The organism is Citrobacter sp. CRE-46, assembly GCF_059615875.1.
In genome coordinates this window covers 172,736-288,078 of the sequence record NZ_CM184341.1, presented here as the reverse complement: position 1 = coordinate 288,078, position 115,343 = coordinate 172,736, and the positions used below count along the sequence as shown (strand labels likewise).

101 protein-coding genes, 1 tRNA gene, 1 other RNA gene and 2 pseudogenes (2 of these 105 running past the window's edge) are annotated in these 115,343 nt (G+C 52.6%); 48 read left to right on the top strand and 57 right to left on the bottom strand.

The features are described from left to right. The 10 genes from rbbA to AC534G_RS01295 all read right to left on the bottom strand — a co-directional run. Positions 1 to 2,320: the 5' portion of a ribosome-associated ATPase/putative transporter RbbA gene (rbbA, locus tag AC534G_RS01340; protein ID WP_110496593.1), read on the bottom strand. It extends 428 nt beyond the left edge of the window; 2,320 of the gene's 2,748 nt are visible here — the first part of the coding sequence; the start codon lies at positions 2,318 to 2,320; its stop codon lies beyond the left edge, outside the window. Beyond that, a complete protein-coding gene (locus AC534G_RS01335; RefSeq protein ID WP_110496591.1) occupies positions 2,317 to 3,384 on the bottom strand; it encodes an HlyD family secretion protein in 1,068 nt (355 codons plus the stop codon). Before AC534G_RS01335 ends, rbbA begins: the two co-directional genes overlap by 4 nt. Before the next feature lie 351 nt (positions 3,385 to 3,735). After that, complete coding sequence (locus AC534G_RS01330) at positions 3,736 to 4,902, bottom strand: iron-containing alcohol dehydrogenase (RefSeq protein WP_110496589.1); 1,167 nt, start codon at positions 4,900 to 4,902, stop codon at positions 3,736 to 3,738. 33 nt (positions 4,903 to 4,935) lie between these two features. Continuing rightward, complete coding sequence (locus tag AC534G_RS01325; RefSeq protein ID WP_038635050.1) at positions 4,936 to 5,250, bottom strand: putative quinol monooxygenase; 315 nt, start codon at positions 5,248 to 5,250, stop codon at positions 4,936 to 4,938. A 17-nt stretch (positions 5,251 to 5,267) separates the two neighbouring features. Further along, the gene (locus AC534G_RS01320) at positions 5,268 to 5,843 is read right to left on the bottom strand and encodes a glycerol-3-phosphate responsive antiterminator (protein ID WP_042311797.1); all 576 of its coding nucleotides are present in this window, start codon (positions 5,841 to 5,843) and stop codon (positions 5,268 to 5,270) included. Then, complete coding sequence (locus AC534G_RS01315; RefSeq protein ID WP_110496587.1) at positions 5,840 to 7,399, bottom strand: FAD-binding oxidoreductase; 1,560 nt, start codon at positions 7,397 to 7,399, stop codon at positions 5,840 to 5,842. The genes AC534G_RS01320 and AC534G_RS01315 overlap by 4 nt, the downstream gene beginning before the upstream one ends. Further along, positions 7,396 to 9,075 (bottom strand): glycerol-3-phosphate dehydrogenase/oxidase, encoded by a 1,680-nt coding sequence (locus AC534G_RS01310; protein ID WP_069323764.1) that lies wholly within the window; start codon positions 9,073 to 9,075, stop codon positions 7,396 to 7,398. Before AC534G_RS01310 ends, AC534G_RS01315 begins: the two co-directional genes overlap by 4 nt. After that, positions 9,072 to 10,013: an FGGY-family carbohydrate kinase gene (locus AC534G_RS01305; RefSeq protein ID WP_233593726.1), complete on the bottom strand. Its 942-nt coding sequence runs from the start codon at positions 10,011 to 10,013 to the stop codon at positions 9,072 to 9,074. The genes AC534G_RS01310 and AC534G_RS01305 overlap by 4 nt, the downstream gene beginning before the upstream one ends. Continuing rightward, a complete protein-coding gene (locus tag AC534G_RS01300; protein WP_233593728.1) occupies positions 9,992 to 10,615 on the bottom strand; it encodes an FGGY family carbohydrate kinase in 624 nt (207 codons plus the stop codon). The genes AC534G_RS01305 and AC534G_RS01300 overlap by 22 nt, the downstream gene beginning before the upstream one ends. Continuing rightward, positions 10,612 to 12,087: an MFS transporter gene (locus AC534G_RS01295; protein WP_110496583.1), complete on the bottom strand. Its 1,476-nt coding sequence runs from the start codon at positions 12,085 to 12,087 to the stop codon at positions 10,612 to 10,614. The genes AC534G_RS01300 and AC534G_RS01295 overlap by 4 nt, the downstream gene beginning before the upstream one ends. A 562-nt stretch (positions 12,088 to 12,649) precedes the next feature. On the opposite strand from AC534G_RS01295, the gene AC534G_RS01290 reads away from it, so the two are divergent. The 4 genes from AC534G_RS01290 (at position 12,650) to AC534G_RS01275 (ending at position 17,718) form a co-directional block, all read left to right on the top strand. Further along, positions 12,650 to 13,939, top strand: a complete 1,290-nt coding sequence (locus AC534G_RS01290; RefSeq protein WP_038635066.1) for an MFS transporter — start codon at positions 12,650 to 12,652, stop codon at positions 13,937 to 13,939. After that, a complete protein-coding gene (locus AC534G_RS01285; protein ID WP_038635069.1) occupies positions 13,911 to 14,936 on the top strand; it encodes a zinc-binding dehydrogenase in 1,026 nt (341 codons plus the stop codon). The genes AC534G_RS01290 and AC534G_RS01285 overlap by 29 nt, the downstream gene beginning before the upstream one ends. 20 nt (positions 14,937 to 14,956) lie before the next feature. Beyond that, positions 14,957 to 16,141 (top strand): mannonate dehydratase, encoded by a 1,185-nt coding sequence (gene uxuA, locus AC534G_RS01280; protein ID WP_038635071.1) that lies wholly within the window; start codon positions 14,957 to 14,959, stop codon positions 16,139 to 16,141. A 104-nt stretch (positions 16,142 to 16,245) separates the two neighbouring features. Beyond that, positions 16,246 to 17,718: a fructuronate reductase gene (locus AC534G_RS01275; protein ID WP_038635074.1), complete on the top strand. Its 1,473-nt coding sequence runs from the start codon at positions 16,246 to 16,248 to the stop codon at positions 17,716 to 17,718. Between the two features lie 10 nt (positions 17,719 to 17,728). Here the strand turns inward: AC534G_RS01275 and AC534G_RS01270 are convergent, their stop codons facing one another. Continuing rightward, a complete protein-coding gene (locus AC534G_RS01270; RefSeq protein WP_069323761.1) occupies positions 17,729 to 18,400 on the bottom strand; it encodes a FadR/GntR family transcriptional regulator in 672 nt (223 codons plus the stop codon). Between the two features lie 107 nt (positions 18,401 to 18,507). After that, positions 18,508 to 19,704: a BaiN/RdsA family NAD(P)/FAD-dependent oxidoreductase gene (locus AC534G_RS01265; protein WP_069323760.1), complete on the bottom strand. Its 1,197-nt coding sequence runs from the start codon at positions 19,702 to 19,704 to the stop codon at positions 18,508 to 18,510. A 229-nt stretch (positions 19,705 to 19,933) separates the two neighbouring features. Here AC534G_RS01265 and pitA point away from each other — a divergent pair, with 229 nt between their 5' ends. After that, positions 19,934 to 21,433 (top strand): inorganic phosphate transporter PitA, encoded by a 1,500-nt coding sequence (pitA, locus tag AC534G_RS01260; RefSeq protein ID WP_038635082.1) that lies wholly within the window; start codon positions 19,934 to 19,936, stop codon positions 21,431 to 21,433. A 65-nt stretch (positions 21,434 to 21,498) separates the two neighbouring features. On the opposite strand, the gene uspB is transcribed toward pitA, so the two are convergent. After that, positions 21,499 to 21,834, bottom strand: a complete 336-nt coding sequence (gene uspB, locus AC534G_RS01255) for a universal stress protein UspB (RefSeq protein ID WP_003023371.1) — start codon at positions 21,832 to 21,834, stop codon at positions 21,499 to 21,501. Between the two features lie 392 nt (positions 21,835 to 22,226). On the opposite strand from uspB, the gene uspA reads away from it, so the two are divergent. The 4 genes from uspA to nadS all read left to right on the top strand — a co-directional run bounded on the left by uspA (position 22,227) and on the right by nadS (position 25,153). Then, a complete protein-coding gene (gene uspA, locus AC534G_RS01250) occupies positions 22,227 to 22,664 on the top strand; it encodes a universal stress protein UspA (protein WP_003023368.1) in 438 nt (145 codons plus the stop codon). Between the two features lie 280 nt (positions 22,665 to 22,944). Continuing rightward, the gene (gene dtpB, locus AC534G_RS01245; RefSeq protein WP_087857169.1) at positions 22,945 to 24,417 is read left to right on the top strand and encodes a dipeptide/tripeptide permease DtpB; all 1,473 of its coding nucleotides are present in this window, start codon (positions 22,945 to 22,947) and stop codon (positions 24,415 to 24,417) included. A 110-nt stretch (positions 24,418 to 24,527) separates the two neighbouring features. Then, positions 24,528 to 24,869 (top strand): type II toxin-antitoxin system RelE/ParE family toxin, encoded by a 342-nt coding sequence (locus AC534G_RS01240; RefSeq protein WP_239509318.1) that lies wholly within the window; start codon positions 24,528 to 24,530, stop codon positions 24,867 to 24,869. Then, the gene (gene nadS, locus AC534G_RS01235; RefSeq protein ID WP_087050783.1) at positions 24,866 to 25,153 is read left to right on the top strand and encodes a NadS family protein; all 288 of its coding nucleotides are present in this window, start codon (positions 24,866 to 24,868) and stop codon (positions 25,151 to 25,153) included. The genes AC534G_RS01240 and nadS overlap by 4 nt, the downstream gene beginning before the upstream one ends. Before the next feature lie 42 nt (positions 25,154 to 25,195). On the opposite strand, the gene AC534G_RS01230 is transcribed toward nadS, so the two are convergent. Continuing rightward, complete coding sequence (locus AC534G_RS01230; RefSeq protein ID WP_087857171.1) at positions 25,196 to 25,699, bottom strand: RrF2 family transcriptional regulator; 504 nt, start codon at positions 25,697 to 25,699, stop codon at positions 25,196 to 25,198. Between the two features lie 232 nt (positions 25,700 to 25,931). Here AC534G_RS01230 and AC534G_RS01225 point away from each other — a divergent pair, with 232 nt between their 5' ends. Next, entirely contained in the window at positions 25,932 to 27,131 is a 1,200-nt protein-coding gene (locus tag AC534G_RS01225) for an NAD(P)/FAD-dependent oxidoreductase (protein ID WP_110496581.1), read from the top strand. A gap of 91 nt (positions 27,132 to 27,222) precedes the next feature. Here AC534G_RS01225 and rsmJ read toward each other — a convergent pair whose 3' ends face one another. Both rsmJ and prlC read right to left on the bottom strand, forming a co-directional pair. Continuing rightward, positions 27,223 to 27,981, bottom strand: a complete 759-nt coding sequence (gene rsmJ, locus AC534G_RS01220; RefSeq protein ID WP_110496579.1) for a 16S rRNA (guanine(1516)-N(2))-methyltransferase RsmJ — start codon at positions 27,979 to 27,981, stop codon at positions 27,223 to 27,225. Positions 27,982 to 27,989: 8 nt separating this feature from the next. Beyond that, positions 27,990 to 30,032 (bottom strand): oligopeptidase A, encoded by a 2,043-nt coding sequence (gene prlC / locus AC534G_RS01215; RefSeq protein WP_110496577.1) that lies wholly within the window; start codon positions 30,030 to 30,032, stop codon positions 27,990 to 27,992. A gap of 208 nt (positions 30,033 to 30,240) precedes the next feature. On the opposite strand from prlC, the gene AC534G_RS01210 reads away from it, so the two are divergent. Together AC534G_RS01210 and gorA are read left to right on the top strand one after the other, a co-directional pair. Further along, on the top strand, positions 30,241 to 31,083 hold the full coding sequence (locus AC534G_RS01210; protein WP_038635089.1) for a 23S rRNA (adenine(2030)-N(6))-methyltransferase RlmJ: 843 nt from the start codon (positions 30,241 to 30,243) through the stop codon (positions 31,081 to 31,083). A 104-nt stretch (positions 31,084 to 31,187) separates the two neighbouring features. Beyond that, entirely contained in the window at positions 31,188 to 32,540 is a 1,353-nt protein-coding gene (gorA, locus tag AC534G_RS01205) for a glutathione-disulfide reductase (RefSeq protein WP_110496575.1), read from the top strand. Positions 32,541 to 32,625: 85 nt separating this feature from the next. Here the strand turns inward: gorA and AC534G_RS01200 are convergent, their stop codons facing one another. Next, a complete protein-coding gene (locus AC534G_RS01200; RefSeq protein ID WP_085049058.1) occupies positions 32,626 to 33,789 on the bottom strand; it encodes a mandelate racemase/muconate lactonizing enzyme family protein in 1,164 nt (387 codons plus the stop codon). 183 nt (positions 33,790 to 33,972) lie between these two features. Between AC534G_RS01200 and AC534G_RS01195 the strand changes: the two genes are divergently transcribed. Continuing rightward, positions 33,973 to 34,899, top strand: a complete 927-nt coding sequence (locus tag AC534G_RS01195) for a LysR family transcriptional regulator (RefSeq protein ID WP_087857175.1) — start codon at positions 33,973 to 33,975, stop codon at positions 34,897 to 34,899. Positions 34,900 to 34,965: 66 nt separating this feature from the next. On the opposite strand, the gene fraE is transcribed toward AC534G_RS01195, so the two are convergent. The 6 genes and pseudogenes from fraE to AC534G_RS01165 all read right to left on the bottom strand — a co-directional run bounded on the left by fraE (position 34,966) and on the right by AC534G_RS01165 (position 41,731). Then, complete coding sequence (gene fraE / locus AC534G_RS01190; RefSeq protein ID WP_110496573.1) at positions 34,966 to 36,009, bottom strand: fructose-asparagine asparaginase; 1,044 nt, start codon at positions 36,007 to 36,009, stop codon at positions 34,966 to 34,968. A 52-nt stretch (positions 36,010 to 36,061) separates the two neighbouring features. Then, a complete protein-coding gene (locus AC534G_RS01185) occupies positions 36,062 to 37,381 on the bottom strand; it encodes an anaerobic C4-dicarboxylate transporter family protein (RefSeq protein WP_038635104.1) in 1,320 nt (439 codons plus the stop codon). 62 nt (positions 37,382 to 37,443) lie between these two features. Beyond that, entirely contained in the window at positions 37,444 to 38,283 is an 840-nt protein-coding gene (locus AC534G_RS01180; protein WP_038635106.1) for a fructoselysine 6-kinase, read from the bottom strand. Positions 38,284 to 38,346: 63 nt separating this feature from the next. After that, on the bottom strand, positions 38,347 to 39,324 hold the full coding sequence (fraB, locus tag AC534G_RS01175; protein WP_087857266.1) for a 6-phosphofructose-aspartate deglycase: 978 nt from the start codon (positions 39,322 to 39,324) through the stop codon (positions 38,347 to 38,349). A gap of 176 nt (positions 39,325 to 39,500) precedes the next feature. Continuing rightward, positions 39,501 to 40,220 carry a GntR family transcriptional regulator gene (locus tag AC534G_RS01170; RefSeq protein WP_087857176.1) on the bottom strand — a complete coding sequence of 240 codons (720 nt, stop codon included), beginning with the start codon at positions 40,218 to 40,220 and terminating at the stop codon, positions 39,501 to 39,503. Positions 40,221 to 40,344: 124 nt separating this feature from the next. Beyond that, positions 40,345 to 41,731, bottom strand: a pseudogene (locus AC534G_RS01165) (cytochrome-c peroxidase). 427 nt (positions 41,732 to 42,158) lie between these two features. Here AC534G_RS01165 and AC534G_RS01160 point away from each other — a divergent pair. Further along, positions 42,159 to 43,808, top strand: coding sequence for an alpha,alpha-trehalase (locus tag AC534G_RS01160; protein WP_069323756.1), 1,650 nt, complete (start codon positions 42,159 to 42,161; stop codon positions 43,806 to 43,808). A 27-nt stretch (positions 43,809 to 43,835) separates the two neighbouring features. On the opposite strand, the gene AC534G_RS01155 is transcribed toward AC534G_RS01160, so the two are convergent. After that, positions 43,836 to 45,425 (bottom strand): STY4199 family HEPN domain-containing protein, encoded by a 1,590-nt coding sequence (locus AC534G_RS01155; RefSeq protein WP_110496569.1) that lies wholly within the window; start codon positions 45,423 to 45,425, stop codon positions 43,836 to 43,838. 167 nt (positions 45,426 to 45,592) lie between these two features. Between AC534G_RS01155 and AC534G_RS01150 the strand changes: the two genes are divergently transcribed. Further along, entirely contained in the window at positions 45,593 to 46,132 is a 540-nt protein-coding gene (locus AC534G_RS01150; RefSeq protein ID WP_110498774.1) for a GNAT family N-acetyltransferase, read from the top strand. An 86-nt stretch (positions 46,133 to 46,218) separates the two neighbouring features. Continuing rightward, the gene (locus tag AC534G_RS01145; protein WP_038635112.1) at positions 46,219 to 46,542 is read left to right on the top strand and encodes a glycoside hydrolase family protein; all 324 of its coding nucleotides are present in this window, start codon (positions 46,219 to 46,221) and stop codon (positions 46,540 to 46,542) included. A gap of 45 nt (positions 46,543 to 46,587) precedes the next feature. On the opposite strand, the gene AC534G_RS01140 is transcribed toward AC534G_RS01145, so the two are convergent. Together AC534G_RS01140 and AC534G_RS01135 are read right to left on the bottom strand one after the other, a co-directional pair. Continuing rightward, positions 46,588 to 47,190, bottom strand: coding sequence for a response regulator transcription factor (locus tag AC534G_RS01140; RefSeq protein WP_038635114.1), 603 nt, complete (start codon positions 47,188 to 47,190; stop codon positions 46,588 to 46,590). A gap of 364 nt (positions 47,191 to 47,554) precedes the next feature. Continuing rightward, complete coding sequence (locus AC534G_RS01135; protein WP_110496567.1) at positions 47,555 to 48,313, bottom strand: SDR family NAD(P)-dependent oxidoreductase; 759 nt, start codon at positions 48,311 to 48,313, stop codon at positions 47,555 to 47,557. Between the two features lie 119 nt (positions 48,314 to 48,432). On the opposite strand from AC534G_RS01135, the gene AC534G_RS01130 reads away from it, so the two are divergent. The 3 genes from AC534G_RS01130 (at position 48,433) to AC534G_RS01120 (ending at position 52,077) form a co-directional block, all read left to right on the top strand. Further along, on the top strand, positions 48,433 to 49,332 hold the full coding sequence (locus tag AC534G_RS01130) for a LysR family transcriptional regulator (protein ID WP_110496565.1): 900 nt from the start codon (positions 48,433 to 48,435) through the stop codon (positions 49,330 to 49,332). A gap of 47 nt (positions 49,333 to 49,379) precedes the next feature. Further along, entirely contained in the window at positions 49,380 to 50,405 is a 1,026-nt protein-coding gene (gene yhjD, locus AC534G_RS01125) for an inner membrane protein YhjD (protein ID WP_110496563.1), read from the top strand. A 349-nt stretch (positions 50,406 to 50,754) separates the two neighbouring features. Continuing rightward, the gene (locus tag AC534G_RS01120) at positions 50,755 to 52,077 is read left to right on the top strand and encodes an MFS transporter (RefSeq protein WP_069323751.1); all 1,323 of its coding nucleotides are present in this window, start codon (positions 50,755 to 50,757) and stop codon (positions 52,075 to 52,077) included. Positions 52,078 to 52,120: 43 nt separating this feature from the next. Here AC534G_RS01120 and AC534G_RS01115 read toward each other — a convergent pair whose 3' ends face one another. After that, positions 52,121 to 54,181 carry an AsmA family protein gene (locus AC534G_RS01115; protein WP_038635124.1) on the bottom strand — a complete coding sequence of 687 codons (2,061 nt, stop codon included), beginning with the start codon at positions 54,179 to 54,181 and terminating at the stop codon, positions 52,121 to 52,123. A 77-nt stretch (positions 54,182 to 54,258) separates the two neighbouring features. After that, positions 54,259 to 55,026 (bottom strand): cyclic-guanylate-specific phosphodiesterase, encoded by a 768-nt coding sequence (pdeH, locus tag AC534G_RS01110; RefSeq protein ID WP_038635128.1) that lies wholly within the window; start codon positions 55,024 to 55,026, stop codon positions 54,259 to 54,261. 230 nt (positions 55,027 to 55,256) lie between these two features. Between pdeH and kdgK the strand changes: the two genes are divergently transcribed. Continuing rightward, a complete protein-coding gene (kdgK, locus tag AC534G_RS01105; protein WP_038635130.1) occupies positions 55,257 to 56,186 on the top strand; it encodes a 2-dehydro-3-deoxygluconokinase in 930 nt (309 codons plus the stop codon). Positions 56,187 to 56,278: 92 nt separating this feature from the next. On the opposite strand, the gene AC534G_RS01100 is transcribed toward kdgK, so the two are convergent. The 4 genes from AC534G_RS01100 to AC534G_RS01085 all read right to left on the bottom strand — a co-directional run bounded on the left by AC534G_RS01100 (position 56,279) and on the right by AC534G_RS01085 (position 61,778). After that, positions 56,279 to 57,772, bottom strand: coding sequence for a M16 family metallopeptidase (locus AC534G_RS01100; RefSeq protein ID WP_038635132.1), 1,494 nt, complete (start codon positions 57,770 to 57,772; stop codon positions 56,279 to 56,281). 222 nt (positions 57,773 to 57,994) lie between these two features. Then, positions 57,995 to 59,281: a C4-dicarboxylate transporter DctC gene (gene dctA / locus AC534G_RS01095; RefSeq protein WP_006687518.1), complete on the bottom strand. Its 1,287-nt coding sequence runs from the start codon at positions 59,279 to 59,281 to the stop codon at positions 57,995 to 57,997. Between the two features lie 157 nt (positions 59,282 to 59,438). After that, a complete protein-coding gene (gene hmsP, locus AC534G_RS01090) occupies positions 59,439 to 61,445 on the bottom strand; it encodes a biofilm formation regulator HmsP (RefSeq protein ID WP_038635134.1) in 2,007 nt (668 codons plus the stop codon). Positions 61,446 to 61,670: 225 nt separating this feature from the next. Continuing rightward, positions 61,671 to 61,778, bottom strand: a complete 108-nt coding sequence (locus AC534G_RS01085; RefSeq protein ID WP_085049070.1) for a type I toxin-antitoxin system toxin Ldr family protein — start codon at positions 61,776 to 61,778, stop codon at positions 61,671 to 61,673. 424 nt (positions 61,779 to 62,202) lie between these two features. Between AC534G_RS01085 and megL the strand changes: the two genes are divergently transcribed. Continuing rightward, a complete protein-coding gene (gene megL, locus AC534G_RS01080; protein WP_061380953.1) occupies positions 62,203 to 63,399 on the top strand; it encodes a methionine gamma-lyase in 1,197 nt (398 codons plus the stop codon). A 117-nt stretch (positions 63,400 to 63,516) separates the two neighbouring features. Continuing rightward, positions 63,517 to 64,815, top strand: a complete 1,299-nt coding sequence (locus tag AC534G_RS01075; protein WP_038635139.1) for an aromatic amino acid transport family protein — start codon at positions 63,517 to 63,519, stop codon at positions 64,813 to 64,815. Positions 64,816 to 64,848: 33 nt separating this feature from the next. Here the strand turns inward: AC534G_RS01075 and AC534G_RS01070 are convergent, their stop codons facing one another. From AC534G_RS01070 to AC534G_RS01020, 11 genes are all read right to left on the bottom strand, one after another. Beyond that, positions 64,849 to 66,051, bottom strand: coding sequence for a sigma-54 interaction domain-containing protein (locus AC534G_RS01070; RefSeq protein ID WP_038635141.1), 1,203 nt, complete (start codon positions 66,049 to 66,051; stop codon positions 64,849 to 64,851). A gap of 176 nt (positions 66,052 to 66,227) precedes the next feature. Beyond that, positions 66,228 to 67,232 carry a dipeptide ABC transporter ATP-binding subunit DppF gene (dppF, locus tag AC534G_RS01065; protein ID WP_038635143.1) on the bottom strand — a complete coding sequence of 335 codons (1,005 nt, stop codon included), beginning with the start codon at positions 67,230 to 67,232 and terminating at the stop codon, positions 66,228 to 66,230. Then, positions 67,229 to 68,212 carry a dipeptide ABC transporter ATP-binding protein gene (dppD, locus tag AC534G_RS01060; protein ID WP_110496558.1) on the bottom strand — a complete coding sequence of 328 codons (984 nt, stop codon included), beginning with the start codon at positions 68,210 to 68,212 and terminating at the stop codon, positions 67,229 to 67,231. Before dppD ends, dppF begins: the two co-directional genes overlap by 4 nt. 10 nt (positions 68,213 to 68,222) lie before the next feature. Then, on the bottom strand, positions 68,223 to 69,125 hold the full coding sequence (gene dppC, locus AC534G_RS01055; RefSeq protein ID WP_038635146.1) for a dipeptide ABC transporter permease DppC: 903 nt from the start codon (positions 69,123 to 69,125) through the stop codon (positions 68,223 to 68,225). Positions 69,126 to 69,134: 9 nt separating this feature from the next. After that, on the bottom strand, positions 69,135 to 70,154 hold the full coding sequence (gene dppB, locus AC534G_RS01050; RefSeq protein ID WP_032940634.1) for a dipeptide ABC transporter permease DppB: 1,020 nt from the start codon (positions 70,152 to 70,154) through the stop codon (positions 69,135 to 69,137). Positions 70,155 to 70,320: 166 nt separating this feature from the next. Then, positions 70,321 to 71,928, bottom strand: a complete 1,608-nt coding sequence (gene dppA / locus AC534G_RS01045) for a dipeptide ABC transporter periplasmic-binding protein DppA (RefSeq protein WP_038635147.1) — start codon at positions 71,926 to 71,928, stop codon at positions 70,321 to 70,323. Further along, positions 71,843 to 72,079, bottom strand: a complete 237-nt coding sequence (locus AC534G_RS01040) for a hypothetical protein (protein WP_162267364.1) — start codon at positions 72,077 to 72,079, stop codon at positions 71,843 to 71,845. Before AC534G_RS01040 ends, dppA begins: the two co-directional genes overlap by 86 nt. Before the next feature lie 579 nt (positions 72,080 to 72,658). Beyond that, positions 72,659 to 72,791, bottom strand: a non-coding RNA gene (locus AC534G_RS01035) — RtT sRNA. A 31-nt stretch (positions 72,792 to 72,822) separates the two neighbouring features. Then, positions 72,823 to 72,899: transfer RNA gene (locus tag AC534G_RS01030), tRNA-Pro, on the bottom strand. A 92-nt stretch (positions 72,900 to 72,991) separates the two neighbouring features. Continuing rightward, positions 72,992 to 74,686: a kdo(2)-lipid A phosphoethanolamine 7''-transferase gene (gene eptB, locus AC534G_RS01025; RefSeq protein WP_110496554.1), complete on the bottom strand. Its 1,695-nt coding sequence runs from the start codon at positions 74,684 to 74,686 to the stop codon at positions 72,992 to 72,994. Between the two features lie 209 nt (positions 74,687 to 74,895). Beyond that, entirely contained in the window at positions 74,896 to 76,098 is a 1,203-nt protein-coding gene (locus tag AC534G_RS01020) for an L-lactate MFS transporter (RefSeq protein WP_038635150.1), read from the bottom strand. Here AC534G_RS01020 and AC534G_RS01015 point away from each other — a divergent pair. Then, positions 76,097 to 76,273, top strand: coding sequence for a hypothetical protein (locus AC534G_RS01015; RefSeq protein WP_159121630.1), 177 nt, complete (start codon positions 76,097 to 76,099; stop codon positions 76,271 to 76,273). The genes AC534G_RS01020 and AC534G_RS01015 overlap by 2 nt on opposite strands. 76 nt (positions 76,274 to 76,349) lie before the next feature. Here the strand turns inward: AC534G_RS01015 and AC534G_RS01010 are convergent, their stop codons facing one another. Continuing rightward, complete coding sequence (locus AC534G_RS01010; protein WP_038635151.1) at positions 76,350 to 77,051, bottom strand: autotransporter outer membrane beta-barrel domain-containing protein; 702 nt, start codon at positions 77,049 to 77,051, stop codon at positions 76,350 to 76,352. Positions 77,052 to 77,210: 159 nt separating this feature from the next. On the opposite strand from AC534G_RS01010, the gene tag reads away from it, so the two are divergent. Together tag and AC534G_RS01000 are read left to right on the top strand one after the other, a co-directional pair. Continuing rightward, on the top strand, positions 77,211 to 77,780 hold the full coding sequence (gene tag, locus AC534G_RS01005; RefSeq protein WP_038635153.1) for a DNA-3-methyladenine glycosylase I: 570 nt from the start codon (positions 77,211 to 77,213) through the stop codon (positions 77,778 to 77,780). Continuing rightward, positions 77,770 to 78,210 (top strand): N-acetyltransferase, encoded by a 441-nt coding sequence (locus tag AC534G_RS01000; protein ID WP_069323746.1) that lies wholly within the window; start codon positions 77,770 to 77,772, stop codon positions 78,208 to 78,210. The genes tag and AC534G_RS01000 overlap by 11 nt, the downstream gene beginning before the upstream one ends. On the opposite strand, the gene AC534G_RS00995 is transcribed toward AC534G_RS01000, so the two are convergent. Beyond that, positions 78,179 to 80,512 carry a molybdopterin guanine dinucleotide-containing S/N-oxide reductase gene (locus tag AC534G_RS00995; protein WP_110496552.1) on the bottom strand — a complete coding sequence of 778 codons (2,334 nt, stop codon included), beginning with the start codon at positions 80,510 to 80,512 and terminating at the stop codon, positions 78,179 to 78,181. The two genes, AC534G_RS01000 and AC534G_RS00995, sit on opposite strands and share 32 nt — an antisense overlap. 159 nt (positions 80,513 to 80,671) lie before the next feature. Here AC534G_RS00995 and AC534G_RS00990 point away from each other — a divergent pair, with 159 nt between their 5' ends. The 6 genes from AC534G_RS00990 to ghrB all read left to right on the top strand — a co-directional run bounded on the left by AC534G_RS00990 (position 80,672) and on the right by ghrB (position 86,583). Continuing rightward, complete coding sequence (locus AC534G_RS00990; RefSeq protein ID WP_003827397.1) at positions 80,672 to 81,334, top strand: OmpA family lipoprotein; 663 nt, start codon at positions 80,672 to 80,674, stop codon at positions 81,332 to 81,334. Positions 81,335 to 81,435: 101 nt separating this feature from the next. Beyond that, the gene (locus AC534G_RS00985; protein ID WP_061380947.1) at positions 81,436 to 82,452 is read left to right on the top strand and encodes a LacI family DNA-binding transcriptional regulator; all 1,017 of its coding nucleotides are present in this window, start codon (positions 81,436 to 81,438) and stop codon (positions 82,450 to 82,452) included. A 100-nt stretch (positions 82,453 to 82,552) separates the two neighbouring features. Continuing rightward, complete coding sequence (locus AC534G_RS00980) at positions 82,553 to 83,302, top strand: sugar phosphate isomerase/epimerase family protein (protein WP_110496550.1); 750 nt, start codon at positions 82,553 to 82,555, stop codon at positions 83,300 to 83,302. A 3-nt stretch (positions 83,303 to 83,305) separates the two neighbouring features. Beyond that, positions 83,306 to 84,244: a sugar kinase gene (locus AC534G_RS00975; RefSeq protein ID WP_110496548.1), complete on the top strand. Its 939-nt coding sequence runs from the start codon at positions 83,306 to 83,308 to the stop codon at positions 84,242 to 84,244. 64 nt (positions 84,245 to 84,308) lie between these two features. Further along, positions 84,309 to 85,589 (top strand): MFS transporter, encoded by a 1,281-nt coding sequence (locus AC534G_RS00970; RefSeq protein WP_038635177.1) that lies wholly within the window; start codon positions 84,309 to 84,311, stop codon positions 85,587 to 85,589. 22 nt (positions 85,590 to 85,611) lie between these two features. Continuing rightward, positions 85,612 to 86,583 (top strand): glyoxylate/hydroxypyruvate reductase GhrB, encoded by a 972-nt coding sequence (gene ghrB, locus AC534G_RS00965; RefSeq protein ID WP_110496546.1) that lies wholly within the window; start codon positions 85,612 to 85,614, stop codon positions 86,581 to 86,583. A gap of 60 nt (positions 86,584 to 86,643) precedes the next feature. Here ghrB and AC534G_RS00960 read toward each other — a convergent pair whose 3' ends face one another. After that, entirely contained in the window at positions 86,644 to 87,354 is a 711-nt protein-coding gene (locus AC534G_RS00960) for a DUF3053 domain-containing protein (RefSeq protein ID WP_038635187.1), read from the bottom strand. Between the two features lie 380 nt (positions 87,355 to 87,734). On the opposite strand from AC534G_RS00960, the gene AC534G_RS00955 reads away from it, so the two are divergent. From AC534G_RS00955 to cueP, 3 genes are all read left to right on the top strand, one after another. Continuing rightward, a complete protein-coding gene (locus AC534G_RS00955) occupies positions 87,735 to 88,025 on the top strand; it encodes an HTH-type transcriptional regulator (protein WP_003024273.1) in 291 nt (96 codons plus the stop codon). 280 nt (positions 88,026 to 88,305) lie between these two features. After that, a complete protein-coding gene (gene cspE, locus AC534G_RS00950) occupies positions 88,306 to 88,518 on the top strand; it encodes a transcription antiterminator/RNA stability regulator CspE (protein ID WP_000014594.1) in 213 nt (70 codons plus the stop codon). A gap of 187 nt (positions 88,519 to 88,705) precedes the next feature. Continuing rightward, entirely contained in the window at positions 88,706 to 89,245 is a 540-nt protein-coding gene (cueP, locus tag AC534G_RS00945; RefSeq protein ID WP_001620860.1) for a copper-binding periplasmic metallochaperone CueP, read from the top strand. A gap of 65 nt (positions 89,246 to 89,310) precedes the next feature. On the opposite strand, the gene glyS is transcribed toward cueP, so the two are convergent. The 3 genes from glyS to AC534G_RS00930 form a co-directional block, all read right to left on the bottom strand. Further along, a complete protein-coding gene (gene glyS / locus AC534G_RS00940; protein ID WP_110496544.1) occupies positions 89,311 to 91,380 on the bottom strand; it encodes a glycine--tRNA ligase subunit beta in 2,070 nt (689 codons plus the stop codon). A 9-nt stretch (positions 91,381 to 91,389) separates the two neighbouring features. Next, on the bottom strand, positions 91,390 to 92,301 hold the full coding sequence (gene glyQ / locus AC534G_RS00935; protein ID WP_001168552.1) for a glycine--tRNA ligase subunit alpha: 912 nt from the start codon (positions 92,299 to 92,301) through the stop codon (positions 91,390 to 91,392). Positions 92,302 to 92,396: 95 nt separating this feature from the next. Next, the gene (locus AC534G_RS00930; RefSeq protein WP_038635204.1) at positions 92,397 to 92,699 is read right to left on the bottom strand and encodes a YsaB family lipoprotein; all 303 of its coding nucleotides are present in this window, start codon (positions 92,697 to 92,699) and stop codon (positions 92,397 to 92,399) included. Between the two features lie 172 nt (positions 92,700 to 92,871). On the opposite strand from AC534G_RS00930, the gene AC534G_RS00925 reads away from it, so the two are divergent. Beyond that, positions 92,872 to 93,867, top strand: coding sequence for an acyltransferase (locus AC534G_RS00925; protein ID WP_110498773.1), 996 nt, complete (start codon positions 92,872 to 92,874; stop codon positions 93,865 to 93,867). Here AC534G_RS00925 and yiaB read toward each other — a convergent pair. The 3 genes from yiaB to xylA all read right to left on the bottom strand — a co-directional run bounded on the left by yiaB (position 93,864) and on the right by xylA (position 97,245). Next, positions 93,864 to 94,229: an inner membrane protein YiaB gene (yiaB, locus tag AC534G_RS00920; RefSeq protein ID WP_038635205.1), complete on the bottom strand. Its 366-nt coding sequence runs from the start codon at positions 94,227 to 94,229 to the stop codon at positions 93,864 to 93,866. The genes AC534G_RS00925 and yiaB overlap by 4 nt on opposite strands. A gap of 166 nt (positions 94,230 to 94,395) precedes the next feature. Continuing rightward, positions 94,396 to 95,850: a xylulokinase gene (gene xylB / locus AC534G_RS00915; RefSeq protein ID WP_110496542.1), complete on the bottom strand. Its 1,455-nt coding sequence runs from the start codon at positions 95,848 to 95,850 to the stop codon at positions 94,396 to 94,398. A 72-nt stretch (positions 95,851 to 95,922) separates the two neighbouring features. Then, the gene (gene xylA, locus AC534G_RS00910; RefSeq protein ID WP_038635208.1) at positions 95,923 to 97,245 is read right to left on the bottom strand and encodes a xylose isomerase; all 1,323 of its coding nucleotides are present in this window, start codon (positions 97,243 to 97,245) and stop codon (positions 95,923 to 95,925) included. 358 nt (positions 97,246 to 97,603) lie between these two features. On the opposite strand from xylA, the gene xylR reads away from it, so the two are divergent. Then, positions 97,604 to 98,782: a D-xylose utilization transcriptional activator XylR gene (gene xylR / locus AC534G_RS00905; protein WP_038635210.1), complete on the top strand. Its 1,179-nt coding sequence runs from the start codon at positions 97,604 to 97,606 to the stop codon at positions 98,780 to 98,782. 70 nt (positions 98,783 to 98,852) lie between these two features. Here the strand turns inward: xylR and AC534G_RS00900 are convergent, their stop codons facing one another. Then, positions 98,853 to 99,677, bottom strand: coding sequence for a protein bax (locus AC534G_RS00900; RefSeq protein ID WP_038635213.1), 825 nt, complete (start codon positions 99,675 to 99,677; stop codon positions 98,853 to 98,855). Positions 99,678 to 99,993: 316 nt separating this feature from the next. On the opposite strand from AC534G_RS00900, the gene malS reads away from it, so the two are divergent. After that, complete coding sequence (malS, locus tag AC534G_RS00895; protein WP_110496540.1) at positions 99,994 to 102,024, top strand: alpha-amylase; 2,031 nt, start codon at positions 99,994 to 99,996, stop codon at positions 102,022 to 102,024. A 176-nt stretch (positions 102,025 to 102,200) separates the two neighbouring features. Further along, positions 102,201 to 103,451, top strand: coding sequence for a valine--pyruvate transaminase (avtA, locus tag AC534G_RS00890; RefSeq protein WP_110496538.1), 1,251 nt, complete (start codon positions 102,201 to 102,203; stop codon positions 103,449 to 103,451). Positions 103,452 to 103,485: 34 nt separating this feature from the next. Here avtA and AC534G_RS00885 read toward each other — a convergent pair whose 3' ends face one another. Next, positions 103,486 to 103,959 (bottom strand): 4Fe-4S dicluster domain-containing protein, encoded by a 474-nt coding sequence (locus tag AC534G_RS00885; protein ID WP_069323734.1) that lies wholly within the window; start codon positions 103,957 to 103,959, stop codon positions 103,486 to 103,488. Positions 103,960 to 104,076: 117 nt separating this feature from the next. Then, positions 104,077 to 104,892 (bottom strand): IclR family transcriptional regulator YiaJ, encoded by an 816-nt coding sequence (gene yiaJ, locus AC534G_RS00880; RefSeq protein WP_110496536.1) that lies wholly within the window; start codon positions 104,890 to 104,892, stop codon positions 104,077 to 104,079. 217 nt (positions 104,893 to 105,109) lie between these two features. On the opposite strand from yiaJ, the gene yiaK reads away from it, so the two are divergent. The 9 genes and pseudogenes from yiaK to AC534G_RS00835 form a co-directional block, all read left to right on the top strand. Further along, complete coding sequence (yiaK, locus tag AC534G_RS00875) at positions 105,110 to 106,108, top strand: 3-dehydro-L-gulonate 2-dehydrogenase (RefSeq protein ID WP_038635224.1); 999 nt, start codon at positions 105,110 to 105,112, stop codon at positions 106,106 to 106,108. A gap of 11 nt (positions 106,109 to 106,119) precedes the next feature. Then, positions 106,120 to 106,584, top strand: a complete 465-nt coding sequence (locus AC534G_RS00870; protein WP_087857199.1) for a YhcH/YjgK/YiaL family protein — start codon at positions 106,120 to 106,122, stop codon at positions 106,582 to 106,584. Between the two features lie 13 nt (positions 106,585 to 106,597). Then, a complete protein-coding gene (locus AC534G_RS00865; RefSeq protein ID WP_110496532.1) occupies positions 106,598 to 107,530 on the top strand; it encodes a DUF4862 family protein in 933 nt (310 codons plus the stop codon). A gap of 31 nt (positions 107,531 to 107,561) precedes the next feature. Beyond that, the gene (locus tag AC534G_RS00860) at positions 107,562 to 108,881 is read left to right on the top strand and encodes an MFS transporter (protein ID WP_496594476.1); all 1,320 of its coding nucleotides are present in this window, start codon (positions 107,562 to 107,564) and stop codon (positions 108,879 to 108,881) included. Between the two features lie 100 nt (positions 108,882 to 108,981). Beyond that, a complete protein-coding gene (locus AC534G_RS00855; RefSeq protein ID WP_085049086.1) occupies positions 108,982 to 110,484 on the top strand; it encodes an FGGY-family carbohydrate kinase in 1,503 nt (500 codons plus the stop codon). Further along, positions 110,484 to 111,146 carry a 3-keto-L-gulonate-6-phosphate decarboxylase UlaD gene (gene ulaD / locus AC534G_RS00850; RefSeq protein WP_069323730.1) on the top strand — a complete coding sequence of 221 codons (663 nt, stop codon included), beginning with the start codon at positions 110,484 to 110,486 and terminating at the stop codon, positions 111,144 to 111,146. The genes AC534G_RS00855 and ulaD overlap by 1 nt, the downstream gene beginning before the upstream one ends. Further along, the gene (locus AC534G_RS00845) at positions 111,139 to 111,999 is read left to right on the top strand and encodes an L-ribulose-5-phosphate 3-epimerase (protein WP_069323729.1); all 861 of its coding nucleotides are present in this window, start codon (positions 111,139 to 111,141) and stop codon (positions 111,997 to 111,999) included. The genes ulaD and AC534G_RS00845 overlap by 8 nt, the downstream gene beginning before the upstream one ends. Next, a complete protein-coding gene (araD, locus tag AC534G_RS00840; RefSeq protein WP_110496530.1) occupies positions 111,993 to 112,688 on the top strand; it encodes an L-ribulose-5-phosphate 4-epimerase in 696 nt (231 codons plus the stop codon). The genes AC534G_RS00845 and araD overlap by 7 nt, the downstream gene beginning before the upstream one ends. 55 nt (positions 112,689 to 112,743) lie before the next feature. Beyond that, positions 112,744 to 112,833 (top strand): annotated as a pseudogene (locus AC534G_RS00835) (hypothetical protein); the annotation flags it as partial. Positions 112,834 to 112,920: 87 nt separating this feature from the next. Here AC534G_RS00835 and AC534G_RS00830 read toward each other — a convergent pair. Next, positions 112,921 to 113,661 (bottom strand): MipA/OmpV family protein, encoded by a 741-nt coding sequence (locus AC534G_RS00830; protein ID WP_038635252.1) that lies wholly within the window; start codon positions 113,659 to 113,661, stop codon positions 112,921 to 112,923. Between the two features lie 121 nt (positions 113,662 to 113,782). Here AC534G_RS00830 and AC534G_RS00825 point away from each other — a divergent pair, with 121 nt between their 5' ends. Then, positions 113,783 to 114,733, top strand: coding sequence for a LysR family transcriptional regulator (locus AC534G_RS00825; protein WP_110496528.1), 951 nt, complete (start codon positions 113,783 to 113,785; stop codon positions 114,731 to 114,733). A 16-nt stretch (positions 114,734 to 114,749) separates the two neighbouring features. Here the strand turns inward: AC534G_RS00825 and AC534G_RS00820 are convergent, their stop codons facing one another. Further along, positions 114,750 to 115,343: the 3' portion of an HlyD family secretion protein gene (locus tag AC534G_RS00820; RefSeq protein ID WP_038635258.1), read on the bottom strand. 543 nt of this gene lie beyond the right edge of the window; only the last 594 of its 1,137 coding nucleotides appear in the window; its start codon lies beyond the right edge, outside the window; its stop codon occupies positions 114,750 to 114,752.

The following is a 115,343-nucleotide window of genomic DNA, read 5'->3' as shown; positions in this document are numbered from 1 at the left end:
CGATGTAAGGCAACTGTTTGCCGAGCAAAAACTCGCTGCGGGTGGTGGGCGTAACGTACAGGTTGATAATCGAACCCAGCTCTTTTTCGCGCACCACACTGAGTGCGCTGAGCATGGAAGGAATCATCATCAACAGCAGCGGGATCACCGCCGGAACAATCGCCGGCAGGCTCTTCACATCCGGGTTGTAACGATAGCGCGTCTCGATGGTCATCAGCCCGTTTTGCCCGCTGGCATTGGGCTGACGGGCCATCACATCCTGCAGCCAGGTCTGGTGCATCGCCTGTACATAGCCTCTGACCGTTTCTGCGCGGCTCGGCATCGCCCCATCAACCCAGACGCCAATCTTCACCGGCGTTCCACGCGCGATGTCGCGGCCAAAATTGGGCGGTATTTCAATGGCTACCGCCACCTCGCCCGAACGCATCCGTTTGTCCAGTTCGTCATAACTGGTGAGCGGCGGCTGCTCGATAAAATAGCGCGACCCCGCCAGATTCAACGTCCACGCCTGGCTACTGACGGTCTGGTCACGATCGAGCACCGAAAAACGCAGGTTTTCCACATCCATACTGATGCCGTAGCCCATAATCAGCATCAGGATCACCGTCCCCATCAGCGCCAGCGTGGAGCGCACCGGATCGCGTCGCAGCTCCAGCGCTTCACGCCGGCTGTAGCTGAACAAACGCCGCAGGCTAAAGCCCTGGCGTGGCGGCTGATTATTTTCATGCACCACCGGCGCATCCGCTTGCGAAAGCGTCGTCTCCGGCGCCGGGCCTGCGGCCTCCTGTAACCAGGAGATAAACGCCTCTTCCAGACTGGCGGCACCGCGCTGCTTCACCAGTTCCTGCGGCATGCCGCTGGCCAGCACTTTTCCGGCGTGCATCAGCGACATGCGATCGCAGCGCTCCGCTTCGTTCATAAAGTGGGTGGAGATAAAAATGGTCACTTTATCCTGCCGCGACAAATCGACCATCAATTGCCAGAACATGTCCCTCGCCACCGGATCGACCCCGGAGGTCGGCTCATCAAGAATGAGCATTTCCGGGCGATGAATCACCGCCACCGCCAGCGACAGGCGTTGCCGGATCCCCAACGGCAGCGCGCCGGGCAACGCGTCTTCGACATCGGTCAGGCTAAAGCGCTCGCTCATCTCTTGTACGCGCTCAGGGATTTCTGCCTCAGGGATATGGAACAGCCGCGCGTGTAGTTCGAGGTTTTGCCGCACGGTCAGCTCGCTGTAGAGCGAGAACGCCTGTGACATATAGCCTACCCGGCGGCGGGTATCGATATTCTTCGGATCAACCGCTTGCCCAAACAGCCATGCCTCGCCTTCGCTTGCGGGCAGCAATCCGGTGAGCATCTTCATGGTGGTAGATTTGCCGCAGCCATTGGAGCCGAGAAAACCGAAGATTTCCCCGCGCGGAATGCGAAAGTTAACGTGGTCAACGGCGACGAACTTGCCGAAGCGCATGGTCAAATCTTTCGCCTCAATGGCAATCTCTTCCCGCTCAGCGTGATACGGCGGGATCACCACCGGTTTGTGCGCCTGACGCTGGGCTTCGGGTAACAGCGCGATAAACGCCTGCTCCAGCGTGTCGCTGGCGGTTTTTTCGCGTAGCTGCTGCGCGCTCCCGGTGGCTAACACTTCCCCGGCGTTCATCGCCACCAGCCAGTCGAAGCGCTCGGCTTCTTCCATGTAGGCGGTCGCAACCAGCACGCTCATGTTGGTCTGGCGCTGGCGAATACTGTCAATCAGATCCCAGAATTGAGCGCGGGACAGGGGATCGACCCCGGTGGTGGGTTCATCGAGAATCAATAGCTCCGGGTCGTGGATCAACGCGCAGCACAACCCCAGTTTTTGTTTCATCCCCCCCGAGAGTTTCCCGGCAGGACGATCGCGAAACGGCGCCAGACCCGTACTGTTCAGCAGCTCGGTAATCCGCGCTTCGCGCTCCGCTTTATCATGACCAAACAGGCGGGCAAAGAAATCGACGTTCTCATATACCGACAGCGTGTGGTACAGGTTTTTCCCCAGCCCCTGCGGCATCCAGGCAATGCGCGGGCAGACATCCCGGCGGTGCTGCGGGTCGCGCATATCGCCGCCAAGCACCATCACGTTACCGTGTTCAATAACCCGCGCGCCGGAGATGAGCGACAACAAGCTCGATTTCCCCACGCCATCCGGGCCAATCAACCCCACCATGCAACGGGCGGGAATATCCAGCGTGATATTGTTCAGCGCGACCGTTTTCCCGTAATGCTGACTCACGCCGTCAAGGTGCGCCACGGGAGGAACAGGAACCAGCGCCAGATGCGTCATTGCGGCAACCTCACCATCAGGTCGTCAGGCCAGGCGCGCTTTTCATCGACACGCACCCACGCCATGCCCGGCAGACCGGTTTTCACGTACTCGAGATGCTGCTGCAATAGCTCTGGCGGGATACGCGCTTTGACGCGGAACATCAGCTTCAGTCGTTCATCGCTGGTTTCCACCGTTTTCGGCGTGAACTGCGCGACGCTGGCCACAAAGCTGATGGTCGCCGGAATGCGCAGATCCGGCGCGGCATCCAGCACCAGTCGCGCTTCGCCGCCAATCTTCAGTAAGCCAGCCTGTTCGGTAGGTAAGAAGAACGTCATGTAGACATCGCTGAGATCGACCATATTCAGCACGCGCCCACCCGCGGAAAGCACTTCGCCCGGTTCGGCTACGCGATACTGTACGCGACCATCGCGCGGAGCTTTCAGTTCGCTGTCATCAATATCAGCGGCAATGCGACGTTCGGTAGCCTGCGCGGCTTCTACGCGGGTCTGCGCCTGAATGATGCTGGTACGAGCGGCTTCAATCGCCGCTTTGGCCGCAGAGACCTGCGCCTTTGCCGACTCCAGCGCGGCACGTGCGCTTTCTGCCGCGGCCCGATCGTCATCCAGTTGTTGCTCGGACACCGCCCCTCGCTGGGATAGCGAACGGGAACGCACGTGACGTTTAGAGACCGACTGCAGTTCCGCCTCACGCTGTTTTACCACCGACTGCGCGGCGCGCATTTCACTTTGCCGCTGTTCCAGCAACGCCCGCGCCGCCGCCACCGCGCTTTCGGCTTCTTTGATTTGCGCGATCGCCTCCAGCCGCTGTTCCTGCAGCACGCGGGTATCCATTTTCGCCAGCACCTCGCCCTGACGGACAAACTGCCCTTCCGAAACGAGGATGGTATCAATACGCCCGGCAATCTTAGTGGCAATATCCACTTCGGTGGCTTCAATTCTGCCGTTGCTGGCTGCAAACCCCTCCGGTATTCCCGCAGGGCGCAGCATCCACCAGGCTATCGCGGCCACCACCACTAGAACACCCGCTCCCCACCACATCAGATGACGCTTAAACTTATCCATATTCGACCCGCCGTAATCCCTGTTATCAAACGTTGCGTGTCACAAAGCCCACTGAACAGCTATTCAGCGGGAGATTCCATCCGGGATGAGAAGGAATGAAAAACAATGGCCATTGAGCGAGCAGGCGTTAAGGCAACGCGCGCCGCGAAGGAAGTGAATGACGAAAATGCTGTGAAATCGGGTAGTAATGTTGTCATCATCAGCGTTCCTGGCCGGAAATGAAACACGCATACTCATAACTGCTGTCTATTGAATACTAACACCTGGATTCAATATGTCTATTCGGTTGTAGTGGGGATATCGCCGCCGACCAAGCATGTCCGGTGATCCGCTCACCGGACACGTTCTGGGTTAATAAGCCTGCTGGTATAGCCGCAACGTATCATCTTCATTAAGCGTAACGGGATTATTGCCCAGCAAGCGGGTCTGCTGCATGGCATCCTGCGCTAATATCGCCAGACCGTCTGCGGGAACACCAACGTCACGCAGCCTGTTGGGCGCCCCGGTTGCCGCAATAATGCTTACCATCCCGGCAATAAACGACTGGGCATCGATATCCACGTTTCCTGTCACCTGTGCCCCAATGACGGGAGCCAGCTCGGCATAAAGTGGGGCCGTTACCGCCACGTTAAACTGCAGCACCGGAACCAACATTAGCGCATTCGACAAGCCGTGCGGGATATGGTGTCTGGCACCCAAGGGATAAGCCAGCGCATGCACCGCCGCCACCGGAGAGTTAGCGAAAGCCTGTCCCGCCAGCATCGCGCCCAGCAGCACATTTTCTCGCGCTTCACGGTTGTGCCCGTCACGACATGCGGTCACCAGATGGCGACTGATTAAACGTAACGCTTCGCGGGCCAGCGCGTCCGAGAGTGGGTTTTTCTTATGCTTGCCGGTATAGGCCTCAATCGCATGCACCATCGCATCTATCCCGGCGGCGGCAGTATGGACAGGAGGAAGTCCCAGGGTCAGTTGCGCATCCAATAGCACCAAATCGCCATACAGTTGCGGGGAGACAATGCCCATTTTGCTGTCATCGTTGGTCGTCAAAATTGCAATATTGGTAACTTCAGACCCGGTGCCGGCGGTGGTAGGAATGTTAACCAGCGGTAGGCGTTTCCCGGCGACCTTTTCGATGCCGTAAAGCTCCGGCAGGTCTTGTTCAGAGCTGATTAATACAGCCACCAGCTTTGCGACATCGAGCGAGGAACCGCCGCCCAGACCAATAACCATTTCGCAGTTACCATCGCGGGCAACCTGTAAAGCTTCGCGAACGAGGCGCTCGTGTGGATCGGGTTGGACCCGATCATACAGCGTCACCTGAAACCCTGCGTTGCGCAGACTGTGCAGAACCGGCGGCAAAACCCCAGCCTTGACCAGACCGGGATCGGTCACCAGCAATAAACGACGTGCGCTAAACCGATGCTGAAGAATCTCCCCTAACCGTGACGCACCCGCCCACTCGACGATGATTTCCGCTACCGTGGTAAACGCAAAATCCTTCATGGCTTTGTTCATTGAGGTATTCCTTGCAGTGAAAATGGACAGCTTTTAGCAATGCGGTTCATCAGGAGGAATGTGAAAGCTTTTCACCTCTTTACGCTCCAACATCGGGGCAATAATGCCAGTGCCAATTCGTTGAAAATGTTCCGTTTTCCGGTGAAGTTCGAGCCCCTCTGCGCAACGATAGGTTTCAAGAATCACAAAGCGATCGCCGTCTTCCGTGGAGCGGAAAAACTCATACGATATATTTTCAGGCTCCTGACGCGTTGCCTCTGCCAGCATTCTGAGCGCGTCGTTAACTTTGTGACCCATCGTCGGTTGGGCAAAATAATGTGCAACGACAAACAGCTGCGTGTTTTCCATTTTTGGCTCCCGGTGGTTTAACGTAGCAAATTCACATCCCATAACGCGCTGTCGCTGCTTGATACAGCTATCGCGCCGTGCAACAGCGCCGTCCGGGCATGTTCCTCATTGCAGACAAACCCGGAGGCCACAATCGGCGGCAACACATTACGATCGGCCTGCGGCAGCAACGGCAGCATCTGCGCAGGCATCAGTTGCACATAATCGGGTTCGCTTTGCTCCACGGCTTTCAGGCTGCGTAGCCAGGTAGAGCGGTCGGTGACGAAGATTTTCTGCATGGTGATCAACCCGCATTTTTTCGCGCGCTGTACGGTTTGCAGACGCGTGGAAAGCAACCCCATCGCCCCCGTTTCGGCCACATAATCAATGCCGCCTTTATCCTGGGACAGCCCATTACAACTGTCGATATTCACGATGACGTACTTTCCCGCCTTCGACAGCAGTTCGATCACCGGCTGGAGCTTAATCAGATCGATATTGGCAATGATGCAGACTTCAGCTTTGCTGGACAGTGCGGTTTTCAGTTGCTCAATGCCGTAAATCGCCATGATGACGGGCTGGCGTGCCAGGAGCACGCCAAGGTTTTTTATCATGATTGACCTGCCTGATGTGGGTAAAGCTGAGCGCTTAAGCCCAGCTTGCCCGGGTTAAGGATATTTTGCGGATCCAGCGCTTTTTTAATATCAGCCAGAACCGACAGCGATTCACCTAAAGAAGCCTGCATGTAGGGGGAACGGAGCAGCCCGACGCCATGGTGATGGCTAAGGGAAGTATTGTGTTTAATCAGCACCGCATTTGCCGCGTCCCATGCCGCACGATACCAGGCCGCACGCTGCTCGACGGGCACATCGCCACGCAGTGAGAAGTAAAGACATGCGCCGTCGACGTAGGCATGGGACTGATGCGCTGACCCCGCCAGCGTGCCCGGTACGGCATTGATCGCTGCCACCACATCATCATAAACCGCGCTGAGATCGCGCCAACGCCCCACCATTTCCAGCGTATCCGCCACCAGGCCGGGGCTTTTCTTAAAGCCTTCGGCGCTTTTTCCCGTCAGATACCGGGTATCCAGCCAGCGCTCAAAGATAGATTCACCGTCAAGTTCTTCTCCGCTCTGCTGACAAATACGTTCACTGATCGCCAGCACCGCGTCGACAATGTCGGGTTCTCCCTCATCCGCAATCAACAGGACGTTGGTCTCGGGCAGGCCAAACTGCACGCCGCTTTCCAGGTTATCGTACAAGCGCAGTGCCGCTGGATTAGCGCCATGCTGTAAGATTTCGCGACACGCCTCCAGCCCACTAGCGAAGCTGGAAAAACCCCAGGCGATAGCGCGGCCATAATCCGGCAGACGATGTAGCTTCAAACGCACACGTACTATCACGCCCAGCGTACCTTCCGAACCGATAAACATTTGCTGTAAATCAGGTCCGATAGCGCTGCGTGCATAACCGCCAACGGTGATTAAGCGCCCATCGGCCAGCACCACATCCATGCCAAAAACCATATCTTCAATTTTTCCGTAGCGGGTAGAAAGCTGTCCCGCACCGCGACAGGCGACCCAACCGCCGACGGTACTGATCCCAAACGATGACGGCCAGTGCCCCATGGTCATGCCATACTCTTTTTGGATAGTTTGCTCGAAAATATCGCCAAACATGCCGGCTTCTACCTCAACAATCTGGCTTTGTGGGTCAAAATCGAGCAATTTGTTGAGTTCGCAAACGTCGAGCACAATCCCTCCGCGCAGCGGCAATGCGGCTCCGGTAACGTTACTTCGCCCGGCAGAAACTGTAACCGGAATAGCGGATTCACTGGCGAGGCGCATTATGTCCTGAATCTGTTCTACGGTAGAAACGCGTACAATCACGCCTTTTGAGGTGGCAGGCGCGCCCTGGGTTTCCGCAATCATTGAACCGGCCCACCAGTCGCGGGTCCAGGTAATCACATCGGACTCCGACGTCAGCACCTCATCAGCAATCACCCGCAGCCGGTCAAACGTCGCTTCGCTAATCGCAACGGGATCTACCTGCATTCCTCTTGCGCCATTGCTGCTGGTGATATCTGTTGCCCATGCGGGGCGAGTATGTGCGCCAATGGTATAGTTTCCACGGTTATAACCACGTTTAATCGCTTCTTTACTGATCATTCTGATGTCCCCATAAGCATTGATTTTTCATGTTTAATTGCGGCCTGATAGCTGGCTACCTGTTTTGCCACCTGTTCAGGCTGTAACCGGAGTTCTTGTTGCAGTATTTCCCCAACGCGTTCAGCGGCAATGGCTGACGCATCGCGTGCCATCAGGCGCGCGCGAATTCGACGCGACAGCACATCATCAACGGTGCTGGCAAGCTCATGGCGTACGGCATACACCACTTCCGCTTCGGTGTAGGGAAGCCCTTCCACGATAGGTTTAACCCGCGAGGGATCGGCCTGAATAATGTCACTGACAAAATGCGCTTCGGTGCCATAGCGCTCGCCCAGATGCGCAGACAGGCCGCCAGAGGCCAGAATGGCCTGTGGGTCATAGCCAGCCGCGCCCAGCAAATACGCAGTTTTCGTTGAGCAGGCTTTTTTACGGCCCAGTATTTTGCTGGCCGCATCAATGGTTTCTTCCGCCATGTGGCGCGAGGTCGTCAGTTTGCCGCCGACAATGGTAATCAGTCCGTCCGCTGCAACCCTGATCTCATGGTTACGCTTCATCTCAACGGTTTTACCGCCCGCGGTACCGACAAGCGGGCGGCAACCAGCGATACTTCCCACCACATCTTCCGGACGCAGATCCGTTTTCAGCGCCGAGTTTGCGCCTTCCAGCAGAAAGTCCAGTTCAGTGCGATTGCAGTGAACATCGTTCAAATCGCCCTGATAGTCTTCATCCGTGGTGCCCAGATAGGAGACGTTGCCCCAGCGCGTAATGGTCGCGCGCCGACTGCGTCCGGCCACCGGAATGGTCACCGTGCAATCATTGCGAATTTTCATCCACGGGATGGCGACATGAACCCCCTTCGCCGGACGGATATTCAGCGGCGATGATTCCCCTTTTTTCAGCCCACTCCAGTCACGCAACCAGACACCCGTCGCCATAATGACAACCCGCGCTTTGACCCGGATTTCCCTGCCATCGGCATACACGATGCCCCCATTGACCTTGCCATGCTGGTCGCGTGTGGTTTCGATGACTTCGGCATGGTTTGTTACCGTCGCCCCATGAAACGCCGCCGTCCGCACCAGGGCCAGCGTTAACCTGGCGTCATCAACACGGGCATCGAAATACATAAAGCCGCCGGAGAGTTGCTCTTCTTTCAGCGTTGGGCAGTGCGATAACACTTCCGCCGGCGTTAATTTTTGGTGAAGAATACCTTCCCGCCATCCCCCGGCGAGATCGTAGGTCCAGAGCAGACTTTCAAACGCAGAGGACATGCGTTTATCAAACACGCCATTCTTATCGAGTACCGGAAATAAAAAGGGCAGCCGCTGCACCAGATGGCGAGCATTGCGGCGCATACGCTGGCGCTCGAGCAAAGAATGACGTACCAGTCCGAGGTTCCCTTGCTCGATGTAACGCAGGCCGCCGTGCACCATTTTTGATGACTTGGATGACGTCCCCGAGGCAAAATCACTCTTCTCAATTAACGCGACCCGATATCCGCGCAAGCTGGCATCCAGCGCCGCATAGGCCCCCGTCACTCCGCCGCCGACAATCAGAATGTCGTAGGTTTCGCTTTCCAGTCGGTCCAGTTGCTCAGGACGCTGAAGACGCAACGGTTCGGCGCCGTACATATCACTGCGTGTTTTGTTTGGCTTTCGCGAAGGGAAAAACTTCATGAGTCGGCGTGCTCCTGATTAGCGGTAGTGAGGCTGCTGGCGGTTTCCATTTCGAGCGCAATACGCATCTCCCAGCGGTTGATTTTTTGTTCGCGAAGGTCATGACTGATTTTGGGTTCAAACAGACGCGCCGTTTTCAGCGTGGCGCAGGCATCAGACAACGAATCCCACAGCAGCCCATCGGCTCCCGCCAGAAACGCCGCGCCGCGTAAGCTGGCCCTCGCCGTTTCGGCCATCCGCCGTACGGGGATCCCACTAACATCGGCCTGGATTTGCAATAACGTGTCGCTATTGGACAACCCGCCGCCTACCACCAGCTCTTGCGTTGCGATGCCGGTTGCCGCTTCATTGGCGCGCATACAGGCGGCTACCGAATGCGCAATGCCTTCCAGAATGGCGTAGGCCACCTGCGGACGTGTGGTCGAGATTGAAATACCGTTAAGCGAGGCGCGGGCATGCGGCTGCAAATGAGGAACACGCAGCCCCGTTAATGCTGGAATGAAACTCACGCCGCCAGAATCATTAGCCTGTGCAGCCAGCTCGCTGATTTGCTCGGGTGAGTCGAACCAGCGCAGCTTTTCGCACACCCAGTTCAGGGCCGAACCGGTCGTCGGGACGAATGTTTCTACAGAGAAGTGCGAGCGTCCTTTTTGTCGGCGCGCGGTCATGGTGAGCGTACTTTCACAGCTTTTTTTCAATGTCGGCACCGTCGGCCCCATCATTAAATCAACAAAGCTGCCGGTCCCATGCATACACAACGCCTGCCCGCGCTCAGTGCAACCCAGCCCAATAGCCCCCGCAAACTGATCCCCGGCGCAAGCCCGGATCGGGACGCTGATCCCGAGGATATCTTCACGCGTAGAGCCAAAATCATCGGTATCATCGTGCAATTCAGGCAGCAATGACGTCGGGAACTTCAGCGTCTGCAGCCATGGCAAATGGTACTGATGCTCGTTGAGGCAATACGCGCCCGCAGAGGTGGCGTTGGTGGGGGTGGTGACACATTTTTTTCTTCCGCCAGATGCCAGAGCAACCAACTGTCAACGGTGCCAAAAACCAGGGTTCCAGCCTGGTGCGCCCTCTTCACTGCCGGTGTATTGGCGATATGGTATGACGCCCAGAGGTAAGGTGAACGTATCCCAACCGGTCGTCCAATTACTGGCAGCAGTTTCGCATCCCATTCGGGGGCAAGTCGCGCCAGCTCATCCGTAAAACGCGCATCCTGCCAGACCATCGCAGGCGCCAGCGCCTTGCCAGTGATTGCATCCCAGAGCACCGCCGTTGAACGTTGCGTCGCAATCGCCAGCGCCACAATACGCATCTTGCTGTGCTGCGCATTGGCAATCGCTGTACGACACACCGCAATAGTGGCCTGCAAAATTTCATCAGCATCTTGTTCAACAACGCCATGGCGCTGGCTACTGACCTGAAGCGGCTGGTATTCAAGACAGTGGACCTGGCTATTTCGCCCCACCACTGCCGCACGCGTACCTGATGTACCTTCATCAATAGCCAGAATGACATCTTCATATTCAATCATTTCGTACTCCTGTTTGATTCCGGGGCCATCGACTCGGGATAAGGTGAATGGGGTGATTCGAACTGCGGGGCGCCAGGCTCGTTATCCGGCTGAATCGTGGTGCGAGTGGGATCCCATGGGATCACAAAGCAGACGATGCTGGCGAACAACGGCACGGCGGACATGATCAGGAAGGTCGTTTGCAAGCCGTAGAGATCACGGAAAACGGGGAAGATAAACAGACCGAGCGCCGCACCTATTGCCCCGAGCGCACCGACCACGCCATTCGCGCCTGCCCGCAGTTCACTGCGAAAAGAGAGGGATGAAAGGCTTTTCCCGTTTGCACCGGGTCCACCTGAGTGACAAAGAATAAACAACGCGGGGACCAGCAAAGAGGCCCACAGCGGCATACTGTCGCTGAACAGTCCCAGCGTGAGCAGTACGAGAAAAGCCACGGCAAAACCGATCGCCGAAGAGCGGCGCAAGCCCAGACGACGACCGATTGCAGGAGACAAGAAACCGCCAACAATACCAAATACGTTAAAAAATAGTGAACACAAGGTTGCGTACACAAAGTTTTTACCGAACATCGCGGCACTAATAACCGGCAAATACCAGCCGACGCCAAAATACTGGATTGACTGGCAGATCTGAACCGTAGAAGCCAGAATCGTACGCGGTAAATATACGCCACGGAATATTAGCAGTACATTTCTCGCCCCTTTTTCTGCTTGCCCAATGACAGGTTTTTGCTCCGCTTTTGGCGCCAAAATAAAATTATCACCGTATATTTTATTCATAGCGATCACAGCATCAGAAAGCCGTGATTTTCTCGCCAACCATACCGGACTTTCTACTAAATAACGGAACTGGAAAAAAAGTACGATGAGTCCACATAACGCTGTCACAGAAATAGAATAACGCCAGATAGCATTCCCAACATCCCAGGAATAAAACATCAGCGCTAATGCCAGATTTAAACAAACCGCAACATACCAGACCCCTTGCCAGGTGTTTAAACGGCTTTTTAGTTTCACTGGCGTGAACTCTGCCAGCATCGCCATGGCCACGGCAAAATCCATCCCGTAAGACACGCCAACAAAGAAGCGGCCCACGATTATGGTGCTGAAACTGGAGGATGACATCACTAACAGCGCACCAATCACCGCCATTATTTTGGCGATTATCAGCGGTGGTACACGTCCCCAGCGATCGGCAATCCAGCCGCCAATAGGATTAAATAATATGGCAACCCACGATGAAAATGAGGTAAGTAACGCAACTTCAGTTGCGCTCAGATTTAAATTGCGGGTCATTGGATTTAATCCAGCACTAAGAGCTGAATTTGAAAAAGCATCAAGGAACAGGCCACCTAATGCCAACCACCAAATAACACCGGCTCTGCCACTGATTTTTCCGCGAGAGTCGATGCAATTGATAACATCATCAACGCCACGGATTTTTATCGGATTTGAGAATGAGCATGCGGACATGGCTTTCCCCTTCATAATATTCGGAAGAAGGTCGCCATTAGCTAAAAAAATGCAATAAGAGACCATCTTAATTTCACAGATAGTCTCTTATCTAAAATCTGTATTTTTCCACTCTAGAAGGTAAGGGAAAGCGTGTCAAAGCGACTTTTTGCCTCATCGTTGATTCTGTGACTTGTAGCACATATGTTAATAAATCATTACAAAAATAGGTCGCCATGAGCCATTTTTCCGTTCTCAGCGGATGGGAGCGCCGCTGTGAGTGTACGTAGTCGATGCGCTGGTGGCTGATTTACGCTGAACGATCGCAGATCTTCCTGTGCAACGTTATTGCAATATTCATCAAAAATGGGTGTTGAATACGAAATTCGCTTTTACTCCAAACTCCACCACCAAAATAAAAGTATTAAAATTCATATAGATAACAGCAAAAACATTTGATATTAATCATTTAAAAAACTTATTTTTCGTTATGTTGATCACATTAACATCAAAAGAATGGTGATCTTAAAATAGGTTTTAAATATTGTGGTCAGGCCGCTAGACCACAATAAGAGGATATATCATGAAAAGAAAAACAATGGGATGGCTTATCGTTTTTCTTCTTTTTATAGTTTACATGCTTAACTATATGGATCGTTCAGCATTGTCGATCACTGCTCCACTCATCGAAAAGGAATTAGGATTCAATGCTGCTGAGATGGGTATGATATTCAGCGCATTCTTTGTTGGTTATGCTCTATTTAACTTTATCGGTGGCTGGGCCAGTGACAGATTTGGCCCCAAGACAGTATTTCTGGTCGCCGCGTTACTCTGGTCATTATTTTGTGGGATGACCAGTCTGGTTACTGGCTTATGGACTATGCTGGCTGTTCGCGTGTTATTCGGCATGGCTGAAGGACCGGTCAGCGCGGCCGGAAATAAAATCATCAATAACTGGATTTCACGCAAGGAATCTGCAACTGCGATTGGTATTTTTAGCGCAGGTTCACCGTTAGGTGGCGCGATTTCTGGTCCGGTAGTTGGCATGCTGGCGCTTTCATTAGGCTGGCGTCCGGCATTCGGTATCATTTTCCTGTTCGGTTTAGTCTGGGTATTACTATGGTATTTCACTGCCAGTGATAAACCTTCAAAAAGTAAACACCTCGCCCCGGAAGAACGTGTCGATTTTGAAAACCATGATGACATCATTTTAGCGGATGACGGTAAAGCGATGCCTTCTCTCGGTTACTACATGAAGCAGCCTATGGTGTGGGCAACGACACTGGCCTTCTTCAGTTATAACTACATACTCTTTTTCTTCCTGACCTGGTTTCCAAGCTATCTTAACCACTCTCTACACCTTGATATTAAAGAAATTAGTATTGCAACCGTCATCCCGTGGGTAATTGGTGCGATCGGTATGGTATTGGGCGGAGTATGTTCTGATTTTATCTATCGCATTACAGGAAATGCCCTACTTTCTCGCCGTCTTATTCTCGGTGTTTGCCTGGCTGGCGCGGCGATCTGTGTGGCGGTTTCAGGAACGGTTACGACTATCGGCAGTGCCGTTGGACTGATGTCAGTCTCGTTATTCCTGCTGTATTTGACTGGACCTATATATTGGGCAGTTATTCAGGATGTCGTGCACAAAGATAAAGTGGGCAGCGTCGGTGGTGCCATGCATGGACTGGCAAATATATCCGGAATTATTGGCCCTCTGGTCACCGGGTTTATTGTCCAGTTTAGCGGTAAATATGATTACGCATTCTATCTGGCTGGGGCTATTGCGATTGTTTCCAGCTGTCTGGTATTCGTATTTGTCAAAAATAAAGGATTAAAAACAAATGAAAGTCAAAGCTGTTTACATCAATAAACCTGGTGAAATTGAAACCCGTTGGGTTGATTATCCGGAAAAGAAAGATAATGAAGTACTAATAAAAGTTGATGCTGCTGGGATATGTGGTTCTGATATTGGTGCATTTCGTGGCACTAACCCATTAGTAACCTATCCACGTATTATTGGACATGAAGTCACAGGCATTGTTATTCAACAAGGCAAGGGCATGCCAGCAAATATTAAAGAAGGTGATCGCGTTATTGTTGATCCTTATATTTATTGTGGTCATTGCTACCCTTGCTCAGTAGGCAGAACAAATTGTTGTGAAAATCTAAAAGTAATTGGCGTGCATATTGATGGCGCAATGCAGGAGGTGGTTGCTCACCCCGCACATTTAATTCACAAAATCCCTGATGATGTCGCCTCAGAGATGGCTCCGTTAGCTGAACCACTGACTATCGCACTGCATGCGCTACATCGCGCCAAACTGACGGCCGGAGAGCATATCGCCATTATTGGTGCCGGTGCGATTGGCCTGATGGCGGCACTGAGCGCATTGCGCTACGGTGCGACACCCATTCTGATCGATATCGTGGACGAACGACTTCAGTACGCAAAATCACTGGGCGTGCCTTACGTCATCAATCCGTCGAACATCCGGGTTATTGAGGCGATCAAAGAGATCACGCAGGGGACGATGGCGCAGGTTGTAGTCGAAGCATCTGGCGCCAACAGTGCAATTCGCGAAACTCTGGATCTTGCGTCATTTGCAGGTCGTATTGCTTTCACCGGCTGGCCAAAACAGGAGACATCGTTACCCACTAACCTGATCACGTTTAAGGAACTGGATCTGCGCGGATCGCGTACCAGTGCAGGTGAATTCGAAGAGGCGTTACAAATGCTGGCCACGCTGAACATTAATCCCGCGGATGTCGTCAGCAAGGTAGTGAATATTGATGATGTGCCTGACGCCGTGAAGGAACTCGATCAATACCCGGAACGCTATCTGAAGATCAATGCGACCTTTCATTAATTTTTCCAGGAGATAAAGCGATGGAACAAACCTGGCGTTGGTATGGCCCAAACGATCCCGTATCGTTGTCCGATGTTCGTCAAGCTGGTGCAACGGGTGTGGTAACTGCGCTGCACCATATTCCAAACGGTGAAGTCTGGTCCGTAGAAGAAATTCTCAAACGCAAAGAGATCGTAGAAAAAGCCGGTCTGGTCTGGTCGGTCGTGGAAAGCGTGCCGATCCATGAAGACATCAAGACCCACACGGGCCAGTACGATCTGTGGATCAAGAATTACCAGCAGACACTGCGCAATCTCGCCCAATGCGGCATCTTTACTGTGTGCTACAACTTCATGCCGGTTCTGGACTGGACCCGTACCGACCTGGAGTATGTGCTACCCGACGGTTCAAAGGCTCTGCGCTTTGACCAGATTGAGTTTGCCGCATTTGAATTGCATATCCTCAAGCGCCCTGGTGCGGAAGCGGACTACAACGCGGAGGAAATTGCCCAGGCTCACCAGCGTTTTGCGGATATGAGCGAAGAGGACAAAGCCCGGCTGACGCGCAATATCATTGCCGGTCTGCCAGGTGCCGAGGAAGGATATACCCTGGACCAATTCCGTAGCCACCTTGCAACCTATAAAGATATCGACAAAGCGGCCCTACGGGAAAATTTCGCCTGGTTCCTGAAAGCCATTATCCCAGTCGCTGAAGAGGTAGGAGTACGAATGGCGGTTCATCCTGACGATCCACCGCGCCCGATTCTTGGCCTGCCGCGCATCGTTTCTACTATAGAAGATATGCAGTGGATGGTGGATACCGTAAACAGTGCGGCCAACGGCTTTACGATGTGTACCGGATCTTACGGCGTCCGCGCAGACAACGATCTGGTTGAGATGATCAAACAGTTCGGTCCGCGAATTTACTTTACGCACCTGCGTTCCACACAACGCGAAGAGAATCCCAAAACCTTCCATGAGGCAGCGCATCTCTCCGGTGATGTCGATATGTACAGCGTAGTGAAAGCGATAGTCGAAGAAGAACAGCGGCGTAAAGCTGAAGGCAACGCCTCACTTATCCCCATGCGACCCGACCATGGTCATCAAATGCTTGATGACCTGAAAAAGAAAACTAACCCAGGGTATTCCGCTATTGGTCGCCTTAAGGGCCTGGCTGAAGTACGCGGCGTTGAACTGGCTATCCAGCGCGCCTTCTTCAGTCAGTAACCACATTGCCGCATGGTATCCCCGCCATGCGGTTTTCACTTTCAGTCAGCACCAGTCTTTGATAACGCATTATCAAAGAAGATCATCAATGACAGGAGTTTGTCATGGACAATAATCTCGCCACTGCACAGATTTCCACCCCACGCCCACGCAGGGATCGTTCACGCCTCGTTTCGCGCATCGTGCATCTTGGTTGCGGCGCTTTTCACCGCGCCCATCAGGCACTCTATACACATCATTTGCTGGAAAGCAGTGACAGCGACTGGGGCATATGTGAGGTCAACCTGATGCCCGGAAACGATGCCACACTGATTCAAAACCTGAAGGCGCAGGATCTGCTGTACACCGTTGCCGAACGCGGCGCACAAACGACAGAGCTTAAAATCATTGGCTCGATGAAAGAAGCGCTGCATCCTGAATTTGACGGTTGTGAAGCCATTATCCACGCAATGGCACGTCCAGAAACTGCCATCGTTTCGCTGACCATCACCGAAAAAGGATATTGCACAGATGCCGCCAGCGGCGAGCTGGATCTGAATCATCCGTTTATCCAGCACGACATTGCCCACCCACAGTCCCCCAAATCAGCAATTGGTTATATCGTTGAAGCCCTCGCGCTACGCCGCCAGCAGGGATTGAACGCTTTTACTGTGCTGTCCTGCGATAACGTGCGGGAAAATGGCCACGTCGCAAAAACCGCTGTCCTGGGTTTGGCCGCCGAGCGCGATCCGCACCTGGCTGAGTGGATTGCCGAACAGGCAACGTTCCCATGCACGATGGTAGACCGCATCGTTCCAGCAGCAACAGAAGAGACGTTAGGGCAAATCGCCGAACAGCTTGGCGTTTACGATCCCTGTGCCATTGCCTGCGAGCCATTCCGCCAGTGGGTTATCGAAGATAACTTTGTTAATGGACGTCCGGACTGGGATCGCGCGGGCGCACAGTTTGTGGAAGATGTGGTGCCGTTTGAAATGATGAAACTGCGTATGCTCAACGGCAGTCACTCATTCCTCGCCTACCTCGGTTATCTGGGCGGCTATGAGACGATTGCCGATACGATGACAAACCCGGCGTATCGCAACGCTGCGCTGGCGTTAATGCTTGACGAACAGGCCCCAACGCTGTCGATGCCTGAAGGTACAGACCTGGCAGGTTATGCGGAATTGCTTATCGCGCGCTTTACTAATCCAGCACTGAAGCACCGAACCTGGCAAATTGCGATGGATGGCAGCCAGAAATTACCGCAGCGTTTGCTGGATCCCATTCGGCTGCATCTGGCACGAGGGGAAGATTACCGTCATCTGGCTCTGGGTGTCGCAGCCTGGATGCGCTACGTCAGCGGTGTGGATGAAAAAAACAATCCGATTGATGTGGTGGACCCTCTGGCGGCACGGTATCAGGCGATAAATCAGCAATATCAGTCACCTGAAGAGCGTGTGCGGGCGCTGCTGACAATCGACACCATTTTTGGGACGGATTTGAGCGATAACACAGACTTTATCAAACGCGTAACCGCTGCCTGTCAGCAATTGCACAGCGTAGGAGCACGTGCAGCGGTAGCCGCTCTAAATCATTAAATATTTTACTTCAAAGACCCACGATCTGTCTGACATAAGCCAGATGTTCCAGTGATTTTTGGTAAGCACCGTCAGCATCAGCCTGGCGGATCGCATCCACAATCGCTTTATGCTGAGTATTCATGCTGGTTAATACATCCCGATTGCCGGAACGCTTGTCCAGTCCGGCATACGGGATGTTAACGCGTTGTTCCCACAGCATTCGCGACATATCAAGCAGTACGCGGTTCTGGCTGGCTTCAGATACCGTTAAATGGAACTGCTTATCGAGGGAGTAAAAGCCATGGACATTGTTTTCACTAATGGCTTTTTCCATGCTGAGGTGCAGCGCTTCAAGCTGACTAATAAGTTCATCTTTGCCTGCTTCTGCAGCAAGACGCGCGCAATGACTGTCAACCAACTCTCGCGAATAGAGTATTTCTTCAACCGTATAATCACTGGCGGAATGCTTTTTATCAGTAACAATAACGCCATTACCGGACTGGATGGTGATCCATCCTGAGATCTCCAGCACAATCAGCGCTTCTCTGAGCGATGCGCGACTCACGCCAAGTTGCTTCGCCAGTTCACGTTCAGGGGGCAAGAAGCTTCCTGGCGGAAAAATACTATCGTTGATGAGCTTAATGATGAGATTGGCTATCTTTTGATAGAGCCGCTCCTGTTTTACCTCAGGAATAACCATGTGCCTCCCGTTCTCTTATCTGTGAGATTTTTAACTGATTATCTTATCATTCCCGGAGTTAAGAAACGCATGCCTGAGTCAGTTCCTTGTAACAGCGGTAAACAAATTCACTCACCAGAGACCAAATCCTGCGCGCACGCCCAGGCGCTCGACCATGCCCACTGGAAGTTGTATCCACCCAGCCAGCCGGTGACGTCCATCACTTCACCAATAAAATAGAGTCCTGGCACTTTACGGGCTTCCATCGTGCGCGATGACAGCTCGTTGGTATCCACGCCGCCCAGCGTGACTTCAGCGGTACGATACCCTTCCGTACCGTTCGGCTGCACCCGCCACTCGGTCAGGGTCTCCACCAGCGTTTGCTGATCGCGCACGTTAAGCTGTTTCAGCGAGACATCCGGGATTTGCCCTAACTGCTGTAAACATTCCACCAGGCGTTTTGGCAACTGCATAGCAAGCGTATTCTTTAAGCTCTGATTAGGGTGGGCGCTGCGCTGTTCATCCAGGAAGTTCGCAAGGTCAACATCCGGCAACAAATTAATGCTGACAAATTCACCTGGCTGCCAAAAACTGGAAATCTGCAGCACGGCCGGACCAGAAAGCCCGCGGTGCGTAAAGAGCAGGTTTTCACGAAATACGGTGCCGTCCTCGGCGGTGATAACGGAGGAAACGGATACGCCAGAGAGCACCTGAAGCTGCTCCAGCAGCGGCTTGTGTAAGGTGAAAGGCACCAGACCTGCGCGCGTCGGCAACACGTTCAGACCGAATTGTTCGGCAATTTTATAGCCAAACGGCGTCGCGCCCAGACCCGGCATCGAAAGACCACCAGAGGCGATAACCAGCTTTTTCGTGCCGACCGTCATGCCGTTCAGCGCCAGGATGAAATCTTCCCCCTCGCGCTCAACGCTGAGGACTTCGCTACGTAACCGCATAGTTACGTTACCCTTTTCACACTCGTCCACCAGCATATCGACAATTTGCTGGGCGGAATCGTCGCAGAACAGCTGACCCAACGTTTTTTCGTGCCAGGCGATGCCGTGCTTGCCCACCAGATCGATAAAATCCCACTGCGTATAACGCGCCAGCGCCGATTTGCAAAAATGTGGGTTTTGACTCAAATACGCGGCAGGTTCGACATAAAGGTTGGTAAAGTTGCAGCGTCCCCCGCCAGACATGAGGATCTTGCGTCCCGGCTTTTTACCATTATCAATCAGCAGTACCCGGCTACCTGCTTGTCCTGCCTGCGCGGCACAAAACATACCCGCTGCGCCAGCGCCTATAATAACGGTATCAAACCTTTCCACGTTGCGATCCTCTCTAAAAAGCGGGGGTGAATTGTAAAGATTCCTCAGTGGTCGCACCAGCACCAAACTACCGATAAAGGGTATTTATCTGAAATATATAGGATAATTCTTTAGTGGTGTAAAACAAAGCAGGAGACAAATCAAAAAAACTCTATATTTCACTTTGCCCGCGCCGCCAAAGTCACTGATAATGCGCCGCGTTCATGTCCTCAAAATGGCGTAACGTCCTATGCTACATTTGTTTGCTGGCCTGGATTTACATACCGGGCTTTTACTATTGCTTGCTCTGGCTTTCGTGCTGTTCTATGAAGCAATTAACGGCTTCCATGACACAGCCAATGCTGTCGCAACCGTGATCTATACCCGTGCAATGCGTTCGCAATTGGCGGTGGTCATGGCTGCGTTGTTCAACTTCTTTGGTGTTTTGCTGGGTGGTCTCAGCGTAGCGTATGCCATCGTGCATATGCTGCCAACGGATCTGCTGCTAAATATGGGATCGTCACATGGCCTCGCCATGGTGTTCTCCATGCTGCTGGCGGCAATTATCTGGAACCTGGGTACCTGGTACTTTGGTTTACCTGCATCCAGCTCCCACACGCTGATTGGCGCGATTATCGGTATTGGTTTAACCAATGCGTTGATGAATGGCACCTCGGTGGTGGACGCACTTAACATCCCGAAAGTGATGGGTATTTTTGCCTCGCTAATCATCTCGCCGATTGTCGGTCTGGTGGTTGCTGGCGGCCTTATATTCATTCTGCGTCGCTACTGGAGTGGTACGAAAAAACGTGCCCGTATCCACCTGACCCCAGCAGAACGTGAAAAGAAAGATGGCAAGAAAAAGCCGCCGTTCTGGACGCGTATCGCACTGATCCTCTCCGCTATCGGCGTGGCGTTTTCTCACGGCGCGAACGATGGCCAGAAAGGCATTGGTCTGGTGATGCTGGTGCTGATTGGCGTAGCGCCTGCAGGCTTCGTGGTGAATATGAATGCTTCCGGTTACGAAATTACCCGTACCCGCGATGCTATCAATAACGTCGAAGTCTTCTTCCAGCAACGCCCAGACCTGCTCAAGCAGGCGACTGGCGTAGACCAGTTGATTCCATCCCCGACGGAAACGGTCACAACGGCCTCGACAGAGTTCCATTGCCATCCGGCGAATACCATCAACGCGCTTGAGCGTGCGAAAGGTATGCTGGCGAATCTGGAAACCTACGACAAGTTAAGCGTTGAACAGCGTGGCCAGCTGCGCCGTATTATGCTGTGTATCTCTGATACCACGGATAAAGTGGTGAAATTGCCTGGCGTAAGCGCTGACGATCAACGTCTGCTGAAAAAACTGAAAGCTGACATGCTGAGCACCATTGAGTACGCGCCTATCTGGATCATTATGGCCGTCGCACTGGCGCTGGGTATTGGTACGATGATTGGCTGGCGTCGCGTCGCCACCACCATTGGTGAGAAAATCGGTAAGAAAGGCATGACCTATGCCCAGGGGATGTCGGCGCAGATGACCGCCGCAGTCTCTATCGGTCTTGCCAGCTACACCGGTATGCCCGTTTCCACCACCCACGTTCTCTCCTCTTCCGTTGCGGGAACGATGGTTGTTGATGGCGGCGGTTTACAGCGTAAGACGGTAACCAGCATTCTGATGGCCTGGGTCTTCACCCTGCCGGCGGCGATTATTCTTTCCGGGGTGCTGTACTGGCTCTCCCTGAAGCTTATCTAAGCGGATGCACGGTAAAAAAGCGGGTCAGGAAACTGACACGCTTTTTTTGTATCTGTCGTTGGTAATCAGTGCCAGATAATCAGCGCAACCATGCTGATTAGCACCAGTCCGCATAACGCGCTGGTAAGAATGAACTGACCGCGAACCCGCTCACAGCGGCGAATAAATTCATCATCATGGTGATCGCGGTAACGCTGAGCGTAGATATACCACACCAGACGCATCTGCTTGTTGGGTTGCCCATGCGAGGTAAAAAATCCCCCACCATCGACATACTGGTAAAGTAATGGATCGCAACCACGAAGTACCACTAACAGTGCGCGTAACGAAGAAAAATAGCGCGCCATATTAACAATGCAAACGACACACAAAGCCCAGAACAACGCAATGGTGCTTATCATATCTCCTCCCCGGCGACCCGCCCACGGAACTCCTTTCCGGGACTACCGCTCCCCGATACCCTACCAATCATTCAGTGAAGAGTGCTACCGAAACCGCTCGTGTTAGTATCACGCATCCGAGCGCCTCTCTAAATAGTGTAGGAGATTAGTTAATTTTTTTGCCAGAAGGTTAATCGCTATCAATGCAATTAACTAAAAAATTTGTTTAACTGCTTGGCAAGCAAGGCGGATTGACGGATTATCCAGGTCGCTATAATGTAAGGATAGTCCTTATATGGTACGTTTTTACGACTGGGCTAGCCCCGCGCATAAGGTTCGCAGGACGCGAATGACGCGGCGGCAGATAAACGCCAGCAGGCTAGTCATCGACAACTTATGGAAGGAGTAACACTATGGCTTATAAACACATTCTTATCGCGGTTGATCTTTCTCCGGAAAGCAAAGTTCTGGTTGAAAAAGCGGTCTCTATGGCGCGGCCTTACAATGCTAAAGTCTCCCTTATCCACGTTGACGTAAACTATTCCGACCTGTACACCGGGCTAATCGACGTGAATCTGGGCGACATGCAGAAACGTATTTCTGAAGAAACCCACCACGCGTTAACCGAGCTGTCCACCAATGCAGGCTACCCTATCACCGAAACCCTGAGCGGTAGCGGCGACCTGGGCCAGGTTCTGGTTGATGCCATCAAAAAATACGACATGGATCTGGTCGTTTGTGGTCACCACCAGGATTTCTGGAGCAAACTGATGTCCTCCGCACGTCAACTGATCAACACCGTCCACGTCGACATGCTGATTGTTCCGTTGCGTGACGACGAAGAAGCATAAAAGCTTGCCGCCGGGAGATAACCCGTCCCGCAGCAAACAGTAAAGCCTGTAAACGCCCGCCCGCGCGGGCGTTTTTGTTTTTATCATCCGGACACAATTAGTACATCAACCCAACAAATAAATCATAATTAGTGTGATCAACTAATTGGATCGAAAACTATCTGTATAATACTCTACCCGCACGGCTAATCGCCGCAGTCTATAACAAAATAAGACTTTTTCGGCGCGTTTAAGTATACGCGTTCATACTTTTCGGGATGGCTTTGAAAGGCGATGGAATATGAATAAAACTGCACCTACGGGCTTGCTGCAGCAACCTCGTCCGTTCTTCATGATCTTCTTTGTGGAATTATGGGAACGATTTGGCTATTACGGCGTTCAGGGCATCCTGGCGGTATTTTTTGTTAAGCAACTCGGTTTTTCTCAGGAACAGGCATTCGTCACCTTTGGTGCTTTTGCCGCGCTGGTCTACGGCCTGATCTCGATCGGCGGCTACGTCGGCGACCACCTGTTAGGGACCAAGCGCACGCTGGTACTCGGTGCGATTGTGCTGGCGATCGGCTACTTCATGACCGGGATGTCGCTGCTCAAGCCCGATCTGATCTTTATTGCTTTGGGTACCATTGCCGTGGGTAACGGGTTATTTAAAGCCAACCCGGCAAGCCTGCTGTCAAAATGCTATCCACCGAAAGACGCCCGACTGGATGGCGCTTTCACCCTGTTTTATATGTCGATTAACATCGGTTCGCTGCTGTCGCTGTCGCTGGCGCCGGTGATTGCCGATAAGTTTGGCTACGCGGTGACCTACAACCTGTGCGGGGCCGGGCTTATCGTCGCGCTGCTAGTCTACTTTGCCTGCCGTGGAATGGTGAAGAATATCGGTTCTGAGCCAGATCATAAGCCGCTGAATTTCCGTAATCTATTCTGCGTGCTGGCCGGTACGGTAGTGACGATATTTATCTGCGCCTGGCTGATGCATAACGTGAAGATTGCCAACCTGGTGCTGATTGTCCTGTCGATTGCCGTGACGATCATCTTCTTCCGCCAGGCCTTCAAACTGGATAAAACCGGGCGTAACAAAATGTTCGTAGCTTTTATCCTGATGCTGGAAGCGGTAGTGTTCTATGTGCTGTACGCACAGATGCCAACGTCACTTAACTTCTTTGCTATCAATAACGTACACCATGAAATTCTTGGTTTCGCCATCAACCCGGTAAGCTTCCAGGCGCTGAACCCGTTCTGGGTGGTAGTGGCAAGCCCGGTACTGGCCGCAATTTATACCCGTCTGGGAAACAAAGGTAAGGACCTGACCATGCCGATGAAGTTTACGCTCGGTATGTTCCTGTGCTCGCTGGGTTTCCTGACCGCCGCCGCTGCCGGGATGTGGTTTGCCGATGCGCAGGGACTGACGTCGCCGTGGTTTATCGTGCTGGTGTATCTGTTCCAGAGTCTGGGTGAACTGCTGATTAGCGCCCTGGGACTGGCGATGGTCGCCGCGCTGGTACCGCAGCACCTGATGGGCTTCATTCTTGGGATGTGGTTCCTGACCCAGGCCGCCGCTTTCCTGATGGGAGGTTATGTCGCGACGTTCACCGCAGTACCGGAAAACATCACCGACCCACTGCAAACGCTGCCTATCTATACCAATGTCTTCAGTAAGATAGGCCTGGTGACGCTGGCGGTAACGGTAGTGATGGCGATTATGGTGCCATGGCTGAACCGAATGATTAATACGCCAGATAGCAGCAAGTAAGCTTATTTTTTAACATTAACCGCGAGTCATATCGCGGTTTTTTTGCCTTTCAAGTCCCACCCTGTAAGAGTATAGTTTGTACAACCAGGTCATCATGGACGGACATGACCATGAACTATATTGAATTTATTGAGACTTCAATCTTCTCACGCCAACGGAAGGCACTGCTCACCGAGGATGAGTACCGGGCATTTCAGGAAATGCTCATTATAAATCCATTGGAGGGAGATTTAATTCAGGGTACAGGCGGTTGCAGGAAGGTCCGCTTCGCACCTGAAAGTACCAACAAAGGCAAAAGTGGTGGGATTCGCAGTATTTACTATTTTCAAAATGGCGAAGGGCGTATCTGGCTTTTCATGGCTTATCCTAAAAGCAGGAAAGACAGCCTGAGCGGCGAGGAAAAAAACGCACTCAAGGCCATCATTCACCAATTGAAAGAGAGCTCGTTATGAATGATTTCTTTAAAGAACTGATGGAATCGGCAAGCGAGGCCGTTGAAATTAGCCAGGGCCGTAAAGCTGCCGCCCAGGTCACCCGGTATGAACTTCCGGACGTCAAAGCCATTCGTAAACAAGCTAAAATGAAGCAGGATGAATTTGCACAGGCGATAGGTGTTTCATCCTCTTTGATCCAGGCATGGGAACAAAAAAGACGTATTCCTACAGGAACCTATCTTAAGGTTCTCCGCGTTATAGAACGCAACCCAGAAATGGTCAATCTTTTCAAAATAGCCTGAGATACCGCCCGATTGCCTCGCGCTATCGGGCATTTTCACTCACTACCCTTTGCGCGCGTCTATCCACTCCTGCACTTCCACCACAAAGGTGTCCGGTGCTTTGCGGTACATTTTGCGCGCCAGGTCCAGAATCGTATGCTGGCCGAGCGCTTCTTCCATTCGCTGCTGCGCCATATCCATCACCGAACGCACACCGCAAATGCCTTCACAGGCCCACTGCGGTGGATGCTCCTCAAATACCGCCAGCCGCTGACGGATCTCGCGGCACTCAAAGATGCGTTTATCGCCGTCAATGGCGTTGGCCACGTCCAGCACGGTGATCTCCTCCGCCGGTTTCGCCAGTTGGAAACCGCCGCCCTTCCCTTCGCTGCTCCGTACCAGCCCGGCCTTCGACAGACGGGTAAAGATTTTGGCCAGATAGTCATACGGTACGCGCTGCAGCTCGGCGATTTCGCGCACGCTCATATCACGTGCGTCGCCTTTGCTGTCCACCATACACATCAGGCTATGGATGCCGTACTCAACCCCGGAACTGTAAAATGCCATGCTCTTATCTCAGCCAAAACGAATCTGAGTATATTGTAGCTTTTTCGCATCACGCATTCCAGATACCGGATAACACCTGCAAATAGATTAAAATTAAAAACTATATTTATCATAAAGATAATAACAAAGTGCCGGACTCAATCCGCGACAGGACTGAAATCTCATTGCAATCTATAACTACGACCAATAAAATCCGAGTAAATAAATCGAAGTCACCAGTGAGATAAGCATCATGCAAAAACAAATTCTGATCGTGGGCGCCGGCTTTGCCGGGATGTGGGCAGCGCTGAGCGCCGCGCGTTTAGCGGATAAAAATCAGCAACATATTGATATCACTGTGATTGCACCGCAGCCCGAGCTGCGCGTGCGTCCACGCTTTTATGAAAATGCCGTTCAAACGTTGGTCGCTCCGCTACAGCCGCTGTTCGAGGTCACTGGCATACACTTTTTACAAGGGCATGTAGAACAGATTCTGCCAGGATCCCGCGAAGTTAGCTGGCAAGATACCAACGGAGAAAACCATCTGCATCGCTATGACCGCCTGGTACTGGCCAGCGGTAGCCACGTTAACCGCGACGCCGTTTCCGGTGCCGCCGAACACGCCTTTGATCTCGACCAACTGGAGAGCGCCGCGGTGCTTGAGCAGCACATTAAAGATCTGGCCTTACAGCCGGAGAGTGAGGCCCGCAATACCGTGGTAGTTTGCGGCGGCGGCTTTACCGGAATTGAGATGGCGCTGGAATTACCCGGCCGTCTGCGCGAAATTTTAGGGGCTGATGCTAAGACCAGAGTAGTCGTAGTTGAACGCAGTGCACAACAGGGCGGACGCTGGAGTCAGGCGCTGCGCGATGTGATTATCGACGCTTCCGCCGAGCTGGGCGTGGAGTGGCTGGTCAACGCGGAAGTAGAGAGCGTCGACGCGGCTGGCGTAACGCTGAAAGATGGGCAGGTTATCGCTTCACAAACGGTGATCTGGACCGTCGGCGTCCAGGCGAGCGACCTGACCGCACAGATTAACGCCCCACGCGATCGTCAGGGACGCCTGCATGTGAACAAGAACCTCCAGGTACTGGGTCATGAGGATATCTACGCCACCGGCGACGTCGCCTATGCGGCTACCGATGACAAAGGCAATCATGCGCTGATGACATGCCAGCACGCCATTCTGCTGGGGAAATTTGCCGGTAATAACGCGGCGGCGAGTCTGCTGAACGTCGCGCCGCTGCCGTATCGTCAGGAGATGTATGTCACCTGTCTGGATCTCGGCGCGTGGGGGGCGGTATACACCGAAGGATGGGATCAGCAGGTGAAACTGACGCGTGAAGAGGCGAAAAAGCTGAAGTTATCGATTGTCAGCGAGCTGATTTACCCGCCGAAGGCGGAGCGCGAAGCGGCGTTTGAGATTGCGGACCCGCTGGCGCCGTTTGTTTAAGCCGTAATGCCGGGTGCGGCAACCGCCTTATCCGGCCTACAAATAATTGAGAATCGTAGGCCCGATAAGCGTAGCGCCATCGGGCAATCCGTTACTCCGTCAGAGGGGTTCCGGCATAAATATCAAACCGATGCCCTTTGGTCACCACCGCGTTAGGCGTGGCCACGTCAGCCAGCGGCGGCGCGTAGTCCGGGCGTTTCACTACCACACGTTTAGTCGCTAGCTGACGCGCCGGTTCCAGCAAGCCGTCAGCGTCGAGATCCGGCCCCACCAGCGACTGAAACACGCGCATCTCTTTCTTTACCAGCGCGCTTTTTTGCTTATGCGGGAACATCGGATCGAGGTACACCACCTGCGGGCGTGGGGTAATATCGGTTAACGCTGTCAGACTCGAGGCATGAATCAGCTGTAAACGTTCCTGAAGCCAGCCGCCAATTTCCGCATCGGCATAGCCGCGCGCCAGGCCGTCATCGAGTAACGCGGCGACCACCGGATTGCGTTCCAGCATCCGCACACGGCAGCCGACGGAGGCCAGCACAAACGCATCGCGCCCCAGCCCGGCAGTGGCATCGACCACGTCCGGCAAATAATCGCCTTTAATGCCGACGGCTTTCGCCACCGCTTCGCCGCGACCGCCACCAAACTTGCGCCGGTGCGCCATTGCCCCGCCGACAAAATCGACGAAGATGCCGCCGAGTTTCGGTTCGTCTCGCTTACGCAATTCCAGATGTTCCGGCGTCATCACCAGCGCCATCAGGCTGTCTTCATCATGCTCCAGCCCCCAGCGGGCGGCCAGAACAGATAAGGCGCCGTCTCCGGCGCCCGTTTCATCCAGTAAACAAATTTTCACGCGAACAATCAGCCCTTGATGCCGTAATGCGCCAGCATGGCGTCGAGCTGAGGTTCGCGGCCACGGAAGCGTTTGAACAGCGTCATCGGCTCTTCCGAACCACCGCGAGTCAGGATGCTATCGAGGAACGACTGACCGGTTTCACGGTTGAAGATGCCCTCTTCTTCAAAGCGGGAAAATGCGTCCGCCGCCAGCACGTCGGCCCACAGGTAACTGTAATAACCCGCTGCGTAGCCGCCAGCAAAAATGTGGCTGAAGGCATGCGGGAAGCGGCCCCAGGTTGGGCCCGGCACCACGGCGACCTGTTTCTTAATTTCGGCCAGCGTCTCAAGGACTTTCGCCCCCTGCTCTGGGTTAAACTCCGCGTGCAGGCGGAAGTCGAACAGGCCGAACTCCAACTGACGCAGAATAAACAGCGCTGCCTGATAGTTTTTCGCCGCCAGCATTTTATCCAGCAGTTCCTTCGGCAGCGGTTCGCCGGTTTCATAATGGCCGGAGATAAACGCCAGCGCTTCCGGCTCCCAGCACCAGTTTTCCATAAACTGGCTTGGCAGTTCGACCGCATCCCACGGCACGCCGTTAATACCGGAAACACCAGCAGTTTCGATGCGGGTCAGCATGTGATGCAGGCCATGACCAAATTCGTGGAACAGGGTGATCACTTCGTCATGGGTAAACAGCGCCGGTTTGCCGTTCACCGGGCGGTTGAAGTTACAGGTCAGATAGGCAACCGGTTTTTGCAGCGTGCCGTCTGATTTACGCATCTGGCCGACGCAGTCGTCCATCCACGCCCCGCCGCGTTTGTGTTCGCGGGCGTACAGGTCGAGGTAGAAGCTGCCGCGCAGTTCATTGCTTTCGTCATACAGTTCGAAGAAGCGCACTTCCGGATTCCACACGTCAACATCGGTACGCTCTTTCGCGGTGATACCGTAAATACGTTTTACCACTTCAAACAGGCCGTTAACGGCTTTGTTTTCCGGGAAGTACGGACGCAGTTGTTCATCGCTGATGCTGTACAGATGCTGTTTTTGTTTCTCGCTGTAGTACGCGATATCCCACGGCTGCAGCTCTTCAACGCCACATTCGGCTTTGGCGAAGGCGCGCAGCTGGGCCAGCTCTTTTTCCCCCTGCGGACGGGCGCGTTTCGCCAGATCGGTCAGGAAGTCGAGCACCTGCTGCGGGTTTTCCGCCATTTTGGTGGCCAGAGATTTAAAGGCGTAGCTTTCGAAGCCCAACAGTTGCGCCAGCTCGTGACGCAGCGCGAGGATCTCTTCCATCACCGGGGTGTTGTCCCACTTGCCCGCGTTCGGCCCCTGATCGGAGGCGCGAGTGGAGTAGGCGCGATACAGCTCTTCACGCAGCGCCTGGTTGTCGCAGTAGGTCATGACCGGCAGGTAGCTTGGGATATCCAGGGTTAACAGGTAGCCTTCCTGCTCTTTGGCTTCGGCCTGCGCTTTCGCTGCCGCCAGGGCGCTTTCCGGCATGCCGGAGAGTTCAGCTTCGTCGGTCACCAGCTTGCTCCAGCCCATGGTGGCGTCGAGCACGTTGTTGCTGTACTGGTTACCCAGCTCGGACAAACGGGTGGCGATTTCACCGTAGCGCTGCTGTTTCTCTTTCGGCAGGCCGATACCGGACAGTTCAAAATCACGCAGCGCGTTATCGACCGCTTTTTTCTGTGCAGTGTTCAGGGTGGCGTAATGGTCGCCATCACGCAGGTCGCGGTACGCTTTGTACAGACCTTCATGTTGCCCAACCCAGGTGCTGTACTCGGAGAGCAGCGGCAGCGTTTGCTCGTAGGCTTCACGCAGTTCCGGGCTGTTTTTCACCGAGTTCAAGTGGCTGACCGGAGAGAAAATACGCCCCAGCACATCGTCCACTTCAGCAAGCGGCTGGCAGAGATTTTCCCAGGTGTACGGCGCGCCCTGCGCAACGACTCGCTCAACGTTTTCGCGACAATCGTTCAGCGCCTTAGTAACGGCAGGCACAACATGTTCGGGCTGAATTTTAGAAAATGGCGGCAGTTCGAAGGGAGTCAGCAATGGATTGGTCATTAGCGCGGTCCTGTTGAAAAGAGTGAATGAAGCGCGTATCCGGCGCTGTGCATATTAATTTGTACAATGGGGTTAAGTGTAGAGGATTTCAATGCTAACCGTGACGGAAAGACGCCCGGTGGCGCTGCGCTTACCGGGCCTGCGGGTAATCTGTGCCGATCTGCTGTAAACTGTGGCAAATCGTCATTTCAGCGGAATTTCATTACCCATGCTCAGTTATCGCCACAGTTATCACGCAGGCAACCACGCCGACGTCCTTAAACACACCGTTCAGAGCCTGATCATTGAATCACTCAAAGAGAAAGAAAAACCGTTTCTCTATCTGGACACCCACGCTGGCGCTGGCCGTTATCAGCTGAGCAGTGAGCATGCCGAACGTACCGGTGAATACCTGGAAGGTATCGCCCGTATCTGGCAGCAGGACGATTTGCCTGCCGAACTTGAACCCTATATTTCCGTGGTGCAGCATTTCAACCGTAGCGGCCAGTTGCGCTACTACCCGGGCTCTCCGTTGATTGCTCGTCAGTTGCTACGCGAACAGGACAGCCTGCAATTAACCGAGCTGCACCCAAGCGACTTTCCTTTGCTGCGCGGCGAATTTCAGAAAGATGAACGCGCACGTGTGGCCAAGGCTGACGGTTATCAACAGCTAAAAGCAAAATTACCGCCGGTTTCCCGCCGCGGGCTGATCCTTATCGATCCGCCATACGAAATCAAAACCGACTACCAGGCGGTAGTGACCGGCATTAATGAAGGCTACAAACGCTTCGCAACGGGCACCTATGCGCTGTGGTATCCGGTGGTCCTGCGCCAGCAAATCAAGCGCATGATCCACGATCTGGAAGACACCGGTATCCGCAAAATTCTGCAAATTGAGCTGGCGGTGCGCCCGGACAGCGATCAGCGCGGCATGACGGCGTCCGGCATGATTGTGATTAACCCGCCGTGGAAGCTTGAGCAGCAGATGAACAATGTCCTGCCGTGGCTACATAGCAAGCTGGTTCCCGCAGGAACCGGACACACTTCCGTAAGCTGGATCGTGCCGGAGTAATCGCAGCCATCGGTGGAACCTTTTAATTTCAGGTATACAATCGCGAATATTTTGGCGGATGGCGTAACGCTTCTCCGCCCTACAATGAACATGAAGGAGCGGTCATGACCAAGCACTATGATTACATCGCTATTGGCGGCGGCAGCGGCGGTATTGCCTCCATTAACCGTGCGGCAATGTACGGCCAGAAATGCGCACTGATTGAAGCCAAAGAGCTAGGCGGCACCTGCGTTAATGTTGGCTGCGTACCGAAGAAAGTGATGTGGCATGCCGCACAAATCCGTGAAGCGATTCATATGTACGGCCCGGATTACGGTTTCGATACCACCATTAATAAGTTCGACTGGGATAAACTGATCGCCAGCCGTACCGCCTATATCGATCGCATTCATACCTCGTACGACAACGTGCTGGGTAAAAATAACGTTGATGTGATTAAAGGCTTTGCCCGCTTCGTTGATGCCAAAACCATTGAAGTGAACGGTGAAACCATTACTGCCGATCATATTTTGATCGCCACCGGCGGGCGCCCGAGCCATCCGAACATTCCAGGCGTGGAATACGGTATCGACTCCGATGGCTTCTTTGAGCTGCCAGCGCTGCCAAAACGTGTAGCCGTTGTTGGCGCAGGTTATATCGCCGTTGAACTGGCGGGCGTGATTAACGGCCTGGGCGCAGAAACTCACCTGTTCGTGCGTAAACACGCGCCGCTGCGCAGCTTCGATCCGATGATCGTCGAGACGCTGGTCGAGGTGATGAACACCGAAGGTCCGACTCTGCATACGCACGCTATTCCGCAAGCGGTCATTAAAAACGCCGACGGCAGTCTGACCCTGCAACTGGAAGATGGCCGTAGCGAAACGGTGGATTGCCTGATATGGGCGATCGGTCGTGAACCAGCCACAGATAACTTTAACCTGGCCGTTACTGGCGTGAAAACCAACGAAAAAGGCTACATCGTCGTTGATAAATACCAGAACACCAGCGTGCCGGGGATTTATGCCGTTGGCGATAACACCGGTGCCGTTGAGCTGACGCCGGTTGCCGTTGCCGCAGGCCGTCGCCTGTCCGAACGTCTGTTTAATAACAAACCGGACGAGCATCTGGACTACAGCAACATTCCGACCGTGGTCTTCAGCCACCCGCCAATTGGCACCGTGGGCTTAACCGAGCAGCAGGCTCGCGAACAGCACGGCGATGACCAGGTGAAAGTGTATAAATCCTCGTTTACCGCGATGTACACTGCCGTGACTTCACACCGCCAGCCGTGCCGCATGAAGCTGGTTTGCGTGGGTCCGGAAGAGAAGATTGTTGGTATTCACGGCATCGGTTTTGGCATGGACGAAATGCTGCAAGGCTTCGCGGTGGCGCTGAAAATGGGCGCGACGAAGAAAGACTTCGATAACACCGTTGCGATTCACCCAACGGCGGCAGAAGAATTCGTCACTATGCGCTAATTGCACAGGTGTAGACGCTATTCACTACACGCTCAAGTCACACCCCTCCGGCAACCGGAGGGTTGTTATGTCACCTCCGCCCGCGCTATTCGGCCAACGCACGCATCTCTTTAATCAGATCAGATTTCCCTTCAAAACCGATGCCCGGCAGTTCTGGCATGACGATATGACCCTCTTCCACCTTCACTGAATCCGGGAAACCGCCGTACGGCTGAAACAGATCCGGGTAACTTTCATTCCCACCGAGGCCAAGACCCGCCGCAATGTTCAGCGACATCTGGTGACCGCCATGCGGTATGCAGCGTGATGGAGACCAGCCAAACTGCGCCAGTACGTCCAGGGTACGCAGATATTCGACCAGACCGTAGGAAAGCGCACAGTCAAATTGCAGGTAGTCGCGATCCGGGCGCATGCCGCCGTAGCGCAGCAGGTTGCGCGCATCCTGATGAGAAAAGAGGTTTTCACCTGTCGCCATCGCGCCTGGGTAAAATTCTGACAGCGCGGCCTGGAGAGAATAATCCAGCGGGTCGCCGGCTTCTTCGTACCAAAACAATGGATAATCCCGTAGCATTTTGGCATAGGCAATACTGGTTTCCAGATCAAAGCGACCATTGGCATCGACGGCAAGACGCGCTTCGTCGCCAATTTCAGTCAATACCGCTTCGATACGGCGACGGTCCTCTTCCAACGATGCGCCGCCGATTTTCATTTTAACTACGTTGTAGCCGCGGTTCAGGTAGCCTCGCATTTCCTGACGCAGCGCGCTCAGGTCTTTACCCGGATAATAGTAACCCCCCGCCGCGTAGACAAAGACGCGTGGATTCGCCTCAACGCCCTTCATCTCAGCCAGCAGACGGAACAACGGCTTGTTGGCAATTTTGGCAACGGCATCCCAGATAGCCATATCCAGCGTACCAACAGCCACCGAGCGCTCACCATGGCCCCCCGGCTTTTCATTACTCATCATGACGTCCCAGATTTTATGCGGATCCAGGTTATCGCCTTCGGCATTCAGCAGACTTTCCGGGTCAGCGTCCAGAATGCGGTTACGGAAGCGTTCGCGGATCAATCCCCCCTGGCCGTAACGACCATTAGAGTTAAATCCGTATCCCACCACGCGACGACCCTCTATCTCAACGTCAGTCACAACGGCCACCAGACTGGTCGTCATCTTGCTGAAATCGATATAGGCGTTACGAATAGGGGAAGCGATGGGTTTGGTAATTTCTACAACATCGAGGATACGCATGTTTTCTCCGGCGGGTTCTTAGTCAGTTATGCTCGCACTTACACGCCTGTAAAAAGTGATAACTCATGCCGGTTTATTATTGGCATAATGTATCCAGGCAGCATTTAAGGACGCCATCGTCCTGTATTTCTCCATCTTAAGCAGTGCTCATTTACTGATCTAATGCCAAAGAGGCTGGCTGTAATGCAAAATCGGCATCACCTGGAACTCACCTGGCTTGAAGACTGCGTTGCGCTGGCGCAGTCACTCAATTTCTCTCGCGCAGCCGCTTCCCGATATGTGACGCAGCCCGCATTCAGTCGGCGCATTGTCTCGCTGGAAGAGTGGCTGGGAACGCCGATTTTTGAGCGTAACCGCCGTGGCGTTAGCCTGACTCGAGCGGGGGAAGTTTTCGTCGCTCAAGTGCCCGAACTGATCCGGGCGCTATATACCCTGAGAAATGAAACCATTGAAGCGGCGGGAAATACACGACCGGATGTTATTTTCTCCGCAACGCACTCCCTGTCGTTCTCATTTTTTCCGGCGCTGATGCGTAATAACGAAAAAATCGCCCGTTTCGGCTCATTTCGCCTGCTGTCAGACACGCTCAGCGCCTGTGAAAGGATGATTGAAAATGGGGATGCGCAGTTTCTGCTGTGTTATTACCACCCTCACATGCACATCAATCTTGATCAGACGAAATATCTCAGCGTTCGCCTTGGACAAGAAACGTTATTACCCTACTCCAAATGTGATCCCGGCTCTCATCAGCCGCTCTGGCAGGCTACGGGGGGCAAAAAATTTCCGTTCCTCTCCTTCTCTGCAGAATCCGGTCTGGGGAGGATCCTCTCGAACACGTCACCGGTGAATCATGCCCGACGCGGTATGGACATCGCCTTCACCGCCGATCTGGCCGCCACGCTGCTGGCGATGGTTAAAGCCGGGGACGGCATTGCCTGGCTGCCGGAAAGTCTGGCGGCTCCGGATGTTCAGGCCGGGACGATTGCCGCGGCGGCCCCACAGAAGAGCGGATTATGGATACCCATTGATATCCGACTGTTTCGGCCTGCGGGCAGAATGTCCAGAGCGGTAGAAGAATTGTGGGAAATATTCGTGGGCGAGCAGAGGTAACAAAATATCCGGATGGGAGGAAACGCGCCCATTTTGCATACAAACGAGCGCGTTAAACAACCGATCTTAGTAGGTATTAAAATAATGCTGAATGAGCTCAGGATTTTTCGTTTTTGTCAGGGCTGTCATCAGCAAAACCCGGGCTTTCGCAGGATTTAATGAATCAGACACCAATCCCGGCTGCCCTTTATCCTGTGGAACAATGCCGTTACCCGTACGGGATGCACGCACCACAATGATTCCCGCTTTCTCTGCTTTTTTAATTCCAGCTTCACTTCTGACAGAAACCGACCCGGCACCGGTTCCGGCATAGACAATCCCATCTACATGATGCGCAATTGCAGCATCATACATATATTCAGGATCGTCCTGGTAACCATAAATAATCGCTACCTGCGGCAGCTTTTTAAGATTTCTTACATCAAAAACGGAACGCAGGGTATGCGTCTTTTCAATGCGAGTTTCAAACTCTGGTTTGCCATTGACGATAACCCCTAAATACCCTTGCTCAGGGGCTTTGAAGGTATCCAGCGTGGTCGCGTTTGTCTTGGTCACAAACCTTGCAGAACCTATGCGATCATTTAAAACCACCATAACCCCCCGACCCCTTGCATTCGGATCGGCGGCCACCGTGACCGCTTCCAGCAGATTCATTGCACCGTCTGCGCTAATGGCCGTCGCGGGTCTCATCGCCGCAGTGAACACCACGGGTTTATCGCTCTTAACCGTCAGATTGAGAAAGTAGGCCGTTTCATCAAGCGTGTCGGTTCCGTGGGTAATAACGATACCGTCAACGTCATCACGCGCGAGCAGCGCATTCACCTGCTGAGATAGCTTTAAAATAATGTCACTGGTCATGTTTTCGCTGCCGATATTAGATATTTGCTGACCATCAACACTGGCAATCTTATTAATTTCAGGCACCGCTTTAATTAATGTCTGAACACCTATTTCACCAGATTTATATCCCGATGTTTGGGTGTTACTTTCAGCGGTACCAGCGATGGTTCCTCCCGTCGCCAGAATTATTATGTGAGGTTGCGTTATCGCACTAAAAACGTTTGAACTGATAAATAACATCGCCGCCGCGATGAATATTTTAATATTCATTTTCATCCTCTGAATTTAATTAATTAGGGATACAGGAAATGCTTCAAAAAAATCAAGCCAGGATTATTTTCCCGATAATAAGGCCAACGACGACAGCAACAATAACATTCACTAAACCAGGCCGCATAAAACTATGGTTAAATACATATTTGCCTATGCGCGTAGTTCCCGTGTCATCAAAAGCAAGCGCAGCCAGACATTGACCCGCCACCGGAATGAAGAAATATCCATTCACCGCAGGCCATGCACCAATGAGCGCATATGCAGGTAAGCCTAATGCCAGCCCCAACGGTAGAAGAATGAGCGTTGTTGCCGCCTGGCTACTGACCATCGCAGAGACAAAAAACATCATGATGGCAATTAACCAGGTATGTTGCTGTAATAGCGTCTGAACCTCTGCCTTAATCAGATCAATATGCCCATTGACGAAGGTTTCGCTCATCCAGGCAAGGCCAAAGGCGCAGACAATCGCCAGTGCCCCCGCGCGAAACACAGTCCCGCTGATAATTTGGTCCACCGGAGGTCGGCATATCAAGACTATCAGACAGGCAAAAGAGAGCATTGTTATCTGGATCGCTGCCGACATCGATAACGGTTGCAGCCCTTTTGCCGTTTCCACTACCGGTCGTAATTGAGGAATAATCCCTAAGAGCACAATCACCACGGCACTCATCAAAAACAGTACGACAGAGAGCTTAGCGCGAAAGGTAACTTCAGTTTTATCGTGTTGTTTCTGAGCAGGCTTTATTAAACCCTCCGCAAGCCTGCGTTGATACTCTGGGTCATCTTTTAGCTCTTTGCCTTTATTAAAGGTCGCTAAGGCCCCCATCGCGACACCCACTAACGTAGCGGGAACACAGATCATCATAATTGTAGAAATGGATATCCCTAATGGGGCCATTAAACCAATCATTGCCGCCATCGCCGCCGATATTGGACTGGCTGTGATAGCCTGCTGCGATGCAATAACAGAAATGGATAATGGCCGCTCAGGACGGATCCCCGAATCACGAGCGACTTCAGAAATAACCGGTAATAAACTATAAACAACATGCCCCGTTCCGGACATAAAAGTGAAGATATAGCAAATAAAAGGCGCCAGCAGCGTAATATAACGAGGATGACGGCGCAGAATTTTCTCTGCCAGTTTAACCAGTAAATCCAGACCACCGGCGGCTTGTAATGACGAGGCAGCTAAAACAACCGAAAGAATAATAAGAATAACGTCAATCGGTGGCGTTGATGGGGTCAGGCCAAAAACAAATACCATGACGCCAACACCGAGTCCACCGACCATGCCTAAAAACACACCGCCAATCCTGGCGCCAACCATTAAGGCTAAAAGAATAAAACACAATTCCGTCCAAAACATACTTCCTCCTGGCTTATCTGGAGTGAATGTTGGGTTACATGAGTGGAACAGCGTTAACAGGGTTAATACGGTTTACCAAAACCGAATGCACCGTAATCAGACAAAACATTCGCTGCAGATTTACCACCAGCCTGCATGGCGCACAGCACCCTTTCTCGATCGGGCTCAGCTGTACCTGATTGGATAATGGAGAGCATAAATCCGGTTAAAAACGCATCACCTGCCCCCAGGGTATCTACTGGCTCAATATATTTCGGCGTCCAGTCAAGAAAACCACCAGCGGAAAAATAATAAACACGTTCATGCCCGCAGGTTGCAATAATATGTCGACAACCGTATTGGTAAAGCTTATTTATTTTTTCTTTGGTTTCATCTGGTGAGATGCCACTACAGGAAATGAAGCCATAATCTACCCATGGGCATACTCTTGCGAAATAATCATCGGTGCCACGTCCAGAAAAATCGAATGATATCATGATATTTTTCTGTTTTATTTTTTCCAGCTCACTTTCCAGATAACCATTAATACTGGTGTGAACTAAGTCAAAACTGGCTATGTATCGCAGATCATCCACCGTCAGCATGAAGGGATGTTCGCGTAAAACACCATTTTTATTACTGGTGACAAACTCACGATCGCCATTATTGAGGCGAATACAGGCGTAACCGTTCTCCCCCTCATAATGCCGACTATGGGTAATATCTATCTGTAACTTATGCAATACATCTTGTATATGTTTTGCCGCGTCATCATTCCCAAACGCCCCCATGAAGGCGCTTGAAGCACCGGCTTGCTTTGCGTAGACAGAAAAATTTAAGGCATTGCCACCTGGATACATCATTCCAGAATGAAGGTATTTATCGACGACATTGTCACCTATACCTATTACGCGAATACTCATAATAATACCCTGCTCTATAAAATCTTAAAAAGCGTCCCTGCTTTTACCTTAATCCTTTAGTAATCAGTATGCTACTTTCCACATATAGCGACGTGTAGTGAGCGGATGCTGGCGAGCTTCAGCAAGCGCTCGGTTGTAAACAGGGTAAACATTATTGAAAAGAGAATGGTTAAAGTAATCAATAACCGTAGTTTTGATAGTCGACAACCCTAACTCTTTCGCGTCTATCACTTCAATTCGCTGACCATATTTTTTCAGAAAATCTAATGCACGCTCATCGACCGGGCGGGTACTACCTTCAGAAAGCTGTACGAAAAATGGTGTATTAGCATCCGTAATTTCGAACGGTCCGTGGAAGAATTCACCGCTGTGAATACAGGCTGAATGAATCCACTGCATTTCCATAAATATGCAGATACTTTGTAAATATGACGCGCCATAGCCCGCCCCACTGGCAACAGTATAAATAACTTTATCGTCTTTATATTCTTGAGCAAATGCTTGTGCCCGTTCAGCCACATGCTCGCAAGCACGATATACAATACGGTTAATTTTACTGACGCCATCCAGGAAATCGTCATAGTGAACATAGCCTTCTGTTTGCTGAAGAAGCTCTACCGCGGTAAGCAAACATTGTATCGTCTTCTCTTCAGCGACATCTTTTCCCTCGCCAAAGGTATAGGTCTCAACATAATCACAATGCGCAACCAAAGGTGAATCCATAACCCAGGTAAGCCCAATAACGGTCGCGCCATGCAGGCGTGCAATTTCTGCCGCCTTCGTGGTTTCAGGGGTATTGCCTTTATGCGAAGCAACAACAACGACGGCATTTTCACCCAGCGCAACAGGCGGGTTACTGATAAATTCCCCACTGTTGTAAAGGCCCACGCTCAGCGTTTTTGACTCTTTTTCTAAGAATGCTTTTGCCGGGTAGAACGCGGCATAAGACCCACCACAGGCAACATAGTAAACATGTTTAGTCCCCCCTTTTTCCGCCTGGCTGGCCACAATATCGTTCACAATTTCTTTAATGCTCATTATGGTTCCCTCTGGTTCAATCAATCATACAGGCGGATATCGCCTACAAAATGACTCTTAATGTATTGGTATTTTTATAATACATTTAAAGACATTTGATCAACGTAAGAACCATAAAAAATCGGGATCCGCGACACGGATCCCGATTTTAGCCAGTATCAAAGATGTAAGAGGAGGACCTATACGGTGAATCGAATCTTGTCGCCAACGATCAACTGACGGGACACACAAGATAATTCTCCTTTGTTATCAATCATTTCACTCTTAATTAAAATCAGAGGATAATTTTCACTCACCCCAAGATAGTGAGCAACCTCAAAGCTTGCATACACTAGCTCAATCATTTTGCGCGAATGGGTAAACCACAGCCCATATTTTTCACGTAAGCAAGCGTATAACGAATGATTATTGAGGTCCTCTTGCAGCAGAAAGGCAAAACGAGGAGGTAACTGGATGGTTTCCAGCGAAACGGGAATATCGTCAGCATAACGAATACGTTCAATGACTACCGCTTTCTCTTTTTCAGCCATTCCCAGCGAGGCGCTGGTCTCGTTATCCACCGATTCAAAAACCGATTTGATAGTCCGGGAGCCGGGCCGCCGCCCCTGGGACTGACACAACTCGCTAAAGCTCATAATCCCGGTCATGCTGCGCTGAAACTTTTCATTGCTGACAAACGTTCCCTTGCCAGAAACACGCGTCAGAAGATTTTCACGCGTTAGAGCATCCAGAGCTTTACGCACCGTTACACGACTAACCTGCCACTGGCTACTGAGTTCATTTTCTGTGGGGATCTGCTGACCGGGCTTGTATTCACCGCGCAAAATCGCCTCTTTCAAGGATGCCTCAAGCTGTTTATAGAGAGGTTTTGCGCTATTGCTGTCAGGTTGCTCCATCATTTGTATCCGTTTGTATTATTAGAATACCATGACATGTATTATAACTATTTACCTGACATTTGCTGGCATAAAAAAAGAAAATCGGCCACAAAATCAATCTGGTGGCCGATTTATCATATTGAAATTACTGATGGTTCTGCATATACGGCGTATAAATCCCGTTCAAACTTTCGAGGAACGCCACGATATCGTCGATATCTTCCTGCGGCAGTTCCTTACCCACCTGATAACGCAGCATCAGTTTGACCGCACCATCGAGCGTAGGCACATCGCCGCGATGGAAATAAGGCGCAGTCAGCGCAACGTTACGTAATCCAGGGACTTTCTGACGTAGCTTGTCACGTAGTTCATTGGTAACGTTCATCCGGCCAATATCTGCGGCAGTGACTTCGCCGAAATTAAAGTCCTTTTTCAAACCTAATGGTTCAAATGAGCGTCCGCCTAAAATAATACCGCCATGACAGGTCGCGCACTTATTTTCCTTAAACAACTGATAGCCATGTTTTTGCTGAGCCGTTAACGCCTCCTCATCACCACGTAACCACTTATCAAACGGTGAATTTGGCGTGATCAGCGTTTTCAATCGCATCGGTAATATTATCTCCGCTGAATCCCTGTGGATAAACCGCAATAAATTCTTGCTTCAAGAGCGGATCTTTATCCAGCTTCTGGATAATTTCATCCCAGGATTTAGATGCCATTTCAATCGGGTTCAACGGCGGACCACCTGCCTGCGCCTGCAATGTCGGCGCACGGCCATCCCAGAACTGTTCCACGTTGAAGACTGAGTTAAACACCGTTGGCGCGTTGATCGGCCCGACCGCTCCGCCTACGCCAATTGACGTTTTCCGGCCATCCACACCACCCGCATTCAGGGCATGACAGTGCGCGCAAGAGATCGTGCTGTCGCCGGAAATACGCGGATCGTGATAAAGCGTAAAGCCAAGCGCCACCTTCCGGGCATCAGTCGGGATGCTTTCTGGTATTGGCTGTACGGGTTCATTACGATGCTGCGCGGCGGTATCTTTACTGGCGTAATACTGCTCACGCTGTTTGGCGACCCAGCCCAGAATGTCTTCGCGCTCCGCATCGCTCACCTTACCGGCCCAGTGCAGCGCGGTATAACGCGTCGGCGGCATGGTTTCGTACTGCATCACCCATTCAATTTTATTCAGGTCGCTTTGCGAAACGGGTTTATCCGCGACCAGCGCCGCACGAACGGCCTCAAGATTGAAGGATTTATATCCCAGTTGAATGTCGTAATTCATCAACTGCTTAGCGACAGGAAAAGAAGAATAGAAAGGTAATTCAGCCGAAGGGGTGTGACAATAATCGCACCCTTTTTCGCGCAAGAATCCTAAAACTTTATTATTTGCTTCCTGCGAAGAGGCCTGAACATCAGCCTGTTTGCTCCGTTGATTATCGTGATACCACACATAACCGGATAATCCAAAATAACAAATCACGATGCCAGCTATGGCAATCGCGGTAAGACGGGTAATGATTTTCATTATTTTACCCTCACCGTTGTGAGTTATTGTGACCCAGAAAAATTAGAATAATTAATGCACAGTCTTTGTCAGACTTGACCATCATAGGAAATGAGGGGATTACTATTTTGATAAGTATCAAGCAATTACATGGAGGAGAACTATCAATAGAATAGCCTGCGCCTATTATAGCGTTAAGCCATTAGCAGGTTTCGTTCACACCTCGTTGCAATCGAATGTTCTGAAAATGGAATATCTTCAGGTCGCGCACGATTCTGAATTATTCATTATTATCATTGGGATAGTTTAATTTATTAAATAATGCTCAACACTAAAACGTGATCAACCGCACGCTTTACTCAGCCAATACCGAAGCGAATGTCTACGCTTAACTGACGACCGGGCAACAGCCTTACTATTTCACCGTCCATCGGAGGTCTTTCTCATTATGCTCAACCAGAAACTACCCCACGCCCCTTCTGAAGAACTGACGATCGACATCGATCTGCTTTATGAAATGGATCCGTGCGAGTTAAAGCTGGATGAAATGATTGAGGCAGAGCCTGAGCCGGAGATGATTGAAGGGCTGCCCGCCTCAGATGCGTTAACCCCGGCCGATCGTTACCTTGAGCTGTTCGAACATGTCCAGTCGTCGAAACTGTTTGCCGATAGCAAAACCTTCCCCGACTGTGCGCCCAAAATGGATCCGCTGGATATTTTGATCCGTTATCGCAAGGTCAAACGCCATCGGGACTTTGACCTGAAGCGCTTTGTTGAGAACCATTTCTGGCTCCCGGAAACGCCCTCCAGCGAATACGTTTCTGACCCGGAAAATTCGCTGAAAGAGCATATCGATCAATTGTGGCCAGTGCTGACGCGCGAACCGCAGGACCACATTCCCTGGTCCTCGTTGCTGCCGTTACCGCAGTCATATATTGTGCCTGGCGGACGTTTTAGCGAAACCTACTACTGGGATTCCTATTTCACCATGCTGGGTCTGGCAGAGAGCGGTCGCGAAGATCTGCTGAAATGTATGGCGGATAACTTTGCCTGGATGATCGAAAATTATGGTCACATCCCAAACGGTAATCGAACGTACTACCTGAGCCGCTCGCAGCCGCCGGTCTTTGCGCTGATGGTGGAACTGTTTGAAGAGGATGGCGTACGTGGCGCGCGCCGTTATCTTGATCATCTAAAAATGGAGTACGCGTTCTGGATGGATGGCGCCGATTCGCTGGTGCTCAACCAGGCCTACCGCCACGTAATCAGAATGTCGGACGGATCCTTGCTCAACCGCTATTGGGACGATCGTGATACGCCGCGCGATGAATCGTGGCTTGAAGACGTCGAGACCGCCAAGCATTCAGGTCGACCGCCCAATGAGGTGTATCGCGATTTGCGTGCAGGCGCGGCATCGGGATGGGATTACTCCTCACGCTGGCTACGCGATGCAGGCCGCCTTGCCAGCATACGCACGACACAATTCATCCCAATTGATCTGAACGCGTTCCTCTACAAGCTGGAGAGCGCCATCGCCAATATTTCGGCGCTGAAAGGTGACAAAGAAGCTGAAGCGCTGTTTCGCCAGAAAGCCAATGACCGCCGCGATGCGGTGAATCGCTACTTATGGGATGATGAAAACGGCTGCTATCGCGATTATGACTGGCGACGTGAACAAATGGCCCTCTTCTCTGCCGCCAGTATCGTACCGCTGTATGTCGGCATGGCAACGCATGAACAAGCCGACCGGCTGGCCAATGCGGTACGCAGCCGCCTGCTAACGCCAGGGGGTATTTTAGCCACAGAACATGAAACCGGTGAGCAGTGGGATAAACCCAACGGCTGGGCGCCGCTGCAATGGATGGCTATTCAAGGTTTCAAATTGTATGGCGACGACCATCTCGGGGATGAAATTGCCCGTAACTGGTTGAAAACGGTGAATCTCTTTTACCAGGAACACCACAAGCTTATCGAAAAATACCATATTGCCGACGGCATGCCGCGCGAAGGCGGCGGCGGGGAATATCCGCTGCAGGACGGCTTTGGCTGGACAAACGGCGTGGTGCGCCGACTCATCGGGTTGTATGGCGAACCTTAGCCGCTGGCGGCCTGACTCCTCAGGCCGTTAGTTAATCGCATCGTAGAGTTCAGAATGAATTTTTTGCCACTTTTTGTTCTCCGGGCTGGGTTCTGCACGAGCGCGCAGCTGAGCCTGCTCAAGATCATAGTGTTGACGTGCGATAACCGCCGGAACCGAACAAAAACTTTGCAGGTAGCTTTTGTGCAAGGAAGTGAGTGACGCCCCATTCGACATGGCATGACTGAGCGTACTCATAAACTGTCTGCAAGGTTTGCTCTCGTTCATCTGCGCAGGATAACGCAGCAGCAGTCTCAACACCTCGGTATTGCCCGCAGCGAATGCTTGTTCCGTCCACGCCAGCTTCCAGTCCATCCCGCCCTGCAGGAACAGTGACGTCACACGGGTATCGTTGCGATCGATAGCCGCGCGCATGTTAAAGGCATCCCAGGTGATACCCATTCGGGTCACAGATTCCCGTGCGGAAGGTGCATCGCGGCGCGATTCCTCCTGCACAATTTCAACAGATTGTCCGGATGGCGCCTGTGGCGCTGGCGAAGTGAATAACCAGAACGCACCCAGCGAAATCACCAGCACCATCACGCCGACCGCGACCCACAACATGCCTGAAATCAGCTGTTCACGCTCCTCCGCGGTGCGCTTTGCTCGCTTCTCCGGCGGATCAATACTGTCGGCGATTTCCTGTTTGTCGCCCCCCGCCTGCTCATCCTTTTGCTTTGCCATTTCCCAGAACTGGCGGACGGTCGTCTCATCAGACTCCAGATATGACGCGGGATTAACACGCGTACGCCTTTCTGCAAATGCCCGTTGTACAGGGTGAGTAATCTGTCGGTACTGACAATCCAGCAACATCAGTTGTACTGAGGTCAGCGGCTGCTGCGCGATGACGCCGTTGCGAGCCAGCCGGCAATCATCCAGAAACATACGCAACGTCAGACGTGGTTCGACAAACAACGTCAGCACCGAGGTGTCGTTAAAAATCTGGGTAAAGTGGCGTACAAACAATTTCTTATCCACGACCATAAGCGCCAGCTCGCTAAACATCATGCCGTCCAGCGCATCCCGACTGTCACCCAGTTTTAACCAACGGCGCAGGCGTTCCCCACCGAAGTGCTGTTTCAGGAAGCTGTTGAGTGGATGTTGATCCGGCCATACCCGTGCGATAAGCGATTTGAGCGTTAATTCTATGGCACGAAGCTGACGCTGCGCGTGGATCTGTGCTTCAGGCTCTGCACGTTCAATCTCAGTTTCATACTTCAGGATGGGCTGTTGCTGACGTAACTGTTCCAGAGACGCCACGAAGCGTAGCGCAGAAATCAGCTGGTTTTCACTGACGTCCTGGCCATTTTCATACTGCGGCACGCTCTGCTGCAGATGACGCAGCCGCAGAGTGAACTGGCTCAATTGCGCATCATTCATCTGCAAACGTCTGGCGACAGCTCCCCAGCCGCCCAGATTCAATCTGGCCTGGTCAAGCTGCTCAAGGAACCATCGCGGCTCTTTACCCTCTGCGACATGCACGCCTAACAGCAGCAATATTTCTACCGATGCCTGACGGATGATCGCCAGACAACGTTCAAAGGGTGTACATGTCGCTTGTAATGCGCTATTGGTCATCATCTTCCCTAACAGGACCCAAAACGTGCGGCCTCACAATGGTATGTCGTTATTTTCTATAAAAGCAGATGTGTATCGACGTAGACTAAAACACATTCATATAGCAAATAAATCTGTTTTACAGTGACTTCCGCACAATCATGGAAAATTATTCAGGAGATATGTCCGTGCCCGTATTGAAAACATCGCGCCTGATCTGTCGTCCATTGAATATTGAAGATTGGGCGTTCTTTTTAACGTTACAGCAGAACGCTGATGTGATGCGATTTGTCGCTGATGCGCGCACAGAACAAGAGATACAGGCAGCCTTTCATTCACGCTTACCAGAGTGGTCCCCCGGCAGCCCGCACTGGCTTTGCCTGGTGCTGTGCGATAAGGCATCGGGAACGCCGCTGGGGGTGACTGGATATATTCATGAAAACAATGAATGTGCCGAGGTCGGTTTTTTGCTTACTCCCGAGGCACAGGGTAAAGGTTATGGCACTGAATCCCTGCATGCCGTTTGCGATTACGCATTTACCCACGGCGGACTCCGCCGGCTGACGGCCTGCGTCACCGCAGGAAACGAAGCCTCAAGACGTCTGCTGGAAAAGATTGGGTTCATTCACGAAGGTACGCTGCGGGAAAGCTACTGGCTACAACAAACCTGGCGCGATGACTGGCTTTTCGGCCTGTTAAAACGTGAATATCAGCCGCCAATGCCATAAGGCGTTTTGCTGTAAAAACGGGCTACATGGCAACTGGTGTAACGGAGTGGATTTCTTAAAATATATCTCTTTACTCAGAGAGTATTATGCCGCTCCGTTCAACGCACTTCACACCCGCCTGTGTCGCATTTATTAAGCAATGGCAAGGCCTGTCGCTGGAAAAGTATCAGGATAAACATGGAATTTGGGTGATAGGCTACGGGCATGAAATTGCCGCAGACGAAACCTTTGATACCCCGATTACGCTAATGCAGGCAGAAGCACTTCTGCTCGCCGATCTGCATCTCTGTGAGGCGTTACTATATGAAAAAAAACCGCAAATAAAAGATCGGTTTCAACAAGAGACGTTAATTGCGTGGATATTCAGCGTGGGAATGACCCGATTTAACGCGACAGAAATTTGGCCTTAAGCTATTTCACAGCCAGAAATTTTCTGACTGTGAAATTTACGTCAATTAAATAGCGTCGTTTAACATCATTGCCGCCTGCGTACGATTTTTTACCTCCAGACGCTGGTAAAGCGACTCAAGATGGGCTTTTACCGTTCCGGTACTGATATTTAACAGTCGGCCAATTTGTTTATTCGACTCGCCCGCGGCCAGCATAGTCAAAATTTCTCGCTGACGCGCACTGAGCGATCTTATATTTTGGCGGCTACTCTCAGCCGCTGTAATACAGTCTCTGGGGATAAACATCATGCCCATCGCGACACTATTGAGCGCCAGTGTGAAGGTTTCCGCGTCAGAGTCACGTGGAACAATGGCCAGCACGTTTAATTGCGTGACCTCCTGTAGCCATCTTTTCCGGCAATCCGTTGCTGTTACCAGCACTTTTACCGCCGAATTACGTTGCGCGATCTGTTGCAGCAAGCTGCGGCAGAACTCAGCATCAAGATCGCCATCCAGCATTACCATTGCATCAGGGTTGTCTTCCAGCTTCTGCCACAGGTCATCTGTCTGACTGACACCCTGAACATCCACTCCTGGAATACGTTGCTGTAAACTTACATTCATTCCATGAATAAATATTGACTGCCTGTCAAACATTATTAACTGCATTATTTATCTCCGTCTGAATAAGATATTAGCCTTAGCGCGCGGAAGGGTATTACCCATAGGGTAAAATAAGAAGTCACCATTTGGCGGGTGGGCCATTGTACCGATAGTCGTAGAAGAAAGAAGCAGAAATTATGATTAGTTACAGCTCAATCAACAGAATCACACAAAGAAACAAAACCAACGAAATATATTAAGTAAATTCTTATATTTTGACGCTCATATATATTAATTAATATTAATTATATGCAGTCTATATTTTTGTCGAAAAATAAGGAATGCCAACCATCATTCAAATATGTTACAAAATAAAAAATCGCATTAAATGCTTATTCAGCCAATATCTGGCTGAATAAGACACGACGGGTTACAGGAACATTCCGCCGGAGACCTCAACACGCTGCGCCGTCATCCACGCCAGCTCATCGCTGAGCAACGCGGCAATCGCGTCACCGATATCATCCGGCAAACCAACGCGCCCCAACGCTGTTTGCGAAGCAATGTACGCATTCAGTTGCGCGTTATCCCGCACATTTCCACCGCTAAAATCGGTTTCTATCGCGCCGGGGGCAATAATATTGGCCGTAATTCCGCGCTCCCCCAGCTCTTTTGCCTGATAACGGGTTAACACTTCCATCGCCCCTTTCATAGCCGCGTATGCGCTGTAACCCGGCAGCGCAAAGCGCGCGAGTCCGGTTGAAACATTGAGGATCCTGCCGCCTCTGTTCATCAGCGGTAAAAGGTTCTGCGTCAGGAAAAAAGGACCTTTAAAATGGATATTCAAAAGTTGATCAAATTGCGCTTCGGTGAACGCGGGATACGGCGCGTTAATACCAATCCCGGCATTGTTCAATAAATAATCAAAGGTGTCGCTTTGCCACTGGGTCTGTAAGGTTTCCCGCACTTGTTTTATAAACTGAGGGAATGTTGAAATATCCCCGACATTCAACGGTAATGCCGCTGCTTCACCGCCAGATTGGCGAATTTCATCCACAACCTGCAGCGCTTCTTTTTCATTGCTGTTCCACGTCAGGATGATACCGATTCCTTTGCTTGCCAGCTTAAGCGCCGCGTTTTTACCGAGTCCACGACCACCGCCGGTCACCAATGCGATACGTTGCGTCATAAGAAACCTCATTTCATGTGTAGTGAAGATTGAGACAAAGCTTATTAGGTGGTAGAAAAACAATAAATATCGCTGATTGCGCATTACTGTTTCATACAGAACAACAATAGAGCATGAGAATGGATAAAATTCACGCAATGCAGTTGTTCATCCGCGTCGCAGAACTGGAGAGTTTTTCGCGTGCGGCGGACACCCTTGGACTACCTAAAGGTAGCGTATCGCGACAAATCCAGGCCCTGGAAAATCATCTTGGCACGCAGCTGTTGCACCGCACCACCCGACGCGTCCAGCTCACACAAGACGGCATGATCTATTATGAACGCGCGAAAGATCTGCTAAGCAATCTGGATGAACTGGATGGACTATTCCATCACGATTCGGCCAGTATCAGCGGCAAGCTGCGCGTGGATATGCCGGTGGGCGTCGCGAGAAATTTGGTGATGCCCCGCCTGGCAGCCTTCTTGCATCAATATCCGGGACTTGAACTCGAACTCAGCAGCAGCGACCACCTGGTGGACTTGATCCGCGAAGGTTTCGACTGCGTCGTACGCGTAGGTACGCTGAAAGATTCAGGGCTGATTGCCCGTCCGCTGGGTAAACTCACGCAGATTAACTGCGCCAGCCCAGAATATCTGGCCCGCTTTGGCTATCCGGAAAGCCTGGAAGATTTAGCCTCGCATGCGGTGGTGCATTACTCGGTGAACCTGGGAACGCGTGCGCAAGGTTTCGAGGTGGCGACAGGCAACGGTACTCAATGGGTTAAAACCGGCGGCATGCTGACGGTGAACAGTACGGAAACCTATCATGCAGCGTGCCTTGCCGGCCTGGGCATTATTCAGGTGCCACGCGTCGGCGTACGCGACGCCCTGCGCGCCGGTACGCTGGTCGAGGTGTTAGGGCAGTATCGTGCCGAGCCGATGCCGGTTTCTCTGCTGTATCCGCATCGCCGCAACCTCTCCCGCCGGGTTCATCTGTTTATGGAATGGCTGACCGGCGTAATGAAAGATTATGTGGACTGACAAGCTATACTGTCCTGAGAATGAACAGAACAAGGAATACTGGCCTGATGACGCAGGAAAAAGAGATAAAACGCCCCATTCAGGAACTTGAGCACGCACCGATCCCAAAAATTGAGACCCAGGAGCGTGAAAAAACAGAAACCAACGGTACGACCAACCAGGCATTGCAAACAGCCCTGACCCTCGCCGATAAAATTCAACGCCAGCCCGTCATCGCCCATATGATTCGAGCTGCAGAGCGTTTTAATGACCGCATGGGAAACCAGTTTGGCGCCGCTATCACTTACTTCTCGTTCCTGTCGATGATCCCTATCCTGATGGTGTCATTTGCCGCCGCCGGTTTTATTCTCGCCTCCCACCCTACGCTGTTGCAGGATATCTTCAGCAAAATACTGCTTAACGTCAGCGACCCGACGCTCGCCTCCACGTTAAAAAACACCATTAACACTGCCGTTCAGCAGCGAACCACCGTGGGTCTGGTCGGGCTTGGGATCGCCCTTTATTCCGGGATTAACTGGATGGGCAATCTGCGCGAAGCGATTCGTGCCCAGTCGCGAGATGTCTGGGAGCGTACGCCGCAGGATCAGGAAAAAATTTGGGTTAAATACCTGCGCGATTTTGTCTCATTGATTGGTTTGTTGATTGCGCTGATTGTCACTCTGTCCATTACTTCTATCGCCGGTTCCGCCCAGCAGATGATTATCTCTGCGCTGTATCTCGACGGCATCGAATGGCTGAAGCCCGCCTGGCGCCTGATCGGCCTGACCATCTCTATTTTCGCCAACTATTTGCTTTTCTTCTGGATTTTCTGGCGCCTGCCGCGTCACCGGCCACGTAAGAAAGCACTCATTCGCGGCACATTTATCGCGGCGCTGGGGTTTGAAGTTATCAAAATGATCATGACCTACACGCTGCCGTCACTGGTGCAATCGCCGTCAGGCGCGGCGTTTGGTTCCGTGCTTGGACTGATGGCGTTCTTCTACTTCTTCGCTCGTCTGACGCTGTTTTGCGCCGCCTGGATAGCCACGGCGGAATACAAAGATGACCCGCGAATGCCGGGGAAAATGCAATAGCCACCGCCGGAATAGTTGTCAATTGCCGGATGGCGACGCACGCGTCTTATCCGGCCTACGGGTGAGTTTGTAGGCCGGATAAGCGCAGCGCCATCCGGCAATTATAATGCCGCCTGTTCTTACTGATTTAGTGAATAAATCCAACCCGTAACTTTTATTTAACCAAAAACCAGTTTTATCATCCAAGTTTTAAATTATGTGAAGCATTTCATGGAAGTGAAATCTTCAGCCTGAATATTATCCCCTTTTTGCTCTTTTTTTGACCAATTGCAGGGTTTGTTACAGATTGAAATATCGCTTTTGCTGTGCGTAATATGGCCTTTCGTTCGGCCAAAAATAAGAAAATATTATGCAAGCAACAGCCACAACACTCGACAACGAACAGGAACACACCCCGGTCAACTCGCGCAATAAAGTTGTCGTCGCCTCACTCATTGGTACCGCCATTGAGTTCTTCGACTTCTATATCTACGCGACTGCCGCGGTGATCGTGTTTCCCCATATTTTCTTCCCGCAGGGAGATCCGACCGCGGCTACGCTGCAGTCCCTCGCCACCTTCGCTATCGCTTTTGTGGCCCGGCCAATCGGCTCCGCGGTGTTCGGCCATTTCGGCGATCGCGTAGGCCGTAAAGTCACGCTGGTTGCTTCACTGCTTACCATGGGGATTTCAACGGTTGTCATTGGCCTGCTGCCGGGCTATGAAACTATCGGCATTTTCGCCCCGTTGCTGCTGGCACTGGCGCGTTTTGGTCAGGGTTTAGGTCTGGGCGGTGAGTGGGGCGGCGCGGCGTTGCTGGCAACGGAAAACGCGCCGCCGCGTAAACGCGCGCTGTACGGATCATTCCCGCAACTGGGCGCGCCTATCGGCTTTTTCTTCGCCAACGGCACTTTTCTGCTGCTCTCCTGGCTGCTGACCGATGAACAGTTTATGAGCTGGGGCTGGCGCGTACCGTTCATCTTCTCTGCGGTACTGGTGATCATCGGCCTGTACGTTCGCGTTTCATTGCATGAGTCCCCGGTCTTCGCCAAAGTCGCTGCGGCGAAAAAACAGGTGAAAATCCCGCTGGGTACCTTACTGACAAAGCATATTCGCGTAACGATCCTCGGCACGTTCATCATGCTGGCGACCTATACGCTGTTCTATATCATGACCGTCTATTCGATGACGTTCAGTACAGCCGCCGCGCCTGTAGGGCTTGGCCTGCCACGTAATGAAGTGTTGTGGATGCTGATGATGGCGGTAATTGGCTTTGGCGTTATGGTGCCTGTGGCGGGTCTGCTGGCCGACGCGTTTGGTCGCCGCAAGAGCATGCTCATCATCACCACGCTTATCATTCTGTTTGCGCTGTTTGCCTTTAAACCGCTGCTCGGATCTGGCAATCCGGCGCTGGTGTTCGCTTTCCTGCTGCTGGGTTTAAGCCTGATGGGACTGACATTTGGTCCGATGGGCGCGTTGCTGCCGGAGCTGTTCCCAACCGAGGTTCGCTACACGGGCGCATCATTCTCATATAACGTTTCGTCGATTCTTGGCGCTTCCGTTGCCCCGTATATTGCCGCATGGCTGCAGGCTAACTACGGTCTGGCAGCGGTAGGAACGTATCTGGCGTCGATGGCGGCGTTGACATTGATCGCGCTGCTGTTAACCCATGAGACCCGTCATCAGTCATTATGATTCTTTTGCCGGATGCGGTGTAACCATCGCATCCGGCCTGACATCACTTCTTCATTTGCGACAGTATCGCCCGGCACTGGTTGGCTTCCCCTTCGGAAGGGGAAATCAGCGCCAACAGTGCCGCCGCTGGAGTGACTAACGTGGCTAATGCGGCGGCAACCGCACCACGCGCAATCAATGGCCCGGCTTTTACACCTGCCTGCGGGTTCTTGAAGGTCCCGCGAACATACAGCGGCGAACGCAGCGTAATAATACGAATACCTTTGCTCTCTGGATCGATGGTTAAATCCAGTTGCTCAGAGGCAAAACTCGCGGTCCCGGTCACATTGATCACCGCATTTTCCGTATCAAAAGCAAAGATTTGAGGACGCGCCACGCCGTTAACGATATCCAGATTCGCCGCCGCGCAGTTCACCCGGACCTCATCGTCACCAAATATCTGACCAACGAGATAGTTACCCAGATTTAATCCCACAATTTCCATCAGATTCCGGCTGATTAAGCCATCGTTCATCAGCAGCTTCAGGTTGCCATTGCTGTTCCCCAACAGCGCGGCCACCGAGTTTCCGCTGCCGCTAAATTTAGCGTCACCGTTCATTTCACCGAGCGTTTTCTGCATCAGTTCTACATCCGGCATGAGCTCTTTTAGCTTCAGGCGGCGAGCCTGAATATCCGCCTGCCCACGCATCGGCTTTTTATCCCCTTCCAGATGGATTCTGGAAACAATGCTGCCTCCCGCCAGGCCAAATTTCAGCGGCTGCAGGCGCAGGTCGGCATTTTTCAGGATGATATGGGTGGAGAGATCGCTAATCGGTAGGCTGCTGCCGTGTTCAATGCGCCGACCTTTAAAACGTACGTCAGCATCCATCACATTCCATTTGTCAGTTTCGAAACGGTCATACGGTAAGACTTTATCGGCAGGCTGGACGCTCTTCTCACCTTTGCGCTGTTCAGACTGTTTGGCCTTTTCCGCGCCTTTCCCCGAATCCACACCAATCAGCGGTCCCAAATCAGCCAGTCTCAGCTGGCGTGATTCGACGTCCCCTTCCAGTTTCGGACGCGGCTTACCGGTCGTATAAGTTAGCGTCCCATGAATATCGCTGTCGCCAATGCGGCCATTAAAATCGCGGTAATCAAAAACGGAGGATTTTTCCGGGTCGATTTTCGCCACCAGACGCCCGTCGGTTTCAAACGGCGGCGTATCCGGGAGCAGCACCCCCGTCAAATCGTACAAATCCCCTAGCGAATCACCCGAGAATTTAAGCCGCAGATCCACGCCGCCCATATTCATCGGGTCATTTACCGTACCGGTAAATGCTACGCGCGTATTGCCCGACCGGAAATCAGCCTGCACCGGGAAAGGGGTTCCTTCGCCCCTCAGCGCCAGCATCCCGCCTATTTTTCCGCTACCGCTTAGCGGTTCGTCGTTATAGCGTCCTTTGGCCTGCAAACCAAATACGTAATCCTCAACGCGGGTTTGACTCTCTTTACTTTTTGCGCCCGTCACTTCGCTAAAAGGCAATGGCTTACCCAGCGGATCGACCAGGATCTCAAGCTCCGAGCGGGTCACCTTATCGTTAATAGCGATGCGTCCTTGATCGAAGAGAATATTATCCAGCCGGAAAGACCACGCAGAGGGCGACGCATTAGGATCGCGGTTTTCATCTTCTGCGAGGGTAAAGGTCCAGTTATTGTTTTTTTCCGACAGGCGAATAAGGCGCGCATCAGGCTTTACCAGCTTGACCCACGGTAGCCAGACGGTTTTTGTCAGCAATGCCAGCGGCGCGAGCGTGGCTTCCACACGGGGAAGATGCACCATGGTGACGTCAGGAATGTCCGGCGGGTTGCCAAGGATAATATCCTCGGCATGAACGTGCGGCCACGGAACCCAGCTACGCCAGCCGGTTTCCTGCTTCTGGCGCTCCCAAACCACGCCCAGATCGCCCCGTATGGCGAAGGGCCGGTTGAGTTCTGTAGAGACTTTCTGGTTGATGGTCGGTTTGAGCCGGTTCCAGTCAAATGTCGCAATCACAATGATGAATACGACGATCAACAACAAGAAAACCCCTAATACGGATGTGGTTATTTTGCCTGCTTTTGTCATAGTTAGCGTCCTCACTTCCTTCCTTGCCTGTCCTAAAGATAGTCCAGCAGGGCAAAATGAGGGACGCTACATCCGAATCAAAGCGACAGGATCACCTCTTCGAGGGTATGCAGAGGTACTGGACGAGAAAGAAAATAGCCTTGCGCCGCGAAAGCCGGTGAGTTTTGCACATCACGCCACTCTTCAAGTGTTTCAACACCTTCAACAATTACCCCGCGGCAATAGCGGTTCATCAGCTGTAACAACAGCGTGAAGAGATTGCGGCCTTCCGGCGTCTGGCGCAGCATGACAAACAGATCCCGCGCCACTTTAATATAGTCGTAACTCACTTCGCTCAGGGCCGAGAAGTTCGCCATTCCGGTACCAAAATCATCCAGCCAGAGGGGACCAAACTCGCACATTGAGGCGAACGACGACCCCTTCGGCAGGCGGATATGCTCCACCAGCTCAAAACGCAGCCACGGCAGGCATTCGATGATTTTCAGGATTTCAGGATCCTGGCGCATCGCAATCAGCGTTGGGCCATCGACATTCACCGAAGCCAGCAGGTTATTGGCTCTGAAAAAGTCCTTTTTCAGCTCAAGCTGCAGGAGCTGCTCTTTCACGACCTCTATACGGTGTCGGACGGCCACTTCAGCAAAATAGCGATCTGGCGCAATACGTTGGGCAGGATTATCAGGATGGGTCACGACGGTCAGCAGTTCAACGGCCATCAGCCGTCCGTCGGTCTGGTAAATCGGCTGATAGGTGTAAGCACGCTCGCACTGCAGCCAATAGCGTCTCGCCTGCAAGCTTTCGATACTCGCATCGGGCGTAATGAGCTGCTGGGTAACCTGCTTTATCATCAAAGATGTCCTGTAAATAAGAGTGTGACTGACCGGACTCGTCAAAGGTTATCGGCGCTCAGGCGCAGAACTTTACGTTCCGCCGCAGGCAAAATAAAAACCAGGCGGCAAAAAACAACGCAGAACACGTGCTGGCTCAAAAAAATAATGGAACGTTGTTTTAATATGGTTGACCACTTAACACCCACAGCGCACACTAACGCTAATTTTTTTCAGAGCAGGTTACGACTATGTCCAGAAAGATTGCCGTGATTGGCGAATGCATGATTGAGCTGTCACAGAAAGGCGCCGACGTTCAGCGCGGATTCGGTGGCGACACGTTGAATACATCCGTTTATATCGCCCGCCAGGTCGATGCGGCGGCACTTTCGGTACACTATGTGACTGCACTGGGTACTGACAGTTTCAGCCAACAAATGCTGGACTCCTGGCAGGGTGAAAATGTTGACACCTCATTAACCCAGCGTATGGAAAACCGCCTGCCGGGCCTCTATTACATTGAGACCGACAGCACCGGCGAGCGCACCTTCTATTACTGGCGTAATGAAGCCGCAGCAAAATTCTGGCTGGAGAGCGAACAGTCCGCCGCGATTTGCGAAGAGCTGGCGACATTTGACTATCTGTATCTGAGCGGAATCAGCCTGGCGATTCTAAGCCCGGCCAGCCGTGACAAACTGCTGACGTTACTGCGTGAATGCCGCGCTAACGGTGGAAAAGTCATTTTTGACAATAACTACCGCCCACGCCTGTGGAGCAGCAAAGAAGAAACGCAGCAGGTTTATCAGCAGATGCTGGAATGCACCAATATCGCGTTCCTGACGCTGGATGATGAAGACGCATTGTGGGGTGAAAAACCTGTAGCCGAGGTGATTGCCCGTACTCACGCGGCTGGCGTTCAGGAAGTCGTGGTGAAGCGCGGCGCAGACTCTTGTCTGGTTTCTATCGAGGGTGAAACGCTGATCGACGTCCCGGCCGTTAAATTACCGAAAGAGAAAGTGATTGATACCACCGCAGCGGGAGACTCCTTCAGCGCCGGGTATCTGGCGGTACGTCTGACCGGTGGCAATGCCGCCGATGCCGCAAAACGCGGTCACCTGACGGCAAGCACGGTGATTCAGCATCGCGGGGCGATTATCCCACGCGACGCTATGCCGCAATAACGTGTTGTTCTTGTAGGCCGGGCAAGCGAAGCGCCCCCGGCCTACCCACCCAAGGCCGGATGGCGGCGTAATCGCCTTATCCGGTCTGGAGGTTACTGTACCGGCGGGATATCCGTCACTTCAGGATGTGATTCATCCGTTTCTACCGGCGTTGCCGCCGCGGTAACGGGCGCCATAATGCTATCCCACGTCGCCTGCAGCTCCTTCATATTGAATTCAGGTTCCCCCTTCGGCTGCAGCAGAATTAACGCCATATCTTGCGACAGTTGCTGGCGCAGATCCTGATTCAGCATCTCCACGTTCAGACTGTTGAGGAAGCTCTGGCGTAAACGCTGATACTGTTCAGGCGCGATATCCACCACCTGATTTTGCAGCGAGCGCAAACGCTGGCTGATCAAAATGTCGGTATCGGTACGGCCATAGGTGGCAAACAGTTTCTGCAGTTCCAGATTTTTTTGCGCCACCAGCGCATTGAACTCTTCTTCCGGCAGGCCCTTATCACGCACTTTCGCCAGCTCACGCGCAACCGTACCGAGGTTCGCATTCAGCTTACCGTTCGGCGATTCCACGTTGATAGCGCACTGGGCACGCAGGAACAGCACCCGACAATCAAATCCAAGGCCGATATCTTTGGCATTGTTTTTGGTCAGTTCCTGCTGAATATGCCAGAACAGCGCTTCACGGGCTAAATCAGCGCGCCAGTAGCGCAACAGCGCGGCGGATTCACGGATTGGCTGCCATGGCGTGTCCCACATGATGGAAAGGCGATCCTGACGTACCGCATCGGTCATAATGCTCACGGCTTCTGCACGCAGCGGTGAAAGCGTCGGCACCGGCGCTGGGGTTTCCCGTTTTCCTTTTAACTCGCCAAAGGTTTTATTGATTTGTTCAGCCACGCTGCGCGCATCTACGTTACCCACGATAATCAGCGTCATCGCGTCCGGGGTATACCATTTCTGGTAGAAGGAGTGGATTTTCGCGGCATCGACAGGCGTTTTAAGCGGATCAGCTGGATCATGCCCCAGCAGGGTTGATCCCTTCAGACGGTAACGCCACCACCCCTCTTTGGTATCTGACGGCCAGGTTGCGACCATATCTTCGCTACTCAGCGCATGATTAACCGTTTCAGGAGTGATGCTCAGATTGCCGGAAATATTCGCCAGGTAAGTAAGTGACTCTTTCAGCAAGTCGTTACGGCTGTTAGGCAGACTGAGGTTATATAGCGTGGAATCATAAGAAACGATAACGGGCGGCATGGGACGTTTGGGATCGAATCCCTGCTGCCACAGTGAACGGGCTTGCGTGGCATCGAGGCCACCGCTTTGCGTCAGCGCGATACGCGGGATCGCATGGCTGAAACCACTCTGTTGCGTACTTTCGGTGAGTGAACCGGTATTGACCAGCAGGCGAACCTCAATACGGTCGCTGGGGCGCTGGGGAGTGGCTAGCACTTGCCACTGTAGACCATTTGCCAGCGTGCCCTGTTGCCACGCCGGGTCAGGCTGGAGCGCATCTGCCTGCACATAGCCGGCAGTGGCCATCATCAGCAAGCCGCCCGCTAAAAGTCGAATTTTTGTGCCCTGCATGTGAACCCCTGATCAACTATCCTGGTAATAAAAAGACAGCCCGCGAAAGGACTCTCTGAATATGACGTTAAAAACACTTCGTGTTAGACCGCAAGAACATGAAAATGTCACGGAGGAAGTGAAAAAATCCCGACGCCGCCGAATCGACGGTTTCAGGCACAGGGGGTAATTATGCGCAAACACCCGCAGTCCTGGAAGGGACTACGGGCATAAGTGACGAGATTAAGAGGATAAATCGTGCGTTTTGCCATCCGGCGCACGATTATTCAGCGTGTCATCCAGCTTTTTGGTATCCAATTCTTTCACCCATTTAGCCACAACGACAGTTGCCACACCGTTACCAATCAGGTTGGTCAGCGCACGGGCTTCAGACATAAAGCGGTCAATACCGAGAATCAGCGCCAGGCCAGCGACCGGTAAATGCCCCACCGCAGAGATAGTCGCGGCCAGAACAATGAAGCCACTCCCGGTCACACCCGCAGCACCTTTTGAGGAGAGCAGGAGCACGACCAGCAGGGTTATCTGATGGAAAATATCCATATGACTGTTGGTGGCCTGAGCGATAAACACCGCCGCCATCGTCAGATAGATTGATGTCCCATCAAGGTTAAACGAGTACCCCGTGGGTATAACCAACCCGACAACCGACTTCCGACAGCCCAGTTTCTCCATTTTATCGAGCATACGCGGCAGTGCGGATTCAGATGAAGACGTACCCAGTACGATCAGCAGTTCTTCACGGATATAGCGGATGAATTTGAAGATGCTGAAGCCAGTCGCGCGAGCAATGGAACCCAGTACCAGAACGACAAACAGAATACAGGTGATGTAGAAGCAGATTATCAGCTGACCCAGTTGCACCAGCGTTCCGACGCCATATTTACCAATGGTAAAAGCCATGGCACCGAAAGCACCGATCGGCGCCAGGCGCATGATCATATTGATGATGCCGAAAATAACCTGCGAGAAGCTTTCAATTACGTTGAAAATCATCTGGCCTTTGCTGCCCAGACGATGCAGAGCAAAACCAAACATTACCGCAAACAGTAATACCTGCAGGATGTTACCGCTGGCAAACGCGCCAATGACGCTCGCAGGGATAATGTCCATCAGGAAACCTACGATCCCCTGGTCTTTTGCCTGTTCGGCGTAAATCGCTACCGCTTTGGCATCCAGCGTTGCCGGATCGACGTTCATCCCGGCACCGGGTTGCACCACGTTGACGATGATGAGGCCGATGATCAGCGCAATCGTACTGACAATTTCAAAATAGAGCAGTGCAACCGCACCGGTGCGGCCTACTGCTTTCATACTTTCCATGCCTGCAATGCCGGTCACGACAGTACAGAAGATGACAGGTGCGATGACCATCTTGATGAGCTTAACGAAAGCATCACCAAGCGGCTTCATTTGGGCGCCTAATTCAGGGTAGTAATGGCCAAGGAGAATACCAATGGCAATTGCTGTCAGGACCTGAAAGTAAAGGCTTTTGAATATAGAGGTCTTCATAGGGTGTCCTTAAAGTAAAAACCACAGGTCTTGTAAGGTTTTGTTTAACCTGCGGCCTTAAAGTAACACCCACTCAACATGACAGAAATGCACCTGGATCATAATTGATACAAAAATGTTAAAAATTTTGAGCTGGCTCGCACAAGCGAGACCTTTTTTAACTTTTGTAATCAGCGCCTTCCGGTGCCAGATAGCGTTCTTCAAAGATATTTGCCGGAACGGGTCGGGCAAACAGGAAGCCTTGCGCCACTTCCACCCCTGCTTGTGATAACCATTCGCGTTGCGCTTCCGTTTCAACGCCTTCGGCGATCATCTGCAAGTTGAGACTGTGTGCCAATTGAATGATGGCGGAGATCATGCTGCAATCTTCGGGCACGCCATCGACAAACATCTTATCGATTTTGAGTACATCCACCGGTAGCGACTTCATATGCTGTAGCTGCCGCAGACCCGCATACCCCATGCCAAAATCGTCCAGCGCGATGCGCACGCCCGCGTTGCGCAGCGGTCGCAAAATGGCCACCGCGGCATTGGGATCGTCAATATGTCGGCTTTCAGTCACTTCGAGGATCAATGTGCCAGGCTTAATGCGATAGCGCGTTAACAACTCCAGCAGATCAGACACCATATTGGGGTGCATCAACTGGAGAGCGGATAAATTCACCGAGAGCGGCAGCATCAGACCGCGTTCTTGCCAGGCTGACAGCTGGCGGCATGTTTCTTCCAGCACCCAATAACCGACGGTCACCATCAGACCACAAGACTCAATTCTGTCGATTAACCCTTCTGGCAGCTCCCAGCTACCGTCCGGCTGCTGCATCCGCAATAATGCTTCTGCGCTCAATACCTTGCCGCTGGACATCTCTACCTGGGGCTGCATCCAGAGCGCAAATTGCTGGTTATCCATGGCGGTTAAAATATCGTTTTCCTGGGTTAAACGCTGCTGCGCCTCTTCCATCTGCAACGGATCAAAGAACTGAATTTGGTTTTTACCCTTATGACGCGACGTTAACACGGCGGAAAGGGCGCGGCGGTAGAGCTGCTCTGCAGTTAAATCACCATAAAACATCGCCACCCCGATGTTGCAGTTCGGACGTAGTTGAATGCCCTGAATCGGTAACCGCTCATTAACGATAGTGAGTACTTGCTGACCTAGTGTAATGGCATGCCAGGGCTCTTTTACACCATGCGCGATGATGGCGAAGTCATAGCCGCTCACCTGGGTAAGCACCATTCTGGGGGCCAATACCGATTTTAGTTTTTCGACTAACGTCAGCAGCAAGATTTCTCGCTGAGTTTCGGTTAACACGCCCGCGGTATCACGCAGGGTTTCACAGGTGACAATCATCAGCGCCGTCGTTTGCTGACGCGTCACCACCTGCTCCAGCAATCCCATTAAAAACGACTTGTTGGGCAATTCGGAAACCGGGAAGCGCATCGAATGGTCGCTTTGCTCTTCGCTATGGCGTTTGATGAGCTGCTGATTGAGGTTGTAGCTACGCACCAGCATACCAATCTCATCATCCTGATGCAGACGTGGTAATGCCAGTTGATAGCCAATCAGGTCCTGCTGTTGAATGTCGTTCAGCTCGCGAGCGATTTTGCGCAATGGGTGCACAATCAAACGGTTAATACACCATGAGATGGCTACCGTGAGTATTAACGATAAAAGTAAGTAAATGGTCACTAACGTTGAGAGTGTGCTCATCACAAACTTGTACATGCGGTACGAATCCGCCTGCAGCACCAGATACGCCAGCGGTTGTGGGTTCGCTGAGCGCTCAAGTGAATAGACCGGCAGCGAAATTTGCACCGGAAGCTCAAACAGGCGGGTCACCGTAACGGGAACCGGGCGTTCGGGAATAAAGCTCATCCGCAGCGCCTGAAACTGATTAGGCAGCACCACATCAGCGCGGCTGACCACGCCCGCTGGCCGAATACTGCGTAAAATGGCTTCCGCTTCGGGAATATCCCCTTTCAGGATAGTGTCGGAAAGAGGTTCACGGACGGAGCGAGCGATACTTTCCAGTTGTGTAGCCGTGTTATAGCGGTTCTGCTGTACCAGATGGAACAACAAAACGGTGCAAAAAATGAAAACAAACACCATGACAACGGCCGCGACCATTGCCATCTGCTTAATTGTTAACGAGCGACTGACACGCAAACTGACTCTCCACGGATAGACGAAACTGCCGTCAGAGTATACCCGATCGTAGCGGTATTAAGAGAGACGGTATCTGAAAACTTCCCAGCGTGCATTATCGCGACAGGATAGGCACCTGACGACGAGATTTATCTGCATTTAAGCCGAAAAAGGCCGCAAGGTCACCCCTGCGGCCTGGTTAGGGCGCATATTGCCATCACGGCAGGCAGACGCCCACTAAGCGCATTACTTCCTGTTACGCAGCCAGCTCACAATCAGACTGGCAATAATACCAGCGATGACTGGAGCCGCTAAATCGTGCCAGAAGGCCACGCCTAACTGTACGAGCGTCATATAGCCGCCTGTGTTGCAATGGCAACTGTTCGCGGCTATCCTTAACTTGTCTGGAGTCAAGTTAGCCCCCGTTTTGTTGCCAGGTTTATACTGAACAACGTGCGGGGGTTTTCTCTTTCCAGCAACCGATGCCGCCGGGGATCAAGCCCCCGCAACATTGCGCCTCACCGGGAATTCCCGGCTTGCCCCTGATTCTACGGTAGCCCATTCGCCATATCACCGCGCAATATTCCGCTCTGCGTAGTGCCTCGCATTTCACCCGTTTCTCGCCAGTACGCTGGAAAGATTCTTGCCAGTTGGCAACATTCCTGCCGACTATTAATCCAGGTAAATACATAACTCATTGATATCTATTAATTCAATTTCTGGCACAGCGATTGCTATTTGAGTGTGAGCTGTTCTGTTCCGAATTAAAGGAGATATCATGTCTGACTGTCGTACTTACGGATTCAACACCCAGATCGTTCACGCAGGGCAACAACCCGATCCTTCAACTGGCGCGCTCAGTACGCCTATTTTCCAGACTTCAACGTTTGTATTTGACAGCGCCGAACAAGGTGCCGCCCGCTTTGCGCTTGAGGAGTCCGGGTATATTTATACTCGTTTGGGTAACCCCACTACCGATGCGCTGGAGAAAAAGCTGGCGGTGCTGGAAAGAGGTGAAGCCGGACTGGCAACCGCGTCCGGTATTTCTGCCATCACCACAACGCTGCTGACATTGTGCCAGCAGGGTGACCATATCGTTTCCGCCAGCGCAATTTACGGCTGCACCCACGCGTTTTTGTCGCACAGCATGCCGAAGTTCGGGATTAACGTCAGCTTTGTCGATGCGGCGAATCCTGAAGAAATTCGCGCCGCCATGCGCCCGGAAACCAAAGTGGTGTATATCGAAACGCCCGCCAACCCGACGCTCTCATTGGTTGATATTGAAACGGTGGCCGGCATTGCCCATCAGCAAGGCGCAGTGCTGGTGGTGGATAACACCTTTATGTCGCCGTACTGCCAGCAGCCTTTGCAACTGGGCGCAGACATCGTGGTGCACAGCGTCACCAAATATATCAACGGCCACGGGGATGTGATTGGCGGCATTATCGTCGGCAAGCAGGAGTTTATTGACCAGGCGCGGTTTGTGGGGCTGAAAGATATCACCGGCGGCTGCATGAGTCCGTTCAACGCCTGGTTAACGCTGCGCGGCGTTAAAACACTGGGCATTCGAATGGAACGACACTGCGAAAATGCGATGAAAATCGCCCGTTTCCTGGAAGGGCATCCATCCATCACCCACGTTTATTATCCCGGCCTCTCTTCACATCCGCAGTATGAGCTTGGCCAACGGCAGATGAGTCTGCCAGGAGGAATTATCAGCTTCGAAATCGCCGGCGGCCTCGAGGCTGGCAGACGGATGATCAATTCTGTAGAATTGTGCCTCCTCGCGGTCAGTCTCGGTGATACCGAAACCCTCATTCAGCACCCAGCGTCTATGACACATTCGCCCGTTGCGCCAGAGGAACGGCTTAAAGCAGGTATTACCGACGGGCTTATCCGTCTTTCTGTGGGTCTTGAAGATCCAGAAGATATTATTAACGACCTTGAACACGCCATCAGAAAGGCAACATTCTGACCACTACAGTCTGAACCGACGCCGATCGGTTCAGACTGTTGAGAATCAAGGCACAACAGTCTGGCTATACGCGCAATCCTTTTCCGGGGAGAGCGTGTATTTTGGGCAGGGGGTTCTATGCAGGACAACACATTACAATTAAGCAACAATACAGCAACCGCCGTACCAATCTCAAAAAAGATACCGTTTACGAAATACGATTTTGGCTGGGTATTACTCTGTATCGGCATGGCAATTGGCGCCGGAACGGTACTGATGCCGGTACAAATTGGCTTAACAGGTATTTGGGTATTTATTGTCGCCTTTATTATTGCTTATCCCGCAACTTATATTGTGCAGGACATTTATTTAAAAACATTATCAGAGAGTGAAACCTGTAATGACTATACTGATATTATAAGTCATTATTTGGGGAAAAACTGGGGCGTATTTCTTGGCGTCATCTATTTCCTGATGATTATTCACGGCATATTTATTTATTCCCTATCAGTAGTATTTGACAGTGCCTCTTATATCAAAACTTTTGGCTTGACCGAGGCCGACCTTTCGCAGTCAATAATCTACAAAGTAGCCATTTTTGCCGTGCTGGTCGCCATTGCATCCGGGGGAGAAAAGCTGCTGTTCAAAATCTCCGGTCCGATGGTAGTAGTAAAAGTGGGTATCATCATCGTGTTTGGTTTTGCGATGATTCCGCACTGGAACTTTAGCAATATCAGCGCGTTTCCTGAAGCCTCGGTTTTCTTTCGCAACGTGCTGTTGACCATCCCGTTCTGCTTCTTCTCAGCGGTGTTTATTCAGGTATTAAACCCAATGAACATCGCTTATCGCAAACGGGTGGCAGACCGGGTACTGGCGACGCGCATGGCGATACGCACGCATCGCATCAGTTACATTACGCTGATTGCGGTTATTCTGTTTTTCTCCTTCTCTTTTACCTTTTCTATTAGCCATGAAGAGGCCGTTTCGGCCTTTGAGCAAAATATTTCCGCCCTGGCGCTGGCAGCGCAAGTTATTCCAGGACAAATTATTCATATCACCTCAACGGTACTGAATATCTTCGCCGTATTAACGGCGTTTTTTGGTATTTACCTGGGATTCCATGAGGCCATTAAGGGTATTATTCTTAACATCCTGAGTCGCGTCATTGACGTTGAGAAAATTAATCCGCTGGTGCTCACGCTGGGTATTTGCACATTTATTGTGATTACTCTGGTTATTTGGGTGTCGTTCCGCGTATCGGTGCTGGTATTCTTCCAGTTGGGGAGCCCACTGTACGGGATTGTGTCGTGTATTATTCCATTTTTCCTGATCTATAAAGTGACGCAGTTAGAGAAATTGCGCGGTGTTAAAACCTGGCTGATTCTGCTGTACGGAATTCTGCTGTGCCTGTCGCCATTATTGAAGCTGATTGAATAACCCGTCTAACGCGCCGTCAGCCACTGGCGGCGCTTAACTCACACTCTCCAACTGATAGCTGCGAATTTTATTCAACACCGTGGTATGCGACACCCCCAACGCTTTAGCGATATGCCGCGACGACACATTATCTTCTACCATTTGTTCGATGAGCTGGCGCTCAGCACTAAGCACTTGTTCTTTAAAAGGGCGTTCCGTTGGGGCTTGTTCAACCGCAGGTAAATTCACCATTCCCAGTTCGTCCAGGGTAATGACATCCGATTCCGCCATCAGCATCAGACGAATAATGGTATTTTCCAGTTCACGAACGTTTCCCGGCCAGGCGTGATGATGCAAGGCCGCAAAACAGGCTTTATCCAGGATTATCCGGCGCTGGAACTCCTTCGCATACTTCTGCACAAAGTGGCGAATAAGCAGACTAATATCCTGCGGGCGCTCCCGTAAGGGAGGAATGGTGAGTGAAAGTACGTTGATGCGATAATAGAGATCGGCGCGCAACAGACGTTGTTCCACCATCTCTTCCAGATTAGCGTTGGTTGCCACAATAATACGTACATTAACCGGTATAATTTGTGCGCCGCCAACGCGACGAATCCCACCATCCTGAAGCACGCGCAGTAATTTAGCCTGTAAGCTCAGCGACATTTCACCAAACTCATCAAGAAAAAGGGTGCCTTTATCGGCCATTTCAAACAGCCCTTTTTTGCCTTTACAATCTGCGCCGCTAAAGGCTCCTTTCTCATAGCCAAAGAATTCACTCTCCATCAGCGACTCAGGCAATGCAGAGCAGTTGACCGGAATAAACGGATAAAACCGCCGCTTCCCGGAATTATGGATAGCCCGGGCCAGTAGCTCCTTGCCGGTTCCCGTGTCACCGCGGATCAGAACGGTATATTTGCTGTCGGCAATTCTGATCGCCTTTTCGATAAGCAAGCGCATGCTCTGGCTAGTGCAAATAATGTCAGAGAAATAGCGCGGGCGTTCCGGCTCGGACGTTGACAGTTCGCTTATCTCTTCACACAGGTAAGCGACATTAATAATATCGGCTCGCTGGCTCAAACACGTTTGCACGCAGGAAATATCCTGCAGCTGACGGCACCAGGATTTAATCAGGATCCGTCCCGGTGTGACTTTCATTGAGATGATATTGATATCACAGCAGGAAAATTCCTTCAGGACATCCTCAACCATCGATAGTCGATCAATTGTTTTAATATCCCAGCGTATCGTGACCACATTTGCTCCTGATCGTTAGCAACTGCGAAATCGCTATTTCTGTGACAAAAGGGTATCTGACTACATTTTAGACGCTATGGAATAATGTTCTGCCAGAGGACTCACATTGTGGACGTAAAAACAAAATATAAAAAAACCGGAGCACAAGGCTCCGGTTATTAGGTCATAACCCACGTTTATCGCTGTGGGTTTTCATCCTGGTCCACGGCGAAACAGGCCACCAGTTGACCGCCATAATCTTTCAACTGCGGCTGAAGCTGGGTACACGGACCAAAACGACGGCGGCAGCGGGCGTTGAACGCGCAGCCCGGCGGCGGATTCAGCGGGCTTGGCAGCTCGCCGGTCAGCTTGATACGTTCGCGGCGGTCGTCCGGGTTCAGACGTGGCGTGGCTGAAAGTAGCGCCTGGGTATACGGATGACGCGGATTATTGAAGATCTGATCCTTAGTCCCTTTTTCCACACAGCGGCCTAAATACATCACCATCACTTCATCGGCAATGTGCTCCACCACCGACAGGTCGTGCGAGATAAAAACGTAGGACAGTCCAAGATCCTGTTGTAAATCCATCATCAGATTCAGGACCTGCGCACGCACTGAAACGTCGAGCGCCGAGACCGGTTCGTCGGCTATCACCACGTCCGGGTCCAGCATCAGACCCCGGGCAATGGCGATACGCTGACGCTGGCCGCCGGAGAACATATGCGGGTAACGATCGTAGTGCTCAGTTTTTAGCCCCACTTTCGCCATCATCGCCAGCGCTTTTTCACGCCGCTGCTCTTTGCTGAGCGTGGAGTTGATCAGCAACGGCTCTTCCAGAATCTGCCCCACTTTCTTACGCGGATTCAGAGAACCGTACGGGTTCTGGAACACAATCTGGATTTTCTGCCGACGCAACTTCTGCGCTTGCGGATCGTGCTTGAGCAGATCCTGCCCCTGGTAATACAGCTCACCGCCAGTTGGAACTTCAATCATCGTCAACAGACGGCCAAGCGTGGATTTTCCACAGCCAGACTCGCCTACTACCGCCAGCGTTTTACCGCGTTCAAGAGTAAAGGAGACGCCGTCCAGCGCCTTCACCAGGCGCTCAGGGGAAAATAATCCCTTCTTTACCGGGTAGTGTTTTTTCAGATCGATCGCCTGCAACAGCGGCTGTTGCAAGGTGGCCTCATGCGTACTCATAGTGTGGGCCTCCCGGCATCATCAAGTGGGTAGTGGCATTTCGACTGACGACCGCCTTCCAGCACATTCAGTTCAGGTTCTTCAGCGCGGCATTTGTCGGTTGCATACGGACAGCGCGGGTTCAGCAAACAGCCGTTCGGACGGTCATATTTACCAGGAACCACACCTGGCAACGAAGCCAGACGCGCTTTGTCCTGCGCAAACTCCGGTAGCGCACGTAGCAATGCCTGGGTATACGGATGACGCGGCGCGCGGAAAATATCCTGCGCAGCGCCGGTTTCTACGACCTGCCCGGCGTACATCACGATGATTTTATGTGCCGCTTCCGCCACCAGCGCCAGGTCGTGGGTAATCAAAACCAGCGCCATATTCTCTTTTTGCTGCAACTCCAGCAGCAGCTCAATGATCTGCGCCTGAATGGTCACGTCCAGCGCTGTCGTCGGTTCGTCGGCAATTAGCAGCTTCGGACGACAGGCAATCGCCATCGCGATCATCACGCGCTGGCTCATCCCACCGGACAACTGGTGCGGATACACGTCCAGACGCGAGGCCGGATCGGGGATCCCCACCAACGTCAGCAGGTCAATCGCCCGCTGAACGCGCGTTTTTTTATTGCCGCCCTGATGCACTTTGATGGCTTCCATAATCTGATAGCCGACGGTGTAGCACGGGTTAAGGCTGGTCATCGGATCCTGGAAAATCATCGCCACTTCTGCACCGACTAACTGACGACGCTCTTTCTCAGAGATGCGCTTCAGGTCACGACCGTTAAACTCCAAGTTTTCGGCCATCACGCGGCCAGGGTAATCAATCAACCCCATAATCGCCAGCGAACTGACAGACTTACCAGAGCCGGACTCCCCCACAATGCCAACCACTTCCCCCTGGTTCACACTGTAGCTAATGCGGTCTACGGCGCGGAACTCGGAGCCTACGTCGCCGAAGTGCACCGATAATTTATCTACATTTAATAACGCCATCTCGAACCTCTTACTGCTTCAGTTTGGGATCGAGCGCGTCACGCAGACCGTCACCCATCAGGTTAAATGCCAGCACCGTCAGCAGGATCGCCAGCCCCGGGAAGGTCACGACCCACCAGGCGCTTTGGGCAAACTGCAGAACGTCAGAGAGCATGGTGCCCCATTCCGGCGTAGGCGGCTGTGCGCCCATCCCCAGAAAGCCGAGGGCAGCCATATCGAGAATGGCGTTAGAGAAACCAAGCGATGCCTGAACAATCAGCGGCGCAAGACAGTTAGGCAAAATATTGACGAACATCTGGCGCATCGCACCGGCACCCGCCACGCGCGAAGCGGTAACGTAGTCGCGGTTGACTTCCACCAGCACAGCGGCGCGCGTCAGACGCACATAGTGCGGTAACGCCACGAACGTCAGCGCCAAGGCGGCGTTGCCAATCGAAGGACCAAATACCGCCACCAGCACCAGCGCCAGTAACAGGCTCGGCAGCGCCAGCATGATATCGACCACGCGCATGATGACGTTATCGATAATCCCGCCAAAATAACCGGCGACCAGCCCGAGAATTACGCCCATCAGCAGGGAGAGCACCACGACCAGACAGCCGACCAACAGCGACAGACGCGCGCCGTACATCAGACGCGAGAGCACATCGCGGCCCACATCGTCAGTACCAAACAGGTGCGCCATCGTGCCGCCTTCCTGCCATGCAGGCGGCGCCAGCAGCGCATCACGGAACTGCTCAGCCGGATTATACGGGGCGAGAACATTCGCAAAGACCGCAATCAGAATCATGATGACAACATAAACCAGCCCGACAACCGCGCCTTTATTACGCTTGAAATAGTGCCAGAACTCCTGCATCGGGGTCATTGGCACCGGTGCGGCAATAACTTTATTTTCAGTAACCTGTGACATGATGGCCCCTTACTTCTTATGACGAATACGCGGGTTCACCACGCCGTACAGCAGGTCTACCAGCAGGTTGACGAGAATAATCATCGTCGCGACCAGTAACACCCCGCCCTGCACCACCGGATAATCGCGGCGCTGTAGCGCATCGATCAGCCAGCGTCCCAGCCCAGGCCATGAGAAGATAGTCTCGGTCAGGATCGCCCCGGCAAGCAATGTCCCAACCTGCAGGCCGATAACGGTCACGACGGGCAGCATGGCGTTACGCAAAGCGTGAATAATGATGACGCGCATCCGGGTCAGACCTTTGGCACGGGCGGTACGAATGTAATCTTCACCCAGTACTTCCAGCATTGATGAACGGGTCATACGCACAATTACCGCCAGAGGAATGGTACCCAGCACCATCGCGGGCAGGATCATATGCGCCAGCGCATCAATAAAGTTACCCTCTTCGCCCCAGATAGCGGTATCTATCAGCATAAAACCGGTCAGCGGGTTGGAATCATCAAGGAATACCATGTCGCTCACCCGGCCGGAAACCGGGGTCAGGTTTAGCTGCACAGACACCAGCATGATCAGCATCATGCCCCACCAGAAAATCGGCATAGAGTAACCGGTCAGCGCCAGGCCAACGGCGGTGTGATCGAAAATGGAGCCGCGCTTCACGGCAGCAAGTACCCCCACCGGAATACCTACTGCGACGGCGAAAATCATCGCGCAGACGCCGAGTTCCAGCGTGGCTTTAAAACGAGGCACGAACTCATCCCACACAGGTAAACGGCTTTTCAGCGAGATACCTAAGTCACCATGCATAACCCCCCAGATATAATGGAGGTACTGCTGCCACATCGGTTTATCCAAACCAAGTTCGGCCAGCAGTTGAGCATGACGCTCAGGGGAGATCCCACGCTCACCCGCCATGATCATTACCGGATCGCCGGGGATCATATGGACGAAGGCAAAAGTGAGAAGAGTGATACCGATAAACGTGGGGATGACGAGTCCCAAACGTCGGAGAATGAACTGCAACATAACCCGGATTCTCTCTAATGACGCACGGCCTGGAACCGTGAGTCTGTATTGCTCACAAATCTTATCCCACGCAAACTGCATCGCGGGTAAAGCATTACGCCGGATGGCGCTGCGCTTATCCGGCCTACACAACACCGGGGCGCAGCGCTTCCTTGATTGCTTTTAATTATTCGACAGAGACGTTTTCGAAGTGATGTTTGCCTAATGGATCAACCACATAGCCTTTAACTTCTTTACGCACTGGCTCGTACACGGTGGAGTGAGCAACAATCAGAGCCGGAGCCTGATCATGCATAACAACCTGAGCTTGTTTGTACAGTTCGATACGCTTGTTGTGATCGTCGGTGGCACGCGCCGGCTGGATCAAGTCTTCAAACGGCTTGTAGCACCAGCGAGAGTAGTTGGAACCGTCTTTCGCTGCCGCACAGCTGAACAGGGTGGCGAAGAAGTTATCCGGATCCCCGTTGTCACCGGTCCAGCCCATCATGACGGCCTGATGCTCACCCGCTTTGGCGCGTTTCAGATACTCGCCCCACTCGTAGGTCACAATCTTGGCCTGAACGCCAATTTTCGCCCAGTCAGCCTGAACCATCTCCGCCATACGGCGTGCGTTCGGGTTGTACGGACGCTGTACCGGCATTGCCCACAGCTCAACGGTAAAGCCTTTGTCCTGACCGGCTTCTTTCAGCAGCGCTTTCGCTTTCTCAGGATCGTAACTGTAGTCTTTAATGTCGTCGTTATAGCCCCACATGGTCGGCGGGATCAGGTTCTTCGCGGCCACGCCAGCGCCCTGATAAACGGCTTTGATGATCGCTTCTTTGTTTACCGCGTAAGTCAGCGCCTGACGAACTTTGACGTCATCAAACGGTTTCTTCTCGGTGTTGTAAGAGAGGTAGCCCACGTTCAGACCAGCCTGCTCCATCAGGTTGATGTTTTTATCCTGCTTCATGCGCGCGATGTCTGCCGGGTTCGGATACGGCATCACCTGGCACTCATTCTTCTGCAGTTTGGCGTAACGTACGGAAGCATCAGGCGTAATAGAGAAGACCAGACGGTCGATCTGCGGCTTAGTACCCCAGTAGCCCGGGAAAGCTTTATACAGAATACGGGAGTCTTTCTGGTATTGCTGCAGCTGGAACGGACCGGTACCAATTGGGTTGAGGTCTACTTTCTCCGGGGAACCGGCTTTCAGCATGTTGTCTGCGTATTCTTTAGAAAGAATAGAAGCGAAGTCCATCGCCAGATCGGCCAGGAAAGGAGCTTCCGGACGCGTCAGTACGAACTGAACGGTTTTATCGTCCACTTTTTTCACTTCGGAGATCAGATCTGGCAGACCCATCCCTTCGAAGTATTCATAACTGCCGCCAGAGACTTTGTGGTACGGGTTCTGGGCATTTTTCTGACGATCGAACGAGAACACCACGTCATCGGCGTTAAAATCGCGCGTCGGTTTGAAATCTTTATTGTCCTGCCACTTCACGCCCTGGCGCAGGTGGAAGGTGTAGGTTTTACCGTCTTCGCTGATTTCCCACTTCTCAGCAAGGCCCGGGATCACTTCGGTGGTACCGATTTTGAATTCAACCAGGCGGTTATAGATCGGTACGGAGCTGGCATCATAGGTGGTGCCAGAGGTGAAAAGCTGCGGGTTAAAGCCTTCAGGAGATCCTTCTGAACAATAAACCAGAGTTTTAGCCTGTACGCTTGCTGCGACGGTCATGGCCACCAGGCTCAGACCAAGCTTCAGCATCCCTGACTTCTTCAAGGAAATACTCATTCTTCTGCTCCAAATGTGATGTTTGTTGTTTTACCCTTTGCAGTGGGTTTGCACCGCCTGGCCTTTTTTGTTTTTTACCCGGCCGGGTCGGCGTTAAGAGGATGGGGATTCCGTTCACATAAGCGACTGAGTTGCAGTGCGGATTCTCCATGAAATGCCCCTCATGCCCTACAATCTGTCAACAGAATGTGAAAACGTCAATACAGGTAACCGTGATTTACACCAACGGTGAGAATTGACAAACAAAGATTAAAAAAAGTGCAGACGGCTATTTTCAGCAGGGAAATTTGTGCTACGCGCTCTGTACCAGAATAAATATCTTAATATTTCGCAACATTTGGTGATTAACATTTATGCAAATTCTTAAAACTTTCTAAATTAATGCTGCATATCTGAGCGATTAATACCATGAACGTTAAAACGCACAGCGGAAAATGCCAGGTTCAGCCATAAGTAGCGCAAAAAAAGTTTCATGCAAATATAAAAAAAGGCAATGGAATATGTCACAGAATCGTTAACAGTCAGTGGGAAGTGGCGCACAATTTTTGTAGACAAAATGAAGGTCAAAGATGGGATTGGAAACGCCATACACGCCGGGGTGAAACTGAGCCTGTAGGCCGGATAAGGCGTCCATCCGCCATCCGCAATATCTCCAATATTGCCTGATGGCGCTGCGCTTATCAGGCCTACAAATGCAAAAAACCCTGCTCGTTGAGCAGGGTTTTGAATTTGGTCGGTGATAGAGGATTACTCGCCACTGCGTGGCTCGCCCTGCGGGCCGTTGCTGGCGCAACGTTCTCTCGCTACGCTCGAGTCGAACCTCTTGCCCCCGGAGGTTCTCATCCTCACGGGCCATAATGCAAAAACCCTGCTCGTTGAGCAGGGTTTTAAATTTGGTCGGTGATAGAGGATTCGAACCTCCGACCCCTTCGTCCCGAACGAAGTGCGCTACCAGGCTGCGCCAATCACCGAATGCGGGGCGCATCTTACTGCTCAGCAGCGCGCCCGTCAATCCCTTAGCATCAAAATGGCATTTGATCGGCGAGAAAGTCAGCAGCCTCCGTTACTGGGCTGCAACCTTCTTCGCGTCCGGGATACGGCACCAGTTGTTATTCTCGTTAATACCGCCATTTGGCGAGGTATAACCAAGGCAACCTAAAATAGTGTCGTACAGCTCCACGTGACGACGCGGCACCTTCATATCCGCTTCTTGCTTCAGATGGGCGAACGCCTTCGCATGATCGGGGTCTTCCAGATACTTGTCAGACATCCACACCAGCATAGGAACGCGGAACTGCTCAGGCGGCGCCATTTTACGCGGCGTCCCGTGCAGGTGCTCACGCTCGTTAATTGACTCACCGTGATCGGCAGCGTAGAACACTATCGCTTTCTTATCGCGCAGTTGATCAAATACTTGAGTGATAAAGTGATCAACATAAGTTACCGAGTTATCGAATGAGTTGATCATCTCCGCTTTTGAGCAGCCGCTATCAACATTGACGCATTCCGGCTTCCACTGTGCATATTCACGGGTGTAGCGCTGCGTATAGTTAAAATGCGATCCTTTGGTATGCAGAATAATCAGGTGATTACTACCGTCATCGTTCTGCTGCAGAGACTGCTGCATCTCGGGAATCAACAGCATGTCATCAACGTTTTTGCCACGGTTACGCGGCTCAGCGCCGATCTGCTCACGGTAGGAGATATTCTCCGCCATGGTATTACTGTAAAACCACATCTCGCTTTGCATGGCGTAGAGATCTGTCTTGAACCCTAGCTGAGTAAGCACGGCGAAAACGTTTTGTTCTTTCAGCGTACGCTGCGGATTTTCTTCCGCCCCACCCTCACGGACAAACATGCAGCGCAGAGAAAGTTTGGTTGCCGTATCGCAGGAATATCCGCGGAATGCGGCCAGATTTTTCTCCTGGGCGAGCCTTGGCGTGGTATTTCGCTCATAGCCAAAAATTCCCATATGATCCCAGCGGGTCGTTTCCCCGATAATAAAGACCACATAGGTGTCGTCGAGGTTCTTCGGCGCGACATAGGTAAACTTTTTGGCCGGGTTCATCAGCGATTTGTTATCTGAAGACTCATCCACCTGCGCCCAGGCGTACAGGCCCAACGCTGAGAGCCAGTTTGACGGCAAATAAGAGTTCGCCACAACCCCGCCATAGCTGGGTAGATCGATGCCGGTTTCCCGTTCAACGCTTCTCTGTTGCATGCTCAACAGGCGAATCGGCACCCACACCATCAGGCCTGCCAGTAACACCACCGCCACGCTACGCCATCTCATGCCCGGCGTACGAATCTGTCTCATCAGCGTATAACGGCAGCGGTTACTCCAAATAAGAACCAACGGCACAATACTGACTGAAACCAGCCACACGATAAAATGCCAGCCGACAACTTCTTTAGATAAATCAATATCCGTGGTCATGACGGAGGCAATAATACCGTAGCCAATTACCACGTTCAGGAAGGTCATATAATAGCTGGCGCCGGCAGAACACAGCACCACAAAGGTTGCCAGCACACGCCAGGCCCGGCGGCCGAATAAAGAGAGAAGACGTAATAAAAAGAAGGTCACCAGCACAGTGCCAGCTAATTCAACAACCGCAGAGAGTCCTTTCCAGACGGTGAATTCGTGCGCATATCCGCTAAAGCGACGGAAAAATACAGCACAGTTCATAAACAAACCGATATAGATTGCCAGCAAGAAACTGAGTTTCTGCTGCGTCATCGACTTAATGTATCTCATGCAAACAAACCCTGGGGATCGGGATAAAAACTCCCTGTGCAGCGGCCAAACAGACCAAACAGGGGAAAAATGCGACAACAGCAGAGGTGAAATCTACGGGCGCGGGTAAGTAGACCACAGGAGGGAAGAAAAGTGCTTATAGAGAATGCAAATGACGCATATATTTTTGTAAATATATGCGCCAGGTATTAATCAGGCTACTAATAGATTTAGGCGTGCGCCTCGGTATATACGCTACGTTGCGGCTGGCGAATAGTGGTGGAAAGTGCCAGCGAGATGATTAACAGCGCAAAGATAACGCAGAAGGTCACATAGAATCCGCCAAACAGCGAGGCGATAATGGAACCACAAATACTGCCGATACCGAAGCCCAGGTAAATAACCCCGTAGTTTTTAGCCAGGTTATTGAGACCAAAGAACTCACTCACCAGTGACGGGAACACGGTGATGGTGCCGCCAAAGTTAAATGCCACGCAGGCAATCGCCGCAAAGAACGTAACGTCATTGAGCGGGGCGAACAGCAGTGCCGCCATACCGACCAGCGAAACAACCTGACCAATGGTGATAACACGAATACGAGAGATTTTGTCGGACAGAATACCCAGTACCAGACGGCCTGACAGGTTAGCGATGGAGATGACGGTCACTGCATTTGCCGCCGTGGCTACGTCCATATGCGCCAGGCTCTGTGCAATATCTTTCGCCACGCCAATTACATACAGCCCGCTCATACATGCAGTCAGGAACATCACGGCCAGCATCCAGTACTGTGGTTTACGCATGGACTGCGCCAGAGTGTAGTCGTTCTCGACCACGCCATTTTTCGCCTTCACTTCCTGATTCGGCGCATCTTTCATCAGCATGGAGCCAAAGACGATCATCACCAGCACAATTGCGCCCCAGATCATAAAGGTTTTTTCCAGACCCACGGTGCTGAGCAGTTGGCTGTCGATAAATTTAAAACCGAGGCTACCCAGGCCATAAGAGCCGATGGCAAAGGCGGAAATCAGCCCCTTACGCTCAGGGAACCATTTTACGCAGTTGGAAAGGGTTAACAGGTATCCTGCGCCATCCGCCAGGCCGACCAGTACGCCGGCGCTCAACCACAGCATAATCAGGCTGTCAGAGTGGGCGGTTAAGAAGAAGCCGACGCCCAGTAAGATACCGGAGGCCATGGTGACGCGTTTCACGCCAAAACGTTCTTGCAGTTTTCCGGCGACGGAAGAAGAAATCGCCAACCCCAGGCTCAGCAAACCAAAGGAAAATGCAACCTGACTCACCGGCGCGTCCAGTTTAGAAGAGAGCGCGCCATTAAACAGGCTCCAGGTATAAACAGAACCTAAGGCAAATTGGGTAATGATGGTGCCGATCAGTGTCAGCCAACGGGTACGCTGATAATCAGAAGTTTTCATGGCAGTCTTCCTGCATAAGCAAAATGGGAAATTCTCTGCCAACAACCATACCGAAGCGCCATTTATACCAGGAAAAAACGGCATGAAATGCCGCCAGGACGGAATGAAATGCCTGGATTGCGGAATGAATGACGAGACAAAAAGTCGGGATACTGAATTTTATCGCAAGAGTTAGTACCCACTATCGCTGGAAGGCGTGTGATTATTGATCCTGATATGTAACTAAGATGTATAACCAATGATTTCTTTCGTTAAAATTTAGCGCTAACCCCCATGGTGTACATATAGTCGCTATTGTTGGTACTGTTTTCTGCCTGAGAAAGTGCGGCGTAAGCCGCCATATGCGGGTTCAACAGCATATCCGCACCGACGGTAACATCCAGCCAGTTACCGTCCTGTCCTGCTGTCGTCATGCGGCTGAGGCCCGACTGCGCCTTCCAGATATTCTCGCCAAACTGTTGGTTATAGCTGATTTGCGCCCATGGACGCACATCACCGAACTGCGAATTGACTCGCCAGCCTAACGTGCTGACGCTGGCATGCCACAACGGATCGGTCGGTGTTATCGAGGTCGCGCTATCACCAAACTCGTTGTAGGTAGACGTGGTTGAGCCGTCATAATGTAAGGCGGCGACCGGTCCGGTCGTTACCTGTCTGGAAAGAGGGAAGTTCCAGCCCATACTCATGCCGCTGGTCGTATCCATCAGCGTCTGATCGGCCAGATTCACCACCGGACCCGCCACGTTCTGCGTAGAACGAATACGTTCCTCCAGAATGTCGTTATAACGTGGTTGGTGATCGCTGTCCCATGTATAACGTTCAGCCGTATGCCCTGACATCGCATCAACGATATATTCTTGTTGCCAGCCATATGCTGTATTGATGGACAGCGCACAAACTACGACGCTCGCCAGAGTTAACCTTTGGCGACCACTACTGTTTCTTATAATCATCAACGCGACTCCAGAAAAGAGCCGAATTCGGCGATATTATTGTCATTGTGTGTAGGAAATCGGGCCCATCAGGCCCTGTATTAAATATTGTCTTTTTAGCTGGCGCGTCAAGGCGGGCCGAATGAAATTTTTACGCCAGTAAAAACAGCGAGGAAGAATATGCAGCGTTGCGGATGGGTCAGCCAGGACCCACTTTACATTGCCTATCACGACAAGGAATGGGGCGTCCCCGAAACCGATGGCAAGAAGCTGTTTGAAATGATCTGCCTGGAAGGCCAGCAGGCGGGATTATCATGGATTACCGTACTGAAGAAACGGGAAAATTATCGCCACGCCTTCCACCATTTTGATCCGGAAAAAGTGGCAGCCATGACCGAAGAGGATGTGGAAAGGCTGGTACAGGATGCCGGCATTATTCGCCATCGCGGAAAAATTCAGGCCATTATCGGTAACGCTCGCGCCTTTCTGACCATGGCGCAAAACGGTGAACCGTTTAGCGAGTTCGTCTGGTCATTTGTTGATAACCAACCGCAAGTGACCTGCGCCGCCAACCTGAGCGATATCCCCACCTCAACGCCTGCGTCAGATGCTCTGTCTAAGGCATTAAAAAAACGCGGGTTTAAGTTTGTCGGCACCACCATCTGTTACTCCTTTATGCAGGCCTGTGGTCTGGTCAACGACCATATCACCAGTTGCATCTGTTACCCAGGGGCACAACATGATTCGTGAATCTAAAGCTGACGATCTGCCGTCAATTCTGGCGCTGTGGATGGAAAGCACGATCCATGCCCATCCGTTTATCGACGAACGCTACTGGCGCGAAAGTGAACCCGTCGTGCGTGATGTATACTTGCCCGCCGCGCAAACCTGGGTGTGGGAAGAAGAAGGTGTACTCAAAGGCTTTGTCAGCGTGATTGACGAACGCTTTCTTGGCGCGTTGTTTGTCGCGCCAGCGGCCATCAGAAGCGGAATTGGCACAGCGCTGGTGCGGCATGTCCAGCAGCGCTTTTCCCTGCTCAGCCTGGAGGTCTACCAGAAGAATCAGTCAGCGGTAAACTTCTACCATGCGCTGGGTTTTCGCATTGAAGACGGCGCATGGCAGGAAGAGACTCACCACCCCACGTGGATTATGGGCTGGCAGGCGGATCAAACGCCGTAAGCGTCAGGGCGGGTCCATTGTATTTTTCGAGCCACGCCAGCGCAGTGTTGCCCGCGCAGCCATTCCCCAGCTTCGAGCTGGGGAGATCTTTGGTCAGCACATTGACGGCGCCATTTTTACAAATACCACCGGCAGTAAGATCCAAATCAGGCCAGGCGCCTTCATGAATGCAGATGACGCCAGGTTTGATCCCTGTCGTCACGACTGCACCCGCCAGAATTTGCCCACGCGGGTTCCACACCCTCACCGTGTCGCCATGCTTAATACCACGAGCGTTCGCGTCCTGCGGATGGATCGTAACGGGCTCACGATCCGCCACCGCATACTGCTCACGCAACGCACTGTAATTCAACTGGCTGTGCAAACGGTGCGCCGGATGGGCGGAAAGCAGCTGTAACTGACCCGGCTCGGCGTTACCGAACCACTCATCAGGCGCCAGCCACATCGGGTGCCCCGTACAATCCGCATAGTCGTAACCCGCAATCCTTGCGGAGTAGATTTCAATTTTTCCGCTATCCGTTTTCAGCGGATGCGCCTGTGGGTCGCGGCGAAAATCCGCAAACCGAATAAATTGCGCGTTGGCGGGGTTTTCCGGCATTTCTATCAGGGCGTTGCGCTGCCAAAACTCGGTAAAGGGCGGCAGTGTAACCTGCTGGCTGGCCCCGCGCTGCCCGGCAATATTGTAAAAGGTCTCCAGCCACGCCAGCTCGCTTTTACCTTCGGTGAAGCGTTCATACCCGCCCTTTTCCCAGCGCTCGCTCAGTTCGGCAAAAACATCAAAATCATTGCGCGCCTCATACTGCGGCGGCACAACCTGCTTCATCGGCACCAGGTGCTGGTTGCTGTAATCACCCGTCATGGTGAGGTCGTTGCGCTCAAACGAGGTGGTCGCCGGTAATACGATATCGGCATGCTTTGCTGCGGCAGTCCAGAAACACTCCGAGATAACCACCAGCTCCGGTTTTTGCCAGGCGCGAATCAGACGGTTGGTGTCCTGGTGATGAGTAAAGTTGGCCCCGCCGGCCCACCACAACATGCGGATGTCCGGGAAATGCCGGTCCATTCCATTGTGCTGGTAAAAACCCCCGGGGTTCTCCAGCGCTTCGACAATTCGCGCCACCGGGATTTTATCCACCGCGTCGGTGCCGCCTTTAACGCTGCCCTGCATTGAAGCCAATACAGCGGCACGACGCGTTGGGTTACCGCCGTTGGCAAAATGGTACGACAGCCCAAAGCCACCGCCAGGCGTGCCGATTTGCCCGAGCATGGCGGCCAGGGTGACAATCATCCAGTGTTTCTGCTCGCCATACTGTTGGCGCTGCATCCCCCACCCCGCCATCAGCATGGTGGTGTTTTGGTGAAATATCGCCGCCAGTTCGCGTATTTTTTCCGCTGTTATCCCACAAATTTCAGCAGCCCACTCTGCCGTTTTTGCGACATTGTCAGTTTTACCCAGCAGATAGTCGGCAAAGCGGTCATAACCGGTGGTACAGCGGGCGAGAAAGTCCGCGTCGTGCCAGCCGTTTTCCACCAGCGTATGCGCGATGCCCAGCATCAGCGCCACGTCGGTTCCCATATGCGGGGCGATCCATTCCATCTTATCGCCAAAGAAGTCCACGCTTTCCGATCGCATCGGATCGATACAGATCAAACGCTTGCCGCTATCACGCAATGCCTCGAAGTAAGCGAGACCCTGTTCGTCGGAAGCATTCCAGGCAATCTTCAGGGTATTCAGCGGATTGGCGCTCCATAACACCACCACATCGCTGTGTTCCAGCACGACAGGCCAGCTGGTCTGTTGCTGGTAAACTTCGTTACCGCCCACCACGTACGGCATGATGGCCTGCGCGGCGCCCGTGGAGTAATCCCCCAGATGCCCGGTATACCCCCCCGCCAACGCCATGTAGCGCTGTAACAGGGTCGCGGCTTTATGTAACACACCGTTGGAGCGCCAGCCGTAGGAACCAGCGAAAATCGAGGCCGGGCCATAGCTGTCACGGATGCGTTTATGCTGCGTATGGATAAGCGTCAGCGCGTCATCCCAACTGACGCGAACAAACTCATCCTGCCCGCGCACGCCTTGTGGGCTTTCCGGCGAGGCGAGGAAGCCTTTACGTACCATCGGAAAACGTACCCGCGTTTTACTGTGTACCTGGTCACGCACCACAGTTTGCAAAGAGTTGGGATGAGTGGTGGGCAATGCGCCACGGGAGGAGAAAACGGTCTCGCCATCGGTTTCGACGCGAATAGGTCCCCAGTGGGCGGCGGTTAACACCGAGTAGTGTGCGGGTGAATTAGTCAAGATGGCGCTCCTGAATACGATGTGGCGGCTTATTTATTCTGCCGTTCAATGTTACTTACAAATTTCAGAGTCTTCCCTGGAATTTTCTTCATGTTCACACGTCATAATCAACCGCCACCGTCGCTGTGGCAAAGAAGAATAAGTCATTAAGGAATTGAGATGAAGAAACGTGTTTTTGTTATTGCTGCCATCGTGAGCGGCGCCCTGGCGGTTTCTGGCTGCACAACAAACCCTTACACCGGCGAACGCGAAGCGGGTAAATCCGGCATTGGCGCAGGCATTGGCTCTCTGGTCGGCGCAGGTATTGGCGCACTCTCTTCTTCGAAGAAAGATCGCGGCAAGGGCGCACTGATTGGCGCAGCGGCTGGCGCGGCCGTTGGCGGTGGTATCGGCTATTACATGGATGTGCAGGAAGCAAAACTGCGCGAAAAAATGCAGGGAACCGGCGTCAGCGTGACGCGTAGTGGCGATAACATCATTCTGAACATGCCAAACAACGTCACCTTCGACAGCAGTAGCGCTAACCTGAAACCTGCCGGGGCTAACACCCTGACCGGCGTGGCCATGGTCCTGAAAGAGTACAATAAAACCGCGGTTAACGTGCTGGGCTTCACCGACAGCACCGGCAGCCAGGATCTGAATATGCGTCTGTCGCAGCAGCGTGCGGACTCCGTCGCCAGCGCCTTGATCACTCAAGGGGTCGCGGCTAACCGTATCCGCACTCAGGGTATGGGTCCGGCAAACCCAATCGCCAGCAACAGCACGGCGGAAGGTAAGGCGCAGAACCGCCGCGTAGAGATCACCTTAAGCCCGATCCAGTAACGTTTTGAGCCGGAGACAGGCTGCGCCCGATCCGGCATGAAGCACTTGCCATCGTTGATTTTCGCGTTAAGGTGTTGTCACCAAATTCAGGGAAATCAGCGATGAGCAAATCAACACGGGCAACCATCAGCGATGTGGCGAAAGCCGCAAAAACCGGCAAGACCAGCATTTCACGTTACCTCAACGGTGAAAAGCACCTGCTATCCGACGCGCTGCTGGCCCGCATTGAACAAGCCATTGCCGATCTCGACTATCGACCCAGCCTGATGGCACGCGGCCTGAAACACGGTCGCACCCGCCTGATTGGCCTGATCATCGCAGATATTACCAATCCCTACTCTGTCAACGTATTAAGCGGAATTGAAGCCGCCTGTCGCGATAAAGGCTTTACCCCCCTGGTGTGTAACACCAACAACGAAGTGGATCAGGAGTTGCACTATCTTGACCTGTTGCGCAGTTACCAGGTCGAAGGGATTGTGGTCAACGCCGTTGGGATGCGTGAAGAGGGGCTGAACCGCCTGCAACAGTCTGCGCTACCGATGGTACTAATTGATCGTAAAATTCCTGATTTCGCCTGCGATATGGTCGGGCTGGATAACACCCAGGCCGCAACGGTTGCTACGGAACACCTGCTTGAACAAGGCTTTGAAGCCATTCTGTTTCTCAGCGAACCACTCGGCATGGTGAATACCCGCCGCGAACGTCTGAGCGCCTTTCGCGCCACGCTCGCACGCTACCCCGGCGTTATCGCGCAAAATGCCGAAGTTCCGCTAACGGACAATGCGCAACTGGATGACACGCTGCGCCAGTTCCACCAGCAGCATCGAGGCATGCGCAAAGCCGTTATCTCCGCCAACGGCGCCCTCACGCTACAGGTTGCCCGCGCCCTGAAGCGCATTGGCCTCAACTGGGGCAGCGATATCGGCCTGCTCGGGTTTGACGAGCTGGAATGGGCCGAGCTGGCGGGTGTCGGCATTACCACGCTGAAACAACCCACCTGGCAGATTGGCTACACCGCCGTGGAACAGGTTGTACGCCGGATCGATGGCGGTTCTGATGCCATTCAGGAGCAGGTTTTCTCTGGTGAACTGATCGTGCGCGGATCTACCGCCCGTTAAATTTCCTTCGTGATGGTGATCATAAATTCAGCATCATGGGCTTTTCTTTGGAACCGGTTCCATCTAGCGTTATAGCAAGAATGCTGGTTATGGAGTTTCCATGAAAAGAAAAATTATGGTGGTCACCGCCGCCTACGGCTATGAGCAGGTCCGCGCTGCGGGTGGCCAAACCGCCATGCTGCCCATCATTGCTGAAGCCGGTGCTGACGGCGTCGAAATTCGCCGCGAGATGTTAACTGACACCGAACTCACCACACTGTCAACGATGGCCTCAGCGATCGAAATCTTCGGCCTGCTGGCCTGTTATTCAGCGCCTGAGCCGCTGTTCCTTGAGGACGGTAACCTCAATCCCCGTCTTCCGGCGTTACTCGCGGAAGCGCAGGCCCTGCAAGCGCTGTGGTTAAAAGTCTCCCTTGGTCATTTTTCCCATACCGGCCAGTTCGACGTTTTACGTACATGGCTGGCTGACAGCGGGATGGAGCTGGTTGTCGAAAACGATCAGACCGCCTGCGGACGCCTGCAGCCAATGCAGCGCTTTAACGAAGCCTGCCAGACGCAAAACCTGCCGATATCGCTGACCTTTGATATGGGCAACTGGCTGTGGGTTGGCGACTCCCCGGAAGAGGCGGCGAAAAACCTGGCGCCAACCGTGGGATACATCCATGTCAAAGCCGCAGTTACGCATCACGACAGCTACCGCGCAGTGCCGCCTGATGCCGCCGAACCGCGCTGGCTGGCGCTGTTAAAAACGCTGCCTGACGATGTTCCGCGCGGCATCGAGTTTCCCCTGGAAGGGCAGGATTTGACGGCGGTTACCCGCCATTACGTCGAGCTGTTACGCGAGGAGTAACGCATGAAGAATTCACTGGATGTGGTCACCATTGGTGAAGCGATGGCGATGTTTGTCGCCACGCAAACCGGCGACCTGGCGGATGTAGAGCAATTTATCAAGCGCGTGGCAGGCGCTGAACTCAACGTGGCGACCGGTCTTGCTCGTTTGGGTCTGAATGTCGGCTGGGTAAGCCGCGTAGGTAACGACAGTTTTGGCCATTTTATTATTAAGTCGCTGGAAAAAGAAGGGATTGATGCGCAGGGAGTCACCCAGGATGAGCGCTTCGCTACCGGCTTTCAGCTTAAATCTAAGGTCGAAAATGGAACCGATCCCATTGTGGAGTACTTCCGCAAAGGGTCCGCAGCCAGCCATCTCAGTATTGAGGATTACCACGAGAACTATTTTGCCAGCGCACGTCACTTGCACCTGAGCGGCGTGGCAGCCGCGCTTTCCGCCAGCTCCTATGAACTTCTGGCGCATACCGCCCGCACGCTGAAAGCCCTAGGGAAAACCATCTCCTTTGACCCGAATTTACGTCCGGTGCTGTGGAAAAGCGAAGCCGAGATGGTGGAAAAACTGAACCGGCTGGCATTCCAGGCTGACTGGGTTTTGCCTGGTCTAAAAGAGGGAATGATTCTCACCGGACAACAAACGCCTGAAGCCATCGCCGACTTTTATCTGCGCCATGGGGTGAAGGCAGTCATTATCAAAACCGGGGCAGATGGCGCCTGGTACAAAACCGCCAGCGGCGAGCACGGCTGCGTCGCACCGGTAAAAGTCGACAACGTGGTTGATACGGTCGGCGCTGGCGATGGCTTTGCCGTGGGCGTGATCAGCGCTCTGCTGGAAGGCCGCTCGCTGCATCAGGCGGTGACCCGCGGCAATAAAATTGGCGCACTGGCCATTCAGGTTCAGGGCGACAGCGAAGGATTACCCACACGTGAACAATTAGGGGAATAAACCCCCGGCCAACTCTGTACCCTACATACAGAGGCGGTGTATCAGCATAATCAGAGGGCAGTCTATGAATAGCTCAACCAATGCAGCAAAACGCTGGTGGTACATCATGCCAATCGTGTTTATCACGTATAGCCTGGCGTACCTTGACCGCGCGAACTTCAGCTTCGCCTCCGCCGCAGGCATTAACGAGGATCTCGGCATTACCAAAGGGATCTCTTCCCTGCTGGGCGCTCTGTTTTTCCTTGGCTATTTCTTCTTCCAGATCCCGGGCGCAATTTACGCCGAGCGTCGCAGCGTACGAAAACTGATTTTTGTCTGCCTGATCCTGTGGGGGGCTTGCGCCTCGTTAACCGGGATGGTCAGCAATATTCCGATGCTGGCCGCTATCCGCTTTATTCTTGGCGTCGTTGAAGCTGCCGTGATGCCCGCAATGCTGATTTACATCAGCAACTGGTTTACGAAATCCGAGCGTTCACGCGCTAACACCTTCTTAATCCTCGGTAACCCGGTGACTGTCTTATGGATGTCCGTCGTTTCCGGTTATCTCATTCAGGCGCTGGGCTGGCGGGAAATGTTCATCATCGAGGGCTTCCCGGCCATCATCTGGGCGTTCTGCTGGTGGGTACTGGTAAAAGACAAACCGTCTCAGGTCGGCTGGCTGTCGGAATCCGAAAAAGCTGCGCTTCAGGCCCAACTGGAACAAGAGCAACAAGGGATCAAAGCCGTGCGTAACTACGGTGAGGCCTTCCGCTCACGTAACGTCATCCTGCTGTGTATGCAGTATTTCGCCTGGAGTATTGGCGTCTACGGTTTTGTGCTGTGGCTGCCGTCCATCATTCGCAACGGTGGCGCAAATCTGGGGATGGTGGAAGTTGGCTGGCTGTCATCCGTACCGTATCTGGCGGCGACGGCAGCGATGATTCTCGTCTCCTGGGCCTCTGATAAACTGCAAAATCGTAAGCTGTTTGTCTGGCCGCTGTTACTGATTGCCGCTTTCGCCTTTATCGGCTCCTGGGCCGTTGGCGCAGATCACTTCTGGGTGTCCTACACGCTGCTGGTTATCGCGGGCGCGGCAATGTACGCCCCATATGGTCCCTTCTTCGCCATCATTCCTGAAATGCTGCCGCGCAACGTGGCCGGTGGCGCCATGGCGCTGATTAACAGCATGGGCGCATTAGGCTCATTCTTTGGTTCCTGGTTTGTCGGCTACCTCAATGGCGCAACCGGCAGCCCATCCGCCTCGTACATTTTTATGGGGGTAGCGCTTTTTGCCTCAGTATGGCTAACTCTTATTGTTAAGCCTGCTAATAATCAACAGCTACCTGTTGGCGCACGCCACGCTTAAATTTTAACTTACGGAGATCCGCATGAAGCCGTCCATTATTCTCTATAAAGCGTTACCTGACGATTTACTGCATCGCCTGGAAGAGCATTTTACTGTGACTTCTGTACCGAACCTGCGCCCGGAAACGGTCGCACAGCACGCCAAAGCCTTTGCCAACGCCGAAGGCCTGCTGGGCTCCAGTGAAGCCGTCAATACCGCGCTGTTGGAGAAAATGCCCAGGCTGCGAGCGACATCCACAATTTCCGTAGGCTATGACAACTTCGATGTCGATGCCCTTAATGCGCGTAAGGTGCTGTTGATGCATACGCCAACCGTACTAACGGAAACCGTCGCCGACACGGTGATGGCGCTGATGTTAAGCACCGCTCGCCGTGTGGTGGAAGTTGCTGAACGGGTTAAGTCTGGCGAATGGACCAAAAGTATCGGACCGGACTGGTTTGGTACGGATGTCCATCACAAAACGCTGGGCATTGTCGGCATGGGTCGTATTGGGCTCGCACTGGCGCAACGTGCGCATTTTGGCTTTAGCATGCCGATTCTCTATAACGCCCGCCGTCATCATCACGAAGCGGAAGAACGCTTCAACGCGCGTTACTGCGATCTCGACACGCTGTTGCAGGAGTCTGATTTTGTCTGCCTGATCCTGCCATTAACCAACGAAACACATCATCTGTTCAGTACCGAGCAGTTTGCCAAAATGAAGTCTTCCGCCATTTTCATTAATGCCGGACGTGGCCCGGTGGTCGATGAAAAAGCGTTGATTAGCGCTCTGCAAAACGGCGACATTCATGCCGCAGGTCTGGATGTATTTGAGCAGGAGCCAGTAGCGACAGACTCTCCTCTGCTGTCACTGCCCAACGTGGTGGCTGTGCCGCACATTGGTTCAGCCACGCACGAAACGCGCTATAACATGGCGGCCTGCGCGGTGGATAACTTAATCGATGCGCTGCAAGGAAGAGTGGAGAAGAACTGCGTAAACCCGCAGGTCGCGTAATAAACAAAAGGCCGGGTAGCGCTCACGCTTACCCGGCCTTCTATGTATTACAGCACTCTTTTACTGAGTGGCATTCACCGCAGCAGTCCAGGCTTGAGTAAACGCCTGATGCTGAGCAGCCAACGGACCAATCAACGTGTTGTACTGACTTGCCTGTTGTGAGGTTGGGAACTGGATACCGTTGGCGACAAAGCTCACCTGCGTATCCTGTTGCGCCACAAAATCACCGACCTGCACCAGTTGCTGCGTGAAGATTTGCGCGGCAGGGATCAGCGGCTGTAACGCCTCTGAAGGCGCAGTGACGACTTTATTGTAGACCTGATCAAAGACCGGCTTGAGATCCTCGCCCTGTTTCAGCGCGCCATGCGCAGCATCTGCCTGCAGTTTCGCATTCTGCAACTGTTGCCCTAACACACCCAGTGCGCCATTTGCCTGACGCAGCGGTTCACGCTGAGTCACATAATCCTGAGGAACACGAATCGCATTTACACTATCAACGACCGGGCGCAGACCGGAGTCCATCGCCTGATTAATCTGTTGAGAATAGCCATACAGAATCGCGTAATCGGACACAAACGGGCCAAACTGTTTTTTCTGATCGGCGGTCAGCGTTGGTAAACGCTCCCCGCTACGCATTGCAGTATTCTGCAGAAAATCGATAAACGCCTTGCGCTGATCGCCTTCTTTATCAAAACACCCACTCAGGCCAACTACCATTAAGAGCGCCAAAACAGGCGCAAACCAGCGAGAGCAGGACTTACCTGTCGCCATTTTAATACTCCTTTCACCCAAAAATGCGCACAACGACACCCGCGTGCCAGACGTTGACAAGGATAGTCCAGGTCAGGCTCGCAAGATACCCTTTCCGCGTAATCTTGTGAGGGAAAATAACCGCTCCCGCCCCCCTTTTTTTTGCTAAACAATGCGCCATTCATTGCCCAGGGCCATATTTTCGTCATCTTTACAATCGGGAGCGATCGTTCGGAGATCGCGACCTTAATCAGTTTGTTAGCCTGTAAAGGCTGGTCGCTCATACTCTGCTGAAACGAATCCATCACGCAAACCTTAGATCCGACTTCATTTTTTCCGACTACTCTTAAGGAGCTTCGATGAAATTCACGATCCCGCTGTGTGATTTATAGGAGTTCTCAATGGAATACAAAGATCCAATGTTTGAACTGCTGAGCAGTCTGGAGCAGATTGTTTTTAAAGATGTATCGCAGACAGTTACTCTGACGCAAAAAACCAACCCTTTCACCGAATTTGAACAGCTACGACGAGGGACAGGTTTAAAAACAGATGATTTTGCCCGAGTGATGGGCGTGACGGTCGCGATGGTGCATGAATGGGAGTCTAAACGCGTTAAGCCTTCCACTACCGAATTGAAGTTGATGCGCCTGATCCAGGCCGATCCGAGATTAAGTAAGCAGTTGATGGATTGAACTATTTTTTAATTTTGCTGAAGAACGGTCCGGTAAAAGGGCCGTTCCCTTACGGAGGGTATCCACAAATAAGAAAATAGTAGTTGCATCCACAGGCGTAAAATGAGTTAATGCTCTCAACGGTTTGACGTACAGACCATTACAGCAGTTTAGTAAGGCAAGTCCCTTCAAGAGTTATCATTGATACCCCTCGTAGTGAGCATTTCCTTTACTGTTAAAAAATCTGTAGAGCACGCCATATCGCCGAAAGGCACACTTATTTTTTAAAAGGTAATACACTATGTCCGGTAAAATGACTGGTATCGTAAAATGGTTCAACGCTGATAAAGGTTTCGGCTTCATCACTCCTGACGATGGCTCTAAAGACGTGTTCGTACACTTCTCTGCTATCCAGAACGATGGCTACAAATCTCTGGACGAAGGTCAGAAAGTTTCCTTCACCATCGAAAGCGGCGCTAAAGGCCCGGCAGCTGGCAACGTAACCAGCCTGTAAGCTTAAAAAGCTCAAAATTCTGAATCCCTGCCAAACGGCGGGGATTTTTTTTACCTGTATTTCGCAATACATCCCACCGAAACGCGTCTTTGCATTACTTTACCCGCCGTACCTTTGACCTTTCCCTAAGGGCAAGCTTTATAGTGAGCCAGTCTGTATTCCATAATGTTCACAAGGAATTGAAGCTATGTCGAAATCCTCACTGCTGCTGGTTTTAGGTTTGCTCACAACGGGCACTGCATTCGCGGCGACCCCGGAAGCCACTTTTCTGGCGGAACATGGACTCAGCGGTAAATCCGTTGAGCAAATCGTAGAGACTATTGACCAGTCGCCGCAGAGTCGCCCGTTGCCTTACTCAGCGTCTGTCACCAGCACCGCGCTGAAACTCTCTTCTGGCGATCAGGTTTATACCCTGCCGCTCGGTGACAAATTCTACCTGTCATTTGCCCCCTATGAATGGCAAACACACCCTTGCTTCAACCATAGTCTGTCTGGCTGCCAGGGCGAAATGCCGGAGAAGACATTCAATGTCAAAGTGACGGACAGTAAGGGAGAGGTCGTAGTACAAAAAGCGATGAAGAGCGGTCGAAACGGCTTCGTCGGGGTATGGCTACCGCGCAATATGGAAGGCACCATCGCAGTAAGCTACAACGGTAAATCAGCCGAGTATCCCATTAAGACTATGGAAGACAGCCAGACCTGCCTGACTAAGTTGCAGTTGCGCTAACACATAAAAAAATGCCGGATAAGGCGGAGACGCCATCCGGCATTTTCTAAGTCAGCTCAGGACCGTTACTGTAGCAGCGAAATATCCGCCACGCGCAGGAACAGCTCGCGCAGTTTTTCGAGCATAGACAGACGGTTAATACGCAGTTCTTTATCTTCTACGTTAACCATGACTTTCTCGAAGAAGGCATCGACCGGTTCACGCAGTGCCGATAGCTCAACCAGCGCTTCCTGGTAATGCCCGGCTGCAAAGACTGGCTCCAGCTTGTCGCGCAGCACCACAACCTGCATCGCCAGCGCAATTTCTTCCGGCTCTTTCAGCGTTGCCGCATTCACGCGGTCGTTCAGCGTTTCTTCAGACTTCGCCAGGATGTTCGATACACGCTTGTTCGCCGCAGACAGCGCGGACGCGGCTTCCAGCGTACGGAAGTGCGATACCGCCTTCATGCGTGCGTCGAAATCAGCTGGACGAGTCGGACGACGCGCCAGCACGGCCTGAATGGTATCAACGGTGTAACCTTCATCCTGATACCAGGCGCGGAAGCGACCGAGCATAAAGTCGATAACGTCATCCACGACTTTCGCGTTGGTCAGCTTGTCACCATACAGACGAACCGCTTCTTCGGTCAGCGTTTGCAGATCGAGATTCAGGTTCTTCTCAACGATAATACGCAGCACGCCCAGCGCGGCACGACGCAGCGCAAACGGGTCCTTATCGCCTTTCGGATGCTGGCCGATACCAAAGATACCCGCCAGGGTATCCATCTTGTCGGCAATCGCCACGGCACAGGCTACCGGATTAGACGGCAGGTCATCGCCGGCAAAGCGCGGCTGATACTGCTCGTTCAGCGCCACGGCCACATCTTCCGCTTCGCCATCATGACGCGCATAGTGCATGCCCATCACGCCCTGGGTGTCGGTGAACTCAAAGACCATGTTGGTCATCAGGTCACACTTGGACAGAAGGCCCGCACGCGTTGCGTGGTTAACGTCAGCGCCAATCTGGCCAGCAATCCAGCCCGCCAGCGCCTGGATACGATCGGTCTTGTCGCGCAGCGTACCCAGTTGCTGTTGGAACAGCACGGTTTGCAGACGCGGCAGATGATCTTCCAGACGTTTTTTACGGTCGGTATTGAAGAAGAACTCGGCATCCGCCAGACGCGGGCGAACCACTTTCTCGTTACCGGAAATAATCTGGCTCGGATCTTTCGATTCGATGTTGGCAACGAAGATAAAGTTCGGCAGCAGTTTGCCGTCGTTGGCGTAAACCGGGAAGTACTTCTGGTCGCCTTTCATGGTGTGAACCAGCGCTTCTGACGGAACCGCGAGGAATTTATCTTCGAACTTCGCGGTCAGCACTACTGGCCATTCCACTAGCGAGGTGACTTCTTCCAGCAGGCTTTCGCTCAGATCGGCGTTACCGCCAATCTTGCGCGCCGCTTCTTCAGCATCGGCTTTGATTTTCGCTTTACGCTCAGCGTAATCCGCAATCACTTTACCGCGCTCACGCAGGATTTCTGGGTATTGATCGGCAGAATCGATGGTGAATTCCGCTTCGCCCATAAAGCGATGGCCGCGAATCACGCGATCGGACTGAATGCCCAGAATCGTTGCCGGAATCACTTTGTCACCCAGCAGCAGAGTCACGGTGTGAACCGGACGCACGAAATGGACGTCAGACGCGCCCCAGCGCATCAGTTTCGGGATCGGCAGCTTAGCCAGCGAGGTGGCGATCATGTTCGGCAGCAGCGTTTCAGCGCTTTCGCCTTTCACATGCGCGCGGTACAACAACCACTCGCCTTTATCGGTGGTCAGACGCTCGGCCTGGTCAACGGTGATACCGCAGCCACGCGCCCAACCTTCTGCCGCTTTACTCGGTTTGCCTTCGGCGTCAAACGCCTGAGCAATTGCCGGGCCGCGTTTTTCAACTTCACGGTCAGGTTGCGCTTCAGCCAGGTTCGCGACTTTCAGCGCCAGACGACGCGGTGCGGCGAACCACTCAACGTTGCCGTGCGCGATGCCAGCGTTATCCAGCTCCGCGGTAAAGTTCGCAGCAAAGGACTCAGCCAGGCTGCGCAGTGCTTTTGGTGGCAGCTCTTCAGTGCCGATTTCCACCAGAAAAGTTTTCTCAGACATGGCCGCCTCTTATTTCTCTTTGTTGCACATCGGGAAGCCAAGGGCTTCACGGGAAGCGTAGTAAGCTTCTGCCACTGCTTTGGTCAGGGTGCGAATGCGCAGGATATAGCGCTGACGCTCGGTGACGGAGATGGCTTTACGCGCATCCAGCAGGTTGAAGCTATGAGCGGCTTTCAGAATACGTTCATACGCAGGCAGCGGCAGTGGGTTTTCCAGCGCCAGCAGCTGCTGCGCTTCTTTCTCGTACTGCTCGAAGCAGGTGAACAGGAAGTCCACGTCGGCGTATTCGAAGTTATAGGTGGATTGCTCCACTTCGTTCTGATGGAACACGTCGCCGTAAGTGGTTTTACCCAGCGGGCCGTCGCTCCAGACCAGGTCGTAAACGCTGTCTACGCCCTGAATGTACATGGCCAGACGTTCCAGACCGTAGGTAATTTCCCCGGTCACAGGTTTACATTCCAGACCACCAACCTGCTGGAAGTAGGTGAACTGCGTGACTTCCATACCGTTCAGCCACACTTCCCAACCCAGCCCCCAGGCACCCAGCGTCGGGTTCTCCCAGTTATCTTCCACGAAACGGATGTCGTGAATGGTCGGGTCCATACCCAGCTCTTTCAGAGAACCCAGGTACAGCTCCTGAATATTGTCCGGAGACGGCTTAATCACTACCTGGAACTGATAGTAGTGCTGTAAGCGGTTCGGGTTTTCGCCATAGCGGCCGTCGGTCGGACGACGAGAAGGCTGCACATACGCAGTCGCCATCGGTTCCGGCCCCAGCGCACGCAGGCAGGTCATTGGGTGAGATGTCCCCGCGCCGACTTCCATGTCCAATGGTTGAACGATGGTGCAGCCCTGGCGAGCCCAGTAATCCTGTAAGGTCAGGATCAAGCCCTGGAAGGTCCTGGTATCAAACTTTTGCATATTATTTCGTGCTGGATACGTGTGGATTTAAAGGAAGCGGTCAGTATACCCGCTGGCTGCAAGATATACAGTACGAAACGGGAAAAAGGGGGAACTTAGCGCATGGAAAGGTGCAAAAACTGCCCGTCTGCATCAAAAGAGCAGACAAAACTCTCTTTACGGAAGGTCGAACCGCGCATTTCATAGCTGCCCTGGAATTGTTCCAGGCCGGCGATATCAATTTTCTGCGCGCCGGTGTTATAAAGCTCTGCCGCTTCACTTTTGCACAATGCCGCCATATCGAGCGAACGTGCGGCATTCACCTTTTGCGCCTTCTGCGCAGGTGCAGGCGGCTGTGTGTCGGCGCACGCCGCCAACAAAAAGATAGCGAGCGCGGGAAAGAAATACTTCATCATCATTTTATTACCGCCTGGTTTGCTGGTCAGTCTTATTATTAGTGTCTGGAAACGGATCTTATTTTGAGAATCTCATCAGACCATCTCAAGCTTTAGCGTAAAAACTCAGATTATTCCAGTGAGTTACGCTCGCAAAAAATCGGTCAGACTTTTTTTAATGGAGACAGAGGAACTGATGCAGCCCAAAATTTTCTGGATTGATAACCTGCGCGGAATAGCTTGTTTAATGGTCGTGATGATCCACACCACAACCTGGTACATCACCAATGCGCACAGCGTCAGCCCGTTGAATTGGGATCTGGCCAATGTGCTCAATTCCGCCTCTCGCGTCAGCGTACCGTTGTTCTTTATGATTTCGGGTTATCTGTTTTTTGGCGAACGCAGCGCCAAACCGCGTCATTTCACGCGCATCGCGCTGTGCATTCTTTTTTACAGCAGCGTGTCGCTGGCCTATATCCTGTTGTTTACCTCGATCAACGCTGAGCTGTCGCTGAAAAACCTGCTGCAAAAGCCGGTGTTCTATCACCTGTGGTTTTTCTTCGCCATCGCCGTCATCTACCTGCTTTCCCCGCTGATACAGGTGAAAAATATCAGCGGCAAGATGCTGCTGGCGCTCATGGTAGTGACTGGGGTGATTGCCAATCCCAACACCGTCTCGCAAAAAATTGGCGGTTTTGAGTGGCTTCCCATCAACCTGTACATCAGTGGCGACACGTTCTATTACATCCTGTACGGCATGCTGGGAAGGGCGATTGGCATGATGGATACACAGAAACGTTCGCTCACCTGGCTCTGTGCAGCGTTGTTCATCGTCGCCGTGTTTGTTATCTCTCGAGGCACGTTGCATGAACTGCGCTGGCGAGGCAATTTTGCCGATACCTGGTACCTCTACTGCGGCCCGGCAGTATTTATTTGCGCCGTCTCGCTCCTGACGCTGGTCAAAAACACGCTCAGCACGCACACTCTGCCGGTATTGGGCCTTATTTCCCGTCACTCGTTGGGTATTTATGGCTTTCATGCGCTGATCATTCACGCGCTGCGCACCAACGGTTTAGAACTCAAGAACTGGCCGCCGCTGGATATGCTATGGATTTTTAGCGCCACGCTGGCGGGTAGCCTGCTGTTATCCATACTGTTGCAGCGCATTGATACACGCAGGCTGGTGAGTTAAGACTCACCGTTTTGTTCATTCCGCCCTGGACGCAGCAGTAAAACTTGTCCGACCAAACACACGAAGAATGCTGCCGGGTATAGCCCCTTTTCGATGGGCGCTAACGGAATATTCCATATCCCTACCAGCAGTAGTCCCAGCGTTATCAACGCCACCATCTTGCATATGGAGGTGAAGCATTCGTCATTCTGATTAAGATTTACAGCACGCTGATAAGCATACGTCACAAACATTCCCGTCATCAGCGCACCCAAAAAATAGCCTTTGCCACTCAATAACGGGCAGGCATGCCATAAGCCAACAACGTAAATCAGTATGCCAGAGAAGAATAATATCCATGGCAACAGCCTGGTCGTCTTCATTGGGATCTCCTTATCCATCATGGGTACAATATGAATAACCCGCTAAAGACAACACAGAAATATGCCACCACACTGAATTTTCAGAATAAATCCATGTGTATCAATTATTTATTAGATTGAAATATATATTAAATCAATCCCCTCTGTTATCCAGAGGGGAAGGTCGTCAGGACATCAGCGGCTGTAATTGCTGATAAATACGACGGAAGGTTTCCCGACGCTGTTGGTAGAGCGCATGGCGCTCAGCATCAGGATAATGCGCCTGTTCCAGCGTAAGCTGAGGCAGTATGTCTGATAACGGCTTTTGCGGGTTCATGGCAATTTGCGCCAGGCGCGCCGCACCGAGTGCAGGACCGACATCGCCGCCGGTACGATAATCCAGTTGCAACCCGCTGATATCAGACAGCATCTGACGCCAGTATTCGCTGCGAGCCCCGCCGCCAATGAGCGTAATGCTGGCTGGCTGTATACCGCACGCATGCACGACATCCATGCCGTCGGCCAGCGCAAAACCCACACCTTCCAGTACCGCCCGCGCCAGTTCTGCCGGACCATGCTGATGCGTCAGACCGAAAAATACGCCCTTCGCCTGCGGGTTATTATGCGGCGTACGTTCACCGGACAGATAAGGTAAAAACCAGACTGGTTCGGCGTCTGCATTCGCTTGTTGCGCTGCGTCGATCAATGCCGGTACGCTCGCCAGTCCGGTTAATTTCGCCGCCCAATCCAGGCAGGATGCCGCACTCAGCATCACGGACATCAGGTGCCATCGCTCCGGCAAAGCATGACAAAAACTGTGGACCGCGCTTTCCGGCTTACTGAGGAAGCCGTCGCTTACCGCAAAATAGACGCCGGATGTACCCAACGAAAGCATCGCCTGACCGGCATTCATCATGCCTACGCCGACCGCTCCCGCCGCGTTATCACCGCCCCCGGCAACGACCGCAACCTCATTCATTCCCCAGTCCAGGGCGACTTCTGGCAGTAATGTTCCGGTAATCGCACAACCTTCGTATAGCGCAGGCATATGCGCACGAGACAGCTTACAGGCCGCCAGCATGACATCACTCCAGTCACGTTTGGCGACATCCAGCCACATCGTACCTGCCGCATCAGACATATCGCTGGCAAAATCGCCGGTCATACGCAGACGCAGGTAATCTTTCGGCAGCAACACTTTATCTACCCGGCTGAAAATCTCCGGCTCGTGACGTTGCACCCACAGCAACTTTGGCGCGGTAAAACCAGGCATCATCAGGTTGCCGGTGATAGCACGAGACTGCGGAACCAGGTTCTCCAGCATTACGCACTCTTCAGCGCAGCGGCCATCGTTCCACAGGATTGCGGGACGTAATACTTTCTGTTGCTTGTCCAGTAACGTCGCGCCGTGCATCTGGCCGGCAATCCCTAACGCTTTCACCTCACTGAGCGAATGCTGCTGGCCCAGCGCTTTTACGGCGCGATCCGTTGCCAGCCACCATTGTTCAGGGTCCTGCTCTGACCATAACGGATGCGGACGCGAGACCGTGAGTTTCTCCGTTTGCGAAGCGATCACATCGCCCTGCTCATTCAGCAGAATGGCCTTTACGCCTGAGGTGCCAAGATCTATCCCGATATACATAGCGTATCGTTCCTTAAAGAAAGGCCCGGCAGCGCGTGGCTTTCCGGGCTTACGGACGTTCTCAGAAACCTGTTATTTGTCGAACAAATAATGGTTTACCAGATTTTCCAGCAGTTCCTGATGGCCGCTCTGATGCACTGGCGCCAGATTATGTTGTTCAGCGTACTGCGCAATTTCCGTCAGCGTCATCTGCCCTTTCAGAATTTGCTGGCCCAGCTCACCATTCCAACCAGCGTAACGCTTGGCCACACGCTGATCCAGACCACCGTCCTCAATCATACGGGCCGCAATTTTCAGCGACAGCGCCATGGTATCCATTGCGCCAATATGACCATAGAACAAATCGTATTTATCGGTGCTCTGACGACGAACTTTGGCGTCAAAGTTCAGACCGCCGGTGGTGAAGCCGCCCGCTTTGAGGATTTCGTACATCACCAACGCATTCTCTTCTACGCTATTTGGGAACTGGTCAGTATCCCATCCCAACTGTGCGTCACCGCGGTTGGCATCGACAGAACCAAACAGACCCAGCGCGATAGCAGTGGCGATTTCATGATGGAATGAGTGACCCGCCAGCGTGGCGTGGTTGGCTTCGATATTCAGTTTGATCTCTTTTTCCAGGCCGAACTGCTTGAGGAACCCATAAACGGTCGCCGCATCGTAGTCGTATTGGTGTTTGGTCGGTTCCTGCGGCTTCGGTTCGATAAGCAAAGTGCCCTGGAAACCCGTTTTGTGTTTGTGCTCTACCACCAGCTGCATAAAGCGGCCAATCTGCTCACGTTCCTGACGCAGATCGGTATTCAGCAGCGTTTCATAGCCTTCACGGCCGCCCCACAGAACGTAGTTTTCACCGCCTAGCTTGTGCGTGGCATCCATCGCCGTGACTACCTGTGTGGCAGCCCAGCTGAACACTTCTGGATCCGGGTTCGTGGCCGCGCCCGCGCCGTAGCGTGGATTGGTGAAGCAGTTTGCCGTTCCCCACAGCAGCTTGACCCCACTTTGTTCCTGTTTTGCCGCCAGTACATCAACCATCTGCGCAAAGTTGTTTTTGTACTCTTTCAGCGACGCGCCTTCCGGTGAGACATCCACGTCATGGAAGCAGTAGTAAGGGACGTTCAGCTTGTGAAAGAACTCAAATGCGACATCCGCTTTGCGTTTCGCCAGCTCCAGTGCTTCTCCGGGCTGCTGCCACGGACGATCGAAAGCGCCCATGCCGAACATGTCCGCACCGTTCCAGCAGAATGTATGCCAATAGCAGGCGGCAAAACGCAGATGATCTTCCATGCGTTTGCCCAACACGATTTCGTCAGGGTTGTAATGGCGAAATGCGAGCGGGTTAGTAGTTTTAGTCCCTTCAAAACGAACACGATCGAGTTGGTCGAAATAAGCCTGCATAATAAGCTCCATAATCAGGTAATACGGCAAGTAAACTGCGATATAGCTATACTGGAATTTCCTGATTTATTGCTCAATTACGTTATTTCACACCGCCATTAAGAGAATACCCAAACGTGCGCTGGCTCCCAAAAAAGCGCATTGAAAAGAGAATTAAAAAAGCGATCGCGATCGAAGGTTAATCATTAAACAAAAAACCGTAATGCGCAGATAAAAAATGGCAATTGTCATCCCGCGTTCAGTATGTGAATTTTGCGTAGCATTAAGAAAATAAAAATTTGTCACGCTTCATCAAGCAGTCGTCCCTGCGGTTTTGCTAGTATCGACAGGCCACGTTAACCTTCCAGGACAGATTCTTATGTTTGATAAACGTCACCGCATCACTCTATTATTTAATGCCAATAAAGCCTACGACCGCCAGGTGGTAGAAGGGGTGGGTGAATATTTACAGGCATCACAATCAGAGTGGGATATATTCATTGAGGAAGATTTCCGCGCCCGCATTGATAATATTAAAGACTGGTTAGGCGATGGTGTTATTGCCGATTATGACGATGATGACATTGCACAATTACTTGCCGATGTGGATGTTCCTATCATCGGCGTCGGGGGTTCCTACCATGCGGAACAGGATTATCCGCCGGTGCATTACATTGCCACCGATAACCACGCGCTGGTAGAAAGCGCTTTCCTGCATCTGAAAGAAAAAGGGATCAACCGGTTCGCGTTCTACGGACTGCCCGCTTCAAGCGGCAAACGCTGGGCGGCTGAACGTGAATATGCGTTTTGCCAACTGGTCGCTAAAGAAAAGTACCGTGGTGTTGTCTATCAGGGACTGGAAACCGCGCCGGAAAACTGGCAGCACGCGCAAAATCGTCTGGCGGACTGGCTGCAAACTCTGCCGCCGCAAACCGGCATTATCGCCGTCACCGACGCGCGAGCGCGGCACATTCTGCAAGCTTGCGAACACCTGCATATTCCGGTCCCGGAAAAACTGTGCGTGATTGGAATCGACAACGAAGAACTGACCCGTTACCTGTCGCGGGTGGCGCTGTCATCCGTTGCTCAGGGGGCCAGGCAGATGGGGTATCAGGCTGCTAAGCTTCTGCACCGGTTACTGGCGAATGAAGAACTACCGCTGCAACGCATACTGGTCCCGCCAGTGCGCGTCATTGAACGCCGTTCAACTGACTACCGTTCATTGACCGATCCGGCGGTGATTCAGGCGATGCACTTTATCCGCAACCATGCCTGCAAAGGCATTAAAGTCGAACAGGTGCTGGATTCAGTGGGGATTTCGCGGTCGAATCTGGAGAAACGTTTTAAAGAAGAGGTCGGAGAAACTATCCATGCGGTGATTCATGCCGAGAAGCTGGAAAAAGCGCGCAGCCTGTTGATTTCCACCACGCTGTCGATCAACGAAATTTCACAAATGTGCGGCTATCCATCACTGCAGTACTTCTATTCCGTCTTCAAGAAAGAGTACGACACGACGCCAAAAGAGTATCGCGATGTGAATAGTGAAGTGTTGCTATAGAGGGAATTGCCGGATGGCGGCTTCGTCTGATCCGGCCTACGAGATGACTTGTAGACCGGATTAGCACACGTTACATATGCGCGGCAATTAAGCGCTGGTTATCCTGATACATTGCGAACAGATAGTTGTTGTAGCTCTGTCCCTTAGTGGAATAACCCTTCAGCTTATGGATCATCGCAGTAGCGGTGACTTCCTGATCGGCTTTACGCAGTTGCGCACGTGACTTCCGGAAAGAAGAGTAAGCTGGGTGCGTATTCAGGTTAATGACATAGGCATTGACTGACTCTTTCACTGATTCAAACTGTGAGTAGCCTTTCACCTTACCAGGGGCATTATTACAACGCCCTTTGCCACATTTCATGCCAAACAGGTTGTTGTTGCTCCGCGCCAGCTTCGACGTCCCCCAGCCGCTTTCAGCCGCAGCCATGGTTGCCACCATACTGGTCGGGATAATGTCTACACGCTCAAGCAGCGTGTTCCACGGAATTTTACGCGTGTTGCCAGACCAGCTCACCTTATAGCGCTTAGCGATGTCTTTCATCCGCGTACGCTCTGTCGGTGACCAGCGATTCTGGTACTGTTTTGAAATCAGCCAGTTACGATCCGCCGTAATGGCAGCATTTTGACTGGTAATATAAGGCATAACCGTCCGGAGAAACGCTTTTTTCCTTGGTGTTCCGGAAGGGTATTTTCGCAAATCAGGAAGTGAACTACTCTTTGCACTATTGCGAGAATACTCTTGTTTACTGCTAACCTGTTTATTACTTGCCTTGATTACCTGGGGCTTGTGACTCGTTGTCGCCGTGTGTGTCTTTGCCAGCGCCTCACCCGAAAATGCAACGGTGAGTAACATAAGAATCATTGCCCCATATCGTCGAATGGGAGTCAATATCATTAGGTCTCCTGGTCGGATTTATACATTCCAACACCTTATATTTTTCAAAAAAATGAGAGATGAATCTCAAATCATATCAAAAATAACGGTCAAGAGCACCCAAAGGAATAGTCCAATTCTGAAACTATGTCACGCGTTAACGATTCGGGCTGCCATTAATTTGATGAAAATGTGGGGGTTATCGCAAAATCAGTTCATTTTTTGCGCGCATTAGCTCACCCTCACTTCTCCTCCTGGCGGAATCACCTCAAAGGAGGAGTTTCCGGCCTGATTTCACTGGCAAACTGGCTAAAATCGCAGCATCAAGGACAGCATTATGAAACTTGCCGCCGTTGCGCTGGCGCTAATGCCCGGCATTGCCATCGCCTCAACATGGACTTCTCAGGGACTTCCCGCCTTCGAAGCGGAAGGTACGGGTAAATTCGTCAGCCATGCAGCGTTGACGAAGGGTACTCGTCCTTTAATTCTGAATTTTGACCAACAGTGCTGGCAGCCAGCTGACGCGATAAAACTCAACCAGATGCTGTCGCTTAAACCTTGTGAAGGCGCGCCGCCGCAGTGGCGTTTATTCAAGGACGGCGATTACACGCTTGAAGTCGATACCCGCTCCGGCACGCCAACGCTGATGCTCTCAGTCAAAAGCGCCGCAGACCCCGTCAGTAGCCAAATTCGCCAGTGTCCGAAATGGGATGGTTCGCCATTAACGCTGGACGTCAGTCAGACCTTCCCGGAAGGCGCCGTGGTGCGCGACTACTACAGCAACCAAACGGCGATGGTCAAAAACGGGTCGATTACCCTGCAACCCGCCGCAACCAGTAACGGGTTGTTGCTGCTGGAACGAGCGGAAACCGACGCCCCCGCCGCTTTCGACTGGCATAACGCGACGGTGTATTTCGTCCTGACGGACCGCTTTGTGAATGGCGATCCGGGCAATGACCACAGCTACGGTCGGCGCAACGACGGTATGCAGGAAATTGGCACCTTCCACGGCGGCGATTTACGCGGTCTTGCCAGCAAACTCGACTATCTGCAACAACTGGGTGTCAATGCGTTATGGATCAGCGCGCCGTTTGAGCAAATCCACGGCTGGGTCGGCGGTGGCACCAAAGGCGATTTCCCCCACTACGCCTACCATGGCTACTACACTCAGGACTGGACCACGCTCGACGCCAATATGGGCAACGAAAACGATCTGCGCGCGCTGGTTGACGGCGCTCACCAGCGCGGCATCCGTGTCCTGTTTGATGTCGTGATGAACCATACTGGCTACGCCACGCTGGCGGATATGCAGGAATATCAGTTTGGGGCGCTGTACTTATCAGGCGATGAGCTGAAAAACACGCTCGGCGAACGCTGGACGGACTGGAAGCCAACTGCCGGGCAGAGCTGGCATAGCTTTAATGATTACATCAACTTCAGCGATAAAGCCGGTTGGGAAAAATGGTGGGGCAAAAACTGGATCCGCACCGATATTGGCGATTACGACAACCCTGGTTTTGACGACCTGACCATGTCGCTGGCTTTCCTGCCCGATCTGAAAACCGAATCCACCACGCCTTCCGGCCTGCCTAATTTTTATCAGCACAAACCGGATACTCACGCTAAAGCGATCGCCGGCTACACGCCCCGTGATTATCTGACCCACTGGCTCAGTCAGTGGGTGCGCGATTACGGAATTGACGGCTTTCGGGTCGATACCGCCAAACACGTCGAGCTTCCCGCCTGGCAGCAGCTCAAAACACAGGCCAGCGCGGCGCTGGTCGAATGGAAGAAAGCCCACCCGGACAAAGCCCTGGATGATAAACCCTTCTGGATGACCGGTGAAGCCTGGGGCCACGGCGTCATGCAAAGCGACTATTATCGTCACGGTTTCGACGCGATGATCAATTTCGACTATCAGGAGCAGGCGGCGAAAGCCGTTGATTGTCTGGCAAATATGGATCTCACCTGGCAACAGATGGCGGAAAAACTGCAGGATTTCAACGTTCTGAGCTATCTCTCCTCCCATGATACCCGGCTGTTTCGCGAGGGTGGAGACAAAGCCGCCGAGCTATTGCTGCTGGCGCCTGGGGCCGTACAACTGTTTTACGGTGACGAGTCGGCCCGGCCTTTCGGCCCCACGGGGTCCGATCCCTTGCAGGGTACGCGCTCAGAGATGAACTGGCAGGACGTGACCGGGAAATCTGCCGCCAGCGTCGAACACTGGCAACGTATCAGCCAGTTCAGGGCCAGACACCCCGCCATTGGCGCCGGTAAACAAACCACACTGACATTGAAGCAGGGGTACGGATTCGTCCGTGAGCATGGCAACGATAAAGTCATGGTGGTGTGGGCCGGTCAGCCCTGATCCTGACGGGCTTCTCGTACTCGCTGATGCGAGAAGCCCAATTCACGATAAAAAACTAGTCAGATAAAAATCTGCAGCACAAAACATTAATCCAGCCTGATACCCCTGATTTGCACCCCGCCATAGGTAGCGCTATGGTTAGCCACTTTACTACTCAGCTCGACAGACCACCTGCTATGACATTCTCACTTTTTGGCGACAAATTTACCCGCCATTCAGGCATCACACGCCTGATGGAGGACCTCAACGATGGCTTACGCACACCAGGCGCCATCATGCTCGGCGGCGGTAATCCGGCGCAAATCCCAGAGATGAAAAATTACTTTCAGTCCCTGCTGGCAGATATGCTGGAAAACGGCAAAGCCGCTGATGCGCTTTGCAATTATGACGGTCCACAAGGTAAAACCGAGCTACTGGCCGAGTTGGCGAAACTGCTACGTGAGAAGCAGGGTTGGGATATCGAGCCACAAAATATTGCACTGACAAATGGCAGTCAGAGCGCATTTTTCTACTTATTCAATCTCTTCGCCGGACGCCGCGCCGACGGAACAACGCAAAAAGTGTTGTTCCCATTAGCGCCGGAATATATTGGCTATGCCGATTCCGGGCTGGAAGAAGAACTCTTTGTCTCTGCACGCCCAAACATCGAATTGTTACCAGAAGGTCAGTTCAAGTATCACGTTGATTTTGAACATCTGCACATCGGTGTAGAAACGGGGATGATCTGCGTGTCGCGCCCGACTAACCCGACAGGCAACGTGATCACCGACGAAGAACTGATGAAGCTGGATCGGCTGGCCAACCAGCACGGCATCCCGTTGGTGATCGATAATGCATATGGCGTACCGTTCCCTGGCATCATTTTTAGCGAAGCCCGGCCGCTGTGGAACCCCAACATTGTGCTGTGCATGAGCCTTTCTAAGCTGGGTCTGCCAGGCTCCCGCTGCGGCATCATTATCGCCAATGAAAAAATCATCACCGCCATCACCAATATGAACGGCATTATCAGCCTTGCGCCCGGCGGAATGGGACCGGCGATGATGTGCGAAATGATTAAACGTAATGATCTTCTGCGCCTTTCTGAGACGGTGATCAAACCGTTTTATTACCAGCGCGTTCAGCAGACAATTGCGATCATTCGCCGCTATTTACCTGAAGATCGCTGCCTCATTCACAAACCAGAAGGGGCGATTTTCCTGTGGTTATGGTTTAAAGATTTGCCGATCACCACCGAGCTGCTGTATCAGCGCCTGAAAGCGCGCGGCGTACTGATGGTTCCCGGTGACTACTTCTTCCCGGGGCTGGATAAACCCTGGCCGCATACCCATCAGTGCATGCGCATGAATTACGTTCCGGAGCCGGAGAAAATCGAGGCTGGCGTGAAGATTCTGGCGGAAGAGATCGAGCGCGCCTGGCTGGAAGGCTAACGCAAATCCCGACCCGAGCGCGGGTCGGGTCGCTTCACAGCGGCAGCGAACGCAGACGCTGTCGCTGCATACTGACAGCATCAATACACTGCAAGGCACTGGTCGGGCAGGCTTCTACACATGCAGGTCCCGTCTCGCGATGCCAGCACAAATCACATTTTATCGCCTGCGCCCGTGACGTTCGTGCGACAACGTTCATCGCCCCAAACGGACACGCGATCATGCAGCTTTTACAGCCAATACACTGCGCCTGTTCAACGAAGATATGTCCATGTTCACGACGAATTGCGTGGGTTGGGCACACGTTAGCGCAGGGAGCATCTTCGCACTGATGACAGGCAACTGCCGTCGTAAAGGCGTCGTCTTTAATCACCCGAATCCGCGGGATAAACGCCTCAGAGGAGACCGATGCGCAATCCTGATTTTCCTGATGTGCGACAACGCAGGCAACTTCGCAGGTACGACACCCAATACATTTTGCCGCATCCGCCATAATAAACTCGTTCATTGCCCCCTCCGTCAGAGTGAAAACCACAGATTGCCAGAGAGAGACTCCCTGCTGCCTTGATCGGACAGGGGAAACGGTTAAATTTTGTCAGGTGACTGAACGATGTCAGGCATGCGCCTAATCGCGAACGGTAAAGCCCAGCTCATTGGAAATTGCCTGAGCGGTTTCGCGTAGCGGCTTGAGTAAATTCTTTTCCCCTACCTGCTTCAGACGCGAGGTAGAAAGTGAAATCGACACCGAATATGGCACCCGACCGTGAATATCAAACACCGGCACGGCAATACAGGAAACCCCCAGCTCGTTCTCTTCCCGATCCATCGCCATACTGCTTTCGCGGATTTGCGCCAGTTCATCGTACATCGCCGGTAAACCAGTGATGGTATTGCGGGTCAGCGGCTGAATCAGATCCTGATGGCTCTCCCAGTAGGACGCCACGTAATCCGCATGTCCAAACGCCATATAGATTTTGCCCATCGCGGAGCAGTACAGCGGCATATGCTGGCCGATATAGGCGCGGGTACGCAGCATGCCCGTCGTCGGCTCGAGCTTATAGATCAAAATAGCGTGGTCATCTTCACGGCTGGAGAAGTTGATGGTTTCGCCGGTGGCAATATTCAGCGCTTCAAGGTGCGGTGCGGCGACATGGATGATATTCAGTGACGACAGCGCCTTCTGCCCAACGGCGATAAATTTAGTGGTCAGCCGATAGCTGCCCGCAGCGGGTGCGGGTGTGACATAGCCGCAGGATTGCAATCCTTGCAAGAGTCGATGCACGGTACTTTTGTTCAGCCCCGCCAGTTCAGACAGGTGGGCCAGCGGGCACCCATTCGGATAGTTGCTCAGGATCTCAATCAACATCAAACCACGGAACAGGCTCTGACTTCCGGCTGGCCTCTCTTTGTCTTGCGTTATTTCACTCTCTTTTGTGCCCATTTTTTCCGCTCCCCTTTTCGTCGCGCTCTGATGTTAGCGCAAAGTGTGTTTCAGTTCACGATCTGAACCGAAAAAACACAACTGTTTGATTTTGCAGATTTTAAAAAACAGGCCACCCCGTTGATCTGTTAAATTTTGATCGCTATATTTGAAATCAGATTTCGCATAGTGAAATTTAGAGATAAAAAAGCGATCAAATTTAAACAAGGAAACAGGAATGAAAGTCACCTTTGAACAGTTAAAAGATGCGTTCAATCGGGTACTGCTGGCACGCGGTATCGCCGCTGAAACCGCAGATGCCTGTGCAGAAATGTTCGCCCGCACCACCGAATCCGGCGTCTATTCGCATGGCGTCAACCGTTTTCCCCGCTTCATTCAGCAACTGGATAACGGCGACATCATTCCTGAAGCCAAACCACAGCGCATCACCAGCCTGGGGGCGATTGAGCAATGGGATGCCCGGCGTTCGATCGGCAATCTGACGGCGAAAAAGATGATGGACCGAGCCATTGAATTGGCCTCCGATCACGGTATTGGTCTGGTGGCGCTACGTAACGCCAACCACTGGATGCGCGGCGGCAGCTATGGCTGGCAGGCCGCGGAGAAAGGTTACATTGGTATCTGCTGGACCAACTCAATTGCCGTCATGCCGCCGTGGGGTTCAAAGGAGTGCCGCATTGGCACTAACCCGCTGATTGTCGCGATCCCCTCCACGCCAATCACCATGGTTGATATGTCGATGTCGATGTTCTCCTACGGCATGCTGGAAGTGAATCGCCTGGCCGGTCGCGAACTGCCGGTAGACGGTGGCTTTGACGATGAAGGTAATCTCACCAAAGAGCCTGGCGTTATCGAAAAAAATCGTCGCATTCTGCCAATGGGTTACTGGAAAGGTTCAGGTCTGTCGATTGTGCTGGATATGATCGCCACCCTGCTTTCTGACGGCTCTTCTGTTGCGGAGGTCACTCAGGATAACAGCGACGAATATGGCGTTTCGCAGATTTTCATCGCCATTGAAGTGGATAAGCTGATCGATGGCGCCACGCGCGATGCGAAACTCCAGCGGATTATGGATTTCATCACCACCGCCGAACGCGCTGATGAAAACACGCCTGTTCGTCTGCCAGGCCACGAGTTTACAAAGCTACTGGAAGAAAATCGCCGTAACGGCATCACCGTTGATGACAGCGTCTGGGCAAAAATTCAGACGCTGTAAGGAGCAACCCCATGATCTTTGGACATATCTCACAGCCTAATCCGTGTCGTTTGCCCGAGGCGATTGAAAGAGCGCTCGACTTCCTGCGCACCACGGATTTCCGCAAACTTGAGCCGGGCGTGGTGGAGATCGAGGGTAAAAATATCTTCGCGCAGATTATCGATTTAACCACGCGTGACGCTGCCGAAAATCGCCCTGAAGTACATCGCCGCTATCTGGATATTCAGTTTTTAGCCTGGGGTGAAGAAAAAATCGGTATCGCCATTGATACCGGAAATAATCAAATCAGCGAATCGTTATTAGCACAGCGCGATATTATTTTTTATCACGCCAGCGAACATGAATCTTTTATTGAAATGATTCCGGGAAGTTACGCCATATTTTTCCCGCAGGATGTTCATCGCCCCGCATGTCATAAAACTGTCGCCACGCCGATCCGCAAAATAGTCGTGAAGGTTGCTATTTCAGTTTTATAAAAGGAGCACAAAAATGAAAGCTAATACTACCGGTTATATTATCGGTGCGTACCCTTGTGCACCCTCATTTCACCAAAAGAGTGAAGAGGAAGAGAAAGAATTCTGGCGTCAACTCTCCGATACCCCGGATATTCGCGGACTGGAGCAGCCCTGCCTTGAGCATCTGCATCCGTTAGGTGACGAGTGGTTATTGCGCCATACCCCAGGCGAGTGGCAAATCGTGGTCACAGCGATTATGGAGACCATGCGCCGTCGCGGCATCAATAGCGGTTTTGGGCTGGCCTCCAGCGACGAAGAGCAGCGTCAGGCCTGTGTGGCGTATTACCGCCATCTGCACCAGAAAATCAACCGTATTAATGCGGCCAGCGCCGGGAAAATAATCACCCTTGAACTGCATGCCGCTCCGCTGGCAAGCAACCCAAATGTCGCTCAGGCCACCGACGCGTTTGCCCGTTCGCTCCAGGAAATTACCCGTTGGGACTGGTCCTGCGATCTGGTGCTGGAACATTGCGATGCTATGACTGGCCCCGCGCCACGCAAAGGATTTTTGCCGTTAGAAAACGTACTGGACGCGATCGCCGGTTACGACATCAGCGTGTGTATTAACTGGGCGCGATCGGCGATTGAAGGGCAGGACCTCGCCCTACCGCTGGCCCACACGCAACAGGTCCAACGGGCCGGGAAACTGGGCGCGCTGATGTTCTCCGGCACGACAATTACAGGAGAATACGGCGAGTGGCAGGACCTGCACGCGCCGTTTGCTCCTTTCTGCCCGCAGAGCCTGATGACCGCCGATCATGCCCGCGAATTATTCACCTGTGCAGGAACCGAACTATTGCAATTTGCCGGTATTAAATTGCTGGAAATAAATGCCAATGCAGATGTGACCCATCGCGTAGCGATATTACGCGACGGCATCGCTGCATTAAACAAAGCAAAACTATAAAAATAACATACTACTCTACGAGAATATTAATATGAACATGACCTCTCGCCCTACACTCAAAGATATACCCCGTCAGCGCTGGCTGCGGATTATTCCCCCGATTCTGATCGCTTGTATTATCTCTTATATGGACCGCGTTAATATCGCATTTGCGATGCCCGGCGGTATGGATGAGGAATTAGGTATTTCCGCCACCATGGCCGGTCTGGCCGGGGGAATTTTCTTCATCGGTTATCTGTTTTTACAGGTTCCCGGCGGAAAAATTGCCGTACACGGCAGCGGCAAGAAATTTATCGGCTGGTCGCTGGTTGCCTGGGCGGTTATTTCCGTTCTGACGGGATTGATCACTAATCAGTATCAACTGCTGGTTTTGCGTTTCTTACTCGGCGTGGCCGAAGGCGGCATGCTGCCGGTGGTGCTGACGATGATCAGTAACTGGTTCCCCGACGCCGAACGCGGTCGCGCCAATGCGATTGTGATTATGTTTGTGCCTATTGCCGGGATCATTACCGCCCCGCTCTCGGGCTGGATAATCACCGTACTCGACTGGCGCTGGCTGTTCATCATTGAAGGTTTACTCTCCGTCGTCGTTCTGGTGCTGTGGGCCTATACCGTTTACGACCGTCCGCAGGAAGCGCGCTGGATCTCTGAGGCGGAGAAAAATTACCTGGTAGAAACCCTGGCCGCCGAGCAAAAAGCGATTGCCGGAACAGAGGTCAAAAATGCCTCTCTGGGCGCGGTGTTGTCCGACAAAACCATGTGGCAGCTTATCGCCCTGAACTTCTTCTATCAGACCGGGATTTATGGTTACACCCTGTGGCTGCCGACCATCCTCAAAGAGTTGACCCACAGCAGCATGGGGCGAGTTGGCATGCTCGCTATTCTGCCGTACGTCGGCGCGATTGCCGGGATGTTCCTGTTCTCTTCCCTCTCTGACCGGACCGGTAAACGCAAGCTGTTCGTCTGCCTGCCGCTGATTGGCTTTGCCCTGTGCATGTTCCTCTCTGTAGCGCTGAAAAATAACGTCTGGCTGGCTTATGCCGCGCTGGTTGGCTGCGGATTCTTCCTGCAATCAGCCGCGGGGGTGTTCTGGACTATTCCGGCGCGTTTGTTCAGCGCGGAAATGGCCGGTGGCGCACGTGGGGTCATCAATGCGTTGGGGAACCTTGGCGGTTTCTGCGGTCCTTACGCGGTCGGCGTACTTATCACCCTGTACAGCAAAGATGCTGGCGTTTACTGCCTGGCCGTCTCACTGGCTCTGGCCGCGCTGATGGCGCTGCTGCTGCCGGCGAAATGCGATGCGGGCGCAGCTCCGCTAAAGACACTGAATCCACATAAACGCACAGCCTGAAACAATGCCCGGGGGCGCTGCGCTCACCGGGCCTACAAAACCAATAAATACCCAAGGCCGGATACGCACAGCGCCATCCGGCAAAAATGAGATAACAAAGATGAGTGATAGAGAGACCTTTTGGCTGGGGATCGATTGTGGCGGTACGTATCTGAAAGCTGGTTTGTATGATGCCAAAGGTCATGAGCATGGAATTAACCGTCAATCGTTGCAGACCGTATCGCCATTACCGGGTTACGCCGAACGCGATATGCGCCAACTGTGGCAACAGTGTATCGCCACCATTGCCGGGCTGTTGAAACGCACCGGCGTATCCGGTGAACAAATCAAAGGCGTCGGTATCTCCGCTCAGGGCAAGGGACTGTTCCTTCTTGATAAACAGGATAAGCCGCTGGGTAATGCCATTCTCTCTTCCGACCGACGGGCGATGGACATCGTTCAGCGCTGGCAGCAGGATGGGATCCCCGCACAGCTCTACCCGATCACCCGCCAGACATTGTGGACCGGACATCCCGCATCCCTCCTGCGCTGGGTGAAAGAAAATGAACCGCAACGCTACGCGCAAATCGGCTGCGTCATGATGGGCCATGACTACCTGCGCTGGTGTTTAACCGGCGTGAAAGGCTGCGAAGAGAGCAACATCTCCGAGTCAAATCTCTACAACATGACGACAGGTCAGTACGACCCGCGTCTGACCCAGTGGCTGGGCATCAGTGAAGTCGACAATGCGCTACCGCCCATTGTCGGTTCAGCAGAAATATGCGGGGAAATCACCGCTCAAACGGCTGCCATAACCGGTCTGGCGGCGGGTACACCCGTCGTCGGCGGTCTGTTTGATGTGGTTTCCACCGCACTCTGCGCCGGGATCGAAGATGAACACACCCTCAACGCGGTGATGGGGACCTGGGCTGTCACCAGCGGGATCGCTCACGGCCTGCGCGACCACGAAGCGCATCCTTACGTCTATGGCCGCTATGTCAATGACGGGCAGTACATCGTTCACGAAGCCAGCCCGACCTCTTCCGGCAATCTGGAGTGGTTTACCGCCCAATGGGGCGAACTCTCTTTTGATGAGGTCAACCAGGCCGTTGCCAGCTTGCCGAAAGCCAGTAGCAATCTTTTGTTCCTGCCTTTTTTGTATGGCAGTAACGCCGGGCTGGAGATGACCAGCGGTTTTTATGGCATGCAGGCTTTACACACTCGCGCCCACTTATTGCAAGCCATCTACGAAGGCGTGGTTTTCAGCCATATGACCCATCTCAACCGCATGCGCGAACGTTTTACGCAGGCGCATACCCTGCGCGTTACCGGTGGCCCGGCGCACTCCAACGTCTGGATGCAAATGCTGGCGGACGTCAGCGGTTTACGTATCGAACTGCCGCAGGTTGAAGAGACCGGCTGCTTTGGCGCAGCGCTCGCTGCCCGCGTCGGCACCGGTGTTTATCACAATTTCAGCGATGCCCAGCGCAGCTTACAGCATCCGGTACGCACCCTGTTGCCGGACGCCGCGGCGCATGCGAACTATCAGCGCAAATACCGCCAATACCAGAATTTAATTACCGCACTGCAGGGCTATCACGCCCGTATTAAGGAGCACGAATAATGAGTCGACCATTACTGCAACTGGCGCTTGACCACACGAATCTGCAAGCGGCCCAACGCGATGTCGCTCTGTTACAGGAAAGTGTCGATATCGTTGAAGCCGGCACGATTCTCTGTTTAACCGAAGGTCTGGGCGCGGTGAAAGCGCTGCGCGCTCAGTGCCCAAATAAAATTATCGTCGCCGACTGGAAGGTGGCCGACGCAGGTGAAACCCTCGCCCAGCAAGCGTTTGGCGCAGGCGCCAACTGGATGACCATCATCTGCGCCGCGCCCCTCGCTACCGTAGAAAAAGGTCATAGCGTCGCACAGTCCTGCGGCGGTGAAATTCAGATGGAACTGTTCGGCAACTGGACCCTGGATGATGCCCGCGACTGGTATCGCGTTGGCGTTCGCCAGGCGATTTATCACCGTGGACGCGATGCGCAGGCCAGCGGTCAACAGTGGGGGGAAGTGGATCTGGCGCGGATGAAGGCGCTTTCCGATATTGGTCTGGAGCTGTCGATTACCGGTGGTATTACGCCCGCCGACCTGCCGCTGTTTCGCGACATCAACGTCAAAGCCTTTATCGCCGGACGCGCGCTGGCGGGAGCACAAAACCCGGCGCAGGTGGCCGCCGAATTCCATGCGCAAATCGACGCCATCTGGGGAGCACAGTATGCGTAACCATCCGTTAGGTATCTATGAAAAAGCGCTGGCGAAAGACCTCACCTGGCCGGAACGGCTGGTGCTGGCGAAAAGCTGCGGTTTTGATTTCGTTGAAATGTCGGTAGATGAAACCGATGAACGTCTGTCTCGCCTTGACTGGACTCCTGCCCAGCGTGCATCGCTGGTGAGCGCGATGCTGGAAACCGGCGTGGCCATTCCCTCCATGTGCCTGTCAGCCCACCGCCGCTTTCCCTTTGGCAGTCGCGATGAAGCCGTCCGCGTCCGGGCACGCGACATCATGACCAAAGCCATCCGCCTGGCCCGGGATTTAGGTATTCGTACCATTCAACTGGCCGGTTATGACGTCTATTACGAAGAACATGACGAAGGTACACAGCAGCGCTTTGCCGAGGGGCTGGCATGGGCAGTTGAGCAAGCCGCCGCCGCGCAGGTGATGCTGGCGGTAGAAATCATGGATACCGCATTTATGAACTCGATCAGCAAGTGGAAAAAGTGGGATGAAATGCTCTCATCGCCGTGGTTCACCGTCTACCCGGACGTGGGCAACCTCAGCGCCTGGGGTAACGACGTCAAAGCTGAATTGACGTTGGGCATCGACCGTATCGCCGCTATCCATCTGAAGGACACGCTGCCGGTAACCGAAACCCATCCGGGCCAGTTTCGCGATGTACCCTTTGGCGAAGGATGCGTGGACTTTGTGGGCATCTTCAAAACGCTGCATGAGCTGAACTATCGCGGATCGTTTCTGATTGAAATGTGGACGGAAAAAGCAAAAGAACCGGTGCTGGAAATTATCCAGGCCCGACGCTGGATAGAAGACCGTATGCAGGAAGGAGGTTTTCCATGTTAGAACAACTGAAAGCCGAGGTGTTGGCAGCGAATCTGGCGCTGCCGGCACATGGTTTAGTCACCTTTACCTGGGGTAACGTCAGCGCAGTGGATGAAACACGCAAACTGATGGTTATCAAGCCATCCGGCGTGGAATATGACGTGATGACCGCCGACGATATGGTGGTGGTGGATATCGCCAGCGGCAACGTGGTTGAAGGCAGTAAAAAACCCTCGTCTGACACGCCAACCCATCTGGCGCTGTATCGCCGTTACCCAGAGATCGGCGGCATTGTGCACACGCACTCACGCCACGCGACAATCTGGTCGCAAGCGGGTCTTGATCTCCCGGCATGGGGTACCACGCATGCCGATTACTTTTACGGCACTATCCCATGCACCCGACTGATGACCGTGGAAGAGATCAACGGTGAATATGAATACCAGACCGGCGAAGTCATCATTAAAACGTTTGAGCAACGGGACCTGAACCCGATGCAGGTTCCGGCGGTACTGGTGCATTCACACGGCCCGTTCGCCTGGGGTAAAAACGCCGCGGATGCTGTGCATAACGCCGTGGTACTAGAGGAGTGCGCTTATATGGGGCTGTTCTCACGCCAGTTGGCCCCACAGTTACCGGATATGCAGCCTGAGTTGCTGGATAAACACTATCTGCGTAAACACGGCGAGAATGCCTATTACGGACAGTAGCATGTCAGGCGCTATTGATATGTTCTTTGCAATAGCGCCGTTTCCAGGCCGCGGGCGTCAGGCGCATACGCTGACGTTCATTCCGTGGTTTAGCTGGGCAAACCGTGGTGAAGGCGAAATGCGAATCTGGATAAACGAGCAGTAATGATGACGATGGATGGCGGCAGTTAGCCCCATCCGTCAAGGCATCATGAAAAGATTGCCCTCCTCCCTGAGGACAAACGGGTGAGAATCAGAAACGCCAGGTCAGACCGGACATCAGGGTAAAGCTGTCATCGCGATCAACCATCGGGCTATTTTTAATGTCATCCGGCAGCACGCTATAGTTGGCGCTGGCCAGCAGCGTCAGGTTGCTGGTCAACGCGTATTTAGCGGACAGGCCAACATACGGTGTCCAGCTGTCCCCTGGGGAGTAGCTTGATAACCCACTACGGCGGGATTCATTGCCAGAGATGCCGTAGTAATATTCGTTGAAGTTTTCGTCATAGTAGAGCACGCCAATCGCCGGCGTCAGCGTCAGCTTGCCCATTGGCATTTGGCGGAACATAGACATTTCCGCCACCCAGCCATTGCTGTTATCCAGCACATCCGCTGCGGCAGAGACCTTCACGCTACCCCATTTTTCATGGTGATACCATGCAGCACCCGCCATCGCGGTTGCATCACGCTTGTCCAGCTGCTTCATCGCATGATCGTCGTTATCACCGGGATCAAACTCAAGCGGCATGTAGGAAGCAGTAATGCTAAATTCATTACTTTCACTTTTTGAAAGAATATAGCCTAACGTTGTTTGCCTAAAATAAAATGATTCACTTTCATAACTGATAAGCGGTACTGCATGAACATTATCATTATATCCACGATAAGGAGATTCATTATATACAGCGCCACCGCCAATAGAAAACTCTGCGGCAGTTGCACTCGCCATAAAAGAAAAGGCGAACAGCGCCACAATATTGCGTTTAATTAACATGCCAACATTCCATTTTAAAATAAGCCACAAAGCGGGTGCATAATAATGCTTACAATTTCATCGATGCAACTTCCATATTTATATAGTAATATATACAAACATATATATATTGGGTTTGGCGATGAACAAATTACAACTCAAACACCGGGAACTGAAGATTATTTCGGTAATTGCTGCCAGTGAAAACATCAGTCATGCCGCTACGGTTCTCGGCATCGCACAGGCTAATGTCAGCAAGTACCTTGCTGATTTTGAATCAAAAGTTGGGCTAAAGGTCTTTGATCGCACCACCCGCCAGTTGACCCTGACGCCCTTTGGTGTAGCGCTGCTACCTTACATCAATGACATGCTGGACAGAAACGAGCAGCTAAATAGTTTCATCGCTGATTATAAGCATGAAAAACGTGGCAAGGTAACGGTATATGCACCAACCGGAATTATTGCTTACTTATCGCAACATGTTATTGCAAAAATTCAGGATATCGGTGGTATTACTCTCTCGCTGAAAACCTGCAATCTTGAACGGAAAGCATTTTATGAAGGTGTAGATTTCCCGGATGATTGTGACGTTTTAATTACCTATGCGCATCCCAAAGATGAATCACTGGTCGCCAGCTTTATTACCAAATATGCAGTGATGGCGTTTGCCAGCCCTGAATATATCAAACAGCATCCCATTAACAGCCCTGATGAGCTGGAAAATCATTCCTGTATTTTAATCGACTCCATGATGATTGATGATGCCAATATCTGGCGCTTCAGCTCCGCCGGCGGCAAGGAAATGCATGATTATCGGGTGACCGGAAACTACGTCTGTGACAATACGCAATCCGCGCTGGCGCTGGCGCGTAATCATCTGGGCATTGTTTTTGCGCCTTATGCGAGTATACAAAAAGACGTTCAGTCCGGATTGTTGGTTCCCTGTTTCTCCGAACAGCACGAATGGTGGCTGGATTTAGTGGCGATTTTCCGCAAGCGTGAATACCAGCCCTGGCGTGTACAGTTTATTCTCGACGCAATGTTAGCGGAGATACGTCAGCAGCTTACTCAGACGCTACAGCTGTCTGAGTAAGCTAAATAGCCTGCACCTAGTGGTCGAGATACAGGTAATGCACCCAGCTGGTCATCCGCAACAAGACTTTGCGCATGATTGACACATGTTCGAAGTGATCAGAGTAAACGGCGACCTGGGCGTAAATCCCATCAGGTAACGCGCTCACGTCCGCATTGTCGTTCAGCTCAATCGTGGCGATCACCCCTTCTGAACCGGGCGTAGAGTTTAAGGATTGCAACGCCCCGTTCGACTGGTATGTACCACCCGGTACAGCCGGGCTGATAGCCGCCAGTTTGCCGCTAAATACCTTCCCCGGCAGGGCGTTAAACACCACTTCCGCTTCATCGCCTGGCTCCAGTCGCAGCAGTGAGTTTTGACGGAACTGGGCGATAATTTGCCGTTTCTGTTCCGGGATAAACACCATCACCGGACGCATAGGCAGCGCGGCGGCATAGGTTCCGGGGCGCATCAACACCTGCGTAACGTAACCATCGCTGGGCGCACGAACCACGGTCTGGTCAAGGTTAAACTCCGCTTCGGCGAGTTGTGCCTTCAGGCTGGCAATTTGCGAATTTTCACCCAGTACCAGGCTGTCTAACTGGCTCTGGATTTGCTGTTGCTCCGCAAT

Bases quoted from the DNA above. Each gene is read 5' to 3' on its own strand.
- AC534G_RS01335 (WP_110496591.1), bottom strand. From the start codon at position 3,384: ATGGATAAGTTTAAGCGTCATCTGATGTGGTGGGGAGCGGGTGTTCTA.
- AC534G_RS01330 (WP_110496589.1), bottom strand. From the start codon at position 4,902: ATGAACAAAGCCATGAAGGATTTTGCGTTTACCACGGTAGCGGAAATC.
- AC534G_RS01325 (WP_038635050.1), bottom strand. From the start codon at position 5,250: ATGGAAAACACGCAGCTGTTTGTCGTTGCACATTATTTTGCCCAACCG.
- AC534G_RS01320 (WP_042311797.1), bottom strand. From the start codon at position 5,843: ATGATAAAAAACCTTGGCGTGCTCCTGGCACGCCAGCCCGTCATCATG.
- AC534G_RS01315 (WP_110496587.1), bottom strand. From the start codon at position 7,399: ATGATCAGTAAAGAAGCGATTAAACGTGGTTATAACCGTGGAAACTAT.
- AC534G_RS01310 (WP_069323764.1), bottom strand. From the start codon at position 9,075: ATGAAGTTTTTCCCTTCGCGAAAGCCAAACAAAACACGCAGTGATATG.
- AC534G_RS01300 (WP_233593728.1), bottom strand. From the start codon at position 10,615: ATGATTGAATATGAAGATGTCATTCTGGCTATTGATGAAGGTACATCA.
- AC534G_RS01295 (WP_110496583.1), bottom strand. From the start codon at position 12,087: ATGTCCGCATGCTCATTCTCAAATCCGATAAAAATCCGTGGCGTTGAT.
- AC534G_RS01290 (WP_038635066.1), top strand. From the start codon at position 12,650: ATGAAAAGAAAAACAATGGGATGGCTTATCGTTTTTCTTCTTTTTATA.
- AC534G_RS01285 (WP_038635069.1), top strand. From the start codon at position 13,911: ATGAAAGTCAAAGCTGTTTACATCAATAAACCTGGTGAAATTGAAACC.
- uxuA (WP_038635071.1), top strand. From the start codon at position 14,957: ATGGAACAAACCTGGCGTTGGTATGGCCCAAACGATCCCGTATCGTTG.
- AC534G_RS01275 (WP_038635074.1), top strand. From the start codon at position 16,246: ATGGACAATAATCTCGCCACTGCACAGATTTCCACCCCACGCCCACGC.
- AC534G_RS01270 (WP_069323761.1), bottom strand. From the start codon at position 18,400: ATGGTTATTCCTGAGGTAAAACAGGAGCGGCTCTATCAAAAGATAGCC.
- pitA (WP_038635082.1), top strand. From the start codon at position 19,934: ATGCTACATTTGTTTGCTGGCCTGGATTTACATACCGGGCTTTTACTA.
- uspB (WP_003023371.1), bottom strand. From the start codon at position 21,834: ATGATAAGCACCATTGCGTTGTTCTGGGCTTTGTGTGTCGTTTGCATT.
- uspA (WP_003023368.1), top strand. From the start codon at position 22,227: ATGGCTTATAAACACATTCTTATCGCGGTTGATCTTTCTCCGGAAAGC.
- dtpB (WP_087857169.1), top strand. From the start codon at position 22,945: ATGAATAAAACTGCACCTACGGGCTTGCTGCAGCAACCTCGTCCGTTC.
- AC534G_RS01240 (WP_239509318.1), top strand. From the start codon at position 24,528: ATGAACTATATTGAATTTATTGAGACTTCAATCTTCTCACGCCAACGG.
- nadS (WP_087050783.1), top strand. From the start codon at position 24,866: ATGAATGATTTCTTTAAAGAACTGATGGAATCGGCAAGCGAGGCCGTT.
- AC534G_RS01230 (WP_087857171.1), bottom strand. From the start codon at position 25,699: ATGGCATTTTACAGTTCCGGGGTTGAGTACGGCATCCATAGCCTGATG.
- AC534G_RS01225 (WP_110496581.1), top strand. From the start codon at position 25,932: ATGCAAAAACAAATTCTGATCGTGGGCGCCGGCTTTGCCGGGATGTGG.
- prlC (WP_110496577.1), bottom strand. From the start codon at position 30,032: ATGACCAATCCATTGCTGACTCCCTTCGAACTGCCGCCATTTTCTAAA.
- AC534G_RS01210 (WP_038635089.1), top strand. From the start codon at position 30,241: ATGCTCAGTTATCGCCACAGTTATCACGCAGGCAACCACGCCGACGTC.
- gorA (WP_110496575.1), top strand. From the start codon at position 31,188: ATGACCAAGCACTATGATTACATCGCTATTGGCGGCGGCAGCGGCGGT.
- AC534G_RS01200 (WP_085049058.1), bottom strand. From the start codon at position 33,789: ATGCGTATCCTCGATGTTGTAGAAATTACCAAACCCATCGCTTCCCCT.
- AC534G_RS01195 (WP_087857175.1), top strand. From the start codon at position 33,973: ATGCAAAATCGGCATCACCTGGAACTCACCTGGCTTGAAGACTGCGTT.
- fraE (WP_110496573.1), bottom strand. From the start codon at position 36,009: ATGAATATTAAAATATTCATCGCGGCGGCGATGTTATTTATCAGTTCA.
- AC534G_RS01185 (WP_038635104.1), bottom strand. From the start codon at position 37,381: ATGTTTTGGACGGAATTGTGTTTTATTCTTTTAGCCTTAATGGTTGGC.
- AC534G_RS01180 (WP_038635106.1), bottom strand. From the start codon at position 38,283: ATGAGTATTCGCGTAATAGGTATAGGTGACAATGTCGTCGATAAATAC.
- AC534G_RS01170 (WP_087857176.1), bottom strand. From the start codon at position 40,220: ATGATGGAGCAACCTGACAGCAATAGCGCAAAACCTCTCTATAAACAG.
- AC534G_RS01160 (WP_069323756.1), top strand. From the start codon at position 42,159: ATGCTCAACCAGAAACTACCCCACGCCCCTTCTGAAGAACTGACGATC.
- AC534G_RS01155 (WP_110496569.1), bottom strand. From the start codon at position 45,425: ATGACCAATAGCGCATTACAAGCGACATGTACACCCTTTGAACGTTGT.
- AC534G_RS01145 (WP_038635112.1), top strand. From the start codon at position 46,219: ATGCCGCTCCGTTCAACGCACTTCACACCCGCCTGTGTCGCATTTATT.
- AC534G_RS01140 (WP_038635114.1), bottom strand. From the start codon at position 47,190: ATGCAGTTAATAATGTTTGACAGGCAGTCAATATTTATTCATGGAATG.
- AC534G_RS01135 (WP_110496567.1), bottom strand. From the start codon at position 48,313: ATGACGCAACGTATCGCATTGGTGACCGGCGGTGGTCGTGGACTCGGT.
- AC534G_RS01130 (WP_110496565.1), top strand. From the start codon at position 48,433: ATGGATAAAATTCACGCAATGCAGTTGTTCATCCGCGTCGCAGAACTG.
- yhjD (WP_110496563.1), top strand. From the start codon at position 49,380: ATGACGCAGGAAAAAGAGATAAAACGCCCCATTCAGGAACTTGAGCAC.
- AC534G_RS01120 (WP_069323751.1), top strand. From the start codon at position 50,755: ATGCAAGCAACAGCCACAACACTCGACAACGAACAGGAACACACCCCG.
- AC534G_RS01115 (WP_038635124.1), bottom strand. From the start codon at position 54,181: ATGACAAAAGCAGGCAAAATAACCACATCCGTATTAGGGGTTTTCTTG.
- pdeH (WP_038635128.1), bottom strand. From the start codon at position 55,026: ATGATAAAGCAGGTTACCCAGCAGCTCATTACGCCCGATGCGAGTATC.
- kdgK (WP_038635130.1), top strand. From the start codon at position 55,257: ATGTCCAGAAAGATTGCCGTGATTGGCGAATGCATGATTGAGCTGTCA.
- AC534G_RS01100 (WP_038635132.1), bottom strand. From the start codon at position 57,772: ATGCAGGGCACAAAAATTCGACTTTTAGCGGGCGGCTTGCTGATGATG.
- dctA (WP_006687518.1), bottom strand. From the start codon at position 59,281: ATGAAGACCTCTATATTCAAAAGCCTTTACTTTCAGGTCCTGACAGCA.
- AC534G_RS01085 (WP_085049070.1), bottom strand. From the start codon at position 61,778: ATGACGCTCGTACAGTTAGGCGTGGCCTTCTGGCACGATTTAGCGGCT.
- megL (WP_061380953.1), top strand. From the start codon at position 62,203: ATGTCTGACTGTCGTACTTACGGATTCAACACCCAGATCGTTCACGCA.
- AC534G_RS01075 (WP_038635139.1), top strand. From the start codon at position 63,517: ATGCAGGACAACACATTACAATTAAGCAACAATACAGCAACCGCCGTA.
- dppF (WP_038635143.1), bottom strand. From the start codon at position 67,232: ATGAGTACGCATGAGGCCACCTTGCAACAGCCGCTGTTGCAGGCGATC.
- dppD (WP_110496558.1), bottom strand. From the start codon at position 68,212: ATGGCGTTATTAAATGTAGATAAATTATCGGTGCACTTCGGCGACGTA.
- dppC (WP_038635146.1), bottom strand. From the start codon at position 69,125: ATGTCACAGGTTACTGAAAATAAAGTTATTGCCGCACCGGTGCCAATG.
- dppB (WP_032940634.1), bottom strand. From the start codon at position 70,154: ATGTTGCAGTTCATTCTCCGACGTTTGGGACTCGTCATCCCCACGTTT.
- dppA (WP_038635147.1), bottom strand. From the start codon at position 71,928: ATGAGTATTTCCTTGAAGAAGTCAGGGATGCTGAAGCTTGGTCTGAGC.
- AC534G_RS01040 (WP_162267364.1), bottom strand. From the start codon at position 72,079: ATGGAGAATCCGCACTGCAACTCAGTCGCTTATGTGAACGGAATCCCC.
- eptB (WP_110496554.1), bottom strand. From the start codon at position 74,686: ATGAGATACATTAAGTCGATGACGCAGCAGAAACTCAGTTTCTTGCTG.
- AC534G_RS01015 (WP_159121630.1), top strand. From the start codon at position 76,097: ATGGCAGTCTTCCTGCATAAGCAAAATGGGAAATTCTCTGCCAACAAC.
- AC534G_RS01020 (WP_038635150.1), bottom strand. From the start codon at position 76,098: ATGAAAACTTCTGATTATCAGCGTACCCGTTGGCTGACACTGATCGGC.
- AC534G_RS01010 (WP_038635151.1), bottom strand. From the start codon at position 77,051: ATGATTATAAGAAACAGTAGTGGTCGCCAAAGGTTAACTCTGGCGAGC.
- tag (WP_038635153.1), top strand. From the start codon at position 77,211: ATGCAGCGTTGCGGATGGGTCAGCCAGGACCCACTTTACATTGCCTAT.
- AC534G_RS01000 (WP_069323746.1), top strand. From the start codon at position 77,770: ATGATTCGTGAATCTAAAGCTGACGATCTGCCGTCAATTCTGGCGCTG.
- AC534G_RS00990 (WP_003827397.1), top strand. From the start codon at position 80,672: ATGAAGAAACGTGTTTTTGTTATTGCTGCCATCGTGAGCGGCGCCCTG.
- AC534G_RS00985 (WP_061380947.1), top strand. From the start codon at position 81,436: ATGAGCAAATCAACACGGGCAACCATCAGCGATGTGGCGAAAGCCGCA.
- AC534G_RS00980 (WP_110496550.1), top strand. From the start codon at position 82,553: ATGAAAAGAAAAATTATGGTGGTCACCGCCGCCTACGGCTATGAGCAG.
- AC534G_RS00975 (WP_110496548.1), top strand. From the start codon at position 83,306: ATGAAGAATTCACTGGATGTGGTCACCATTGGTGAAGCGATGGCGATG.
- AC534G_RS00970 (WP_038635177.1), top strand. From the start codon at position 84,309: ATGAATAGCTCAACCAATGCAGCAAAACGCTGGTGGTACATCATGCCA.
- ghrB (WP_110496546.1), top strand. From the start codon at position 85,612: ATGAAGCCGTCCATTATTCTCTATAAAGCGTTACCTGACGATTTACTG.
- AC534G_RS00960 (WP_038635187.1), bottom strand. From the start codon at position 87,354: ATGGCGACAGGTAAGTCCTGCTCTCGCTGGTTTGCGCCTGTTTTGGCG.
- AC534G_RS00955 (WP_003024273.1), top strand. From the start codon at position 87,735: ATGGAATACAAAGATCCAATGTTTGAACTGCTGAGCAGTCTGGAGCAG.
- cspE (WP_000014594.1), top strand. From the start codon at position 88,306: ATGTCCGGTAAAATGACTGGTATCGTAAAATGGTTCAACGCTGATAAA.
- cueP (WP_001620860.1), top strand. From the start codon at position 88,706: ATGTCGAAATCCTCACTGCTGCTGGTTTTAGGTTTGCTCACAACGGGC.
- glyS (WP_110496544.1), bottom strand. From the start codon at position 91,380: ATGTCTGAGAAAACTTTTCTGGTGGAAATCGGCACTGAAGAGCTGCCA.
- glyQ (WP_001168552.1), bottom strand. From the start codon at position 92,301: ATGCAAAAGTTTGATACCAGGACCTTCCAGGGCTTGATCCTGACCTTA.
- AC534G_RS00930 (WP_038635204.1), bottom strand. From the start codon at position 92,699: ATGATGATGAAGTATTTCTTTCCCGCGCTCGCTATCTTTTTGTTGGCG.
- AC534G_RS00925 (WP_110498773.1), top strand. From the start codon at position 92,872: ATGCAGCCCAAAATTTTCTGGATTGATAACCTGCGCGGAATAGCTTGT.
- yiaB (WP_038635205.1), bottom strand. From the start codon at position 94,229: ATGAAGACGACCAGGCTGTTGCCATGGATATTATTCTTCTCTGGCATA.
- xylB (WP_110496542.1), bottom strand. From the start codon at position 95,850: ATGTATATCGGGATAGATCTTGGCACCTCAGGCGTAAAGGCCATTCTG.
- xylA (WP_038635208.1), bottom strand. From the start codon at position 97,245: ATGCAGGCTTATTTCGACCAACTCGATCGTGTTCGTTTTGAAGGGACT.
- xylR (WP_038635210.1), top strand. From the start codon at position 97,604: ATGTTTGATAAACGTCACCGCATCACTCTATTATTTAATGCCAATAAA.
- AC534G_RS00900 (WP_038635213.1), bottom strand. From the start codon at position 99,677: ATGATATTGACTCCCATTCGACGATATGGGGCAATGATTCTTATGTTA.
- malS (WP_110496540.1), top strand. From the start codon at position 99,994: ATGAAACTTGCCGCCGTTGCGCTGGCGCTAATGCCCGGCATTGCCATC.
- avtA (WP_110496538.1), top strand. From the start codon at position 102,201: ATGACATTCTCACTTTTTGGCGACAAATTTACCCGCCATTCAGGCATC.
- AC534G_RS00885 (WP_069323734.1), bottom strand. From the start codon at position 103,959: ATGAACGAGTTTATTATGGCGGATGCGGCAAAATGTATTGGGTGTCGT.
- yiaJ (WP_110496536.1), bottom strand. From the start codon at position 104,892: ATGGGCACAAAAGAGAGTGAAATAACGCAAGACAAAGAGAGGCCAGCC.
- yiaK (WP_038635224.1), top strand. From the start codon at position 105,110: ATGAAAGTCACCTTTGAACAGTTAAAAGATGCGTTCAATCGGGTACTG.
- AC534G_RS00870 (WP_087857199.1), top strand. From the start codon at position 106,120: ATGATCTTTGGACATATCTCACAGCCTAATCCGTGTCGTTTGCCCGAG.
- AC534G_RS00865 (WP_110496532.1), top strand. From the start codon at position 106,598: ATGAAAGCTAATACTACCGGTTATATTATCGGTGCGTACCCTTGTGCA.
- AC534G_RS00860 (WP_496594476.1), top strand. From the start codon at position 107,562: ATGAACATGACCTCTCGCCCTACACTCAAAGATATACCCCGTCAGCGC.
- AC534G_RS00855 (WP_085049086.1), top strand. From the start codon at position 108,982: ATGAGTGATAGAGAGACCTTTTGGCTGGGGATCGATTGTGGCGGTACG.
- ulaD (WP_069323730.1), top strand. From the start codon at position 110,484: ATGAGTCGACCATTACTGCAACTGGCGCTTGACCACACGAATCTGCAA.
- AC534G_RS00845 (WP_069323729.1), top strand. From the start codon at position 111,139: ATGCGTAACCATCCGTTAGGTATCTATGAAAAAGCGCTGGCGAAAGAC.
- araD (WP_110496530.1), top strand. From the start codon at position 111,993: ATGTTAGAACAACTGAAAGCCGAGGTGTTGGCAGCGAATCTGGCGCTG.
- AC534G_RS00830 (WP_038635252.1), bottom strand. From the start codon at position 113,661: ATGTTAATTAAACGCAATATTGTGGCGCTGTTCGCCTTTTCTTTTATG.
- AC534G_RS00825 (WP_110496528.1), top strand. From the start codon at position 113,783: ATGAACAAATTACAACTCAAACACCGGGAACTGAAGATTATTTCGGTA.